Below are 114,813 nucleotides of genomic sequence, written 5' to 3'. Positions count from 1 at the left end.
ACACCCCGAAGACATCCTCGATACGGCTAAGAGCGAGGACGTAGCCTTTCTGACGGCCGGCGATACGATGATCTCGACGACGCACGTCGATCTCCGCTTGCGGGCTCACGACCGCGGCATCGAAACGCGCGTGATCCACGGCGTAACGGCACAAACGGCAACGAGTTCACTGACGGGACTCCAGAACTACCGGTTCGGGCCGGCGACGACGCTGCCGTTTCCCTACGCCCACGGAGCCGACGGCTTGCCGGCGAGCGTGACGGAGACGATCGACGAGAATCGCGCGGACGGGCTTCATACGGTCGTCTATCTCGATATCAAGGTCGGACACAGTCCAACCAGCAGTCAGAATCCTGTAGGTTCTGACGACAAAGCGGATCGGGACGACGAAGACGAGGAGTTCATGACTGCCGATGTCGGCGCTGACCTGCTCGCGGCGGCGTATCCCGAACTCGTCGGCGTCGTCGTCGCCCGTGCGGGGAGCCCGGACCCGCTCGTCGAGGCCGGGACGATGTCCGAGTTGGCCGACCGCGAGTTCGGCGAGCCGTTGCACCTGCTCGTGATCCCCGGTGAGTGTCATTTACTCGAAGCCGATGCGCTCGTCGAGCTTGCAGGTGCTGAGCGGAACGCTCTCGACGTTGTGTAACGTCCGAGGAAGCCGTTCGGACCCGAGCAGGTGCGTACAGTGTGTCTTGTGTCTCCGAGCGAGGGGTGATCGAATGACTATTCAGTCAGCCACTCCAAGAGCGGGTCGAAATGGGCTCCGATGTAACGGCGCTGCTCGAGGAGCTGACGCTTGCAGAGAAAATCCGGCTCGTCCACGGGGCGGCTGACCCGGATGGGACCGCAACCGGCTACGTTCCCGGGAACGACCGGCTCGGGATACCGCCGGTAACAGTGGTCGATGGTCCGCTCGGGGTGCGCGCGATGGGTGAGCGCGCGACCGCGTTTCCGGCCTCGATCGCACTCGCAGCGTCGTGGAATCCCGAACTCGCCCGCGAGTTCGGAACGGCGATCGGACGCGAGACCGCAGCGCACGACCAGGACGTGTTGCTCGGACCGGGTGTCAACATTATTCGGACGCCAACCGGCGGGCGGAATTTCGAGTACTACAGCGAAGATCCGCATCTCAGCGCCCGGATGGGCGTCGGAACGATCGAGGGGATCCAGTCGGCGGGCGTTTCGGCCACGGTCAAACACTACGTGGCGAACAACCAGGAGACGAATCGGTACGAAGTCAGCGCCGACGTCAGCGAGCGCGCGTTGCGAGAGCTGTATCTGCCCGCGTTCCGCGCGGCGGTCGAGGAGGGAGACGTTGATGCGGTAATGACGGCGTACAATCGTGTCAACGGTATTTATATGAGCGACCACGAGCGCCTGCTCTCCGACGTGCTGAAGGGCGAGTGGGACTTCGATGGGCTGGTCGTCTCGGACTGGTGGGGCACTCGAAGCACGGTCGACGCAGCGCGGGCCGGACTCGACCTCGAGATGCCAGGCGTCGAATTGACGGAGTACTTTCCGGAGATGGATGCGGACAGCTTCGACGATGATCCCAACCCTCCAAACGGGACCAGTAGCGACTTCCCACCGATTCCCGACGTTTCAGCCTATTTCGGCGAGCCGCTTCGTGAAGCGATCGAGTCCGGTGAGATCGACGAATCGATCCTCGACGACAAGGTCTCGCGATTGCTCTCGATGCTGGAATCGACCGGCCGCCAGAATGTCGCCAAGTGCGAGACCGGCTCCCCCTCCGATGACAGCACAGGTGAACTCGATACGCCGGCACACCGCGAGCTAGCCCGGGATATCGCGATCGAGGGAACCGTACTGCTGACGAACGACGGCGTGCTTCCCCTCTCGGAATCTGACTCGGTCGCCGTGATCGGACCGAACGCCGACGCTGCCAAACTCGGCGGCGGGGGCTCCTCGGAGGTCTCGCCGTTCACGGAAACCGGTCCGCTCGCGGGGATTGAGTCGCGGGCCGCCGACGTATCGTTCGAACGCGGCGTCAACCCGATCGCGGAGTCGTCGTTCTTTGGCGATTCCGAGTTGGCGGACGCGAATGGAAGTGCAAGTGCGGCGGAGACGAGCATCGACGACGCGGTGTCGGCCGCCGCGTCTGCCGACTGTGCAGTCGTCATCGCACAGGACGACGCGACAGAGTTTACGGACCGAGACTCGATCGAACTCCCCGGCCGGCAGAACGACCTGATCGACGCAGTCGCCGAGGCTGCCGAGCGGACGGTCGTCGTCCTTCGGACCAGCGGACCCGTCGAACTCCCGTGGCTCGACGCCGTCGACGCCGTCCTCGAGACGTGGTATCCGGGCCAGGCGGACGGCGAGGCGCTCGCAGCGGTCCTGTTCGGAGACGCCGATCCCGGCGGCCGTCTCCCCGTGACGTTCGGCCGCTCGGCCGCCGACTATCCGACGGCCGACGAGACGGCATTCCCGGGAACGGACGACGTTGCCCAGTACGAGGAGGGCGTCTTCGTCGGCTACCGGTACTTCGACGACTGCGACATCGAGCCGCTGTTCCCGTTCGGCCACGGCCAGTCGTACGCGACGTTCGAATACGATGACGTGACCGTCAGCGAAACCGATGACGGATGTGACGTGACCGTCGACCTCCGAAACGTCGGCACCCGCGCCGGAAAAGCGGTCGTCCAGGTATACGTCGGCAAATCTGCCGCCCCGGTTCCGACGCCCGAGCGCGAACTGGCCGGATTCGAGTCAGTTGAACTCGGGGCTGGCGACTCGGCGACGGTACCCGTCTCGCTCGCTCGCGAGGCCTTCGCGTACTACGACGAGAATAGCGGGTGGATCGTCCCCGACGGGTCGAACACCGTCCACGTCGGCCGATCGTCGCGGGATATTCGCGCAACGGCCGACGTAGACGTTCAGTAGGTCCGCTCTTCAAAACCACAAATCGAAACGCGACGCGACGGCCGCAATGCGATCCCAACCTACAACTGATCGATAATCGCGTTCGTCACGTCCGAAGTCGAGGCGTCGCCGCCCAGATCGGGCGTCCGCGGCCCCTCCGCGAGCGTCGACTCGACTGCCGCGTGGACCGCGTCGGCTTCCTCGCCGTAGTCGAGGTATTCGAGGAGCATGGCCGCCGAAATGATTGTTGCAGCCGGGTTCGCAACCCCCTCGCCGGCGATATCGGGCGCGGTGCCGTGGACGGGTTCGAACAGCGCGCGCTGTTCGCCGATGTTCGCGCTCGGAAGGAGTCCGAGACCGCCGACGAGGCCGGCGGCGAGATCCGAGAGCACGTCACCCGCGAGGTTCGGACAGGCGACGACATCGAACTGCGTCGGGTCGAGACAGACCCGCGTCGCGAAGGCGTCCATCAGTACCTCGTCGGTTGCAACGCCGCGTTCCTCGGCGACCGCGGCAACCGTATCACGGAAGAGGCCGTCCGTCTCGCGCATGACGTTCGCCTTGTGCGCGATGGTGAAGCCGTCGGAATCGACGTACTCGCAAGCGAACTCCGCGAGTTGCCGCGAGGCCGACTGCGTCGTCACGCGGGTCAGCGTCGCCACGTCCTCAGTCAGTCGATCTTCGTGGCCCGCGTAGACACCCTCCGTGTTTTCCCGCAGGAAGACCAGATCGGTTTCAGGGCGAACCGCATCGACTCCGGGATAGGCCTTCGCGGGACGAACGTTGACGAACGAGTCGACCGCATCGCGCAGCGGAAGGATCACGTCCGCCGCCGTCTCGCCGGCCGCGCCGAACAACGTCGCATCCGCCGACGCCGCGAGTTCATACGTTTCCTCGGGTAGTGCCTTGCCTGTCTTTTCTGCGACCGCGTCGCCGGCTTCGGCTTCAGTGAAGGTGAACTCGGGGTCGAGCGCCTCCAAAACCTCGACCGCGGCGGGGGTGACTTCCTGTCCGATTCCGTCGCCGGGGATGACGGCGATCTCGTGGGTCATGTCGACATCTCTCTGGAGCGACGAAAAGAGGGTATCGATAGCGTCACACATCGCGACTCACCACGGTATCAACACGCGTACTCGATCCGCTCCTGTCGGTCCGGTTCGCCCGTTGGCCCGGACGGGCCGACGGATTGCTCGACGTGCGAAATCGTCACCCTGTCGACGGCCCGATCGACGTGCGCGCAGCTGAACTCGGCCGCGGGTTCGTAGTACGTGTCGTCGGCGTACCGAACGTCCGTGCCGTATCGCATCCAGAGCGTCGAGGGATAGGCCGTCGTTCCGTCGGGCGGGCGGTCGAGTCGCCCGCCGTCCCGGCCCCGGGGGAAGACACCGATAGTCTCGCCCGACTCGAGCGTCGCTTCGACGGTGTACCAGCTGTACGCGTCCGGCGGGTTCGGCGCAAAGAACGACCAACTCCCGATCTCCCCGCCGTCCTCACCGTCCTGAGCGAGCGAGTCGGCAAGGGGGGTTCCCACGCCGAGGGCGGCGATCTGCCAGAGCACCGATGACACAAGGAAACAGGCGACGAGGACAGTACCGCCTGCGCGGACGCAGCGACTGACGGTGACACCCTCGGATGGAGAGGAGCGACGACGGGACTCGCTGGGGTCGCCGTCGGGTCCGCCACCATCGCCGATCGGTAGGCCGGATCCCGCACGCTGTCCGAGTTCAGTTGCCGCGAGGACCCGTTCGAGTCGATCCCAGCAGGACGGGGGCAGGAACAAGAGCAGGCCGGCGATCATGACGAACGGGAAGACGCCGAGTCGCATCGTCGCGGCCATGCCGAGGTGCGCCGTGACGAAGCCGGCGACCAGCGCGATTCGCGCTCGACCGGTGAAAACGAGCAGCAGGACCGACCCCGAGAGGAGCGCGGTCCAGCCCCAGTTGATGGCGATGAGGAGCACGGCGAACTCTGCCAGCGCGGAGCCAAGCGGCGTCAGATACTGTTCGAGGTGGAAGATTTGCCGTACCGCAACGCCGCTCGTCCAGGGGTCGCTCTGGAACTTGCGGACCGCGTTCGTTCCGTAGATGCAGCCGAAGTGGACGAGGATCGTGGCGGTCGCGAGCGAGACGGCGTACGTGTCAATGGAACCGCTCCCCTCGGGCCGACGCGACCGCTGGCGAGCGTCAAGTGACCAGCGCGTCCCGAGCGGGAGAACGAGTCCGAGAACGAGGAACGTCAGGAGGATCGTATCGCCGCCGTTCACCAGGAGCGGGTTCCGCGCGAGCAGCGACGCGAAGAGGACGAGCGATCCAGCCACCGAGAGTCGAGTCCGGTAGCCGACGAGCAGCAGCGCCGCGAACGCGCCGGCAACGGCGAACAGGAGGCCCTGGAACCACGGATCTCCCGACAGAGCGTGCAGCGACCATGTCTCGAAGGCGGGATACGTCTCGGCGAGCGCTGAGCGCGGGAACACTCCGGCGTCGCTGTAGAAGGTCCGCAGTCCCGGCAGCCGCAGTGCGAGCAGGTCAGCGAGCAACAACACCCCGAGCGCCATTCGAAAGACCGCAAGCGCTCTCATGTCGATCCCCAGTCGCGGCTCGACGAACTCGTAAAGCGGACCGCCATCAGCGATCCACCTTCTGGAACGGGGACCTGCATCAAACCGAGAGGGCATGGTGACCGATTAGTAAGCGGCCCGGACTTCTAATCGATCCTATAAGTGTCTTGTCTTCAACGAGACGCTGCAAACGCGAGTTCTGAACTCGGTCGCACGCGATACTGCTTCGGGTTCAGGAGCACAAACGGGAGAGCCCATCGACTTGACAATGCGACAATAAGCGAGAAGCGGGTACGTCGGGTCGTCAGTCGGCGCTGGAACCGGCCGCGTCACCGACATAGGGGAGGTCCCGTGCGGTTTTGCCCACGGCACCGGCGTTCGACTTCATCAGCGCCGTCGTGTCCCAGACGCCGTCGACGAGGGCCTTGCGCTGGGCGTCGTCGACGGTCACGTCGATCGTCTGCTCGCCGTAGGTGACCGTCTCGTCCTCGATGTCGATGTCGAGTTCTCCATCGGGGTTCTCGTCGACCCAGTCCTGCAGGTCCTGGATCGTCTCGCTGTCTGCGGTGACGGTCGGAATGCCGAGCGCCAGGCAGTTGCCCGCGAAGATTTCGGCGAAGCTCTCGCCGATGATCGCGTCGATGCCCCAGCGCATCAGCGCCTGGGGGGCGTGCTCGCGCGAGGAGCCGCATCCGAAGTTCGAGTTCACGACCATCACGGACGAGTTCTGGAAGCGATCCTCGTTGAACGGGTGGTCTTTGAGGTCGTCATCCTCGGTAAATCGCTTGTCGAAGAACGCGAACTCGCCGAGGCCGTCGAAGGTGACGACCTTCATGAACCGCGCGGGGATGATCTGGTCGGTGTCGATGTCGTTGCCGCGGATCGGAAGCCCGGACCCGGATGCGGAATCGACTTCGGGGATTTCGATCCCATCAGCGTCGGTCATACCGTCGTCACCTCCTTCAGATCGCGGACGTCAGTTACCTCGCCGGTGATCGCCGCGGCGGCGACCATCCGCGGGTTCATCAGCACCGTGCGGCCGTCCTTACTGCCCTGGCGGCCGACGAAGTTCCGGTTCGAGGAGGAGGCACAGGCTTCGTCGCCCTCGAGTTGGTCTTCGTTCATGCCCAGACACATCGAACAGCCGGCGTTTCGCCACTCGAAGCCGGCGTCCTCGAAGGTGTCTTTCAGCCCTTCTTCCTCGGCGGCCTCCTGGACGCGCTGGCTGCCGGGGACGACCATCGCGCGGACGTCGTCTGCGACCTCGCGGTCCTCGACGATCCGTGCCGCGCGGCGGAGGTCGGGCAGGCGGGCGTTCGTACAGGAGCCGAGGAAGGCCACGTCGATCTCGTAGCCGTCCATCGTCTCGCCGGGCTCGACGCGCATGTGTTCCTGTGCACGCCGGGCCGTGTCCTGCTTATCCGCGGGGAGCACCTCGGGCTCCGGAATCGGGTCAGTGATACCGATTCCCTGGCCCGGCGTCGTCCCCCAGGTGACGACCGGTTCGAGTTCGTCGGCGTCGATGCGGACGATATCGTCGTACTCGGCGTCGTCGTCGCTCGCGATCGACTCCCAGTAGGGTTTGAGTGCCTCGAACTCGCCGGGGTTTTCTTGGAAGTAGTCCGTCTCTTCGAGCCACTCGTAGGTGGTCTCGTCGGGGTTGACGTAGCCTGCGCGAGCGCCGCCCTCGATGGACATGTTACAGATGGACATCCGCCCTTCCATGCCGAGGTCCTCGATGGCCTCGCCGGCGTACTCGTAGACGTAGCCGACGCCGCCCTCGGTGCCGAGGCGGCTGATGATCTCCAGGATCACGTCCTTGGCCTCGACGCCGTCGCCGAGTTCGCCGTCAACCTGGATCTTGCGGACCTTCTGTTTCTCCATGGCGACGGTACCCGTCGCGAGCACGTCGCGGATCTGGGAGGTCCCGATACCGAACGCCAGCGCGCCGAATGCACCGTGGGTGGAGGTGTGGGAGTCACCACAGACGATGGTCTTACCGGGCTGGGTGAGTCCCTGCTCCGGTCCGATGACGTGGACGATGCCCTGGTCGCCCGTCGTCGGATCCGAAAAGTCGATGCCGGCTTCGCGGACGTTTGCCTCGAGTTCACTCATCATCTCCTCGGCCGCGTCCTCCTCGTAGGGGCGGGACTGGTCGGCCGTGGGGACGATGTGGTCGACGGTCGCGTGGGTGAGTTCGGGGTAGGCGACTTCGAGGTCGCGCTCGCGGAGCATGCCGAAGGCCTGCGGGCTGGTGACCTCGTGGATGAGGTGGAGGCCGACGAACAGTTGGTCCTGCCCGGTCGGCAGCGTCGTTACCTTGTGGCGGTCCCAGACCTTGTCGTACAGCGTGCGTTCGCTCATTCCTCGCCTACGACCCCGTCAGCGGTGTCCGTGTTCGCGTCGGCGTTTCGCCCGCGTTCGAAGACCCGGTTCGCATCGTCGCTGTCGTTCGGCGGCGTGTGAGAGACATCTCGCATCGTGTCCATGGAGTCGTCCCCGGAGCCGGTTCGGCTGCGAGACTCCGGATCCGTTGCGGCCGGCTCGCCCCCGTCGGTCACGACGGTCGGGCCGCGGCTGAACAGGCGGCCAGCCGTCTCCCCGGTGTAGGGGTTGGTGTGGCTGACTTCGCCCAACTCTTGATTCACTGTTCGGTTCTGCGGTCGATTCCGTTTCGATCGGTCGGTGTGCGTGGATTCGGATTCAGTCGTCGTCATCGGTTCTCAGGTCTCAGTCGTCCGCCGGCACTTCCGCCCCTTCGGCGGATTCGCTCTCGTTCGATTCTTCGGCCCAGGCAAACAGCTCGCGCAGCCGTTCGCCGACCTCCTCGATCTCGTGGTTCTTCTCGGCCTGGCGAAGCTGCGTGTAGCTCGGACGCCCGGACTGGTTCTCGAGAATCCACTCGCGGGTGAACTCGCCGTTCTGGATCTCTTCCAGCGTCTCTTCCATGTTTTCACGGACGTTCTCGTCGACGATCCGATCGCCGCGGGAGAGGCCGCCGTACTCGGCGGTGTCGGAGACCGAATCCCACATCTCGGCGTGGCCGCCTTCGTACATCAGGTCGACGATCAGTTTGAGTTCGTTCAGGCACTCGAAGTAGGCGATTTCGGGCGAGTAGCCCGCGTCGACGAGCGTCTCGTAGCCGTGTTTGACCAGCGAGGTGACGCCGCCACAGAGGACGGCCTGTTCGCCGAAGAGGTCGGACTCGACTTCCTCCCGGAAGGTCGTCTCGATGACGCCGGCGCGGGTGCAGCCGATACCCTTCGCGTACGCGAGCGCTCGCTCTTGGGCGTCGCCGCTTTCGTCCTGGTAGATCGCGAGCAGGCCGGGGGTCCCTTCATCGTTCTCGTAGTTCCGGCGGACGAGGTGGCCCGGGCTCTTCGGGGCGACCATCGTCACGTCGACGCCTTCCGGCGGCTGGATCTGGTTGTAGTGGATGTTCAGCCCGTGGGCGAACTGGAGCGTATCGCCGGCCTCCAGGTTCGGCTCGATGGCGTTCTCGTAGACCGCCGGCTGGACGGTGTCCGGCACGAGGACGGAGACGTAGGATGCCTGGGAGACGGCATCTGCCGGCGTCGTGACCGTGAGCCCGTCCGCCTCTGCGGCCGAGCGCGAAGACGAGTTCTCTCGGAGGCCGACGACGACATCGATGTCGCTTTCGTGGAGGTTCAGCGCGTGGGCGTGGCCCTGGCTGCCGTAGCCGAGCACGGCCACGGTGTCGTCGTCGAGCGTCGATACGTCTGCGTCGTCGTCGTAGTAGATGTCGGTGGTGAATTCGTCAGTCATCGTCTGCTGGTGCGTATTGGTTCTGCGGTTGGCTCGCCTCGGTGGCGGTCGATTCGGTCGTGCTCGCGGGCGCGGCGGTGCTCTGAATGCCGCGGGCGAGCGCCGTGGTGCCGGTGCGGTCGATCTCGCGGATGCCGAACTGCTCGAAGGTCTCGATCGCGGCGTCGATCTTCTGGCGCGAGCCGGTGATCTCGATCGTCGCCGTTTCGGGACAGGAGTCGACGGTCTTGCCGTCGTACATGTCCGCGACGGCCGACACCTGGGCCGGCTCGTCGGCGTCGATCTTCACGAGCGCGAGTTCGCGTCGCATCGCGTCGGATTCGAGTTCGCGAACGGAGATGACCGGCACGAGTTTGCGCAGTTGTTTCTTGATCTGGTCGATGCCGGGGTCTGGCTCCTCGACGACCAGCGTGATCCGCGCGCGGTCTTCGTCGGTCGTCGGCCCGACGGTCAGGCTCTCGATGTTGAACTGCCGTCTCGAGAATAGTCCCGAGACGTCCGAGAGCACGCCGGGTTCGTGTTCGACCAGGGTCGAGATGACGGTGCGACGAGGCTCGTGCGTGGCCTCGACCGCGGGGTCGATCCGGATCCCCTGCTCGTTGCGCCGGCCCGTCGGGGTCGGGCGCTCTTCGGGGGCCGGACCGTCCAGCCCGCGGCGTCGGTCTCCGTTTCCGTCAGTCATAGCTGGTCCTCCGCCAGCGCGAACTGGCCGTTGTCCCCGCCGCTTGGCACCATCGGATAGACGTTCGCCTGCGGATCGATGTGCACGTCGATCACGGAGGGCCCGTCTTCGGACAGCGCCGCGGCGATCGTGTCCGCGACCTCGTCGTACGTATCGATCCGGAAGCCCGTCGCGCCGAAGGCTTCGGCGATCGTGTCGAACTCGGGCGTCCAGCCGTACTCCGAGGCCGAGTGGCGGCCCTCGAAGAAGGCGTCCTGCCACTGGCGGACCATGCCGATGTACTCGTTGTTGAGCACGGCGACGGTGATGTCCAAGTTCTCGCGGACGGCCACGGACAGCCCCTGTAGGGTCATCAGGAACGAGCCGTCGCCGTCGATGCAGACGACCTCCTGATCGTCGTCGGCCGCCAGGCGCGCGCCGATGGCAGCGGGCAACCCGTAGCCCATCGCGCCGAGGCCGTGACTCGAGACCCACGTCCGGGGCTCGGTGAACGTCCAGTACTGGCAGGCCCACATCTGGTGCTGGCCGACGCCGGTCGTGACGACCGCGCGATCGCTCGTAGCCTCGTCCAAGGCTTCGACGACGAACTCGGGGCGAACCGGCTCGTCTTCGGGGATCTTCGACGAAGTCGACGGTTCGTCAGCGCTCTGCTCTGACGGAACGTCGTAGGCCATCGAGTAATCGGACTTCCACTGCTGGCACTGGGCGCGCCACTTCGTCGCCTGCGGCGAGTTCTCGACGGCGTGTGCCAGCTGCGAGACGACGGTGTCAGCGTCGCCGACCAGCGGGTAGTCCGCGTGGATGTTCTTCGAGATTTCCGCGGGATCGATGTCGACGTGGATGATCTCCGCGTCGGGCGCGAACGTCTCGATGCCGCCCGTGAGGCGGTCGTCAAAGCGCGTCCCGACGGCGACCATCGTATCGCAGTGGGTGATCGCCATATTGGCGTAGCCGGTGCCGTGCATGCCCGCCATCTCCATCGCGAGTTCGTGATCCTCGGGGAACGCGCCGATAGCAGGCATCGTCGTGACGACCGGAATCTCGTGTTCGATCGCGAACTCGCGGCAGGTCTCGCTGGCCTCGCCCTTGATGACGCCGCCGCCGAGCAGCATGACGGGTCGGTTTGCGGTCTTGATTTGCTCGGCCGCAGCCGCGACGATCTCCGGATCGGCCTCCTCGGTGAACTCGTAGGTATCGGGCGTTTCCGGAGCGTCTGGCTCGGCGTCCGTCTCAGCGTTCGTCACGTCCTTCGGCAGGTCGACCAGCGTCGGCCCGGGCCGTCCCTCGCGGGCGAGTGCGAAGGCTTCGCTAACGTCGGTGCCGACGCCGTCCGGATCGGCGGCGAACGTGTTGTCCTTCGTGACCGGCGTCGTGACGCCCGTCGTGTCCGTCTCCTGGAAGGCGTCGTTGCCGACGAGTTCGGTCGGCACCTGCCCGGTCAGCGCGAGCATCGGATCCGAGTCCATGTCGGCGTCCGCGATGCCGGTGACGAGGTTCGTCGCGCCCGGCCCCGAGGTGGCCAGGCAGACGCCCGGCTCGCCAGAGACGATGCCGTAGGCGTCGGCCGCGTGGGCCGCACCCTGCTCGTGAGCCATCGTCACGTGTTGGATCTCCGAGTCGTAGAGCGCATCGTAGATGGGCATGATCGCCCCGCCCTGCACGCCGAAGGCGTACTCGACGCCGGCGTTCTCCAACGCGCGGACGACGGATTCGGCACCCGTTGTTACGGGTTCCGCTTGTGTCTCCGCTGATGGCGCGCTGAACTCGTCGGTTTCAGCGTCGCCCTGTGGCTGTTGTGCGTCCTGGTTTTGGTCCTGATTCTGGTCGTCGTGCTGTTCCTCCGGTGGTGAAACCGACGTTGCGCGTTCGCTCATCGATTACCTCCCGCCGTCGTGCGGCGATTCGACCGGGTGAATCGCTGCGACCGGTACCGTGGTGTCCGTGTTGTCATCTGTAGCGTGGCTTGTCGCTCTGAAAACGATGCGGCGAAACGGGGTCGACGGTGGTGAAGTACTGAGTGAGGGGCTAGCAGGCCCCTACAATACGAATCGAGGCGAACGCGCTGCTGTCTCCCGACCGACGGGCCGACGGCGCAGCGCGGAACGTCATTGCTGGTAACGTACGCTGCCCGAGGGTCATAACTGTTGGGAGTGGGGTAATCGTTGCACCCTCTCACGGACGAACGCGATAGCAGGTGCTCACGACTGCTGGCAACCGAGGAGGGCATTATTCAGATGCGCACCTCCTCGTGCTCCTGGTCCTGATCCTGCTGGTCGGTCCGGTCCGATTCCTGCTGACGATCGACGTCAGCGTCCTCGGCGAACCGTTCCAGATCGCTGACCGTAACCCGGCGCTTTTCCGCGCCGTAGTCCTTGACGCGGCGGGTGACCGCCCGTACCTGCTCCGTTGTTGGGTCGTAGCCACACTCCTGCAGTCGCTCGCGGACCGAGTGCGTTCCGGTGTGTTTACCCATGACCAGTCGGCGCTCGGCACCAACCATTTCCGGCGTCATCACGCCCGGCTCGAAGGTATCGGAGTTCTCGATCACGCCGGCGGCGTGGATGCCGCTCTCGTGGGAGAAGGCGTTATCGCCGACGACCGGCTTGTTGCCGGGCGTCGCCATGCCGCTTTTCTCCTCGACGACTCGCGAGAGTTCGGCGATGCGCGTCGTGTCGATACCAGTGTCGGACTGGTAGAGCGACTCGACACTCATGACGAACTCCTCGTAGGCGGCGTTGCCGGCTCGCTCGCCGATCGAGTTCACCGAGACTTGGGCCTGGTCGGCCCCCGCTTCGATGCCGGCCAGCGCGTTCGCGGTGGCCAGCCCGAAGTCGTCGTGGGTGTGGACGTCGATCCGGGCGTCGGTGTGGGCGCAGATCTTCGCGATCATGTCCCGGAAGCGACCCGGTGTGGCAACGCCGCAGGTGTCGGGGACGTTGATCCAGTCGACGCCGGCTTCGGTGACCGCCTCGACCACGTCGATGAGGAACGTCTCGTCGGTTCGCGTCGCGTCCATCGGCGAGAACATACAGGTGGCACCCGCGTCCGTAATGCGTTCGACCGACTCGACTGCGCGCTGTACAACCTCGTCTCGCGTCGCGTGCATCGAATCCTCGATCTGAACGTCGCTGGTACTTACGAAGGTGTGTACCATCTCGACGCCGGAATCGAGCGCCGCGTCGATATCGTCGTCGACGACGCGGGCTAACCCGCAGGTGGTCGTCGACGTCGAGGAAGCAATATCACGAACGGCTTCGAACTCCGCGTCGGAGTTGACCGGGAATCCCGCCTCGATGACGTGGGTTCCCATGTCGTCCAGAATCGCGGCGATCTGCCGTTTGTCGTCGTACGAGAACGATGTTCCGGGCGATTGTTCACCATCCCGGAGGGTGGTATCGAAGACACGTGCTGACTCGATTTCGTCAGTAGAATCTAACGTGCCCTGGAAGAACTCGACCCCCCTGACTGGTGTCAGAGGATGGGCTGTCTTGGTGAGACATTGTATCCGAATCCGAGGGTGGATGTTCTATATAAATCTGGTGCCTAGATGCCGGCCTCCTGATGTGTTGATCGATCATGATAGAATCTGCCAGTGGGAAATCGCAAGCAACCAACGGCACTAATCAATATAATTCCCCTAATACCATACTTTGCAAAACCGGCTCGTTTTGCCAAACCGGCGCATGGAGACCCGCAGCTGGTGCCGAACGGGAGCGCCGAACGCTGGCGCGCGCCACACAGTGGACGTTTGGTCACTAGTTCCGAGAACGAGCTACTTTCCAGTACCATACATCAATTTCGACCCGGTATCGAGGACGAATGGGCAATGATGTCGAATGTTACTGGCGAGTTCAGCGATCGGTCCTGACGGTGTTGGACCGCGAGCGGCGACAGCAATATCGCCTCCCGGATAAATCATCGCCGGCCTCGCGTGTGTCTCGTATGCAGGTATCACTACTTTACTCTCCGTCGGTGAACGATCATCCGTATGACGACCGACGAGATAACCGAGCTGTTGACCGAGGCCTACGTCGACGAATTAGAGACCGTGATGAACTACCTGACCAACGCGATCGTTCTCGACGGCGTCCACGCCGAAGAGGTCAAAGAGAGTCTCGAAGCCGACGTCCAAGAGGAACTCGAACACGCCCGAATGCTCGGGAACCGACTGAAACAACTCGAGCAGTCACCGCCCGGCTCGGCGGCCTTCGAGGCGAGCCAGTCCGGCCTGCAGCCGCCCGAAGACACGACCGATGTCCAATCAGTCATCGAGGGCGTACTCGAGGCCGAGGAGGACGCGATCGAAACCTACCAGTCGCTTCACGAAGCTGCCACCGAGGCGAACGACCCAGTAACGGAAGACGTTGCCGTGACGATTCTGTCCGACGAGGAGGCCCACCGGACGGAGTTCCGCGGGTTTCAAAAGGAGTTCCCGAGCGACTGAGCGAGATCCGAACACTCTCTAGCAGAGGAACGTTTTTCTCATCGCGCTCCCAGGAAGCCCACATGAGCGACTTCGACCTCGACCTCCGGGCGGTCGAGGAACACATCGACGAGGAACTCGACATCGAAGGGAGCATCGTACTCGGCGTTCTCGACGGAGAGACGCCGCCGGACGAGTGGCTAGTGGCAATTTCGAAGGGAAACGTCCTCGTTCTCTGCGTCGAGGGCGATGTCAATGACCTCGCGTCCGGATTCGCTCGCGATGTCAGAGAATCCGGCGGCAATCTGGTCCACTTCCGCGGGTTCTTGCTCGTCACGCCGCCCGGCGTCGACGTGAGTACTGACAGATTGTAAGTATACCCACCGGCGGCGACATCTCATAACGATTAGGGTACTGGAACGAGACGACTACGTATGGGACGTTACGGTTCGCTCAATTACGCCCGTCTGACCAAAACCGGCTTCCTGCTCGGCCTCGGTGTGTTTGCCCTCGGTGCCGGCGGTGAACTCGCCGGAAACGCCTTCTACGGTGGCCTGCCCGGCTGGGAACACACCCTCTTTTTCTACGCCGAGGTACTCGGCCTCTTGATCGGGTTCTTCTCCCCCTGGGTCTTCGGCATCGTGCTTCCGCTTACCGAGTAGTGTCGCGGTTGCGAATTACGGCGACACGAACGTCACGACGTGACCGTCCGGATCGCGAATGACGACTTCGTCGTCCGCCTTCCGGTCGACCTGCCGCACCCGATCGGCGACGGCCTCGAGTTCGGCCAGCGGTGTCTCGGTTTCGAATCCGAGATCGACATGGACGCCGCCTCTCGCGTTTGCGATGCCGAGATGGGGTTCCCACAACTCGAGTGCCACCGGGCCGTCGAGGCGAACGCGGGTTCTGTTCTCGCCGGTGTCGGCCGTCTCGAAGCCAAGCGCAGTGTAGAACGATCGGGCGCGTTCGAGGGATTCGACTTCGAGGACGACTTCGAAGATGCCGTCGATTCCCGGGCCGGCAACATCCTGTTGGCCGAGTTCGACGCAATTTCCGTCGGGATCGTAGAGATAGAGCGATGTGGCAGGGCCGAACTGGGCTTCCTCGAGTTCGTAGCCGGCGTCCGTCAGTCGGGTCCACCAGTCGTCGTACTCCGCGGCCGGAATCGAGAACGCATAATGGGTGTGCAGTCCGCCGCGCGGAACGCTTTCGGGCCGACGGAGGATGAGGGACGTGTCGCCGGCGGCAACGGCGAGTTCCGATTCGGGTTCTGCGTTCGAGTCCGCGTCCGGTTTCGGGTCCGGGTCCGATGCCGCCGCGCCCGTCTCGCGATCCGTCCGCACCGGCAACTCGAGCAGGTCGGTGTAGAACTCGCGTGCTGCGTCGAGATCCTTGACCTCGAGGGCGAGCCAGGAGAGTCCGGTGAGCATCTGTCTCTACGCCCGTCTACGCAGGAGTGGCACATAGATGCGTTGCCGGCACGCAGGCTGTGCGACGGCACGGATGGTCGCATATCGGCACTAGCCACTGTCACGTTTATGGGAGGACCCCACGTAGCAACTCGCATGTCCTTTCGCGTCGACGAGCGCGCAACCGAGTTCGTTGAAACCGACCGCTTCGACGGTGGCGTCGGCTGGATCGCCCATCCCGACGAGCGGATGCAACGCGCGAGCCACGCCCTCGCCGTCGACGGCGACCGCACGCCCTCGGGCGACGATGTCTGGGTGTTCGATCCGGTCGACGTCGAGGGGATCGATCGACTGCTCGCCGAACTCGGCGAGGTTGCCGGCGTCGTCGTCTGTCTCGATCGCCACACGCGCGACGCCGCCGCACTCGCAAACCGCCACGACGTGCCGGTTTATCTCCCCGAGTTCTTCGACGGCGTCACTGACGAGCTCGACGCGCCGGTGGCCCGCTTTTCCGACGACATCTCCGACACCGGACTCGAAGCACACACCGTCGTCGACAACCGATTCTGGCAGGAAGTTGCGGTCTACAACCCGGACAACGGCACCCTGCTGGTCCCCGAAGCCGTCGGGACGAGCAGCTACTTCCTCGCCGGCGACGAACGCCTCGGGGTCCACCCTGTATTGCGATTTACCCCACCCACTGACGCCCTCAGCGGGTTCGCACCGGAACGCGTCCTCGTCGGCCACGGCTCCGGCGTGACCACCGCTGCAGCAGTCGCCCTCGAAAATGCGCTCCTGAACTCGCGGCGAGGCACACCGCGGCTGTACGCCGGGATGGTTCGGCAGTTCCTTCCGCTGTAGACACGCTCGGTTCAGCCACCGCCGATCGACTGCGGCTGTCCCGTTTCGCTCGCAGCGTTCGTCTCCGAGTTCACCGGCAGGTTCGGCCTCGGGCCCGTGCCAGGGATACATCTAACTATCCGCTCGTCGTATCTCGACTGTGGTTTACATCACGCGTGCACTCGTCGACGTGTTGCTCGACCTCGCCAGCGACGCCGATCCCGACCGCGTGGCCACCGGCGTCTCGGTCACTCCCGCAAGCGAACTCGCCGGTGACGATGCGGACACACTCCCGCCCGACACGCCGGTCTTTACGGACTTCTACCTTCCAGATCCGGGCAACGCCATCAACGCCGTCTTCGGCGTCGATCTGTCCACGCCGGCCGGCCAGGCTCAAGGGCAGTTCGTGTCCCATCCGCTTCGTGAACTCGAAGTAACGAGGCGGGACGACCTCGCACAGGTCGTCTTCGTCGCTGTGCCGCCGTGGACGGATGCCGAAGACTCCTTCGGCGTGTTCAATCGAAGTGGCACGCGCCAACCCCTCGAGATCCTCGATGCCAGTCCGCCGGAACAGACGTTGACCGATTGAGACGCACTCCTGACGGAAGATGAAAGATTCGTCTCCGCGTGTGGCCGGGCTGTGTCACGAGACGGCACGGAACGCGAATCAAAGAAAATTGATCGGTGGCGTCAGTCTTAGTCGCCAGTCGGTGACGGCCAGTTGCCATCATCGATAATTCGATCGATGATACCCCGTCGATTCGGCGAAGATCCACTGTCGTTCTCATCATCGCCGCCGTCCGTCGGCGTTGGGAAGTTCGGAACGTGTGGCATCTGTCTATCCTCCACATCGAACTAGCGACTCGATGCGGAAAGTCTCACTGGTGGTTTCGGGCCTGCAAAGGTCAGTAAACCTATTGGCCGCACGGAAAGCAAACCCGTTACTCGTTATTCACTACTCGCTACTCGCAACTCTTACTCATCGCTCGCTACTCGAGATACCCCAGCCCCCGAAGCTGTTCGGTGATCTCCTCGAACTCGGCTTCCGTCAGCTTCCCCTGTCGCTGGTGTTGAATAACGATACTGCGCAACAGGAACCGAACCAGGTCGCTCGTACTCTGAAAGCTCGTCCCCTCGATCGTCTCGTCGACGCGGTCGGCGAGATCCTTCGGGATCGAAACTGTGGTATATTCGGTCACAGTCAATACTCCGTCGCGGAACCCAAATGCGTGTCGCCACGGGAAATATGAACTGCATACCAGCGGCCAGACTCGATTCGGAGTCCGTAGCCGTTTTTATATTTCGCCAGTCTACTGAGAGGTATGGGAGTCCGGCCACCATCGAACGGAGACGACGACGAACCGGAAAGCATCGAGTTCGGGATCGCCGCCGTCGACGCCACGCTCAGATCCGCCGATCTCACCTTTCCGGCCACGAAAGACGATGTCGAAGCCGCACTCGGTCACGAACGAATTCCCTACGATGCCCACGGGAACGACGTGAGTCTGGGCGAGATACTTGCCGAGGTCCAGACGCGTAAATTCGACACGCGACAGGAGTTGCTGAACGAACTCCATCAGCCGTTCGAGGCGTACCGGCGGGAACACTCGGGCGGTGTCTTCCAGCAAGTACGGTCGATGTTGCCGTTTTGAACGTTCGAGAGTGAGGTGCAAGCGATTGCGTTACCGATCCGGATCGCGACAAGAGGTGTCTCTTACGGCAGTCCCGTGGACACCACTCTCACTTTCTCACTCTCTCCGACGTTGCGGCAGAAACCAGACACCGAGCGGACGATCACCCTACTCGCCGCGACGGTCCGTTTCGGAGGTGACGGTGGGGTCAGTCGGATCGGTCGAGGTTCCCGGTTTGGGCTCGGATTCGGGCTCCGCTGCGGATCCGGTTTCGGTCGTGGTCTCCGAGTCGCTCTCGGTTCCGAACTCGTGGCTGTGTCCTGCCCTGTGGGAAGACTCTACTCCCTGAACGTCCGCGTTTCGCGTAATTTGTTCGAGACGCCGGCGTTGCTCGCGATGAAGCGTCACGAGCATGTCCGAGAGGACGCCGAACATGAGCAATTGAACGCCGAGTAGGATCGCCGCCGCGGAGACGAGCGCGAGGATTTCGTGGCCGACTCCGTACTGGAACCACCGCCAGAGGACGTACGACGCGACCGCGCCGCCGGCAGCGATGCCGGCAGTTCCGAGGCTGCCGAAGTAAAACAGCGGGTTGTTAGTCTTGGCGAGTGAGTACAACGCCAGGATGATCGTCCCGCCGTCCGCGATCGGGTGCAGGTTCGTTTCGGATTCGGCCGGCCGGGCGCTGTAACTCACCGGGACGACCGCCGTGTCGACGCCGTGTTTCACGCACTCGACAGCGAGTTCAGTTTCGATGGTAAAGCCGTCCGAATCGAGCGAGAGGCGTTCGAACGAGTCGGTCGTAAACGCCCGGTAGCCCGAGAGGATATCGTCGTAGTCCGCGCCGTGGATGACGCGGAAGGAGCGGTTGATGAGTCGGTTGCCGACGCCGTTGAGCGCCCGCATCGCGTCGTCGTCCATGTCCGCAAACCGGTTGCCGATAACGTGGTCGTACCCTCGAGCGAGGGGTTCGAGCATGGTCTCGGCGTCCGCCGGGTCGTAGGTTCCGTCTCCGTCGAGCATCAGGACGTACGGTGCGTCGATGTGGGGGACAGCCTCGCGGACGGCCTGCCCCTTCCCCTCGCCGGATTGAACGAGCACTCGTGCGCCGTGGTCGCGGGCGACCGCTTTCGTGTCGTCGGTCGAGCCGCCGTCGACGACGAGGACGTTCGGATACCCGCGAGTACGGAAGTCGTCGATTACGTCCCCGATTGTCGCTCCTTCATTGAGCGTTGGAACGAGGATACAGACCTCGTGCGTCGAAATATCTCGCGTTTCGGCGTCGGTGGAGACAGTCGTGCTGGCGCGTTCGCCGTGGGTCTCCCCGTCGATGGTCTTGGGCTCGGCTGCGTGCACGCGAGAGTCGTTATCCGTCATCCGCCATCGATACCCACTCGTTGGCCGGTATGCAAAAGGATACTGATACGCACACCTCGCAGAGCGGACATCCCGCGGGGTGACCGTCGCCGTCCCGAACTCACTCCTGCGATGCCCTACCAGGTCAGCCCCTCGTAGACCGCGAGTTCACCCGGATCGACCTCGATCCGCCGGCCGTCGACGACGATTTTCCGGGCCATCCCGTCGAACTCGAGGTCGTCGAACGCGGGCCAGTCGGTGGCGACAACGGCTCCGTCGGCGTCCGCAAGCGCGTCCTGAGGCGAGTCGGCGAACTCGACGGCGGGATCGGTATCGAGTTCAGGATGGTGCGTACGGACGTTTTCGATCGCGACCGGATCGTACGCGACGACGGTTGCGCCGCGGTTTCGGAGCGTCTCGATCACGTCCAGTGCGCGGGATTTTCGGATGTCGTCGGTGCCGGGTTTGAACGAGAGGCCGAGGACGGCGACGCGGGCGTCCGCGAGCGAGACGTGGTCTTCGAGGAGGGAGACGAGTCGCTGCGGTTGCTCGTCGTTGATCGAGACGACGGCGTCGAGCAGGTGCGGATCGTACCCCTGCTCGCGAGCGCCGGCGCGAAGCGCGGCGATGTCCTTCGGGAAGCACGAGCCGCCCCAGCCGAGTCCGGAGCGCATGAACCGTTCCGAGATGCGGTCGTCGAGGCCGACGGCGGCCAGTACGTCGTAGGCGTCCGCCCCGTACTCCTTCGCGATGTTTCCGAGTTCGTTGACCAGCGAGACTTTCGACGCGAGGAAGGCGTTGTTGGCGTACTTGATGAGCTCGGCTTCGCGCACGTCGGTTTCGACGAGGTCGGTGTCCTCGCGTTCGAGGATCGGGGCGTAGAGTTCACGCAGCGCGGCGGCGGCGTCCTCGCTCGTTGCGCCGACGACGACCTTGTCCGGTTCGAGGAAGTCCCGAACGGCCGTTCCCATCCGCAAGAACTCGGGGTTCATCGCGAGGTCGATTCCGTCGCCGATCGCGGTACCGGATTCGCGTTCGAGAACGGGTCCGACGACGTCTTCGGTGGTGCCGGGGAGGACGGTGCTCTTGACGACGACGAGGTGGTCGCAGGCGTCGTCGCCGTCGACTTTGGTTTTGGTTTTCCCCTCGAGTGCGCGCCCGAGCGACTCCGCGCCGGCGCGCATCGGTGCGAGGTCGAGACTCCCGTCGTCGGCCTGCGGCGTCGGCAGGCAAAGGAAGGTCACGTCGGTTTCGCGAACCTCGGCGTAGTCCGTCGTCGCGCGCAGGTTCGTTCCGGCGTGGTCCGCGATGCGCTCTGCGAGCCCCGACTCGTGGATCGGGGCTTCGCCGGCGTTGATGGTCTCGACGATGTCCTCGTCGATTTCGACGTTGACGACCTCGTGACCGAGGTCCGCGAGGCAAGCGGCGACCGTCGTCCCGACGTACCCGCTGCCGACGATGGAGACGTGCATAGTCCTACGCTAGGCGATGACGGGCTGGCGTTAGTCGTTTTTGATCCGGGCGCGGTTCAGCCGGTCGGCGGGGAACGCCGGCCGAGTTCGTCGCGCAATCCGCAGTTAGCTCTCGATGATTTTGCCGATCCGCCGGCGCATCCGCGAATCGATGGGAATCCGCGCACAGCGCTCGTCGAGCCCGATCGTCTGCAAAATGAGAGCCGAGTCGTCGAGCAAGGAGAGTTGCAGATAAGTCCCCTCGCGATAACCGTCGCTCGTCCGCTTCATATCGATGATCTTCAGGGTCTCGTACTCCCGAAGCTGATCCGTGATCCGCTTCTTGCCGAGCACGTTCGTATCGATCGCCTCCGCGAACGCCCGGTAGACGCGGTACATCTCCGTTGCCTTGAACGCCGATCGCTCGCTGAACTCGTCCATCGTCGCGAGCGCCCCGATTGCGATCTTCGCCTGCGTTGGACAGCCGCGAATGAGGTCCTGAATCCGCGTCACCTCGGCGTCGTCGTTCGCCACCCGAACGTGCTCCTCGCGAACGCGCGCTGCGTCGTTGTCTCGGGCGACCTCGCCCGCGAGCCGAAAGAGGTCGATCGCCCGCCGCGCGTCGCCGTGTTCCTGTGCCGAAAACGCAGAACAGAGCGGAATCACGTCGTCGGTCAACACGTCCTCGCGGTACGCGTCCCGCCGCCTGGTCAAAATATCCCCGAGCTGGTTCGCATCGTAGGCCGGAAAGACGATTTCGTCCGGCGAAAACGAACTCTCGACGCGGGTGTCGAGGCGGTCGCCGTACTTGAGGTCGTTGCTGATCCCGATGACCGTGATGCTCGCGTCGACATCGTTCTCCTCGCCCGCCCGCGAGAGTTGCATGAGGAGTTTGCTGTCGTCGGCCTCTTCGGGCGGTACGTTCTGGACGTCGTCGGGCGGTGCGAGACGATCGATCTCGTCTAAAACGACGATTATCGCGTCGTACAGCGCGTCGATGACCTTCCATAGCCGGTCGTAGTACGCGCCCGTCGCGATCCCGGAGTGTGGAATCGTTACCCCGGTTTCGTCGGGCTCGTTGAGCCGCTTTGCGAGATGGATCACGGTCTGTACCTCCGACCGGCGCTGCGCGCAATCGATGACGGCACGGCCGATGCGCACGTCGTTTTCCTCGCCCCGTCCGACGACTTCACGGCTGACGTACCGGGTGACCAGCGTCTTCCCGGATCCGGACTTGCCGAGCAGGAGCGTTCCCTTTCCCGTCCCCCCGGAAATCGTCGGCTTGAGTCGGCGAGCAACGGTCTCGATCTGGTTGTTTCGACCGACGATCTTGTTCTGGTCGGGCACGTGATCGATACGAAGGAGATCCTCGTTCGCAAAAATCCGGTCCTCCTCGTCGAGGACCGACAGCGGATCGTCGCGAGATTCGGAGCGAGAGTGAGCCACGGCACCGTGCTCGGCGGCGAACTCGCCGAGCGTTTCACCCTCCTCCACGAACAGCGTCATACACCGCCTTTCAGATGATTTCCGTTTAGTTCTTTCTTCTCGCTTCCACTGTCTGGAGATCGGGCTGTTCTCCCTATCTCGGCGGCGCTTTCCGGATTCAGATACTCGCCCCCGTTTTGGCTTCCCGCGGGGTGTGATACACCACGTTTCAAATGAACTCCGTTTCGACGGTCGACTCGAGAACGCGATCTCGCCAGTCGTGCAGTACGGACCGACACCGGATTTCAAATGAAATCTCGGATGACAGTTGCCGTGACCCGTTTGACGACACACCCACACCGGATTTCAGATGAATTGAGCAGTCGAGACAGTCGGGACGGATTCGCTCGCAAGGTCGAGATTCGTTCGTTTGACTCTCGGTATCCCACCCTGTGCAGTGATATATACCCAGCTGCGCAGCGATAGCTTCGTCTTCATAGTGAAGTCGCACGACCGATTCCGTCTCCCGGCCGATCAAGCGCAACCCTCCCTCGAGCAACCGTATCCCGAGAGTTCACTGCAACGGTGCACGACAGCAGAGATCGATCCGTCCCGAACTGACTGATCGCATTGAACAGATTCCGGGAGTGAATCATCTGAAATTCGGTGTGCGGTCTCCACCGCACGAAAGCTTGAACTCGCGTGTGGTAGGTTTCGAAATGCGATCGGAAGTCTCGTGTGAATCTACCCATTATAATTCCACCGCTGGTACTGATCGTCGTTCACGGAGATCGCCTTTGTAAGCTACCTATCCGGTTTCTCTATCGTTCGTACTACTACTAGATTACCTCTATAGGAATAGTTATGTTATGCGGGATGGTGCTTTGCGGACTCGCCGCAAGAATACGGCTCTGCAGTCTCGCTACCGCTGTTTCTTGTCGGTATCGACGCTCATCGTCTCGGTCGGCTGAGCGCCCCACCCCGACCGTTGGTCACCGAATTCATTTGAAATCCGGTGTGGGGGAGCGAGAACTGGCCGCGGGAACGGATATTCGCGCTCAGGTCGCAGTTCTGGATGGGTAGGAACGGAATCGGGTCTGCGCTACGAGTTCAGGACGAGCGGTTCGTACCAGTCGCGGTTCGCCCGGTACCAGTCGACGAACTGCGAGACGCCTTCCCTGATATCGACTGTGGGCTCGTAATCGAGTAAGTCGGTCGCCTTCGAGACGTCCGCGTGGGTGTGGCGCGCGTCGGCTTCTTTGGCGTCGTCGTATTCGAGATCGACGGGTGCACTGGTCGTTTCGATGATGTGGGTCGCGAGCGCCTCGATCGTGATGGTCCCGGTCGAACCGATGTTTATGACCTCGCCGTCGGCAGCGCTCGTCTCGAGAAGAGAGCAGTTCGCGTCGACGATATCGTCGATGTAGGTGAAATCGCGGGTCTGTTTCCCGTCGCCGTAGATCACCGGTGGCTCGCCGTTGAGACAGCGAGAGGTGAAGTTCGTGATCGCCATGTTCGGTCGCATCCGCGGGCCGTACACGGTGAAGTAGCGGAGGCTTACAGTCGGAACGTCGTAGACCTCATTCCAGACGCGACAGTAGTGCTCGGCCGTGAGTTTGGTCACGCCGTAGGGACTCTGGGGCACGTTCTGGTGGTCCTCGTCGTACGGCAGGTACTCGACCTCGCCGTACACCGACGAGGACGAGGCATTGACGACCCGTTCGACGCCGTACTCGTCGGCTGCGAGCAACAGGTTGAGCAACCCCGTCGTGTTGATCTCGTGGGGTTTCTTCGGATTCTCGACGCTGGTCCGCACGCCGGCCTGGGCGGCCTGGTGGTAGATGAACTCGATGTCCCGGCTCGAGACGACATCTCGGACGAGTTCGTCGTTCGTGATCGAGCCCTCGATGAACTCGTAGCGGTCGCCGCCCGCGTCGCGGCACCGTTCGATGTTCCGTTCTTTGAGTCCGAGATCGTAATACGGATCGAGTACGTCGAGAACGGTGACAGTGTGGCCCGTTTCTAACAGTCGTTCGCTGATGTGAGAGCCGATAAAGCCTGCGCCGCCGGTGACGAGGACGTTCATATCGGCTATCACTACGTGATATCGTTAGTGCGTTTCGAACCGATCAGCTAGCTGCAAACCGGTCGATCGCGTGTGACGATTGTCGAGTGCGAGTTCCGGTATCGAATACACAGGACGCGCAAGCGCAGATTACGCTCATCCGACGAGCGCCCGCCCTAATTCCGACTACTCCGAGTCGGCGACAGACGGCGCTTCACCCTGTATCCGCTCCTCTGCGATTTCCCGGTCCTCGGGATAGCCGACGTCGATCCGCCAGCCGTCCATCCGGATCGCGTCGATCGTTCGTCCGGACTGGATCAGCAGATCGATGGCATCCGGGAGTTCGTACTCGCCGCGGTCGCTGGGTTGGACGAGATGGCAGGCGTGGAAGATCGCCGGTGTGAACGTATAGAAGCCGGTCATCACGAGGTTCGACGGCGGCTCGTCGGGTTTTTCGACGACTTCGACGATTTCGCCGTACTCGTTCGTATCGAGCACGCCGTAGCGCGAGGCCTCCTCGTAGGGCACCTCTTCGACGAGAAACGCCGCATCGGCTCGGTCTTCCTGCTGGCGGTTGACGACGTCGCCGAGGTTCCCGCGGAAGACGTTGTCGCCGAGCATCAACATGAACTCGTTCTCGACGTGCGGTTCCGCCTGGAGGATGGCGTGTGCGAGTCCAAGCTGCTCGCGCTGATGGGCGTACGTGATCGGCACGCCCTCGTACTCGTCGCCGTAGCGTTCGATGATCTGCTCTTTCTGGTAGCCGACGACGACGATGAACTCGGTCGCGCCGATGTCGAGGAGATTGTCGAAGACGTCCTCGATGAGCGGTGTCCCGTCGACTTCGACGAGGACTTTGGGTTTGTCCTCCGTCAACGGCCGAAGGCGGGTCCCCTTGCCCGCGGCCAGTACGACTGCTTGCATATGGGTAATGGTCCGAACCTAGTACTATATGTCTTCGGGATGCACTTTCGCCGCGAGCGCCGTCGAATTGAGGACATTCGAGGACCGAGCAGTCCGTTGTAGGCCCGTAGTGGCGTTCTTGTGGCCCCTTGCCCCTCCGCAGGGAAAGCTGCAAGCCGCGGATCTGGGCCGGAAACGGCTACTCACGCAGCTGGAATCGCTCTTTTCTGTACAGATCGTTCGGTTCGTCCGACGGCACGTACCCGATTCCGTAGTGGTTGTCGTCCGGGTACACGTGCAGCGACCGCGTCCGGACCGGACTGTAGACCGCGTGAACGTCCGAACCGGTCCGCGGGTCGACGATGCCCGCGTCGCCCGGGTTGCAAACGGTGCTCTCGATGACGGTCAGGTCGTACTCGTTACCGGCAACTTTCTCTGCATCCATGTCGGCGACGAAGAGTTGTCCATCGACGAGCACCTCGAAGCAAGGGCGGCCGTGGTGTTCGTGAGGCAAAAGCGCGTATTCCGGGGGCCACTCCATGAACCGAATGACCGGTCCGTCCGGTTCGCAGTGGACCAGCCGTCGGGTGTAGGAGTCCTCCGCATGCTCGGTCTCGACGCCGTCGAAGAATCCGTCGGTTTCAATCGCGTCTCGAAGAATAGCCGGCCCCTCTTCGATGAATGTGCCGTCACCCTGCGCGAGTAAATCTCTGAGGTTTTCGTATGCGGTGCGAACGAACTCGTTCGAAGCGGTTCCGGAGGGAGCCATCAGCATACTATATATGCGTTACCTTCATGATGTATTTTTCCCTTATCTATGACGAGTGAGAAACTGCCACGATTGATTTGAAGATACCAAACCAGGAGCAGTTAGTCGTCCCAGCGACCGCGGTCGCCCTCCCCCTCAGGGACCGCGGTTGCCCGTTGGTACGGCCCGACCGCAAATCGCTTCGACCTGTCTTCGAGAACCAGCGACGCATCGGAGCGTGATCGTCTGAGAAACCGCCCCGGCCAGCGCTTCGAACATCTCACGACCGGCTGGTGCCCAGATGGTAACTTCCTTGCCACCGACTTCGGTTCTCATTCGAAGATACTGGTCGTATTCAAATAGAAGACAGCGGTTGGTGGCAGAGTATTCCAACAGAGCCTTTTGGGTTTCTTGTATCCCACCACGTATGAACGGTTCCGACGGCCTGAACCCGGATCAAATATCTCCGCTCGCCTGGCGATTGCTTCGAGTAGCGGCCGGATACGAACAACGGGCGGTCGAACGGGAGGTCGACGGACTCATGCAAGCCCACATCTCGATGCTTGAGAGCGGAAATCGTTCACTCTCTCAATCGCGCCGACGGACGCTGTTCGAACTCTACAGCGCGGACCTTACCGACGAGCAGGTCCGGGTTATTGTCACTAATTTTTAATATTCCCTCACAGAATGTGGCGGGATAACAAGAACTAAGAACAATAATGTTAATCATCGTGTGTATCAATGATACACAGCCACATGAGTCGATCTCAACGCCGGATCGCGCAGTTCCTCGTCGCGATTCTCGGAACGGTACTGATCGCCGCTGCGCCATCCCCGGCAGGATTGTCGGCGACGGGCCAGTACGCGATCGCAACCATGTTCTTTGCGGGCTTTCTCTGGGTCACCGGCACGCTTCCGCTCGCCGTTACCGCACTGACGATCCCGGTTCTGCTAACCGGGACCGGCGTCTACGACGATATGGACGTCGCACTCTCAGGATTCGCCGACCACCTGATTTTCCTGTTCCTGGCGGGCTTCATGCTCGCGAACGCGATTCAGAAATACAACATCGATCGGCGAATCGCGCTCTACGCGATGGCCACGATGGGGAGTTCGCCGCGTCGACTCATCCTCGCCGTCATGCTCGTCACCGCCGGCCTGTCGATGTGGGTTTCGAATACCGCAACGACCGCGATGATGACCCCGATCGCGGTCGGCGTCCTCGCGCAGGTCCTCGATCGCGATGAACTCGCGTCAGCTCAGCAGGCGGCCGCGGACGACACCGCGGCCACAACGGCCTCGGACGGCGGTACAGCGGAGGCGGTCGACGAGTTCACGAACATCCAGATCGGGATGCTCCTGGGGACCGCGTACGCCGCGAGCATCGGCGGCGTCGGGACGATCATCGGGACGCCGCCGAACGCGATCCTCGTCGGGCAGCTAAACGCCGTCCTCGACTACGAAGTCGGATTCGCGGAGTGGCTCCTCATCGGGCTTCCGGTCGTCGTCGTTACGTTGCCGCTCGTGTGGGCTCTTCTCACGTACGTCCTCTATCCGCCCGAGATACCGGACGTGGCGGAGGCGCGAGTGGCCGCTCGGGAGCAACTCGAAGCGGAAGGAGCGCTCAGTCCGCGCGGGAAGCGGGTCGCAGCGATCTTCGCCGCGACGGCCGGGCTGTGGGTACTCGGCGGGCTCGGGGAGTTCTTCGAGCCGTATCTTTCGGCCGCCTGGCTGACGACGCTCTTCGGCGGGGACGGAATGACCGTCTTCGGCGTCGAAGGCCACCAGGGGTTGTTGTACTACGTGATGGTCGGCGTCGCCGCGGTTCCAGCACTCGTGCTGGCGGACACGATGGAGTGGGACGAACTGGTCGATATCGACTGGGGAACGCTGCTGTTGTTCGGCGGCGGTATTTCGCTGGCCAACGGCCTTGCTGACACGGGCGCGACCGGGTGGATTGCGGAGACGTTTTTCGGCGCGCTCGTCGGGGCACCGATCGTCCTCGTTATCGGCGCGGTCATCCTGCTCGTCGTCTTCCTGACCGAGATGACGTCGAACGCCGCGACGACGAGCATCATCGTTCCCATCCTGATCAGTCTCGGAAGCGTCTTTTCGGCGACGCTCGGCCTCACGGACTTCTCGACGGCGCTGTTTCTCGCGGTGGCCGGCACGATCGCCGCCAGTTTCGCGTTCGCGCTGCCGGTCGCGACGCCGCCGAACGCCATCGTGTTCGGGAGCGGGTACATCAAACAGCGCCACATGCTTCGGACGGGGCTCATCTTGAACGCCATCATGACGGCTGTCCTGACGGGGGTCATCTGGCTGCTGTTTACCTTCGTCTGGCCGCACGTGCTGTGGTGATGGATTCGATGATCCCGAGCCTGGCCCTGGCCTTCATCTTGGTCTTGGTCCCTGACACGAACCCCGATCGATCGGCCGTCTTCCGCCGGGTCACGCACGGCACCGATCTCCGCCGTCGTTCTCGTGATCGAAGCCGGACGACACGGTACTGGCACAGCGCCGAGATCGATCCCTCGCCGGCGGCCGAACGGCTCTCGTCGGCATGTGCGACACCACAATGGACGCACGGAACGGCGATGTATTCGACAGGACGGGGCGAATGATGACCGTTCCGACTGAACTCGGGCCGGACTTCGCCCGCGAGTTGCGCCCGCGCGATTGGAAAGGCTATACCGCTCTCATCCTCGCGTGGCAGGTCGCCGCAAGCGTCTGTTTCTACGCTATTTACGCGGTTACGCCGTTTATTCGAACGCAGTTCGGCCTTTCGACGACCGCCGTCGGATTCGTATTGACCGCACTGATGCTCGGATACACAGCGTGCGTCGTCCCTGTCGGGCGTCTTATCGACCGGTACGGAGAGGGTCGAGTGCTGGTCGTCGGCTTGATCGGCCTCGGGACGACGACCGTCCTCGTCATCGTCGTCCCCTCTTATCCCGTTCTGCTCGCCGTCGTGGCCGTTCTCGGAGCGTTCTACGCGACGGCCATTCCGGGGACGAACAAGGCGGTCTTCAACACGATTCCGGAGGAGCGGCTCAACGTTTCGATGGGAGTCAAGCAGATGGGGGTGACCGCCGGAAGCGGTCTCAGCTCGCTGTTGGTCCCCCTCAGTGCGAGTCGCGTCGGATGGGAGATTGCATTTCTGGGGGCAGGTGTCGTCGCGGCGGCGGTCACCGTCGGCTTTCGGGTTTGCTACGATACCACCGGATCGAACACTGACGGCTCGGGCACGCCCCTTCGGACGCACCTCGGCGACTCCGAGTACGTCGTGCTCGTCGCCGCGGGATTTTTCCTCGGCGCGGGGCTGTTCACCACGGTTGGCTACACGATCCTCTACGTGGCCGACGGGATCGGGGCGAGTTCAGTCTTCGCCGGCGTCACCCTCGCCGCCGCGCAGGCGACCGGTAGCGTCGGCCGTATCGGCTTCGGGTGGATCGCCGACAACGTCTTCGACACGGTGACGACCGCAACGCTGTCTCTGCTCGCGATACAGGCGGGCCTCTCGGCGATCCTCTTCGCGGCGATCCCGTTCGCCGAAACGCCGCTTGCTGCCCTGCTACTGTTCGCCCTTCTCGGCGCGTTTATACTCGGGTTCACCGGCATATACTACTCGTGTATCGGATCGATCGTTCCGAGAGACGGGATCGGAAGCGCCACGGCGGGCGGCCAACTCGCGCTCAATTCGGGCGCGCTCGTCGCCCCGCCGACGTTCGGGTATCTCGTCGACGCTCGCGGCTACGATACCGCGTGGACATTGCTCGCGTGCACCACGTCCGTCGCACTCGTCCTCTGCGCGCTCCTCCTCGCACGACGAATCGTTCACCGATGACGGTGAGCCATCAGCAGTTATTCAAGGATTCTCGCACGACGGAGTGCATGAGCAATGCCACGGTGCCGGCCGTCGTCCTCGCAGCCGGCGAGGGTCGTCGGCTCGATCCGCTGACGAACCGGCGACCGAAGCCCATGGTTCCGGTGGCGAACCGGCCGATACTGGCCTACGTCGTGTCGGCCCTCGCGGATGCGGGTATCGACCGAATCGTGCTGGTCGTCGGGTACCGCCAGGAACGGATCAGGAACTACTTCGGCGATGGCGACCGGTGGGGCGTCGACATCGAATACGTCGCCCAGGAAACCCAACTCGGCACCGCCCACGCCGTACTCCAGGCCGATGCGACGATCGACGGCCCATTCCTCGTTCTCAACGGCGACCGGATCGTCGACCCCTCGCTCGTCGCACACGTTCGAGACGAACTCGAACGCGAGGCCGACCGTCCAGTCCTCTCGGTAACGCAATCGGCACACGCGAGCGACTACGGCGTCGTTTCGCTGGAGGGCGACCGCGTGGTCGAAATCACCGAAAAGCCCGCTGCGCCAACCCGCTCCCAACTCATCAATGCCGGCGTCTACGGCTTTTCGAACGCAATTTTCGATGCCATTCGAGAGACGCCGACGGAGGAGGGTGAACTCGCAATCACGACGACCCTCGAGACGATCATCGCGAACCGGCCCGTGCGGGCGATCCGCGAACACGACACCTGGCTCGACGTGTCCTACCTCTGGGACCTCCTCGATGTCAACGCCGCCGTCCTCGGTGGCACCGAGTTCAGCGCCGCGGACTCGGCGACGAAAGCGGACGGAAGCGACGGCGAGATCGCGCCGGATACGGTCATCGGAGACGACGTGACGCTGGGGCCGAACGCGACGATCGAGGGGAGCACGGCGATCGGCGACAACGTGACGATCGAGTCGAACGCGGTCGTCTCGAACGCTGTCGTGTTCCCGGATGCGGTCATCGAGGCGGGATCGGTCGTTCGTGATGCGGTCATCGCGGGGAACGCACGCATCGGCGCGAACTCGACGATCGTCGGCGGGGACAGTACGATAGTCGTCGACGGCGAGGCACACGAAAACGTCGATTTCGGCGGCGTCGTCGGCGATAATGCGACCCTCGGGAGCGGTGTCACCGTGGACCCGGGAACGGTGCTCGGCGACGGCGCTACCGTGGACGCTGGGGCGCACGTTTCCGGGCGAATCGAACCCGACGCCGTCGTCAGGAGGGGATAACATGTGTGGAATCGTCGGGTACGTCGGCGACGATACAGCGGGGCAGATCGTCCACGGGGGGCTCGAGAATCTCGACTATCGCGGCTACGACTCCGCCGGCATGGCCCTTCTCGGGGACGACGGGTTGACCATCACCAAACGCGAGGGGGAGGTGAGCAACCTCAGCGTGCCGACCGTCACCGGTGCGACCTGCGGTATCGGCCACACCCGCTGGTCGACTCACGGGCCGCCAACCGATACGAACGCCCATCCACATACCGGAATGAGCGACGATATTGCCGTCGTTCACAATGGGATCATCGAGAACTACGAGGAGCTGCGGGCGACGCTCGTTGCGGACGGCCACGAGTTCACGAGCGAGACCGATACCGAAGTCGTCCCTCACCTGCTGGAGCGGGAACTGGACGACGGCCGTGATCTCCGCGCTGCACTCGAGTCCGCGGTCGCGAAACTGGAGGGAAGCTACGCGATCGCGACCGTGTGTGCCGACACGGATCGAATCGTCGCGACGCGTCACGAGAGCCCGCTGGTCGTCGGCCACGACGACGACGCGGCGTTTCTCGCCAGCGATGTGACGGCGTTCGTCGAGCACACTCGGGACGTGACCTATCTCGAGGACGGGGACATCGTGACGCTCGCGGACGGCGACGCGACCGTGTACCGGGACGGCGAAGTCGTCGACCGACCGATCGATACCGTCGAGTGGGACGCCACCGCCGCCGAAAAAGGCGGCTACGACCACTACATGTTAAAGGAGATTCACGAACAACCGACTGCCCTCCGACAGGCGCTTTCCGGCCGGATCGATCTCGACCGCGGGACGGCCGACCTCGATCTGACGTTTCCGGCCGGCTTCCTCGACTCGCTCGACGAAATCCAGTTCGTCGCCTGTGGCACGTCGTTCTACGCCGCCGAGTACGCCGCCCAACTCATCGAATCGTTCGCCGACGTTCGGGCGACGGCTGAACTCGCGAGCGAGTACACCGTCGACGGCGGCGGCGACCCCCGGCGAACGCTCACAGTCGCCGTCACCCAGAGCGGCGAGACGGCCGACACCCTCGGTGCACTCCGCCGGGCGAACGGTGGCGGAATCCGGACGCTCGCCGTCACGAATACGCTCGGGAGTACGGTCACGCGGGACGCCGACGACAGCCTCTTCATCCGGGCCGGCCCGGAGATCGGCGTCGCCGCGACGAAGACGTTCGCCTCGCAGGTAACGACGCTGGCCCTGCTCTCGGTTTTCGTCGCCCAGGAGCGAAACGCGCTGTCTGCCGCCGACGCTCGGGACGTACTGACGGATCTCCGCGGGCTCCCGGGCGCAGTTCAGCAGGTCTTAGACGACGCAGGCGACGTTCGGGAAGCCGCCACCGCGTTCGTCGACGCCAGCGCGTACTTCTTCGTCGGCCGCGCACACGGCTATCCCGTCGCGCTGGAAGGAGCCCTGAAACTGAAAGAAATCGCGTACGATCACGCCGAGGGATTCGCCGCCGGCGAGCTGAAACACGGTCCGCTCGCACTCGTCACTGAGGACACGCCCATCCTCGCCGTCTTGACCGAGGGAACGCGCCCCGAGGAGACGCTGAACAACGTGGCCGAAGCCCAGACCCGCGGCGCGCCCGCGATCGGGATCGTCGACGGCTCCGTCGAGACGAACTCGCTCGATACGGCGTTTTCCGTTCCCTCTCTCGGACCGGTAACGCCGCTCGTCGCAAACGTCTACTTCCAGTTGTTCGCGTACGCTATCGCGAAACAGCAGGGGCGGTCGATCGACAAACCCCGAAATCTCGCAAAGAGCGTGACCGTCGAATAGCCGGGCTGCTAGAGGCTGTCATAGAACAGTTCTCATACCCTCTCTCTGTGACTACCCGACAAACGGTAAGTACAGAACGTAAGCCTATCACGACTGTCTGTGCAGACGAACCGCACGTACGAGCAGACCAATAGCCACCGCGAACCAGATGATTGCCCAGACATCATTTGGGATTGGGTCCTTGATAGTGTCGGTCAGTATCGCTACAGCGTACACCATACTTAGCAGTGCAAAGCCGAGTTTCACACTCCACGGCAGTCGGGCATACAGGCTCCCAGAATTAGATTTATTAGCCGACATAAATTGTCGTAGATCGTTTCGGTATATATCACTTCGGACTAACCGACTGTTCTGGTAGGTTCGCAAGTGTAGTGAACGGATAGTTCGATCCAGATTAGGTGAAAAGAACGTCATGCGAATCGTTCTATGACACCCTCGGGCTGCTATTGTGTTGTATTCTGCCGCTGAGACGTTCCGGGCTGATATCGGGCACCGGTCTGTCTCGATAGAACACGTGATATTAATAGCGCGATAGCGAAAACTCGCCAGCAGAGGAGGTCTCGAGACTACCCATGAGATTCGGACAGACGTCGATGGTGAATTTCATCTCCCGGTTCGTCATGTCCGTTTCTGGGTTCGTTGCGACGGTCGTCCTGACGCGCACGCTCGGTCAGGAGCAATACGGGACGTACGTCGTTGCGCTCTCAATACTGGCATGGGTCGCCATGGCCGGAAAGCTCGGGCTTCCCAGGGCGATTCAAAAGCGAGTCAGCGAAAACACGACGGGGAACTTCGTCCTCTCCGGTGCGATCGTCCAGTTCGGACTCTACGTGATCATCGTCGTCGCGCTCTTGCTCTGTCGGCCGTATCTGAACGAGTTCATCGGCGTCGATGCGACGTGGTTCCTCGTCGCGATGCTCGGTTCGCAACTCGCGCTGTCGTTGGTGCAGAAGGTACTAGAGGGACAACATCTCGTTCACATTTCCAGCCTGCTGTCCCCCGTCGAGTGGACCTGTCGGAGTCTCGTTCAGGTGCTTCTGGTTCTCTCCGGATTCCAGATCGTCGGCGCGTTTGTCGGGTACGTCATCGGGGCGCTCGTTGCGGCGGCGCTCGGGACCTACTTTATGACGATTCCGCGAACGAGGCCGACGCGGCGGGAGTTCGCTCGGCTCAAGTCCTACGCGCAGTTCTCCTGGCTCAGTTCGATCAAGAATCGCACGTTTATGTCGATGGATACGATCATCCTCGCCGTTTTCGTTTCGAACAGTCTGATCGCCGTCTACGAAGTCGTGTGGAATCTTGCATCGCTGTTCGCCATCTTCGGGGTCTCGATCTCGCAGACGCTCTTTCCCGAGATCAGTAAGATCTCCTCCGAAGAGGGTTCTCGGGGGGAGATCGCCGGCCTCTTGCGCGTCAGCCTCGCGTATTCGGGATTGTTCATTATTCCCGGTCTCGTCGGAAGTGCTCTGGTCGGAGACGTTATTCTGACGATCTACGGTCCCGGCTTTGAAACGGGCTATTACATCCTGCTCGTTCTCACGTTCGCTCGACTGCTGTACGGCTACATGCGGCAGTTCCTGAACACGATCGATGCGATCGATCGTCCCGACCTCACGTTCGCCGTTAACGGCGTCTTCGTCGTCACGAACCTCGTCCTCAACGTCGTCCTCACCTGGCAGTTCGGCTGGTACGGTGCGGCAGCGGCGACGACGCTCTCTTCCGGACTGGGGCTGGTACTCGGGTACTACTACGCCACGCAGGTCGTCGACGTAACCGTCCCCGTTGCAGAAATCAGTAAACAGTGTTTCGCTGCCGTCGTGATGGCTGCAGTCGTCCTCCTGGGCCGGTTGGTGATCGGGAACTCGCTCCCGATCGTCATCGGTCTCGTCGGCGTCGGCGCAACGGTTTACTTCCTCGTTCTGCTCGGACTCTCCGAGGAGTTCAGGACCACTGTTCGGGATAACCTCCCGTTCGCGCTCCCGTCGCTCGTCTCGGAATAGATCGGTTGGTTCATCACTCGCGTCCACCGTACAGTCCCTCAATGCGAACGAACCTCCGTGCGTGGGCGCGAGAGATGGCATCCCATTTCCGCGAGAGCCCGACCCGCGCCCCGCTTTATGTCCTCTATTCGTGGTACCTTCTGCTCTGGTTCGGTATTACGTCCCGACGACAGGTTGGAACGAACGTCTACGATCGCGAGTGGGACGTCCTCGTCGTCCTCGACGCCTGTCGGACCGATACGCTCCGCGAAGTCGCAGACGAGTACGAGTTCATCACTGCTGTCGACGAACAGTGGTCGGTCGGGAGCCACTCCGCCGAGTGGCTTGCACAGACGTTCTCGACCGACTACCGGTCGGAGATCGAACGCACGCGGTATATTACGTCGAATCCACACGCCCGCCGGGTACTCGAACAACGCATGGAACCGCCGGTAAACAACACCACCCCAGTCGATTTCACCCGGTGGGATATCGCCGATCCCGACTCGTTCGAAGCGCTTGAGATGGTCTGGGAGGACCATCTTGATGACACGTACCGGGTGACCCTTCCCGAGACGATGACCGATCATGCGATCCACGCCAGCCGAACCCACGATCCGGACCGACTCATCGTTCACTACATGCAGCCACACCTCCCGTACCTCGGCCCCGCGCTTGCGGAGGGACGAGAGCCGACTGAACTCGAACGGCAGGGATACGAAAAACTACAGTCCGGGGAGGCGGACCGAAAAGCGGTCTATACTGCGTACAAGGAGACGCTGCGGCTCGTCTTGGACGAAGTCGAGGAGTTGATCGCCAACATCGACGCCGATCGGGTCGCGATCACTGCGGACCACGGCGAAGAGTTCGGCGAAGTGAGCGCGTACGGACATCCGGAGGGGTTCCCGCACCCGATCGTAAGGAAGGTCCCGTGGATAGAAACCACCGCACAGGATCGCGGGACGCGAGAGCCGCAGGTGGAGTCGGACACCGAACGCGGCGAGCGCGTCGATATCGAGGAGCACTTGAAGGACCTGGGATACCGGTAGTCGGCGGATATCGCCCGCACTGGCCCGCGTTCGGTCTCACTCTCCCGAACCGGCATTGTTTTGGTCGTCTGTAAGAACCCCTCAACGAGAGATGGACAGCTCGTTTACGACGTGGTTGCGCGATCATCGAACACAGATCCTGTCCGACCCGCTGCGCGGAAGTATGCACGCGGCCTTTACGTTCTATCTGGGGCTCTGGTATACGATTACGTCGCGGTGGCAACTCGGAACGCACGTGTACGACGAAGACTGGGATATGCTGGTTATCCTCGACGCCTGCCGCGTCGACGTACTCGAGGCCGTCGCCGAGGACTACGAGTTCATCGACACCGTCGATTCCCGCTGGTCCATCGGCAGTCACTCTCACGAGTGGTTGACGAAGACATTTGCCGCGGATCGCGCGGCTGAAATCGCCGAGACGGCGTACATCAGCGGGAACGGACACACCCACGAAACATTCGTCACCGCTGACTATCCGCCGGACGAAACCGTCCCGTTTTGCTGGCCGGACTGGAACACCGTCGATCGCGAGGACTTCGGTCATCTCGACTTGCTCTGGGAGTCCGCCCACCAGGATGAACTCGGCGTCCCACCGCGTGCCGTTACTGATCGAACTGTTGAACTCGCTCGGCAGGACGACTATGACCGGGTGATCGCTCACTACATGCAACCGCATATCCCCTATATCGCCGATGCGCTCGCGGAGGAGCGGACGCCGACCGATACCGAAGCAAACGGATGGAAGTCCCTCGAGTCGGACGAGGCCGACCACGACGAAGTCTGGGCGCAGTACGAGAAGAACCTTCGTCTCGTCCTCGACGAGGTCGAGGTGTTGCTCGAAAACGCCGATGCGGAGACGGTTATTATCACGGCTGACCACGGCAATGCGTTCGGCGAGTATTCCGTGTACGGTCATCCGGAGGGATTCTTGCTCCCCTGTGTCAAACAGGTTCCGTGGGTGTCGACGACGGCTACCGACGAAGAGACGTTCGTTCCGGACGGTGCGTATCGGAGTGAGGAGTCGACTGATATCGAAGATCACCTTCAGGATCTGGGCTATCTGTAACTGCGTTCTTCGCAGCTACGCGATTGGCAACGCCGTCTGTACGCGACCACCGGTTCAGAATTACTATTGTCCTCTGGTAGTAACCTAGGGCTATCTCAGCCATGCCTGCGCCACGCGTCTCTACTGTCGTTCCCGTCTACAATGATCCCGGAGGGGTCGAGACGACGCTCGATTCGCTTACCGAGCAGACGTACGAGAACTACGAGATCATCCCCGTAGACAATAATTCAACGGACAGGACACCGGACGTAATACGCCGATGGGAGTCAGCCTATCCGGACCGCGTGGTGCCCGCTGTGGAAACTGCCGTCCAGAGTTCCTATGCCGCCCGGAATACGGGTATTGATCGCGCATCCGGTGAGATTCTGCTCTTCATCGATGCGGATATCTGGGTCGAAGAGACCTGGATCAGCGAGATGGTCTCCGCACTGGAGTCCCGCGACTGTGACTATCTCGGGTGTAACGTCGAAATCGTCCCCAATTCGGACTCGGCATCGCTCTGGGAACGATACGAACGGGCGCTCTCGTTTCCCGTCGAGACGTATCTCGAGCGAAAGCACTTTGCGCCAACCTGTGCACTCGCCGTTCGTCGCGCGGTTTTCGACGAAATCGGTCCCTTCGACGACCAACTCGTCTCCGGCGGGGACAAAGAGTTCGGCCAGCGGGTCCACCAGGCTGGTTTCAAACAGGGGTACGCGGGTTCGATAACCGTCTCTCATCCGGCCCGCGACTCGTTTGCGGCGCTTCGGTCGAAGGCACGCCGAATCGGTCGTGGCCGAGCGCAACTGCGACACTATCATCCGGCGTTCAGCGACTACGTTCATCCCTTGCATCCGGTTCGATTCCTGCCGCCGAGTCCGCTGCGTCTCTACCGACGGTATTCGGGGACATCCGTGTCCGCCCCCGAAATGCTTAGCTACTACGTCCTCGAGTACGGACTCAAGCTGATTCAGACGACGAGTTCACTCCGTGAAACCGTCGCGCTCGCTCGGGGGCGTTCCTAGGATGGTTTCGATAATCGTCCCCGTCTACAACGATCCCGAGGGCGTTCGGGCGACGCTCGAATCGCTTCGCCCGCAGCTCGCGGCGACCGACGCGACGGCGGTCGTCGTCGACAACGGCTCGACGGATCGGACGCCGGCGACGATCGACTCCTATGCCGACGGGGAGTCGATCCGTCACAGGACCGAGGCGGAGATCCAGTCCTCCTACGCGGCCCGGAATACCGGCGTTCGTGCTACCGACAGCGACATCCTCGCTTTCGTCGACGCGGATATGACGGTCCCCGAAAACTGGCTCGAGTCGGCGCTTGCGGAGTTCAGATCTACCGGTGCGGACTACATGGGCTGTTCTGTCGACCTCACGCTACCCGAAAATCCGACGCTCGCGGCTCGATACGATCACCACACCGGCTTTCCTATCGGGCAGTACCTCGAACATCAGCAGTTCGTTCCGACGTGTTGCCTGTTCGTTCGGCGTGAGGTCTTCGAGGACGTGGGACTGTTCGATCATCGACTCGTCTCCGGCGGCGACAAGGAGTTCGGCAATCGCGTCCACGAGGCCGGCTACGAGATGCACGCCGCCGCGGACGTGACGATGTTCCATCCCACCCGGAACTCGCTTCGCGCGCTGATCTCGAAGGATCGTCGCGTCGGCCGCGGGCTGTGTCAACTACAGCGCTATTATCCGGCGCGGTACGGAACGCCCGGCGTGCCGCCGCGCCCGTCGGGGATCAAGTCGCCGGACCCGGCCTTGCCCCTGCGAGACCGGCTCGCGTTTAGTGCACTTTCACATACCCTCACCGGCGTCCGCGGACTCGGGTACTATCACGAATACCTGGCGTCACTCCGCGGCGGGGACGCGCGAGATAAAGGCGGTGCCGGCGACAGCGCCGGGCCGCCTGAACTCGAACCACGCCCGTAAGCGTACAAAAGAAGCCTCCGGTCGGCCGGATCTATGTGCCGTCTGCGCCCACGAGTTCATCCGCCGAGTGCAAGAGGCCGTAGAGGTAGCCGAAGCCGACCGCCGCCGTGAACACGAAAATCGTCGCGAGTTGCTTGCCCTTCGGGGCCGTCGGCTCGCGCCCCAATTCCCGGAGCCGTGAGGGGACGAACTCAAGCATGAGCTGTTTCAGATAGTCGTTTTTGTCCCCTGCGGCTTCGGGTAACAGCAGGTCCATGATGCGCTTGGAGTAGCCTTGCCAGAACGACCGAAACACCAGCCAGCGAAAGTCTCCCCGGTAGTCGAACAGTTTGTGGTTGACGACGGCATCGGTGTTGTAGATGACGCCCTTGCCGTACGCGTTGGCCATGCGGATGCAGACCGGCGCTTCGTGGGCCTGGATGTGCCGGTCGCCCTTCCGGCCGGTGTTTTCGTCGTAGCCGCCGACGTTCAGGAAGACGTCTCGCCGGTAGGAGATGTTCGAGCCGTAGGTGTTTCGCAGTTCCTCCATGTGCTCGCCCATGCCGCGCTCGTCACAGCCGACGAGCCAGTAGAACTCTTCGGGGAAGAACTCGGGTTTCTCGGTTACCCAGTCGGGTTTTGCGTGGCCGCCGACGGCGATGGCATCGGTTTCCTCGTAGACGCGGGCGAGTTCTTCGATCCAGTCGGGTTCGGCGACGGCGTCGTCGTCGATGAATGCGACGACCTCGCCGGTCGCGAGTTCAGCGCCGCGGGTGCGACTGTAGGAGATACCCTGGTTGTCGTCGTTACAGTGGAGGACGATGTCGTCGTGGGTTCCGTATTCGTCGACGACGCGGTCGAAGACGGCGTCGTTTCCGTCGACGACGATGACGATTTCGAGGGGGTCGTACGTTTGTTCGAGAACGCTGTCGACGCACTCGGAGAAGACGTCGTAACGTTCCATCGCGTACGTGCAGATGACGACGGAAACCTTCATTGTCCACAGAATTGCCCTGAATAGCGAATAAGCCTTTTCCTTCTCTTGGTCTGGAGAGTTCGGACGTGGTCGTCGTGGTCGAATCGTGGATGTTGCTGCGTTGCAGTTTCTCCTGTGGATTCAGACGGACTGCTGTACCGATTTCCCGACCAACCGCGACCGTCCTCCGGTTGCGCCGGAACTGGCGGACAGCAGTCCGTATCAAAGCCAACTGACGGGTGGGCGAATCGATCGATCGGAGACAAGTATATAACAAGACTTATTCTTTGTTTGGGTCTGGTGGAACCTAATGAGTACCAACACTGAACACGTCGAGGACGAGACGGACTCATCCGTCCTTGAGACGTGGTCCAAATGGTATCACGTGCCCGTCCTCGGGGCCGTGATACTGTTCATGATCTGGGTACGCACCCAGGCCTACGGTGAATTCATCACCGAGGACGGGACGCCCGCCCTCGCTGGAGTTGACTCGTGGTATCACTGGCGAACGATCCAGTGGACGACGGAGAACTTCCCGAATACGATGCCGTTCGATGTCTGGACCGGGTTTCCGACCGGCCGCTACGTCGGGCAGTTCGGGACGTTGTTCGATCAACTGATCGTCACCGTGGCGATGATCGTTGGCCTTGGCGACCCGTCGCCGGAGACGCTGTACACGGTCTCTCTGCTCGCGGTTCCGGTGATGGCCGGGCTCATCGCGATTCCGGTGTTCTACATCGGCCGCCGGCTCGGCGGCACACTCGGTGGCATCACGTCGATTGTCCTCCTCGCGCTCATCCCGGGCCAGTTCCTCTCGCGGTCGACGGTCGGACAACTCGACCACCACATCGGGGAAGTCCTGTTCATGGCGATCGCAATCCTGGCGCCTGTCTCTTATACACATCTCTGATGGCGCGAGGGAGGNCTCTTTCGCTGTATATCTGGGTCTGGCCGTCCGGTGTCGTCCTCGTCGGCATTCTCGCGATCTTCTTTACGATCCAGCTCTGTCTGGACTACGTTCGGAACATCTCGCCGGACCACGTCGCGTTCGTCGGCGCCGTGAGTCTCGGTCTCACCGCAATCATCACGGCACTGTTGATAGAGCAGTTCAGTACGAGCGCGACGAGCTTTGGGCTCTTGCAGCCCCTGAGTGCAGCACTCGTCGCTGGGGGCTGTCTCTTCATGGCCTGGTTCGCTCGGCAGTGGAACAGCACCGACATCGACCGCCGTTATTACCCGGCCGCGATTGGGGCTCTCATCGCCCTTACCTTCGCTGTGATGTGGCTGGCGCTGCCGGATCTGTTCGACAATATCGTCTCCAACGCGGCTCGTCGTGCGATTCCGTTCGGTGGAACGGCGACCGACCTGACGATTCAAGAGGCCCAACCGCCGGATAACTTCACCCAGTTCGTCGGAGACGAGTTCGGCGCGGCGTTCTACACGATGCTCGTCGGTCTCGCCTTGCTGATCGCGCGGCCGTTCCTCGGCCGCAAGTTCCGCGCGGAGTATACGCTGATCGTCGTCTGGTCGCTGTTCCTGATCAGTATGGCGGCGACCCAGATTCGCTTCTCGTACTACCTCACGCTCGCTGTCGTCGTTGTGAACGCTGTCTTCGTGGCCGATATCGCTCGTCTATTCAATTTCGATGTTCGGGGCAGCATCGACTCGCTGCGTCAGGTCGAGACCTATCAGGTCATCGTCCTCGTCATGATCGTCCTGTTGCTGTTTGCGCCGTTGCTTCCGCCGATGGCACAAGGGTCGACCGCGTGGCAACAGGCCGAGGGAGTACAGCCACACGGCGATGCCCAGACCTGGGAGAGTTCGAACGAGTGGCTCGCCGAAAACACGCCGGCCCCCGGCAACTGGGGCGGCGCGGACAACGCCAGTGAACTCGATTACTACGGCAGCTACTCGCCCGGAGACGGTGATTACGACTATCCCGTCGGATCGTATGGCGTCCTGTCCTGGTGGGACTACGGCCACCTGATCACCACACAGGCCGAACGGATCCCCCACTCGAACCCGTTCCAGCAAAACGCCGAGTCCTCGGCCGCGTTCCTGACCGCAGAATCCGAAACGCGCGGCGAGCTGGTTCTGGACGCGATTGCAGCCGGTGCATCCGTCAGTAACCAGTCCAACGAGGAACTCGAACAGATCGTCGCCGACGCAGACGAGACCAACGAGGAAATCCGGTACATCATGATCGACGACGGGATGGCCGCTGGAAAGTTCTCCGCGATTTCCGCCTGGTCCGGGCCCGACTACTCCCACTACATCACGCCGGATGATCTCGGTGCGAACGAACAAATCGATCGAGATGAGGTTTCCGAACGGTTCGGAGATCTGCCCTACGACGATACGATGACCTCGTCGCTGTACTTCAACAACGCCGTCGGAATGGACCACTACCGGCTCGTCCACGAAGACGCGGACGACCAATCCGCGTTCATCAGTTACGCGATCATCAACACGAACACCGATCAGGTGCTCATGAGCGACGACGGAACGCCACAGGTCCGGATCAACCAGCAGTTGAACAGTCGGCAGACGCAGGTCGAACTCAGCGTTATCCAACAGAGGCCGAACCTGGAGTACGAACTCATCGGGCAGCGCCAGACGGCATCCGTTAAAACCTACGAGCGTGTCGAAGGCGCAACGCTCACCGGTACCGTCGGCGCAGACGCCGTCGAAGCGGGCGATGTCGTGACCGCGACGCTCGAACTCGAGACCAACACCGGCACCACGTTCAACTACACCCAGCGCGGAACCGTCGACGAGAGCGGCTCGTTCGAACTGACCGTCCCGTACGCGACGAACGATGAACTCGGTGTTGACGACGGGTACACGAACAGCGATGTCGAGGCACTTGACGAGAATTACACGCTCTCGCTCGTAACGTCCGACGGCAACGAGACGAGCGCGTACGAAGCGACCACGGCCGTTCCGGAGACGGCGGTCATCGACGGCGACACGATCACGACCGAGTTCGAAGAAGTCGAGTTCGACGACGGTGCTGACGGAAACGAGACGGACGCGGGTAACGAAAGCGACGCCGGGACCGGAAACGAGACCGGTGAGGAAGGCGATTCCACCGATGACGAAAGTACCGGCGACGGTTCATCGGACAACGATACCGAGACGACTGCCGCAGTGAGCGCTAAACCGATGGATTAGTGCTCAAAGCGGAAAATCGAAAGTAGCGAGGATCTTTTTAGCTCACCGAACATCTATCCTTTCTTATCGTGGGTAGAGATAGACAAAGATACAGCCATAATAATTATCGTCCCTATTTAGACGTTCCAATTTAAAAAATGAAATTAACAGTTTGTTGGGTGGTTCAATAAGTACAACGAAGAGACGACAATTCTACCCACATTGTATTGTATGTGGTTTGATAAATATTTCTCCACATCGCTCCAAAATGACGGTATCAGTCTCCTATATCGTCATCTCATCATGCACTACTTCATTAAATGCATAAGTATGTAATAATAAGATAATTTTATTACCATTGGTTACATATCTACATATGAGATGTCAATGACAGATACCATGAAGGAATATCTCGCAAAGCACCCACGAATGATTGGCGCAGTATTTACGCTGTTCCTCCTCCTCAGCCAGGCGGGAACGGTAATTGCAGGAACGAACTCACAGGTAGGACCATAAGAGGGTTTCAAACAATATAATTAACTAGTAGCTGTTTTTTGTATAGGTAGCTTAGAGCAGATCGAATCTAGTGATCCCATCATTCCAAAGGAGGTCGTCATCGAGTTTAATAGGCAGCTCATTCCAAGATAGGTATTCTTGAACATCCTGTCGATTAGCTGTTGCAAATGGCGTTTGTCCTGGACTGAGATGTCGGTCTTCAACACAGGGGAGATTCGACTCAGTTGCTGTTCCTAATTTAAATTCTTTTGTTGAATAGGATTGAATAGAGAAACAAATGGCGTCTGATTTTGATTGTTTGAGTGTTATAATTGAGGGAGCCCCTCCTTCGGACTGGGCGATATCTGCCGAACCGTCACCGACGATGAGATACTGGTCACCTAACCCCGTATTCTGCCGAGCGATTTCGAGTGCGCCACGGAGCGGGAAGCCGCGGTTGAGCAGGCGCGCCATCGTTTCACCTGCGGTGATTGCATCCTCGTTTGCAACGTCGCTATACGTGCTTACACCGCCGAACGCACCGCGGCGGGTCAGCGCAAGCGCCTGGTGATATGACTGGCAGGCGTTCAAGAAGAACACACCCACGTCGACCGACTCGAGCGTTCGAACGTCGAGGTCGCCGTCGGGACACCGCAGTCCGTCCTCGGTCGCATGCCCGATATAATGGACGAAGTCGTACCCGCCGTCGGTCAAGAGGTCGGCGAGTTTCGCCGTGTCGACGCCGAACTCGGAGTGGATCTCGAACGGGAGTTCGTCGCGAGTGCCGTAGGTCGCATCGAGCAAATCGTGTTCGTCGAGCATGCGGGCGTCGTTGCAGACGAGCAAAATCTCGATGGAGTCGTTTCGAGCGTCCCGATCCAATTGGTTTTGATATGCTTCGATAGTCGCCTTAGAGGCATTCTGGGGGACATTGTTACCGAACCAGGCGTGTTCGATCGATTCGTCGGTGACAGTCGGAACGACAAAGGCTGATTTGTCTGGTAGTGATGAGGAAGATGGGGAGGATGACGATGGTCGTCGCGCATCGGATTCGCTCGCCGACCGAACGAAACGGGTATTCGCCGGTGGTTGTGTGGGGACTGTTTCGGGTGTTCGACCACGAGACGGACGAACGATTCCGAGTTCGTTGACAATGAACGGGAGTAGTTCGATGCTTTCCGGCTCCGGTGGTACATGGGCGGTGAGTGGCCACCGTGGGGAGTATTCCTCAATAAGATCGGCTGGTGGTTCGAGATAGCACTCAAGTCGTTCTGAGAGCGATTTCTCGTATGTCGATGTAAGGTCGAACGGAAGATCGTCCTCCAGAAAGGAGCGCTCGAGGAGATCGTACTGGAAGATGCCTTCGGTCCTGGTGAGACATTCAAGGAAGAAGAATCGTTTGAGGAGTGCAGCGATTTCGTCGCCAAACGTTTCGTCTGCCGGAAGCGGATACTTAAACTGTGGCGTGTAGAGCGTTGGTGGAGAATCAGTTCTCGTCGCCGGTTGGACCGTCGCACCGAGGAAAAACGCGAGCGGTGCGGCTTGAAAGAGAGAAAGATAGGTTGGCGGTGTTGTAATAGTTATGGGTGTTTCGATTGTCTCGGAATTCTTGAATACGCTGGATGGATCAATCGTATCATTGTTCTCTGTTTTTTCCACCTCTTTTTCATCTGTTGACTCCAAATAGTTATTACTAATATTTAATTTATCCCAGGGAGTACTGTTTAGATCATCACGAAGTGTCGATTTCGGGACAGAATCTGGGATCTCGAGGGAGTCTCCCAATTCGATGAGCGGCGGATGTCCGCGGAGCGTCGGCCACGTTCGTTCCGGCGAGGTAGTTTTGAGTGCCGACGAGAGGACGGAGATGGCTGTTGCCATCGAGTCAAGATCGGGCGGTGTTGTAATCGTGCCGGCGGGTCTGTCATGTAATGATCTAGCCCCAAGTTCGATTTCCGTGACACGCTCGAGATTGATGCGGACAGCAGTCAGTCCAACGTCGATCGTTCCGGGGGATTCGATGCGGCAGTAGAGTTTAATTGGGCCGCTAAGACCAATGTATTGTGGTCGATCTTCTAAGTAATCCCGTTCTCCGGCATCGAAACTCTTCTCCGTCTGCCCAGCACCGTCATGAAGTGTTACTGAGAGCAACTGATCGAACCGAAGCTCATCGGTTTTAATTGTACAGGTCTTATTGACTGGGAAATGGAAATCTGCCAATTCATCAGCTGATAATGAGTGATGGTCTGCAGTTGAATCTGTATTTGCATTCGACGCCGAGGCAAGGGCTGTGGCTGCAATCGTATGGGAAACCGGCGATTCGATCGATACTGGCTCTGGTGTTTCGATCTGGAGATGGCGCTGTTCGATCGAATCGTGAATTTCCAGCCCCGGTGGGGTAGTTACTTCCGTGAACTCGATCGTCATATCTACCTCGAGTATAAATCACATTCATGGCCATCGCCAAAAAAGGGCACTGTCGGATATCTGGTATCTGCCATCAGTTGTCTCCCTCGGAACGGGGAACTCGATTCGAATACCTCGCTACGAGTCGCTGGCTCTCTTTTCCGTTCTACGAGTTCTCTTCGGTCACTCCGTCTGTGTTTGTGTCCGGGTTTTCGTCTAGGTCGTCGGTAGTCGAAGCCGAACTGAGCGTTCGAAACACGAGCGTTGGAAATCGCGGTTCGACTGAACTCGGGCGGCGACCGCTGCCGGTCGTTGGGAGGGGGACGCGTTCGATGACGCCGCGGTCGGCGAGTTCGTAGAGGAAGCGTTTGACGGTGCCGTCGGTGAGCGTCGATCGATCGGCGATATCACCCGCGATTTCGCGGATGGGGCGGCCGTCGCGGTCGACATCAACAAGGTGGGCGAGGACCTGTTGGCGGGTTTCGGAGAGTGCGAGGGTACGGTCGACGTGGACGCCGTGGGAGGGGACGGCTGTCTGTGCCTGCTCGAGATGACCGGATTCGATGTGGTCTGCGTCCGTGCTACTGGCAAGGACTGCAGCACTGAATAGGGCGGCGAGTGCGTCGTGGGCGTTGCCGTCGGCCCAAACGGCGAGTTCACGAACGGATTCGTGATCGAGGACGCCCGGGGCGAGGCCGGTTGAGGCGCGGTCGGTGATGACGTCGACGAGTTCGTGGTGGCGATAGGCGGGGATGGTGATGGTGGAACCGGCGTCGGCGTCCCAGTTGTCGGGTTCGGTCTGTCCGACGGCGATGGTCGAGACGCTATCGTTGACGGGGGCGAGCAGTTCGCGGACGCGGTCGTAGCACAGGGTTTCGGGTTCGTCGTGGTGGTCGATGGCGACGACGGCGCGCCGGTCGTGGCGTGTGAGTTGGGAGGTCAGACGCTCCCCGAGGTCGTCGGTTCCGATACCGCTCTCGGGGACGGGTTCGGCGGAGATGACCGAGAGGACGGCCTGGTAGAACGCGAAGGCGCTTTCGACGCGGCGGCCGTCGACGTAGACGAACCAGGTGACGGGACCGGTACTCCCGGCGCGCGTGGTGGTGGCGATCGAGCGGCTCGATTCGCCGAGGCGGTCGTTGAGCGCATCGAAGAGCGCGGTGATGATCGCCGACGTGCCGGCGCCGGCCGGCCCGACGACTGCGACCGGCGAGGGGAGTTCGCCGTCGAAAGCCGGTTCGAGGGTGTCGAGTAACTGCTCGAGAACGGGGCCCCGACCGACCGGCTCTTGCCGATGAACGACGGGGCTCAGGGGGTCGCGATCGACGATGATCGAGCGATCCTGGCGTGCTGATCGTCGGCGAGCGATGCGCTCTTGTAAGTTCATCAGTTCGGCTCCGTTGCTGGTGCTGACTGCGCGGAGCTCCCGACGAGCGCCGCCTCAAGTACTTCGAGCGTGTGTCTGATCTCGTAGCCGGTCCCGTGTTCCATCTGCATCGAGCAGGTCGGACACTCCGTCAGCCCGGTTTCGGCCTCGGCGGCCGCCATGTGCTCGAACATGTCTTCGCCGATCTTCATCGACGTCTCGTAGTTCTCTTCCTTCCAGCCGTAGGTCCCGGAGATTCCGGAACAGGAGTCCCCAACATCGTGCGCTTCGATACCATCAATCGCGTCCATCACTTCGATCGTCTGTCCATCGAGCCCCTGGTTACGTGAATGACACGGTGCGTGATACGCGAAGTCGTCGAACTCGTCGCCGACCGAGGTGCCTTCGAGTTCGGCTTCTAGATCCTCGTGGACGCGCAGGTACTCGACGGCGTCCCAGGTGTGTTCGGCGACGGTGTCGGTGTCCTCGAAGTCGAACAGTTCGGGGTACTCCTGGCGGATGGACATCGAGCAGGAGCTACACGAGGCGATGATGTCAGCGCCGTCCTCGATGGCCGCCGCGAGTTCGCGGACGTTGGTTTCGGCGGCGCGGCGGGCGTCGTCGAGCATGCCGTTTGCGAACATCGGGGTGCCCGAACAGGACTGGTTGGGAACCATGATCTCGTAGCCGAAGTGTTCGTAGACGCGCACGAGCGCCTTTGCGACTTCCGGCGTGTTGTAGTTCGAGTAGCAGCCGTGGAAGTACGCGATGCGCTTGTCTTCGCTTTCTACGTGCGCGCCACCTCGCTTTGTCCACCACTCTCGGAACGTCTCCGTCGCGAACTCGGGGAAGTCGCGTTCGCTCGTGACGCCGAGCGTTTTCTCGCCGAGCCACTTCGTGACCGAGAGCCCCATCACGAAGTTCGCCGTGCGGGGGAACATCGACGCTAGCGGGGCGAGTCGCCTATAGTTCGCGAGCATTCGGTTGCGGATGTACTCGCGGGAGAACTTGCTCATGTTCTCCTCGACGTACTCGCCCCGGGCGGTGTTGTGCATCTGCGACAGCGGCACGTCCGAGGGACAGGAACTGTCACAGCGCATGCAGTTCGAGCACTTCATCACCGACTCGTCGATGTCGTGGTCGTCCTGGCGCTTGAGCCGCCACTGTTCCGGCCCCTGGAACTTCGGGCCGGGGAACTCGTCGTCGACTTCGGCGACGGGACAGTTCGTGTCGCAGGTCGAGCACTTATAACAGTTGTCCGCACCCGGCCGGAGGTCCATCTCCTCGGATTCGGGAAAGACCTGGACTGGCTCGAACTCGTCGTCGTCCGCGTCGGCGCTCGATTGGTCGCTCGGTACCCCGTCGTCGATCGGTTGCTCTGCTTCACTCATAGCGGTAGCTCACTGAATTAGCATCGCCGCGGTCTCCCGTTGAACTCGTACTCGTGTGCTGGGTCGTCCCGACACCGGTCGAGACGCTTGTCACGATCACTTTCATTCTCATTCGCTCTCCTCCCCCGCGCGCGTCCCGGCGACGTAGCCCGTCGCCAGCGAGACGCCGGCACCGGATTTTTCGGCCGCGTAGTCGTAGCCGCCCAACACGGCACCCGCCGCGCGCAGATTCCTGAACTCGGGGTCGTCGTTCGCATCGAGCGGCCGGAGTTCGCGATCGGGGGCTAGGCCGAAGCGCGCGTAGGGTTGTTCGCCGAAGACGTCGTCGACGAACCAGTCGTAGCGGTCGCTTGCATGGGGGACGTGACAGTCGAAGAGCGGTTCGGATACTCGCTCGCGACCGGATTCGATTCCCTTCCCGACCAGGCCGCCCGTCGCGAGAACGTACTGGGCGGCCTCGTGGGGGATTTCGGCCCCGTTGCGGTCGACGATGACGTGATCGATCGCACCGTCCGCTGTCTCGTAGTCGACGACCGGCACGCCCGAGGTCACGCGGACGCCCGCATTCTCGAGTGCAGCGTACAGCAGATCCTCCAGTCGAAGGCCGGGGAGGCTCGGCGGTCCCATGGGGACTTCGAAAATATCGACGCCGAGCGCGTCAGCAAGCGATTCTCGAACCGCGGCTGGCCGGTCGTCGCCCACAATTGCGGGGAACCCGACGCGCGGTTCGTCCTCGAGATGGGGCTCGACGGCTGCGGCGAGTGCCTCGCGCGCGCCGATTTCGCCCGCACCTGCCTCCGACGCGACTCGCTCGTTCCGATCCAGGAGGTGTGCGTACCGCGTCACCTTGGCGTCGTCGCGAACGATGCCGGGGAACGAGAGCGTCACCCCGCGCGCGTCGAAGGGTGCGCCCGCGGCTTCCAGGTGCGCTGCCGCAAGGGGTGCCTCGAAGTCGGGCAGCGTCTCGAAGCCGACGAGGAGCGCGTCGCGGTCGTCGCTTGCCAGTCCGTCGGCCGTCGCGGCCGGATAGCGCGCGGTCGGTTTGACCGTGCCGCCGTGGGTCGGGACGAGCGCGTTTTTGTCGGTGTGCCCGCCGGCGTAGGCATCGCCGGCAATGTCGTCGAAGAACTCGAGGGCGTCGCGGACGGCCTCGCCGCCGACGCGTTCGTAGGGATGGCCGGTGGGGAGGGTATCGAGTTCGGCGAAGGGGTCGACGATGGGTTTCTGTTTTTGTCCCTGTTCGTGTCCGTGATCCTCGCTGCCCGGCGCATAGCCGAGCACGTCGATCAATCCGCTCGCGTGTCGGAGCGTGCTTTGTTTGGCCGTGACGAGGCGAACGCGGGCGTCGGGTGCTGTCTCGGTGGCTGCAAGCGCGGCCGTCGCGCCCGCGAGTCCGCCGCCGATCACCAGCACGTCGTCGGTGATCGCCATTTACGCGCCCCCGTCGAACTGCGCGTAGTCGACCTGTGCCGGTGCGTTTGCGGGATCGTTGTCTCGATTCATCGTCGTCGCGTGGAGCGCGTAGTTCAACATTGCCTGCGAGAGCTGTTCGCCCCACAGCGCGTGGCGTTGGCCCTTCCAGCGCTCCTGAAAGAGTTCATCGAGCGCGTCGCGGACCGTCTGCTCGTCGTACCGCGGGTGGAGTTCGTTCGCCATGTTCTGACAGCAAAAGCCGCCCTGGCAGTTGCCCATGGAGGCGCGGGTTCGGATGCGGACCGCGTTCAGGTCGGAGCCGGACTGCTCGACCGCGTCCTGAATCTCAGCGCGCGTGACGCCCTCGCACTGGCAGATGACGGGGTTGGCCTCGTCCTCGGCCGGTTCGAGTACGTCCGGCGCGCGACTGCCGAGGCGCTGTTTGCTCCGGCGGGCGATCGGCGAGCGCAGGCCGAACGAGTCCATGCCCTCCTCGAGCACCGCGATGTCTTTGCTGCCAGGCAGCGGTTCCTCGGCGGTGACACACCGGGCGTCGACGCCGAGTTTCGCGCAGACGTGATCGGCGATTTCCTCGGCCATCGCGCGGTAGGTGGTGAACTTGCCGCCGACGATGCTCGACATGCCGCCCACGCCGTCGCGCTCGGCATGATCGAGCAGGAAGAAGTCCCGCGTGATGTCGGTCGGGTCCTGGGTGCCGGTTCCGGGCGGTTCATACAGCGGGCGGACGCCCCAGAACGAGCGGATCGTCCGGGCGTCCTCGATGATGGGCACGAGTTCGGCGAGGGTGTCGATCATCTGATCGACTTCCCACTGTTCTTCGGGGTAGTCGTCGGGGTCGTCGACCTCCTCGTCGGTCGTGCCGAGAATGGCGGTCGTCTCGTGGGGGACGATGATGTCGGCGTCGCCTTTCGGCCGGCAGCGGTTGATGACGGTGTCGACCTGGCGGACGTTCATGATGGTCATGACGCCCTTGGAGGGCCGGACCGCGACATCGAGGTCAGCCATCGCGCCGATCCGGCCGGCCCACGCGCCCGTCGCGTTGACGACGTACTCGGCGGTGATTTCCTCGGTCGTGCCGGGCGTCGCGTGCGTTCGTTTGCCCGGTCCGGAGTCGTGGCGGACCTCGACGCCGTAGATGTCGTCGCCCTCGCGCAGGAGGTCGATGACTTCGGCGTGGGTTTCGACGCGCGCGCCGTGGCGCTCGGCGTCGAGGGCGTTCGCGACGCAGAGGCGGAACGGATCGACCGCGCCGTCGGGTACCTGAATTGCGCGCGCCACGTCCTCGGCGAGGTACGGTTCGATCTCGCGGGCTTCGCGCCCCGAGAGGACCGTCGCGGGGATTCCGCAGTCGCGACAGCCCGCGAGTTTCTCCCGGAAGTACTCGTCCGAATCCTCGGGTCGCTGGACGAACAGGCCGCCGGTCTCTTCGACGCAGTGGCTCGCGATATCCCGGAGTATTTCGTTCTCTTCGATACACTCCGTCGCGCTCGCCTGATCGGAGACAGCGTAGCGCCCGCCGCTGTGCAAGAGTCCGTGCATGCGGCCGGTCGTTCCGCCGGTCAGATTGCCTCGTTCGACGAGAGTCACGTCGACGCCGCGTATCGCCAGATCGCGGGCGATACCACAACCGGTCGAGCCACCCCCGAGGACGAGGACCGTCGTATCGTGTGCCATCCCTTCGTTCGAGTACCTCGGTCGCCGCGACCTTTATTTTATCGACGCTAACCGACCACCCATAAGAAACAGTGTCCGTGTGGGTTGTTGACATCTATTATGAATCACAGTCGCTTATATGGTCTTATGGCAGTTGAAACGTCATCTCAATCGGTATTATCTCAATCCACGACTATTCGCTCTGTCTTTCTGATAATCGTCCGACCGCGAATTCGGTAACATTTATAATGATCGTCGAGACTGTTTACCAGTAACGCGTGACCGACAGTAAACTCGGCGCGTGAAACATCGGGGTGACTACAGTGACAGATACTACGTACGTCGGCGCAGTCGACCAGGGAACGACCGGGACCCGCTTTATCGTCTTCGATCACGGTGGCCAGGTCGTCGCAAATGCATACGAAACGCACGAACAGATCTATCCGGAACCCGGCTGGGTCGAACACGACCCGATCGAGATCTGGGAAAACACGAAAACCGTCATTACGCAGGCGCTCGGCCAGGCGGGCATCGCGCCCGAACAGTTAGAGGCCATCGGCGTCACCAACCAGCGCGAAACCACCGTGCTCTGGGACGCCGACTCCGGCCGGCCCGTTCACAACGCCATCGTCTGGCAGGACCGTCGCACCACCGAACGCGTCGAAGAACTCGAGGAGAACGGTGCGGTCGAAACCATCCGCGAGAAGACCGGCCTCGAGCCGGACGCCTACTTCTCAGCGACCAAAGCCGAGTGGCTCCTCGACGAGGCCGATCCGATCAAGATGGAGCGCGCGCGCCCTGCAGACATCCGCGACCGCGCGCAAGCGGGCGACGTGCTCTTTGGTACCATCGATAGCTGGCTGATCTACAACCTCACCGGCAATCACATTACCGAGGTCACGAACGCCTCGCGGACGATGTTGTACAACATCCACGACCTCGAGTGGGACGACGACCTCTTAGAAGAGTTCTCGATCCCCGAAGCGATGCTGCCCGAGGTCCGTCCCTCCAGTGACGACGAAACCTACGGGACCACCGATCCCGAGGGCTTCCTCGAAGCCGAGATTCCCATCGCGGGCGCACTCGGCGACCAGCAGGCGGCCCTGTTCGGGCAGACCTGTTTCGACGCCGGCGACGCCAAGAACACCTACGGGACGGGCTCGTTCTTCCTGATGAACACCGGCAACGAGGCCGTCGCCTCCGACCAGGGTCTCCTGACCACGATCGGATTCCAGCGCTCCGGCGAACCCGTCCAGTACGCACTGGAAGGCTCTATCTTCGTCACCGGCGCGGCCATCGAGTGGCTCGAAGATCTGTCGCTGATCGACGATCCCTCCGAGACGGCCGAACTCGCCCGCAGCGTCGACTCGACGGACGGCGTCTACGTCGTCCCGGCCTTTACGGGCCTCGGTGCGCCTCACTGGGACCAACGCGCACGCGGGACCATCGTCGGGATGACCCGCGGCACCCGCAAGGAACACGTCGTCCGCGCGACGCTCGAATCGATCGCCTACCAGACCCGCGACGTCGCGGAGGCCATGGAGGCCGACTCGGGCATCGAGATGACGAGTCTCAAAGTCGACGGCGGCGCGGTCAAGAACAACTACCTCTGCCAGCTCCAGTCCGACATCATCGGCTCGGAAATCGTCCGCCCGGTCGTCGACGAAACGACGGCCCTTGGCTCGGCCTACGCGGCCGGCCTCGCCGTCGACTACTGGGACGACACCGACAGCCTGCGCGACAACTGGCAGGTCGATCGAACCTTCGAGACGACCATGGACACCGAAACGGCGGATGCGCGATACAATCGCTGGCTCGACGCAGTCGAACGCTCGCGCGACTGGGCTCGGGACGGTGAGGAGTAATCCATGTACGGGACGGTGCTCCAGCTCCCGGTCGTCGGCATGGAACTCGAGGCGTTCGTCGTCCTGCTGATCGCCGCCCTCGCCGGCGGCGCGTTCGGCGCGGCACTCGGCGCGCTGCCCTCGTTCGTCTTCACGGGCTTCGTCGTCTTCCTCGGTGAGGGGATCGCCACCCTCGAAGGGGAAGTCGGCGGTCTCGAGGGAATCGCGGCCGGCGATATCGCGACCGGGATCACCGACGTGATCGGCTTTGGTGCGGTCACCGGCCCCCACATCGCCTTCGCCGGCGGCGTCGCTGCGACGGCCTACGCGGGCCGGAAGTACCCCGAGATGAAACCCGCCGGCTGGGACTACCACTTCGGCAAGGACATCCTGTACGCGTTCGGAACCAAACCCGACATCCTCGCGGTCGGCGCGGTCTTCGGCGCGCTCGGAATGCTCATCACCCAGGTGATGGACGGAATCGGCTTCCCCACCGACAATATCGCGCTCTCGGTCGTGGCGACGGCCTTCCTCGCACGGCTCGCGTTCGGCTACCCACTGGTCGGCAAGGTCGGCGGCTCGAATATCCTCGACATGTCGCCGTTCGAGCGCGAGGAGAAGCGGATGGCGGCCGACGGCGGGACCACGACCAGCCGGCTGGCGACCGAACCCTGGCTGGCCCACCAGTACAAGTGGTCCGGCGTTACCACCATCGGCCTCGTCGGCGGTATCCTCGGCGGATTCATCTGGCTCGAGACGGGGAGTATCTTCATGGGCTATGGGATCTCGGCGATGAGTCTGCTGTTTCTCAACCTCGGCGTCGAGAAGATTCCCGTCACGCACCACATCACGCTGTTAGGATCGACGGGTGCGGTAATCGCGGCGTCGGCCGTCGGGAGTGACCCGATCGTGCTGCTCGTCGCCGGCGCGTTCGGCGCGATCAGCGCCCTCATCGGCGAACTGTCCCAGCGGGTGTTCTACTCCCATTCCGGGACGCACGTCGACCCGCCGGCGATGGCCATCGCCGCGTTCATGCTCGTGATCGGCGTGCTCTATCTGGTCGGCCTCCTCCCGAACGCAGGCTACATCTGACCGGAACTCTCCTTCGAACTGACGTTTTTCGGCCATCGATACCGATGACGGCCGTTTCTCCACCGCCACAGCCGCGACCCGTCCAGTTGCCGCTGTCAGCGCCACGCTCCTCACGACCGTCTGCTACGACGGTCGTCTTCGAGGCTGTCCTGATCGTACTCTGCTACAGAATACAATAGAAATGTCAGAGTTTGATACAGAATACAACGACCGTGTCAGGAGTGACCCAGAGGCGCGTCACGCCACCGTGTCTACCCAACGACGGGCTTGATTCCGCGGCTCTGCTCGATTACAAGCCGTGCCACGCCGCTGTCTTTTGACGTTCTGGCCTTCGAACGGACTCTACGACCCGGACAGTCGATCCGAGTTCAGAACTGACCCGGAGTTCACCTCAGCGGTCCGTCCCAGTTTCGTCGGCGGTGTCGCCGGAAGCGGTCTCCTCTTTGTCGTCCGCCACCCCGTCCTCGTCAGCGGAATCGTCGGATGTCGCGTCGGGGTCCGCTATCGCGGGCGGGGTCTCACCCGTCGCTTCGACACCATCACGCGCGGTCGCCGCGTCAGTTTTGCCGTCGATCTCCGAATCCACCTTCGGCGCTGAACTCGCGTCGTCTATCTCGCGTTCGTCGTCAACGTATTGCAGTTCCGTCGCTTCGGTTGCGTCGATCGTTTCGTGGTCGTCCGCGTTCGCCGCGCGGGTCGCTTCTCGATCGGTCGTGAACGCTGCAACCGATTCCTGGAGGCTCACGGATTGCTCCGAGAGGGCGTCGGCGTTCTGACTCACCGTCGTAATCGCTGCAGTTTGCTCTTCGACGGCTCCGGCGACGGCGCTGGCTTCGCTCGCCGTTTCGGTGCTGATCTCGGTCACGTCGTCGACCATCGTGACGAGTTCTTGCGTCGAGTTGGCGATGCCGTCGGTGGCGTCGCTGATTTCCTGAACGCCGTGGTCGGCCTCGGTTACTTCGGCTTCGATTTCGCTGAAAGCGGCAGCGGATTGTTCGACGGTTTCGGTGCCGTCGGCGACGTGTTCGCGCATGGCTTCCATCTCCGCGACGGTGTCGGTGGTCTGGGACTGAACGGTGTCGATGAGTTGGTTGATCTCGGCGGCGGAGTCTTTGGTTTCCTCCGCGAGTTGTTTGACTTCGTTTGCGACGACGGCGAACCCGTTGCCGTTACCGTTTCGGCCGCCGTTGCCGTCGCCGTTGTTGGCGTGGGCCGCCTCGATCGAGGCGTTGAGCGCGAGGATGTTGGTCTGGTCCGCGATATCGGTGATGACATCGATAATCTCGTCGATTTCAGCCATCGAGTCGTCGAGTTCACGAATCGCCCGGAGCGTGGATTCGGTTCGGTGTTCGATGTCCTCCATTTCGTCGACCACGTCGCCCGCCGCCTCGCGGCCGTCGTTTGCGCGCTCGGCCGCGTGTTGGGAGGTTTCTGCGAGGCTGTCGGCGGTGGCGGCGATCTCCTCGATGTTCGCGGAGATGCCTTGCACTTCGCCGGAGATGGTTTCCATGCGGTCGTTCTGTCGATCCGCGTAGCCGGTGATCTGCTGGACGGAGTCGCTGACGGTCTCACTTGTCGCCTCGAGTTCGGCCGCGCGGGCTTGCACGTCGTCGCTCGCGTCGGAGACGTCGGTGGCGAACGCAGAGACGGTGGCGACAGTGCGCTCGATGTCGTCTAACATCTCGTTGAACGTCGTGGCGATTTCGGCCATCGGGTCGCTCTCGGTATCGGGGTCGAGTCGCCGCGTCAGGTCGCCGCCGGCACAGGCGCGCATGACATCGCAGTACTCGGTCGCCGTTCGTTCCAAGTGGTCGGTCATCTCCTGGGCGTCCCGACGGGCGCGTTCGGCGCGCTCTTTTGCTTCCTCGGCTTCTTTTCGCGCCGTGTCTGCCTGCGCTCTGGCTTGCTCCGAGTCTTCGCGGGCCTGTTCTGCCCGTGCGCGGGCCTGATCGGACTCCTCGATCTGATCAACGAGCGAAAGGCGCATGTCGTCGATCGACTCGTAGAGGGTGCCGATCTCGTCGATGCGATCCGATTCGACGGTCGTATCGAACTCGCCGTCCCTGATCGCGGCCGCGCGGTCGGACAGGTCGCTGAGCGATCGAGCGGTGGTGCGTCCGAGCACGACGCCGACGACGCCGATCAGTGCGACGCCGACGAAGGTGATCAACAGTCCGAACTGGGTCGCGCTGTGGGCGAAGCCAAGTGCCTCCGCTTCGGTCGTGTGGACGAGGACGGTCAAGTCGCTGGCGGTCGTGTAGTAGCCGACGACGTAGCCGTCAGGGTTGAAGTTGTAGGGAGCGCTCCGAAGCGTTTCCCCCGGCGGTTCGTCGACTCGGAGTGCGCCGCGACTCTCCGACTGGACCGTTTCGAGAACGCCGCTTTGGTCCTCGTAGGTCGTGAGGAACGTCGCGTTCTCGCCGTCGTCATTGCCCATGTAGGCGTCGTCGTTGACGATCCGGCCCTGTTCGTCGAGGATCGTCATGACGGTATCCGAATCCGCCGTGGAGATCATTCCGGTCGATCGGTCCGCTAGCCCGAACGTAAAGACGAGCGCGTGCTCGCCGTCGTTGACGCCGATATAGTAAGAAATCACTGGATGCGTATCGGCCGAGCGGCCGAGTTGGTCCGGCATCGAGTAGGGATCTGTTCGCGCGACGCCATCCGTCGAGAGATCCGAATCGAGTTCGTCGGCGTCCGGGAAGGCAAGCGTCTCTACGGAATCGGCGTCGCCGCCGACGCCGGTGACGACCTCGCCGGTCGTCGTATTGACGTAGAGGCCGTTCATCCGCGATTCAGGCATGTCGTAGTACGTTTCTTCGAGATAGGATTGAATCGCCTCCGGATCGTTCGTGTCGACGACCGGGGCGTCGGAAGCGGCCTGAACGACGTTTCGATTCTGTTCGAGCCAGGTTTCCATGGCCGTCCCTTCCTGGTAGGCCGCGTTCTGTCGCTCTTCGAGAGCGGATGCTTCCACATTATCCGTGAGTAACGTCGTCGCGGCAAAGCCGAGCCCGCCGATCAAGAGCCCGAGAACGAGAAAGACGACGCCGAACTTCAACGCATACTTTCGTCTGATGACTGACGGTACCAGTTGCCGTCCCTTCCACACCATAGCTGCTAACGCCGAGCAGCGTTCTTAGTTCTTATTGCCAGACAAGTCAATTTTGAATAGTATAACGGATAAAATGTCTGGATGAATATGATTGCCGGGAATGTTGTGAGTCACATCCAATATTTCGGCATATATTGAACTCAGTCGAACGAATCGGTCCGTTCTTGCTGACAACAACGAGTTCCGATCGACCGAGGGTCCCCGACCAGTCCCCCAGCAGTAACGGCGGTCGCCGATCGACGGCCACCGCGTATCTCTTCGCCGGTCAGTGACCGCCGGAAACGAGGTGGAGGCCAACGATTCCGACGACGATAACGCTGATGAATCCAACCCGGGCAAGCGTCATCGGTTCGTCGAAGAGAACGATCCCGAGCGTGGCGGTCCCGACGGCTCCGATCCCCGTCCAGACCGCGTATGCTGTCCCGATCGGAAGATCCGTCACGGCCCGTGCGAGGAGTATCATACTGATGGCGAGTGCGACGACAGTACCCGCCGTGGGAAGCGGCTTCGAGAATCCGTCGGAGTACTGAAGTCCGATCGCCCACGCGATCTCGAATACGCCAGCGACGAACAGGATATACCACGACATGTCCGTTTATCTCGTTTCCTGGCCGGGCTATAGGTTTCGTTTGCGGCTTTCCGTCACTATCGACCTCGGGCCCTCGAAATCCGGCGGCTATCCCCGCTTGCCCCGACGTTTTTAGGCCCCGCGCTGCCATCTGCGTGTATGCCTCCATCGCCATCCGCATCTTCCTCATCATCACCATCATCGCCGTCTTCACCCTCCCCGCCACCGCTCGTCTTAGACATCGACGGCACCCTCACGCGCCCCGAAGGCTGGGGCATCGACCCCCGAATCTTCGATCCCCTCCGCGAGTGGGACGCCCCCGTCATCCTCGCCACCGGGAAGGCCTTTCCCTACCCCATCGCGCTCTGTCACTTCATCGGCATTCCCGAACTCGTCGTCGCCGAAAACGGCGGCGTCGTCTACACCGGCGAGGACGCGTTCTTTACCGCCGACCGCGACGCCCCCCAAACCGTCGCCGAACAGTATCGCGCCGCCGGCTACGACCTCGGCTGGGGCGACGGCGACACGATCAACCGCTGGCGCGAAACCGAAATCGCCGTCAGCCGCGACCAACCCCTCGACCCGCTCGAAGCGTTCGCCGCCGACGCTGAACTCGAGGTGATCGATACGGGGTACGCCTACCACGTCAAGGATGCCGCGCCGAACAAGGGCGACGGCGTCGAGGTGATCGCCGAGCACGTCGGTATCGACCTTGCCGACTGCGTCGCGGTCGGCGATTCGATCAACGACGTCTCGACGTTCGAGGTCGTCGGCCGGAGCTTCGCGGTTTCGAACGCGGACGATGAGGCGCGGGCGGCGGCCGACGAGGTGCTCGATGCGGCCCACGCCGACGGGACCCTTTCAGTGCTCGAACGAGTTCGGTAACGGCGGCGATCGCAGGCGGGCGCTACGCAGAACGCTTTTGCGTGTCCCGTCGAAGGCTCACGTATGGACGCAGCCGAGGTGGTGATCGCGCTCGGTGGGGTCGTCGGGACGCTCGCGCTCTTCGCGTACGTCTCCCGGGATGCGGCTCGCAACGAGGTCCCGCGGTCGCGGCTCTGGGGGGTGATCGCGGCGGCACCGTTCGCCGTCGGCGTGTGGCTGTATCTGTTCGCGCCGGCTCCCATGCCCGGCGTGATCATGACGGCAAACACCGGCATCGTGTTGTACACCTTCGAACGCGGAATCGCGAACGAGGACGACGAACCGGCGGAGCCGGGGCAGCTGCCACACGCGCCCGCGACGAGTTCGGAGGAATCCGTCGATTCGCAGACGAAGTAACGGACGACACCACACGTCTTTTGGTGGCCCCTGTCCAAGCGATTGCAACATGAGCGATTCCGCCGACGCCGGCGTCGAGGTGGGAGCCGACGCCGATCCGGACCAGGGTCGGGACCGAGACGGGAACGACGGCGACCCCGCCGGCGGACCGGCACAGGTCTCGAGCCCGAACTATCACAGCGAGAACCACACCGCCGCCCAGACCTGCGGCTGGACGGCGAACGCCCTGCGCGGGGACGGTCGGTGCTACAAGAACATCTACTACGGTATCGAGTCCCACCGCTGCATCCAGATGACGCCGGTGGTCAAGTGCAACGAGCGCTGCGTCTTCTGTTGGCGGGACCACCAGGGTCACGCCTACGAGATGGACGAGGTCGAGTGGGATGATCCCGAGGCCGTCGTCGACGCCTCGATCAAACTGCAGAAGAAGCTCCTGTCCGGATTCGGCGGCAACGACGAGGTGCCGCGCGAGGTTTTCGACGAAGCGATGGAACCCCGCCACGTCGCCATCTCGCTCGACGGCGAGCCCACCCTCTATCCGTACCTGCCGGAACTGCTCGAAGCCTTCCACGACCGGGACATTACCACCTTCCTGGTCTCGAACGGTACCCGGCCCGAGGTTCTTCGAGAGTGCGATCCCACGCAACTGTACGTTAGCGTCGACGCGCCCGAGCGTCACACCTTCGATCAGGTCGTCAAAGCCGTCGACGACGACGCCTGGGACCGCCTCCTCGAGACGATGGCCGTCCTTCGGGACAAAGACGAAACTCGCACGGTCCTCCGGACGACGCTCGTCAAGGGCGAGAACATGCACCACCCCGACTGGTACGCCGGCTTCTACCAGCAGGCCGACCCCGATTTTATCGAACTCAAGGCGTACATGCACGTCGGCCACTCCCAGGGGCGACTGGACCGCTCGTCGATGCCCGACCACGAGGAGGTTCTCGAGTTCGCCGACGCCGTCAAATCGTACCTGCCAGAGTTCAGCGAGTGCAAGGGCGTGCCCTCCTCGCGCGTCGCGCTGCTCTCGAAGACGAGCGATACGTGGGTGCCGAAATTGAAGAAGGGAAGCAAGTTCTGGGCGCGCGATCCGGTGACCGGAACGGGCGACTGACCGGACGCGATAAACGCTCGACAACGCCATAGCAGTTCTGTTACGCATTCCACATTCGATACGCTTTTGACCGGTGATGACAAAGCGTCGGCTATGTCAACGACAGCGGAGTCCGCCGTCGGCCACGACGAACTCGCCGTCCTCAAATTGCTCGCCCTCGAAGGCGGGCTCGAAGGCGACGTCAAAATTTCCTGTTCTCATCTCGCCGACCGGCTCGACGCGTCGAACCAGACCGCCTCGCGCCGCCTCCAGCGCCTCGAAAGCGCCGCCCTCCTCCAGCGCGACACCGTCAGTGACGGGCAATGGGTCGGGATCACCGACGCTGGTGAACACGCGCTCCATGCCGAATACGAAGACTACCGACGGATCTTCGAGACCGACTCGGAAGTCGAACTCGAGGGGACCGTCACGAGCGGCATGGGCGAGGGTCGTCACTACATCTCCCTGCCCGGCTACAACCGTCAGTTCGAGGACCGCCTCGGCTACGAGCCGTTCCCGGGCACGTTAAACGTCGACCTCCGGGACGACAGCGTCCGCCGCCGCAGCGCGCTCTCCTCGCTCGAGCCCGTCCACATCGACGGCTGGGAGGACGACGACCGCACCTACGGCCCCGCGGTCTGTTACTCGGCGACGATCGAAACGGCGGACGGTCGACGGTACGAGACCGCCCACACCATCGCCCCCGAGCGAACCCACCACGACGAGGACCAACTCGAGGTCATCGCCCCCGACAAACTGCGCGAAGAACTCGAGCTGGAGGACGCCGACCGCGTGACGGTCATTGTGGGTGATCGCCAATGACGGGTCAGCAGGCCGGCGCACACCCGGACACGGACCCGAACACGGACGAGGGAACGGAAACCAGCACGGAGGCGGTACCCGGATCGAGTTCAGAACGGGAGTCGATCGACCACGCGCTGCAGGCGCTCCGCGCGGGCGAGCCGATCCTCGTTCACGACGCGGCCGACCGCGAGGGGGAGACGGATCTCATCTACCACGCAGACGCCGTCACACCGGACGCTGTCGCTCGGATGCGCAACGACGCTGGGGGTCTCGTCTGCGTCGCGCTCGGCCATGACATCGCCGAGGCGTTCGACCTCCCGTTCTACGGCGAGGCCGTCGACCACCCCGCGACCGGGGACCACAACCTCGGCTACGACGAACGGTCGTCGTTTTCGCTGACCGTCAACCACCGCGACACCTATACCGGCATCACCGATACGGACCGCTCGCAGACTATCCGCGCGCTCGGTGAGGCCGCTGGCACCCCCGCGACAACCGACTTTGCGTCGGAGTTCCGCGTCCCGGGCCACGTCCACCTGCTCAAGGGTGCCCCGGATCTGCTGGCACAGCGCGAGGGCCACACTGAACTCGGCCTCGCGCTCGCGGCGGCGGCCGACCTGCCGCCCGCTGTCGTCGTCTGCGAGATGTTAGACGACGAGACCGGGCAGGCGCGCACGCCGGCCGACGCCCGCGTCTACGCTGATAACCACGACGTTACGTATATCGAGGGGCGGACGGTTCTCGATCGGTTCGCGTAGCGGTCGTCTCGTCCGCGTTGGCCCCGAGTGACCGTTCGTGGTCGACCACGCACTCACTCCTTCACGTGCTCGCCCTCGATACCGTCATCACTGCTCCCGGGCCCGGCATATCTATCTCTCGACGGACTTCTGCTTCGGTACACGATATACAGAACGAGGGCTGCAATAGAGAAATCAACCCCGTGTCCGACGAGGTGGTGGATCGTCATCGGTACCAGCCCGAACACCGTCCCGAGTCCGATGATCGACCGCGCGACGAGCAATCCGAGGACGACCGTGATCAACAGATACCGACTCGACCGGCGCTGCAGATAGGCGACGAGCCCGACACCGAGCAACGCTGTCGTTCCGACGACCGCAAGGCAGATCACGGCGAGTAACACGGGTGCGAACTCGGGATCTACCCACCCGATATCGAACGGGGTCGTGTAGTCCATCGGCGCGGCTCTATGTCGGATGGTGAGTCACGTATGTGCTTCGGTGCGATCGTCGACTCGGAACTCGCCGCTCGCCGCTCGCCGCTCACCGCTCGCAACTCGGGCCGTTCCCGTCCGTCGGGAACGACCGCAACCCGTTATCACGATCGCTAGCAGAGACGTACATGCAGGACCGCCACAGCCATTAGCCACTATGAGTGATACGCGACGCCGAATCAGAACGCACGTGCAGGACAACGCCGGTATACACTTCAACGAACTCGTCAGAACGTCCGACTTCGCGCCGGGACAGATCCAGTACCACGTCCGGCGACTCCTGGACCAAGATGAACTCGTTCGGTGTGAGTTCTACGGTCGGACCCACTACTATCCGCTGGAGTACGACGAGCGTGAGCGGACGATGCTGGCGCTGTTCCGTCGGGAAACGGCTCGCGAAATCGTCGTCTATCTGATCGAACACGAACCAGCTTCCCCGGTTGCCGTTGCCGACTCACTCGGTATCGCCAGAAGCACACTTGAGTACCATCTCGACCGCCTCGTCGAACACACAATCGTCGAGAAATCCTACGACGAACGCAATCGCGTGACGCTCGTGCTCGCAAACCCGGAGTCGACGGGCAGATTATTGTCGACGGTCGAGCCGTCGGTTCCGGATCGATTCGTCGATCGGTTCACGCGGCTCGTCGACGGATTGCTCGAGGAGTCTCCCGAATCGCGCTAACTGCGTTCGCGTCGTCGCGCAGTCCGGGTCGCACGGTCGCTCGTTTTCGAGGATTGTACCACAATTTCGATATACGTACCATAACTACGAATAATGTAGCGTGTCCCAGGTGAGAGTATATGGACACATCCATCGATCGACGACGACTCGTACAGGGATTGAGCGGCGGTTTCGTCGTCGGACTCGCCGGCTGTCTCGGCGGTGACGAGGACGAGGACGATCCGGCGGAAAACGGCGACACAAACGACGAGAACGGCTCGGCCGAGGACGGCAGCGCCGGGCTCGCGTACGCCTTCGGCCCGGAAACGATCGCACTCATCGACCCATCCGAGGGCGAGGTCGTCGATGAACTCGCGGACGGTGTCGACGGCTACACCTACGGCGATGCCGTGCTGACGAACGACGGGAACTACCTCTTCGTTATCGAAGACTCCCTCTCGCAGGTCCTGGTCATCGATACTGCATCCCGCGAAATTACCGCCGAGGTTGCGATCGGACCCGGCGGCACCCACATGTACCATCCCAACGACGAGGAGATGTGGGCCCACTCCGACGCCGAGGGAACGTTCTACGTCATCGATACGTCGTCCCACGAGGTCGTCGAAACCGTCGAGGCCGGCCTCGACGGTGAAGGCCACGGTAAACTCCTCTACCACGACGATTTCGGCTCGACGGGCTACGCGACGAACGTCAACGACGCGGCGGCACACGTCATCGACATGGACGCCTACGAGCGCGTCGACTCCATCGAACTCGGCGACGAGGGCGGTACCCACTACAAGGCCTACAGTCCGCAAACCGGGCTCGCCTACTTCGAACGCTCCGGCGGCGTCGGGACGACCGCCGTGGTCGACACCGAGACGAACGAGGTCGTCGACGAACTCGAGTTCACCGGCGGCCTGTATCTCACGCCGGACGAGGAGCGACTGGGCAATATCGGCGAGAGCGAGATTCGCCTTCTCGACGCGACGAGCGAGACTACCGACGAAATCGGGTCCGTCACGGTCGAGGGCGGCCCGGACGCCCTGGAGTACTACGAGGCCGACGACACGCTGTACGGCTTTACTGCGAACACGATGACGCCCGAGGCAGCCGTCATCGATCTCGACGACCTCTCAGTCGTCGACCACATTGACGCCGGGAGCATCGAACAACCAGAGGACGCCCACAGCCTCCACCGATCAGCCGTCTCGGGCGACGGCTACTTCTTCACGCCCGCGGATGCCGACGGAACCGTTGCGGTGATTGATATGGCTGCTCGTGAACTGATCGAACACGTCCCCGTCGAGGAGGGTGTCGGCACCGTCCAGTACGTTCCCGAGTCAGAATGAGCGCCGACGAATCGCTCGAGTGCAAACGGCGGTCCGGTTTGCGACCGGCGTGGGGACTCGTCGCGCTCGCTGTCGCAGCCCTCATACTCACGAGTCTTGCGACGCCGGTCGCGGCGCACGCGTACTTGAGCGATTCCGATCCGGCCAACGGCGAACAGATCGATGCCGTTCCCGACGAGATAACCCTCTCCTTCTCGGGCGACGGCGTGCAGGTCGCCGACGCGACCGTCACCGGCCCCGACGGCGCGGACGTAAGCGGCGCGGCCGAAATCGACGACGACTCCCAACTCGTTCGCGTTCCGATCGAGCGTTCGGCCGACGAGGACGACGCTGAAGGGCTGTACAGCGTCGAGTGGGAGATCCTCGCCGACGACGGCCACACGGTCAGCGGCTCGTTCGTCTTCAGCGTCGGAGACAAACCGCTCGACAGGGATGCAGTACTCGAGGCCCACGAGGACGAGGGACCGGATGAGGATGTTTCGCCGGTCGCTGCCGGCGCGAAAGGACTGTTGCTGATCGCACTCGTCTGTCTCATTGGTGCCCCGATTACGGCCGTTGTCGCCGTCTATCCGGCCGTTTCACGAGTCGAGTCGTCGTTTCGGTCGCTCCGAACAGTCGACCGCAGACTCGGCCGAGTTCTCGCCACAGCGGGCGCTGTTCTGTTCGGTTCCGTACTCACGCTCGGACTGGTGCGGGCGACCTCGATCGGGTCGCTTTCCCTCGAAACGCTCGTTCGGTTCGCCGACACACCGCTCGGCCGCGAGTGGCTTGTTCAGGTCGGATTGACCGCACTTCTCGGGGTGATCCTCGTCGGCGGACTAACCGGACGGCTCCCTCGGCGAGGGTGGCTCGCCGGCACCGCAGTCGGAGCAGCCTTCGTCGGTGCGACCGTCGGCTGGACGAGCCACTCGGCCACCGCCATCGATCGGTTCCAGGGAGCCGCCATCGATATCGCCCACCTCGGCGGTGCCGGCCTCTGGGTCGGCGGACTCGTCGTCCTTGCACTCGTCGTCCCAGCCGCGCTTCGCGAGGCGAAGCCGGTCGACAGAAACGACCTCGCCGCCGGGACGATCCGGCGTTACTCCCTGCTCGCACTCGCCGGCGTGACCCTCGCCGGCGCGACCGGACTCGTCCTGGCGAGTTGGCACGTCCCGTCGCTCGCCGCACTCACGGATTCCCTCTACGGACTCTCGCTCTCCGCGAAGTCCCTCCTCGTCCTGCTCGCGCTCGGGCTCGGCGGTCTCACCCGGTTCGTCCTCCTCTCCCGGCTCGCGGAGCACTCGAGCCGAGAGTTCACTGCGGCTGCCGCCGCCGATATTGATACCGATACCGTCTCCACGTTCGTCCGCGCCGTTCGCTTCGAGGTCGCCGTTCTCGTGGCGGTCCTGCTCATCTCCGGACTGTTGACGTCGGCCCCGACTGCCGCAGTCGTCGATGACGGAGCAGGCGACTCAGAACTGGCGACGATCGAACGCGAGGTGACGGACGATGTCGCTCTCGAACTGCAGGCAGGACCGACGGCTGGCAGCGCTACTGGGACCGCCGATGAAACCGAGAATTCGGACCGTTCGAACGGCCAGCAACTGCGCGTCCGGCCCGGCGATCCAATCGTCTTCGACGTTACCTTCGCGAGTTCAGCGGCGGCGGGCGACGGAGAGCGGATCGACTCGGACGGCCCGGTGCGCCTGCTCGCGACTGCGACGGAGGGGGACCGGACGATCAACGTTGAACTCGAGGAGACCGCGGGCGGAACCTACGCGACGGTTCAGACGCTCCCGGTCGAGGGCGATTGGGAGGTTCGGCTTACCGGCAGCCCGAACGACGAGTTCGTCAGCGAGACGTACGACGTGCGCGTCGAGACTGCCGAGACGGGTGACGCACACGCCGACCACGACAGCGGAGCCACCGGCTCGCCGTTGTCGTTGCTCCTCCAGTTCGGCGCTGTGGCGATTGCGGTCGTCGGCTCCGTTGCCGTCGCCGTCGAAGCGACTCGGTTCCGGGAGCGAGCCTGACGGTGTCGCACAGCCGTCCTGAATCGTCTCGCCGTGCCGGACCCAACGCGGGGATCGCCCGGAAATCGCGAACACTTAGTACGGTGGCTTGCAACACACACCACTATGGCATTCGACGAGATGGACGTCGACACGATATGGATGGACGGCGAGTTCGTCGACTGGGACGACGCGCAGGTCCACGTACTCACGCACGGCCTCCACTACGGAAGCGGGATCTTCGAGGGCGCACGCTGTTACGAGACGGAACAGGGCCCCGCGCTCTTTCGCTGGGAGGAACACCTGGAGCGGTTTTACAACTCGGCACAGCCCTACGAGATGGAGATCGATTACTCGGTTGCTGAACTCACCGAGGCCACGCTCGAACTCATCCAGCGCCAGGATCTCTCCTCGTGTTACATCCGGCCGGTCGCCTTCTACGGCTACAACTCCCTCGGCGTGAGTCCCGAGGACTGTCCGACGCGAACGGCGATTGCCGCCTGGCCGTGGGGCGCGTACCTCGGCGAGGACGCCCTGCAGAACGGCATCGACGTGATGATCTCCTCGTGGCGCAAACACGCCTCGAGTCAGGTGCCGACGAACGCCAAGACGACGGGCCTGTACGTCAACAGCCTCCTTGCCGGCGAGGAAGCCCGACGAAACGGCTACGCGGAGGCGCTCGTCCTGAACAAGGAGGGCAACGTCGCCGAAGGCCCCGGCGAGAACGTCTTCCTCGTGCGCGACGGCGAACTCTACACGCCCGGCCTCTCGGAGTCGATCCTCGACGGCATCACCCGCGATACGGTGATCACGCTCGCCGAAGATCTGGGCTATACGGTCCACGACAACGTCTCCATTTCGCGCGGCGAACTCAACACGGCGGATGAACTCTTCTTCACCGGCTCTGCAGCCGAGGTCACACCGATTCGGAAGGTCGATAACGTCACGATCGGCGACGGCTCCCGCGGTCCCGTCACCGAAGACATTCAGTCCCGATTCTTCGAGGTCGTCGAACGACGGACGGACGAGTACGACGACTGGTTCGAGTACGTCTGAGGCCGTCCGGTCGTCGTTGCAGTCTCGAAACAGGGTCTCCTTCTCCGCCATTAGAACGAGTTCAAGGGACGGTTTCGCTGTCGAGAAACCGAGTTCGGACCGAATCAAGTCGGTGCTGGAGAGTGAGTATGCAGGTCAGTGGTGATCAGGTGGTCAGGGGACGAGGGAACCAGTCGATCAATCGTCGTCGTCACTCGGTCGCGTCGGATTCGCATCGCTCTCGTCAACGACATCGATCGGGACGCCGGCGTCCATCCCGCGAGTTCTGTCCGCGTCGCCGAAGCCGGCGCTCAGGACGCGGGTAAGTGCGTCTTCGACGTCCTCGTTGAGTTCGGTGATTCGTTCGGGGTGGACTTCGACGACGTAGCCGGTCGTGATGTTCGGCGATGTCGGGAGAAAGAGGATCTCTCTGCCGTCTTCGGTTACCTTGCCGGTTTTGAAGGCGGTCATGCGGAGGCCTTCCCAGACCTCGATTTTGACCGGCTTTTGCAGCGATTCTTGTTCGCCGAAGGCGGTTTCGGCGGCCATCTTCGAGGCGTTGTAGACGACGCGCATGACGGGGACGCGATTGGCGACGTTGTCGACGAGGCGTTCGACGAGGCCGCCGATGGTTGTGCGCATGAGATAGCCGACCGAGAAAGTAAGAACGATGAAGACGGTCAGTGTGACGATGACGCGAAGGAACTGTGCGAGCTGTTCGCGGGCGGCCTGATTGCCGTCACCCGGGATCAGCGGTATGAGGGCGTCCTGTTCGAGGATGATGCCGGGAGTAACGCCGGCGACGAGGCCGTAGAGCCAGTAAATGACGTAGAGCGTAATGAGGATGGGGCCGAGGACGATCAGCCCGCTCGCAAAGTCCCGCTTCCACGAAGCCATATCGTGACAGTCTCACTAGGGGCTAATGAGCCCTTCCCTTTATCGGCCGGTGATCGCCCGGAGCGCGAACCAGAGGTTTTCCTTTCGTTCCATCACGCGTCGATAGAAGTAGGACTTCCAGCGGTTACCGTAGGGAGCGTACTGCCACATGTCGTACTCCCGTGCGAGTTCGTACTGTGCGTCCTCGCGAACACCCATGAGCATCTGGAACTCGAAGTCGGTGCCGTACTCCTCGTGGAGGTCGATCGCGCGCTCGATCATCGCTGGATCGTGGCTCCCGACCGCAATGCCGCCGTCGAAGTGCTCGAAGGCGAACTCGAGGAGGGCCTCGTACTCCGTGTTGACTCGGCTGCTGTCGGTGTAGGCGATAGCAGCGGGTTCGTCGTAGGCTCCCTTGACGAAGCGGACTTTGCCGGGTACGTCCGCAAGCCGCTCGATATCGTTCCGCGTTCGCTTGAGATTGGCCTGGACGCAGACACCGACGCCACCGGTGCCGTCGGAGTCGCGATCCGATGCGGATCGCTCGCCGCCGTATTTCCGTGCGAACTCCTCGTACGCGTCCAGGGTGGCGTCCGTCGTCGTGTGGTCTTCCATGTCGATCCAGACGAAGATGCCGCGGTCGGCTGCGGTTCCGACGATGGTCTCGAGTTCTTCGCGGAAGACATCCTCGCCAAGATCGAGGCCGAGTTGTGACGGTTTGACCGAGATGCAGGCCTCGAGATCCGAGGCGGCGATATCGGCGACGAGCGAGCGGTACGCTGCGGCGTCGTCGCGTACCGGGCCACGGTCGTCGTAGTGTTCGCCGAGAAGATTGACGATGACCTTGACGTTTCGTCGATTGGCCTTGCGGACGTGATCGAGCGCCTCGGCAGGAGACTCCCCCGCGACGAACCGGCGTGCAATTGGCGGGATCATACGGTAGCAGTCGACAGCCTGTCATAAGACGTTACTGTTCGAAATTTGAAATTACTTCGCGTCGCTCGCGATCTCGGCCGGCCATCGTATAGACGGTAGAGACGGCCGCTATCGCCATTTTCCTCCCCTGCGCAGGAGACTCATCCGAGATAGCGACCACCATGAGATGTCTTCACAGTGGGTGACCCGAATCACTGCCGATTAAGGCGTCTGGACACTTCTCGGCGAATATGGCAGTACTCGAGACAGTCGTAATCGCGTTCTGGGCGATGATACCGGCGTACGTGCCGAACAATGCAGCGGTGCTCGGCGGTGGCGGTCGGCCGATCGATGGAGGGCGAACGATGGGTGACTCCCGCCTGCTCGGCGACGGAAAGACCTGGCGTGGAACGGTCGCCGGAATCGCCGCCGGACTCGTTCTCGCCGGCGCTCTGACGGTTCTGGCTGGAGACGTAAGCGATATCCTCGGCTTTGCGGTCCCCGAATTCGTCCCCCTCGCCGCGGTCGGACTCGCTGCCGGAGCGATGCTCGGTGACATTCTCGCGTCCTTCCTCAAGCGTCGAACCGGCCGCCAGCGCGGTGCGATGTTCCCCGGACTCGACCAACTCGACTTCGTCGTCGTCTCGCTCCCGCTGACGGCACTACTCGCACCCGCCTGGTTCCGCGAGTGGTTCTCCCCGGCGGTCATCCTCGTTATCGTCGTTCTGACCCCGATTCTCCACGTCACGACCAATATGATCGCGTACAAACTCGGCCTGAAGAACGAACCCTGGTAGTTCCGAACGACCCTGAACTCTCGTCGCGTGCCGGAACTCCTCGTGAAACCCGCCGCACTGCCCGTTGTTGCTCGCTCCGCTTTTCGCCCGTTTACGACGATGCTCCCGATGGGGCAGGCGGTAACATCGCCTTGTCCATCCAGAACGCCTCGACGGCCGCCCCCAACGAGGCGAACTCGTCCGGTCCGCTCGGCTTGGTAAGGTATGCATTGGCACACAGATCGTAGCTTCGTGCCACGTCCTCGCTCGCCTTTGAACTCGTCAGGACGAGGATCGGCAGTGACGCGAGTTCAGGATCGTTCTGTATGGTCTCGAGTACTTCGAAGCCGCTCACCCGCGGGAGGTTCAAATCGAGGAGAACGAGGTCGACGTGGACTGATGCTTCCGACGCGAACCGCTCTTGGAGGACGGTCAGGGCTTCTTCACCGTCGGTGACTGTGTGGAACGTTGTCTCGATATCGACTGTCCGGAACGCTTCCTGTGCGAGCCGCACATCGCCGGGATTATCCTCGACGAGCAGGATATCGATCGGTTCACGGGAGGTTTGATGGGTCACAGTAGTAGGTAGAGGAAGTGACGTGCGGTAGCTGGATAAACTTGCGTACCAATATACTTGGTATGCGTCTTGTTCACGTCTCTTCTCACACGGTGCCTTCCGTGTCCAGTGCTGCCCGAAGATCGCCCACGGCATCGTCGTAGGCTTCGTGAGCGCGTTCGATAGCCACTGGTTCGGTGATCATGCCGAAGAAGCCGTGGATCAGATCGTCGTAGTTGGAGTGGGTGACGGGGACGCCAGCATCCTCGAGTCGGGTTGCGTACGCTTCGCCGTCGTCACGAAGGGGATCGAATCCGGCGGTGATAATCGTCGCGGGCGGGAGCCCGGAGAGATCGGTCGCTCGCCGCGGCATGGCGTAGACGTTGCCCTGATCGAGGGGGCGCTCGAAGTAGTGACCGCGGAACCAGGCCATCTCGTCGGCGGTCAGGAAGTATCCCTCGCCGTTTTCCTCGTACGAATCGGTCTCGGTGGCATCGCCCGTCGCCGGGTAGATCAGGAGTTGGTATGCGACGGCTGGTCCACCCTGGTCGCGCGCGAGTAGGGCCGTTCCCGCCGCCAGATTGCCGCCGGCGCTGTCGCCCGCGAGAACGATCCGGTCCGGGTCCGCACCGAGTTCAGGTGCGCTCTCGGCGGCCCACTCGAGTGCGGCATAGCAATCCTGCAGTCCGGCGGGAAACGGGTGTTCGGGTGCGAGCCGGTAGTCGACGCTGACGACGGGGTAGCCGGAGTCGGCCGCGAGTTTGCGGCAGGTGTTGTCGTGGCTGTCGATGCTACCGATGACCCAGCCGCCGCCGTGGAAGTAGAGGATGAGGGGTCGGTGGTGCTCGTGTTCGTGTTCGTGGTCTTGTTCTCCTTCCTGTTCACACCCTCGCTGGTGGTCCTCACCCGCCTCCGGCTCGTAGATCCGGATCGGGATTTCTCCGTTCGGTCCATCGATCGTTCGATCGGTCACCGATTCGAGTTCGATAGCCGGCTCGCCCGCTTGGAGTTCTTCGAGCATCGCGCGGGCCCGTTCGACCGGTACCTCGTCGAACGAGGGCGTCTCGAGGGAGTCGTACAGTTCGAGGAACCGCTGTACGTCGGGATGCGGCTCGGTAGCCCTATCTGCTGTCATCGATCGACATATTCTCCGCGGCATGAAAAAGGTATAGTGACAACTGCAACGGGTTTCACATCGATCCATAGCCGTCGGGTGATCGGGTGTACTATGACGTGCGGCGGCTACTGTAGCCCCGACTGTGCAGTGACTCGCAGTGGCTACTGTCGCTTCGGTCGGTGTCCGCGCGCACAGGAGCAACTCGAATGGACGGGATAAGAAGACGCAAAGGGTGGAAAGATCGCGGTAGAACGGAATTTAGTCGGACAGAACGAATTGGGTTGGATAGAAGAGCGTGTCATAGAATACTTCCCACACCCTCTGTATAACGATTTATCAGACGGTCAGTGCAGGCCAAGCAGACACCGGAAAGGAATACGGATTCAGTTATTTGAACCACTCACTGTTGAGTCTTTCATCTCCGTTCCAGTACCAACGAAGATAGGTATAGAGAATACCGAGTATAACTGCAAGGGAAACGGCTGTTCCTATTGTTTCCATATTCCATCGTACGAATCCGTTCTATATGTGACTGGCGGTCAGTTCACACATCCGCTTACGGCTGGTTCAGCCAGAGAGGCCTGAAACAAACCTCCTGCGCGTCTTTCTCTGACACGCTCTAGAACGGAATTCACTCGAACAGAACAGGACCAGCCAGGTCGGGACAGAGTCGTCGCGTTCCACACCGCTTATTTCGGTTCGTCTCGCCACTACGAGCAATGACTACCGAGCGGGAGGACACGCAGGATGCACAGGGGACGCAGGAGCTTATCAATGCACTCCGCGCGGCCGATGCCGTCCAGTTCGGCGAGTTCGAACTCGCCCACGGCGGCACCAGCGAATATTACGTCGATAAGTATCGCTTCGAGACCGATCCCGACTGTCTCTCGGCCGTCGCCGAGGCCTTCGCCGATCGGATCGCACCGGACGACAAACTCGCTGGCGTCGCACTCGGGGCCGTCCCGCTCGCGGCCGCGACGAGCGTCGCCGCCTCCGTCCCCTACGTCATCGCCCGCAAGCAGCGCAAGGAGTACGGCACGGCAAACCTCATCGAAGGTGAACTCGACGAGGGCGAGGAGGTCGTCGTGCTCGAGGACATCGTGACGACGGGGACCAGTCTGGTCGACGCCATCGAGGCGCTTCGGGACGCCGGGGCGACGGTCAACCGTGCACTCGTGGTCGTCGACCGCGAGGAAGGCGGTCGGAAGACCGTCGAAGATGCAAACGTCGAGATGGAGTCGCTCGTAACCGCGAGCGATCTGCTCGCGGATCAGCCCGACGACGCCTGATCCCCCGCTGTCCGGGCTGGCCTGGAAGCGAGTACCCACACCACGAGTTCGTTACCGGTTCACGCCCCATCACAATTCTTTTATTCAGGTACGGGCTATCCGTAGCCACGATGGTAGGTGTCCGCTTTACACGCCGGGCTTGCGCCCGCTTCTAACTCTCACCTACCGTTCGCTGTGTCGGCGTCGTTCGGCCAGCAAACGGTGACGACAGTTCGCCCGGCGACGGACACGCCACCGGCGTTTTCACAGCGCTCGCACCAACAGTAGCCACACCAACACCTATGTCAGAATCAGAACCAGAATCAGAATCAGAATCAGACGCAGAAGGAATCGTAGTCGTCCTCCCTGACGGCTCAGAACTCGCAGTCGACGCCGACGCAACCGTCGAAGACTGCGCCTACGAAATCGGCCCCGGCCTCGGCCGCGACACCGTCGCCGGCAAACTCGACGGCGACCTCGTCGCCAAGGAAGAACCCGCCTACGACGGCGCTGAACTCGAGATCATCACGGACCAGTCCGACGAGTTCATCCGCGTCATGCGCCACTCCGCGGCCCACTGTCTCGCCCAGGCGGTCGAACGCCACTACGACGACGTGGACCTCGCAATCGGCCCGCCGACGGACGAGGGCTTTTACTACGACTTCGACAACCTCGATATCGACGAGGACGACCTCCCTGAACTCGAGGCGGAGATGGAGGCCATCATCGACGACGACTACGAGATCGAACGCGAGGAGGTTTCGATCGAGGACGCCGAAGAGCGACTCGCCGACGAGCCGTACAAACTCGAACTGCTCGAGGAGTTAGCCGAGGAGTCAGACACCGTGACGTTCTACAGCCAGGGCGAGTGGGAGGACCTCTGTGCCGGCCCGCACGTCGACTCGACGGGCGAGATCGGTGCGGTGAAACTGCTCGAAATCGCGGGTGCCTACTGGCGCGGCGACGAGGAAAACACGATGCAAACGCGCATCTACGGCACGGCCTTCGAGGACGAGAGCGACCTCGAAGCGTTCCTCGAGCGAAAGGAAGAAGCCGAAGAGCGGGACCACCGCAAGATCGGCAACGAGATGAACCTGTTCTCGATCCAGGACGTGACCGGTCCCGGCCTCCCCCTGTATCACCCGCCGGGGAAGACGATCCTGAAAGAACTCGAGGACTTCGTCGAGGCCTTAAACCAGGACGCCGGCTACGACTACGTCGAGACGCCCCACGTCTTCAAGACCGATCTCTGGCACCGCTCGGGCCACTACGAGAACTACCAGGACGATATGTTCGTCTTCGACGTCGGCGACGACGAGTTCGGCCTGAAGCCGATGAACTGTCCCGGCCACGCCGCCATCTTCCAGGACCAGTCCTGGAGCTACCGCGACCTGCCGATCCGGTACGCCGAGAACGGCAAGGTCTACCGCAAGGAACAGCGCGGTGAACTCTCGGGGCTTTCGCGGGTCTGGGCGTTCACGATCGACGACGGTCACCTGTTCGTCCGACCGGATCAGATCGAGAAGGAGGTCGAGCGGATCATCGAGATGATCTTCACCGTCCTCGAGACGTTCGATCTCGACTACGAGGTGTCACTGGCGACGCGGCCCGAGAAGAGCGTCGGGAGCGACGAGATCTGGGAGCGGGCCGAATCGACGCTCGAGTCCGTGCTCGAGGAGTCGAAGATGGACTACGAGATCGAGGCGGGCGACGGCGCGTTCTACGGGCCGAAGATCGACTTCGGATTCGAGGATGCGATCGGGCGTGTCTGGGACGGGCCGACGGTCCAGTTGGACTTCAACATGCCGGAGCGGTTCGATCTCTCCTATGTCGGCGAGGACAACGAGGAGCACCGCCCGGTGATGATCCACCGCGGTATCTACGGCAGCTACGAACGGTTCTTCATGGTGCTTATCGAGCATTACGAGGGCAAGTTCCCGCTCTGGCTCGCGCCCGAGCAGGTTCGCGTGCTGCCGATTTCGGACGACAACCTCGGCTACGCCCACCGGGTCGCAAACGAGTTCGACGCGTTCCGCGTCGAGGTCGACGACCGAGATTCGACGCTCGAACGGAAGATCCGGGCGGCCCACGACGACCGGGTTCCCTACCAGATCATCGTTGGCGACAACGAGGAGGAAGACGGGACCATCTCGGTTCGGGACCGCTTCGAGGATCAGAAGTACGACGTCGAGATCGACGCGTTCCGCGAGCATCTGGAAGCCGAACGCGACGAAAAGCGGACGGAGCCGGACTTCCTGCAAGACGAGTAGCAACCCAATCATTCGGATTGAGCCGTGGGTTGTTAGCCCGAATCTACAGTTGATGTCTGAAGGGCGTAAAGACAGAGTTACCGATCCGTATCAGTGTCCGCAGCCCGTTTTCAAGTAATCAATCGCAGCTAGGGACGTCTTCTCGATAAGTCATCTCTTTCCGATCCCCATAATAGAGATTGATCTTGCGTGACACACTCGGATGTGGAGGACACTCCGGTTCGGCCGGAATCGACACGTTCCCGTCTGCTCCGTTATCGGTCCGGTAGTTGATTGTGCGTACCTCATCCAGAATGGGATCTGATGTGAACGAATGGCTCTTCGTCACTTCCCACGTATCTTCGTATATTGTAGTCCCGTTCTCCGCTTTAGCCGCGAATTCGAACGTGGTCGTCTCGTTATCGTAGTGGGAGTTGATGATTGTGATTCGTGCTTTATTCTCGTATTTATACTCCTCGTCGCTGAGCCAGTCTAGACAACCAGCGGTCACAGTAACCGTAGCCGCCATTGCTGTCCCGAGAAATTTCCGTCGGTAGAAGGTTTGATCGTCAGTCATGGCTGGTCAGTTGATTGTCTTACACAGCATACAGAACGTTTCATTGCTAGTGTTGTTTTGCAACAATAGATGAATGTGATGAATTGGTGGTTGAGTATATATTACTACTATAGTTATAGTATCTAATAACAATTTTGCATGATAGTTTATTGATACTGGTCTATTTTCCTCTCATACTCCCACAATCATTAAATATTATTGGTATTTCATCATATGATCAGAAATATAGCGTCTTAACGCAACCTCTCCTTGAGCGACTCCAGCAGATACAATTCGACGACTACTATGGCACCTACCGGTATCACCAATTCCACTGGACCAGCACGGGCATCTTCAAGGGGTTGCACCGTCGCCAACTGAGCGAGTCTTGTAGCCAGTTAGTCACTAGTGACCCATCACCCACGTTTGTGGTTATCAGAATCAAGACTGCTATCGAAATAGTCATACTTACGGAATCGTGCATACCAGTATGAACAGAGCAGAAAAGGCTGCCCTCCAGTTGCGGGCCGTCGACGTACTGCGGATGCTGAAGGAAACGCGGACCTACGACGAACTCGCCGAGACGACCGGGCTTCCGGCCGGCGACCTCAATCGCTACGTCAACGGCCACGTCCTCCCCGGCACCGAACGCGCTCGTGAAGTCGTCGAAGATATCGGCCGCGAGGCCCTCGCCACCGAACTTGATGAGCGCATTCACGTCGACAACGAGGGCTACGTCGACAACTCTGGCACCGTCTTCGATCAGTCGTTTCTGGACCTCGTCGCACCCGTCGTCGCGAACGCCTTCGAGTTCGATCGGCCGGATGTCGTCTTGACCGCTGCGACGGACGGAATCACGCTCGCGGCGTCGCTCGCGAGTTACTACGGCACGCGGTGTGCCTACGCGAAAAAAAGCAAAGAGACCGCAGTCGAGGAGTTCATTGAGGCGCGCCAGCGCCTGCAGTCGGGCATCGAACTCACCTACTACCTGCCCGTCGCGGCTATCGACGCCGGCGAGTCGGTGCTGGTCGTCGACGACCTCATCCGCTCGGGTGAGACGCAGGAACTCTTGCTCGACATCGTCGAGACGTCCGAAGCGGAGGTCGCCGGCGTTTTTGCGCTCATCTCCGCCGGCGAGGACGGGATTCGCCGCGCTCGCAGTCGGACGGATGCACCGGTCGGCTCGCTGACCTCAGTCTAAGCGCTCCGGGACTCCGATCGCGGTGCTGTCGTTGATCTGTATCTCCGTTTCGTCCGTGTCACCGATCCTGTGTTCCCGACGAAGCCGCTACCAGCGGCGGTAGTGCAGCCAGCATGGTGCATCGGTGATCCGGATCGCTATCGGACGATCGTCACCGGAACCGAAGACCGCCGGGCGACGTTCTCCGCTACACTTCCCAGCAGGATTCGACTCGCACCCGTGCGGCCGTGGCTCCCGATCGTAATGTGATCGACATCGTGTTCGTCCGCGTAGGTGACGATCGATCGCGAGATGCCGCCGACGACGCGGTCCGTTTCGATCTCGCAGCCGAACTCGGCCGCCTCCTCGCGCGTCTGCTCGAGGAGCGCATCGGCTCGCTGTTCGTGCTGGGTCTGAATCTCCTCGTAATTTGCCACCGCGCCGCCCTCGATCCCTGTCGCCGCGTAGAAGTCCCCGGGATCGATGACGTGTAACGCCGTGATCGTCGCGTCCGGATACTCCCGACAGGTGAACTCGAGTGCGTCAGTCGAACGGTCCGAGTCGTCGACCGGAACGAGGACGTGACGTGGCATGCTTCCTGCTACGACGAGCATCGAGTTAAGTTTCAGCCCGTCATACTGGGGCCGTCGCGTCGATTTCCTCGCGTGGTTGCGTACGGTGGTCGAATAAGGTGCATCGAAACAGCATCAACTCACCGAGAAGCGTCACAAAAGAACGTGAATCGAAGCCGCCGAATGCGGCGGTCTGTGCGTGCCGGTTACTTCGCGCGGCCCTGCCCGCCGGTGTTCGACGGACGGACCTTCTCGGCACCCTTGCCGCGGTTGTTGAGACCGCGGTTGTCCTTGCCCGCGTTGGTGAGGCCGCGGAAAGCACGGTTCGTGTGGGTGTCGTCACAGATCCAGTTAAGATCGTCGTCGTTCTCGATTGCGGGGTGGTTCGGATCGACGAGGATCACTTCGAACCACTTCTGGCTCCCGTCTTCACCGACCCAGTAGCTGTTGAGCACGCGCATGTTGGGATACTTTCGGGAGACGCGCTCTTCGCCGATGCGCTGGATGTTCTTGCGCCGTCCGATGCGGTTGACACCCTGGCGCTTGGAGCGACGACCGGCCGTAAAGCGCTGCTTGCGGGCGGTCCCTTTGCGAACCGACACGCGGGTCATGATGATGCCCTGCTTTGCCTTGTAGCCGAGTTCACGAGCCTTGTCGAGTCGCGTCGGTCGCTCGATGCGCTCGATTGCGCCCTGGTCGCGCCACTCTTGCTTTCGCTGCCATTGCAGTTCCCCGAGTTTACCGTCGTCGGGGTCCTTCCACGCGTCCTTGATGTGGGAATAGAAGCTCTTTGCCATTGTATTCACCGCGGGCGGTGATGGTTCAACCCGGCGAGGACGATCCCCCGCGGATCACATTCCGTCCTGTGGCGGCGTCGTGCCGGACAGGTGCCCGCTGGTGCCCGCGGCCCAGCGAGTTACGATACTCTATCCAATTCCCGAGTATAAGGGCTTCGAAGCGTTTCGAGTGTGACAGGCCCGTTGGCTCGTCAGGTTTGCTCGATCACGTCGTACTCTTGAGAGAGGTCGTACCACAGTTGATTGACCGACTGCATCGATTCGAGTTCGTCCAGCCGATCGTGGAGCTGTTCGGCCTCTTCTTCGGAGGCCGTTCCCATGTACACCGCCTCGTCGATGATCGTTTCGAGCACATCCTTCTGATACTCGAGTGCTGTCTCGGACATCCTAATTCCTGCCATGAGATTTGTCCTGATAGCTATAGACTGCACTAGGATCGTTGCTGGCTGGATAATGGCCAGCTAATCGAGACGAACGGCGGGACGAGATGTCACACTCGACCGATCAACCGGGACCTGCTCTCGTGTTACTCACGCGTACGATTCCACTCGTGGAACCGTCTTCCACACCGTGTGACCGCAGTTTGTGTGAGACGAACAGTTGTATACACGAAACAGGTCGAGAATTGGCTGCCAGGTTTGTCGCTGCTGGCAATTTTCTATCCGGCACGCGTCAGTTCTCGTGATCGTGGTGAACCCCTAACAGCTAGCCGAAAGGATATGATAGCATTTGCCATTGTTTCCAGTGGCTGTCTCTTATGGAACGGACCAACTCGACGGGCTCGACCGCGGACGAATCGACGGACGGTGTCGCAACGAGACGGCGATTCCTCACTGGCGTGGGAGCGACGGGGTTTGTCGGCGGAATCGGCCTCACCGGGAGCGCAAGCATGCTTCTCGGAGATGTCGTCGGTGGACTCGTCAGCGTCGGCGACACGCTCGTCGACGATACTCTCAACCTCGAGAGTAGCCTCGAACAGGAGACGATCGTCGTCTTCGAAACCAACGCCGACGCGGACCGGCTGCTGTCTCTCGACGCCCTCGCCGGCCGGTTCGACGTGCTTCCGATGGCGTACGCCGAACTCACCGGACCGCTAATCGAGACGGTCGCCGGCTGGTCGAAGGTGCGCTATATTTCCGCGAACTACGAACTCGAGTACCAGAACACGATGCACGAGCGGATACGCGGACCGGGACGGTCCAGGCCGGAACCGGGCTCGATACGGCTACACCGGATCGAATGCTCACACCGTCGTCATCGACTCGGGCATCGACGGTGCGCGTCCGGATCTCGAGGGCAACCTGCGAGCGAACCTGCAGTACGTCGGTATTCCCGCCGTGACCGACGACCCGCTGTGGTGGCAGGATGTCGGCTTCATCGACAGCGACAACAGCGGTCACGGCACCCACTGCGCGGGCAGTATCGCCGGCGACGGCTCGGCCAGCGACGGCGAGTTCACCGGCATGGCTCCGGACGCTGACCTCACCGTCTACTTCTGCGGCGTCGGCGGGCTGTTGATCGTCTACATCGTCGCCGCCTACGACGACATGCTCCGTCGCCAGCGCGAGGGGGAACACGACGTACAGGTCGTCTCGAACTCGTACGGCCCGGCCGCCGACGACCGCCCGTTCGTTCCCGACGATCCGACGAACGTCGCTACCTGGGCCGCACACGAGGCCGGCATTCTCCCGGTGTTCTCGGCCGGTAACAGCGGCCCGGAGCGAGGAACGTTGAACCAGTACGCCAAGGCCCCGCACGTTCTCGGCGTTGCGGCAACGCACGCCGATCAGACGGTGACGGACGTTTCCTCCCGCGGACGCCCCCAGGACGGCTCCCGGGAGCAGGACAACTACAACCGGCACGCGGCCTACGAAAATCTCGCTGCGCTGCACGATGGCACCCCCGAAGACGAAATCGAGGGGCCGCTCGGTATCTACCGCAACGGCGTCGCCGCCAAGGGTGGCGACGTGACGAGCACGCTCAACCCTGCCGATGCGTTAAACGTCACCGAACCCGACGGTGAACGCTACTACGGACCGATGTCCGGGACCAGCATGTCCTGTCCGGTCACCGTCGGCTGTGCGACGCTCGTCGTCGACGCGTCTCTCGAGGCCCACGGCGAAGCGCCCGCTCCCGTCGACGTGCTCACGACGCTCGAAGCAACGGCGGTCGAAACCGTTCACGACACCTACACCGCCGAATCCGTCGATGCCGGCTACGTCGACGCACTGGCAGCGGTTCAGCGCGCCGAGCCGGGTGAACTCGCAGGATTCGACGAGATCGATCTCGCACCCGGCAGTCACGAGTAGCGTCGAGTTCGGTTGCAGGGATCTCATGCGGTTATCCCTGCAGCGTCCATCGCGCTCCCGTTTCATCCCGAATTTCGTATATCAGTATCCGTTCATCCCCTGGGCCACCAACGAGTGGGCTGACGACCGATGCAACTCAACACGGCCTTCCGCTCTTTCGCCGAGCGTGATACTGTATCCCAATTAACGACCGAACGCGATCCCCGTACGAGCGTCTCCCCCAACTCGATTACCGTGCTCGGGGACGACTATCACTATCCCCATCCAAATCGAGCTAAAGCGAGCCGCAGCGACCGGAACCGAACGCTGAGAGAGTCAGCGTTACTCGCGAATCGTCTCGAACGACCCCGAAGCGATCTCCGCTGCCACCGTGTCGCTCTCGAGTTCACCCGAAACCTGCTGTGGGTACTTTCGGCGGAAGTACCCCACGGCGTTCTGGAGATCTCGTCGAAGGAACTCGTCGGCGTTTTCGTGGTCGGTTGGGACGGCCTGTGGCCAGTCGAAGATGGTAACGCCATCCTCGTCGAGGAAGACGTTGTACTCGCTCATGTCCGCGTGGACGTAGCCGGCTTCGTACGCGCGAGCGATTTCGGAGATGAGCAGATCGAGGACGCCAAGAACCTGGTCGGCTTCGAGTTTCGTTCGCGAGAGTTCGACGCCGTCCATCTTTTCCATGACGATGGCGTGGCGATTCTGGTCGATCGGTTGGGGGACCGCAACGTCCGGGTAGAGTTCTTCGAGGATGTCGTGTTCGCGTTCGGCGGCCTTTCGAGCGGTGTACATCCAGGAGACGTGTTCGTTGTCAGCGGTGTAATCGCGTTCTTTGTGGACCTCTCGGAAGTTCGTATACCCCTCGCGGTGATATTTCAACGCGAGAGGCTTGTACGACCGAACTTCGTACACGTCGCTTTCCTTGCCGACGCCGAGCGGTGCGCCGAACTCCGAGATCGTATCGCGCTCGACGAGCGCTCGGAGTGCGAGGGCGTCATACCCCTCGAACTGGAGGGTATACCCCTCGTACTGGATGGTCTTTTTCTTGATGAGGCCGCGTTTGAGACACCGTTCGAGTCGGTACGTTACTTCTTCGTCGGTCAGGCTGGCGAATTTCGGGAGTTTCTCCCGCTGTACCCACTCGGAGAAGCGCATTCCCTGTTCGACCCCCGAAAGGAGATAGAAATCCTGCTCTTCGAGTTCCGGCAGTAATTCGGCGACGTTCCGCACCATGGACCGGGATACCCGCCGTGCACGTAAAAACGTCGTGACGCTGGGTTGGGTTCGGCGGTTCGATGCGTGTTGTGCTTGTACGTGATTCTGGTCCTGTCAGTGCCGTCTGTGCGGTCATTCGCAAGCGAATCGGTGGGTTCGAGCGCTCAGCAAACGGGATCGGTATAAATCGTATAGCGGGAATACAGAACCGGATTTAGGTACCGCCCTAACTGCACGTAACACGATCTCGCTCATCACAGATCGCTCTCAGAAACTCGTATGGCGCGTTTCAGTAGCACACTCACTCCTCTGTTGATGGCTCTTGAACGATTGCAAACCACAGGTCCTCGATCTCCTGCACGAAGTTGACGAAGTCCTCCGCTTCAACTGGCTTTTGGACGTACTGATCCGCGTCAAAGCCGTGTGACTTGACAATGTCTTCGCCTCTCTCCGAACTAGTTAGAGCGACAACGGGAATCTCCCGGAGTGCAGGCTCGTTATTCAGCTCAGACAACACGTCCATACCGCTTTTGCCGGGTAACTTCGGCTCGAGGAGGATCAAGTCCGGACGTGGTTTCGCTGCGTACTCGCCGCGTTGGTTAACGAAATCAAGGGCGGCGTCACCATCGCTGATGGTGTACAGTTTGTTCTTGAGTTTCGCGTCTTTGAAGGGTTCTGTGAAGAGACGCGTATCACCGGGATTCGGTTCGATCAGTAAAATGGTGATCTGATCGCCTACCTCCTCGCCGTCTGGAGTCATTACGGAGTATTCTGAGCGGAAGGGTAAAACAGCGAGGTCACCAGTTCTGATTACTCTCCCCGTCTATCCGTTTTACTTGTCGTGGACGATCGACTGAACGTGGCCGACGACACCGCTTTTCAATTCGACGGTCGGACCGGCGGGATCGTCCTCGTAGACGGTGCCGACCTCACCAATGATGGGCTCTTGATCTACCGATTCGACATCCTGGTCGCCCTGAATGATCTCGACAGTGAGCCCTTGGCGCAGTTCTTCCGCGGTTGGTCGCTCATTGGACATGGGCGATAGTGCGACAGGAATTTCGAAAAGGATGCTGCCTGCACTCGCGTCGTGCGCGCTGACCGTCCTCTCCGTGATTGCGTTCGTCTATCCACCAGTTCTGAGGTGGCTTCAGCCGCGGTTTCGCACTCGGTTCCCCGTTCTCAGTCGCGGTCGGCAGTATCGTCGTCTTCGAAGTCGAGTGCGACGGAGTTGATACAGTATCGCTTGCCGGTCGGTTCCGGCCCGTCCTCGAAGACGTGACCGAGATGGCCCCCGCAGTTGGCACACAGGACCTCTGTACGGCGCATTCCGTGACTGTCGTCCGATCGCGTCTCGATTCGATCGTCGTCAACATCGTAGAAGCTGGGCCAGCCACAGCCGGAGTCAAACTTCGTGTCCCCATCGAAGAGTGCAGCGCCGCAGCCCGCACATTCGTAGCTGCCGTCTGCCTTGTGGTCGACGTACTCGCCGCTGAAGGGGGCTTCGGTGCCGGCTTCGCGGAGGATGCGGTATTCTTCGTCGTCGAGTTCGGCGCGCCACTCCGCATCGGTTTCGGGGACGTCAGCCTGGGTTTCGGAGTCGGATGTCTGTTCCTGGCTGGAATCGTTACTCATACGTCTAGAAAGGGGAGAGAGGGCAAAGAGTCTGTTGTGATGCTGGCTGTTGTGTCGCGCCGAAGCGTGTGTTAGTTACCACCACGGGACGGTTGCGTGCCACGTCGAGTGCAAGAGAGCGTTCGACTCGTGCTATCGACTCGTAATCACGTCCGTGCTCTCACAGACCGGGCACTGTGTCATTCGACCGAGCTTCGGAACCTCGATTCGAAGCCACTGTTCGTCACCACCGGGCGCTTCAAAGCCGCAGTTGCGACACCGAGATTGTCCGCGAGTGGTTGATGTACCGGCCATATGAGAGACTATGATAAAAGCGACCATATAAGTTGGTACCGGAAAGAAATTTGATGTGTGTCGGGGACGCGGCCGCGCTGGAGCGACGGGCTGCTTCCGTCCGCGTAGGGCTATCGAACGGCCCGCGGTGGCTACGCTGCGATCCGTTTCGTACGTTTCATCGTCGGGACTTTCGTGATGGACGGCGGTCACGCTGTATCGGGTCGCGTTTCGTTTCGTATCGTCTCGTCGATATCACTAGCGACGGACTCAATCCAGTAATATTGATGAATGGTTTAAGTACATCGTCGTAGCCAGACGAGGGTGATGGTACGAGACACGACACGGCGGCGGGTCCTTCAACTGACCGGCGGGGCACTTCTACTCGGGTTTGGAAGCGCGTCTGCAAGCGCACAAGACGACGATGAAGCCATCGAGCCCGAGACGCGAATCGAACTCGATGCACAGACCCCGGGCTGGGTCGGTATCGAACCCGAAGCGATCGCAGACGAAGACAATCCGACGCTCACCCTTCAGGACGGCGAAACGTACGAAATCGGCTGGGAAGAAGGCGACGGCGCGTCCCACAATATCGAACTCGTCGACGAGAACGACGAAGTAGTCGACGACTACGAGACCGAAGAGGCGACCGAAGGAGGCGAGGACCAGTTCATCGAGTTCGACGTGACCGACGAAATCGTCGAGTACGTCTGCCGAGTGCATCCGAACACGATGCGCGGCGAAATCGAGATCGAGTAGCCGACGCGAACGATACAACCGCGAAGGTCAGGTCCATTTTCGACGGTATGAGAGCCGAGAAACGGGCTGACGAATGGAAAGCGAGAACAGAGACACAGAGAGGAGAGTACGACGTGGCTGCACGTGAACTCAGCGTCGAGAACGAGCGAAGCGTCCCGCAAGCGGAGGCGCGAGGGGGTTCGAGGAGATGACTGACTCTCTCGGCGTCGTCATCCCGGCATACGATCCCGATCCACTCGTGCTGAGCCGGTATCTCACGGCCGTTCGAACCGCACTCAACCCCGAAACCGTTCGGATCGAACTCGATCAGCCGACCGAATCGCACGTCGAAGTCCTCTCGGAGTCGGCAATCGACCTCAATACGTCGCGGGATCGACGCGGCAAGGGCGCTGCGATCACGGCGGGATTTGACGCGCTCGACACCGATATTTACGTCTTCGCCGACGCCGACGGCTCCATCCCCGTCTCGTCGCTCGACGATATCGTCCGAGAAATACGAGCGGAAGAATCCGAGGTCTGTATCGGCTCGCGCCGGCACCCCTCGTCGAAGATACTCGCCCACCAGACCGTCGTTCGTCGGTTTCTGGGAGCGCTGTTCGCGGTCGCCGCCAGACGGGTCCTCCCGGCGCAGTGTCGCGATTACCAGTGCGGGGCGAAAGACGTTCGCGCGGACGCCTGGGAATCGATCGGACGACACTGCTACGAACGCGGCTTCGCGTGGGATTTAGAGTTCGTTTCGGTCGCCGGCGTGCTCGGATACGATATCGCCGAAGTGCCCGTCGTCTGGGCGGATCAGCTCGATTCAACGGTCGACCCGCTCCCGACATCGTTCGAGTTACTCGCCGCACTGATTACCGTAAAACGACGGACCGACGCGATCGCAACGAACCGCGCCGTCCGAACGCCGAGTCACTGACGAGTTCAGTGTGATCGAATATGGGACGGAAAAATACGTCCGTGTTCGGTGAACTCGTGCATCGAGCGGGAAGCGGAACTGCCGGCGGAATCGCGCTCTTGGACCGGCGGACGAACTCGCATTCGTCAGGGTCGCGGAGCTCTCGATCGGCTTCCCCGTTCTGTTCGGATTGACCCGCCTTCTCTCGATGAGACTCCCGATTGCGGGCATCGATCGCTGGCCGACAGTCGCAAACGGTATCGGTATCGGTATCTGCGCCGGGATGGCCGTAACTACGTCCCGGAAAGCGTGCTCGGCGGCGACGCCTGAGTGCGCGAATTCCCTTCAGACCCGCAAACTCTCGTCGGTGCTCGCAGAGTGCCAGCACCGATCTTATTCGATCAAAGGCAGCTAGTACGACACCGACCGAGTATGGGATCTCGAGAATCGAGTGCGAGTATACCGCCTCGCTGGACCGATCAGTTCGAGCAGCACTGGCTCGGGTTGCTTTTCGCGGGATCGACCGTCCTCGTGACGGTCGCGACGATGGTCCAGTTCGTTCACGAACCGTTCCGCATACACGACGACTCGGCGCTGTTTCAGCACGCCGGGTGGTACATCCTGCAAGGGGCAACCCCGTACGTCGATTTCTGGGATCTGAAACCGCCGCTCATCTACGCCGTCACGACCGTCTTGGCGTTCCTTTCGGGCGGCAATATGCTGGTGTTGCACCTGCTGAGCATCGGCGTCGCCGTCGGCTCGGTCGTCGTCGGCGTGACGCTCGTCGGGCTGCTCACCTATCGGTTAACAGCACACGAGTTCGCGAGTTTCGTCGCCGGTGCGACGATGTTCGTCGTCCCGTCGCTCTATGGCTTTCCGGCGGTGGGACTCAGACCGAAATACCTCGCCTTGCTGTTCGGGGTTGCGGGCCTCTTGTTTGCAGTGACGGATCGGCCGGCGCTGAGCGGTGCCGCCGCCGCGACGAGCGCCGGGTTCTGGCAGCTCGGCGGGCCACTCTCCGCGCTCGTTCTCGCCATCGGGTTCCAGCGCGGGAGAAGCCGCGGCCTGGCGCGAACGATAGCCGGCGGAGCGCTCGTGACGATCGTCGTCGTCGCCCCGTTCGTCGCCGCGAACGCGACCGTCCCGCTCTTCCTGGAAACGGTCCTCGCGCCGATTTACGGCGTCGAACGGTACACGATTCCGGGGCGGCTTCTCGACCTCGTAATGATCCTCGGATACGGAGCACTGTTGATCCCGCTCGGCGTCTACGGGTGGGTTCGAGGGATCGCTCTCGATTGGCGACGATACTGGTGGGTCGGCGCGGGGGGCTCGCTGTACTCGCTGCAGATCTTCCTCGAGATGCAGGGCGCTATCGAACTGATCCTCCTGTTGCTCTTTCTCTCCATCGGCGTTGGCCTAGTGATCGCAACGACACGGACCCCGAGACGACGGTCGATCGTCGCCGGCACCGTCGCGTTGCTCGCAGTCGCAAGCCTCTACTGGGTCGGGGGCCCGGTGACGCCGATCAAGACCGAAGTCGAAGAGGCCCACGAGGCGGTGTCGATTTCGAATTACGAAACGCTCCCGGAGAAGCCGGACGAAATCGAGTCGATGCAGACGATCTACTGGGAGAAGCGACAGCCCGAGAGCTGTCACTATCGGCTGGGACAGAAACAACGAGAGTACGCACAGCGGACTGGCGGCTCGCTCACGCAAACGGAATGCGGACGGTGGCCGTTCGAGGATCCGCCGCGGGAGTGGCTCACCGACCGGATACGCTGACGAACCGAGAACCGTCGTCCGTCGGCCCGCTTTCGGGCGGTGACGATCACCGGCCCCACCGTGAGAGCGGCGACCGAAGACACACACCTTGACGGTCTTCGGTCGCCAACCCACACCAATGACAGTTTCCCAGACCGTCGAACTCGAGGGTCACATTATCGACTCCGGGTCGATGGGCCATTGTTTCGGTGCCGTCATGGAGATGGGCGGCGAGTTCGAAGTCGAGGAGTTCGAGGTCGGCCGCCACAAACACGACGAGACGTACTGCCGGATGGAAGTTACCGCCGAGAGCCACGAGGACCTCCGGGCGATCCTGCACGAACTTAACCAGCAGGGGGCGACCGTCGCCGATCCGCGGGACGCGACGATAGAACCCGCTCCGAACGATCAGGTCGTTCCGGTCGACTTCTACTCGACGACGAACCACCCGACGTACGTCCGCGTCGACGGCGACTGGGTGGCGGTCGAGGATATCGAGATGGACTGTGCGCTGATCGTCGAGCGACACGGTGACGATAGCGACGGAGACGGCGAAAGCGACGAAACCGGACCCGGAACTCCCCGCGTCACCACCAAAGTCCTGAACGCCGTCGAAGAAGGCGACCTCGTCGTCACCGGCGAAACCGGCATTAGGGTCGAACCCCCCGAACGACCCCGCAACGGCGGCGGCTCGTTCGGCTTCATGCAAGGCGGCGTCTCCAGCGAGCGCCCCTCCGAGTCGCTGATCGAGGAAATCGCCGACGAGATGCGCGACGTCCGCGAGAACGACGGCACCGTCCTCGCCGTCTGCGGCCCCGCAATCGTCCACTCCGGCGGTCGGGACGCCCTCGCCGAACTCGTCCGAGAAGGGTACGTCGACGCGATCAGCGCCGGCAATGGGTTCGCTGTCCACGACTTAGAACGGGACCTCTACGGCACCTCGCTGGGCGTCGACACCGAGAGCCTTGAACACCCGCGAAAGGGACACAAGCACCACATCTACACGATCAGCGAAATCGTCCGCCACGGCAGCATTCCGGAGGCCGTCGACGCCGGCGTCGTCGACGAGGGCGTGATGTACGAGTGCGTCAGCAACGACGTTCCCTACGTGCTCGCCGGGTCGATCCGCGACGATGGCCCGCTGCCGGATACGATCACGGACTCGATCGAGGCTCAGAACGCGATCCGCGAACAGGCCCAGGATGCCGACATCGTGCTCATGCTCGCAACCCTCCTCCACTCCGTCGCCGTCGGCAACTGTCTGCCCTCGACGACGAAGACCGTCTGCGTCGACATCAACCCCGCGACCGTCACGCAACTGCTCGACCGCGGCAGCGCCCAGGCGATCGGCATGGTCACCGACATCGGCGCGTTCATCCCGATGCTCGCGGACGAACTCTGCGATCCATCACAGCAACACTCGGCGTGACCATCTAGCCGGGACGATCACACCGGAAACACGGCCGAATATTCGAAACAGAGCATCTCTCCACCGAAGCACCGCTCGTACCGACCGCAGTCAAGGCGTGGTATTTTATACGATTCTGTAGTACGATGGCCATCTTTCAGCGAGTCGCCGAGCTGACACGAGCAAGAATGTACCGGAAACACATCGCCGCCAGCAAGGAACTCCACCGACGAACCGGGAGAACCTTCTATCTCGCAACCAGGTTCCTTCCGCGACGAGTTCGTCGCGCGACCCACGTCCTCTACGCCTTTTTTCGGCTCGGAGACGAAATCGTCGACGACGCCGACGACGTGCTGCCGGCCACCCAACGCGCTGAACTCGAATCGCTTCGTGCTGGGCGACGTTGGGGTCGATGTAGTCTCGAAGCCGTGGCCGATCCTCGTAGACGAAGTGTTCCATGCCGATCTCGTAATGGTGGCGAGCGGTCTCGAGATAGCGTTCGAGCGCGTCGCCGGCACCTGTTTCGTAGGACTCGAAGACGTCTTTCGTTCGTCCTCTGTCGGGCGTCACGTCCACTTGGTCTCCGTCTTTGAAGAAGATCCGATAGTGTGGATTGAGATGGGTGAGGTCGTAGTACTCGGAAGGCGTTCGGTTGAAGGCGGCGAAGAACCGTTCGAAGACGTCGGGCATCAGGTACCAGGACGGCCCCATATCGAATCGGAACCCGTCGCGTTCGAGCCGACTCGCACGGCCGCCGAGTTGGTCGTTTTGTTCGACAACGTGAACTGACACGCCGGCATCGGCGAGGTAACAGGCGGTCGAGAGACCGCCCACACCGGCTCCGACGACGATGGCTGTGGACCCGGCCGGGGAGCGCATACGATGGGTATCGGAAGTAGCGTGAAGAATGTGCATCCCGGTTCCGTTGAGCGAAATACCAATGCCTTAGTTCGTCTGGGAGACTCGGTCTAGTAATGGATACCTCTGAACACGAACACACGCCACCCCCTGGTGACGAGGACGAGGCACGAGACGAGGACATCCGGCGCGACCGCGAGTCGATTGAGTCGGACGCGGACCGTGGGACGGATCACACGGTGCCGGAAGTGACCACTACGGAACGCCAGGATGCGGTGCGGGACGCCGTCGAACGCTCGCGTAGCGGCGCGCCCGCGGTCGGTTCGGTCGTTCGCGATCGCTTCTCCGCGGACGAGGTCTTCCAGCGAATCGTCGCCGCCGCGGACGAGGAGGTCACGTCCGGAAACCGCGAACTGCTCTTCAGCGGGATCGCCGCGGGATTCGCGATCACGATCACGTTCCTGTTGTACGCCTCGCTCTACGGTTCGACGGACGGCCATCCGATACTGAGTGCGCTGTTGTACCCGCTCGGATTCATCTACATCATCATCGGCGGCTACCAGCTCTACACCGAAAACACGCTCCCGCCGGTGGCACTCACGCTCGAGCGCCTCGCGAGCATTCCGGCGCTCTTTCGGCACTGGACGATCGTCCTCATCGGGAACTTCATCGGCGCTACCATCGGGGCGGCGGTGCTCGCGTGGGGCGGCGTCTTCTCCGAGGACGCGGCCGAGGCTGCACTGTACCTTGGAACACACGGCATCGAGACGCCCTGGTTCGACCTGTTCTTCAAGGCAGCCTTCGCGGGGCTGATCGTCGCCGGCGTCGTCTGGGTTACCTTCGCCTCTCGCGATACGATTTCTCGCCTCGTCGTCGTCTACATGGCGTTCCTGGCGATTCCGATCGGGAACCTGTTTCACGTCGTCACCTCGTTCACCGAGATGTCCTACGCCGTCTTCGTCAGCAGCGATCTCGGCTTTTTCACCGGCTTGGTCTATTTCGTCCTGCCGGTCCTGCTCGGGAACACCATCGGCGGCATCCTCCTCGTCACCGTCGTCAACTACTTCCAGACGAGCGAGGAACGACTCAAATCCGCCCGCTTCGAGGGGATTAAACGCCGGCTGTCGTTCAAGGAGTGGGTGTTCGGCGGTCTCGTCGGTCGGTCGTACGTTCCCCTGATCGACACAGCCGAGCGAACAGAGGAAGACGAAGAGGGCTACCGGGTCCTCGTCCCGATCGCGAACCCGCGCACCGAATCCCGACTCATCGACCTCGCCGCAACGCTCGCAGCACAACGCGAGTCCGCGATCGTACACGTGGTCCACATCGTGCAAATCCCGGATCAGTCCAGCGGCGGACGACAGCGTGATCAGATCGTGTCCGAATCCGAAGCGTTACTGCGAGACGTCGGCGGTGAGATCGACGACTACGATGTCGAGTTCGAGTACTCGACGATCGTCACGCACCGCTCGTTCGAGGAAATCTTCAACCTGGCCGAGAGCAAACGCAGCGACCTCGTCGTGATCGGCTGGGGCGTCAACGAACTCTGGGGCGCCGCGCGCGCAGAACGGCCGCTCAGCGAACTGACGAGACAGCTCCCCTGTGACTTCCTCGTCCTGAAAGACCGCGGACTGGACCCGTCCAAAATCCTCCTGCCGACCGCCGGCGGGCCGGACTCGGACCTGAGTGCCGAAGTCGCCCGAACGTTCCGCGAAACGTCGGACGCCGAGGTGACGCTCCTGCACGTCGTCGATAACCCCGACGAGCGCCAGACCGGGGAACAGTTCCTCTCGGACTGGGCAGTCGACCACAACTTGCAGGACGCCGAACTCGTGGTCGACGATTCGGGCGACGTCGAACGTGCGATCTGTCACCAATCGAAAGAGCATTCGATGCTCCTCATCGGCGCAACGGAGCGCGGACTTCTCTCGCGGCTGCTCACGGGATCGCTCCACTTCGATGTCGTCAACGAAGTCGACTGCTCGGTGATTCTCGCAGAACGACCGAGCGACCGCTCACTCGTCAAGCGCCTCTTCGGTTGGAAGTAACGGCAACGGTCCCACTACCATGTCTCAGTATCCGTCGTGAACGCTCCGGTTGCAAGCGTAGGTGCAATCGTTTTCCACGTGCTCCTACGAGTTCAGCGCATGAGTATGAGTACCGACGAGCAGTCACTCGACGGCACGACGGTCGGAATCTTCATCGCGCCAGCCGGTACCGAGGAAATCGAGTTCACCGAGCCGAAGCAGACGGTCGCCGACGCCGGCGCGACCGTCGACGTGCTCGGGAGCGAAACCGGCGAGGCCCAGAGCGTCAACAACGATCTCAAGGAGAGCGAGACCTACGCGGTCGACAAACAGTTCAGCGAGGTCAGCGCGGACGAGTACGACGCACTCATCGTCCCCGGCGGCACTGTCGGCGCGGATACACTCCGACTCGACGAGGATGCGGTGTCCCTCCTCCGCGAGCACGTCGAAGCCGGAAAACCGGCCGGCGTGATCTGTCACGGCCCCTGGCTGCTCGTCGAGGCGGGTGTCGTCGACGGCCGGACGCTCACCTCCTATCCGAGTCTGCAGACGGATATCCGTAACGCGGGCGGCGAGTGGGTCGACGACGAACTCGTCACTGATCAGGGGCTCGTGACGAGCCGAAACCCGGACGATCTCGACGCTTTCTGTGAGGGAATCGTCGAGGCGTTCGCAGACGGGTCGGCGTGAGAAGCGCGGCTCGGTTACGCGTGCGTCAGCATGCGAGCGAGAGTAAAATCAGTCGATGTGGCCTTCGCGGCGGAGCTGGTCGGCGTCCTGGCTGGTGTAGCGCCACTCGATCGTGGCCTTCTCGTCCTGCCAGTCCCAGGGTTCGGCGACGACGATATCGTCCTGTTCGATCCAGGTGCGATACTTCATCCGGCCGGGAATACGGCCGAGACGTTCCTCGCCGTCCTCACAGCGGAGTTGCACGTGGTTGCCGCCGAGGTGTTCGGTGACGACGGCGAATACTTCATCGTTGTTGGGCATACGGAGATTCCGTCGCCCGGAGTCTTCTGTCACACCTTCCCTACGTGGGGCAGCCGTTTAAACTATCGGAAAGGAGTGGTATCACGTGTCACCCGACGGGTGGCAAAAAGTGGGCCATTCGCGGACGAATAATAAGATATATTAGAGTTCCCGATCCGAGTCCGGATTGTCAAGGTCCCACAACAGCTCCGGCAGGAACGCCTCGAGATTGTCGATCACGCGGCGTTCGCTGACGTTCAGCCCCTCACAGTGGTCGTGTGCCGACTCCCGAATATCGACGTGAAGGTCGCCCCCTTCAAGCCAGACGCCGAGCGGAAAGACCGAACACCGCGTCGGTTTCCAGTCCTCATCCAGATGCAGCGAGCAGAGCCCGTCTTCCCGAAGAAACGCGCACGCGTGACCGTCTTCAGCGACGTGCTCGTCCCGCGCTTTCTCCTCGCGCGTGACGAACTTCTCGCCCCGAAAATCGGTCGTCGTCTCCGCGAGGTTCGCCCGCTGGGCGAGTTCGAGTAAGTCCCGATCGTACAGCAAAACGCCGTGGTGACAGCACCAGGTGCAGTCGTCGACACACTCGAAGGTGAGTTCCGGATCGAACTCGACGACGGCCTCGCGGCCGGGGTGGACCTCGACGCGGCGGGAGTCAGCGCTCACGTGTCGGCGGAGGGTGTTCGGCCTGAAGTGCCTTTCTACCCGTACCCATACCTGCGTCACGCCCGCATTTGTATTCGCATTCGTATTCGTACTCGTACCCGTATCCGTACCTCGCCAATCTCTCGCCGATCCCCCGCCGGTCACTCGCTGTTCACTCAGTCGGTTCGGCGACCGTATTCCGCAGCGTCCCGACGCCCTCGTAGGTAATTTCAACGGTGTCTCCGGGCTCGACCAGGCCGGGATTGGCTGGACTGCCGAACGCGATCACGTCGCCGGGGCGAAGGGTGAACCGTTTCGAGAGATAGGAGACGATCTCGGCGACTCCGAACAGCATCAGATCCGTCGTCGCCTCCTGGCGGCGCTCGCCCGCAACGTCTGTGTACATCNGAACCGTTTCGAGAGATAGGAGACGATCTCGGCGACTCCGAACAGCATCAGATCCGTCGTCGCCTCCTGGCGGCGCTCGCCCGCAACGTCTGTGTACATCTCGATCTCCGTCTCCGTCGCATCGAGTTCAGTTTCGAGCCACGGGCCGAGCGGGCCGGAGCCGTCGAAGGCCTTCCGCGCGGTTCGGCCCTGCTGGTCGAGGGCGTCCACGTCGTTCATGATCGTGTAGCCGCGAACGACATCGGCGACCTCGTCTTCGCTGATGTCGTGACAGGGCTCGTCGATGACGGCCGCGAGTTCACCGGCGTAGGTCAGTTCGTCGGTGAACTCGGGGTAGGGGATCGACTCCTCGTGGGCCAGCAGCGACGCTGGCGGCTTGATGAAGAAGTCGGGTTCCTCGGGGCGCTCGTATTCCATTTGCTCGAGCGTCTCAGCGTAGTTGCGGCCGACGCAGTACAGCGCTGTCGGCTCGCAGGGCGGGAGCAGTTCGCCGTCGACACCGACCTCGTAGGTGCCGTCGTCGGTGTGGACGACGCCGTCCTCGTATCGGCATGCTACAGGTCCGGACGAAGTTTCGATCCGTGCGAGTCGCATGCGCTGAACTCGTGAATCAAGTTTGGTAGTCCTACCGGTTCGATTTCGAACGTGTCGGTCCGGCCCGTGTTACGCTTTTGCCGTTGCTCGTCGGAGTCGCGCGTGCATGTCCGAATACGACACCGACGTACTGGTTTCAGCGGATTGGGTCGAAGACCACCTCGACGAGTTCCAAGCCGACGATCCAGACTACCGTCTCGTGGAGGTCAACAGCCCCGAATCGCCGGAAGAGGGCGACTTTCCCTCACGATACGACGAGGGCCACATCCCCGGTGCGATCGGCCTTCAGTGGGACGACGACCTCTCCGATCCGGATCAGCGAGACATCCTGAAAAAGGCGGACTTCGAGGAGACGGTCGGCGAACGCGGCATCAGCGAGGACTCGACGGTCGTCTTCTACGGCGACGGCCACATTCCGAACTGGTTCGCCCTCTTCGCCTACTGGGAGTTCAAATACTACGGCCACGACGACGCACGCGTCCTCGATGGCGGGAAGGACTACTGGGTGAACGAAGACTACCCGCTGACCGACGAGGTACCCGGCTTCGACGCCGTCGAGTACACCGCGAAGGGCCCCTTCGAAAGCATCCGCGCCTACAAAGACGACGTCGACAAGGCCCGCGAGGCTGGCATCCCGATGGTCGACGTTCGCTCACCCGCGGAGTTCTCCGGCGAGACCATCGCCCCCGAAGGACTCCAGGAGACCGCCCAGCGCGGCGGGCACATCCCCGGTGCCTCGAACGTCCCCGTGAAGACCAATCTGCGCGACGACGGTCGATTCAAAGAGCCGGACGAACTCGAAGAGCTGTACGCCGACTCGGGAATCGACGGCGACGAATCTATCGTCACGTACTGTCGCGTCGGCGAGCGCTCCGCGATCGCGTGGTTTACCCTCCACGAACTGCTCGATTACGAAGACGTGCACAACTACGACGGGTCCTGGACCGAATGGGGAAACCTCATTCGCGCCCCAATCGAGAAAGGGGAGGGTGAAAGCGACTAATCGACACTCGCCAGCGCGCCGCCGTAGCAGCACGCCACGTATCAGCGCGACGCGTATCAATGAACCAGTGTTTTCTACTCGAGCACGAGGTACGTCCGCGAACCCCGGTGCTCAAGCGAAACCTGCTCAGTGTCGACATCAACCCGCGCCTGAACGAACTCGCCAATACTCGCCGCATCGAGTTCAGTAACGTCGATCCGTTCACGCTGCGGCGTCGTTTCGGGGATCGATTCCCCCTCGCTGAACTCGCTCGTGCCACCGACGGGGCCACCACTGTGGTCGACGATCAGTGTCATACATCTCAATTAGAGCGACAGTATGTTAATCCGATCCGTCCGTGGTGAAAGTGAAAGTGATCGTTAGAACGACTCATTCGGCTGAATTCGAACGGAGGCCGAGCCAGTCGCCGCCGGTTCGAAATCGAACGCAAGCGCGGATTCGGTGCCGTCACCCGAGCGGTTTGAGTTCGACGTGTCGGTGTCCGCGCTCGGTTTCGATCGGCACCGTCTCGACCAGCGATTCGCGCGCTTTCGCTCGCCAATCGTCAACGGCCTCGGCGTGGCGTTTGCGCCGTTGATCCGGCGTGAGCGCCGACTCATCCGCACCGCTAGTCCGCTCATCGCCGATCGACTCGAACTGCGGATAGGTCTCCCGGGCCTCGGTTTCGAGAGCGTCGGCGGGTGTGACGTGAACCGCACCGGTCAGTTCGGCGTCATCGCGCCGGTAGACGTGAATCCGGGCCCGCATGCGGCCGTGAAACGGTGGCGTAATTCGCAGGACGGCCTCGCCGGGATTCTCCTGCGTATAGGCGAAGGCATCGACAATGTCCGCCGCCGAGACGGCAATCGATCGGATCGCCGTCGGGTCGTCCTCCGCAACCATCATCGATGCTTTGGCTTCCAGCGGGTTAAGCACCGTCGTCCGGCGATGCGGGCCGTTCGCTGTCACCCTTGGCGAGTGCTCCGCTCGGCGGCCGGAAAACCGTCGCCTCGACCTCCGTCGAGACCCCATAGGCCGCCCCCTCGACCGATGGCGGGAGCCCGAACTCGGCGTCTCGGTAGTGCGCTTGCAACGAGGCGCGAACCGCCTCGCGAACGCAGGCCCGCGTCGCCGCTCCGACCGCGGTCGCGCTGCCGCTGAACTCGGCGCGACGGCCGGTCGGATCGTGACCGACGATGACCGCATCGGTGGTCGTCCCCGGAAATCCGGTTTCGGCGAGCAGCGTCGCGGTTTTGGCCTCCGTCGCAACCGCGAGGAGGTTCGTCAGCGCGCCGAGCGCGAGTTCACGAGTCGTTCCGACGATGACGTTTACGGTACCGGTCCCCGGTTCCGAACCGTCGGCGTCGGTGCTGGCGTCAGCGTCGGGATTCTCCTCGGTGTGGACGGTCGAGACGCGTTCAGCCGCGGATTCGCGAGCTGGAAGCGACCCGCCGCTCGGGTCCATCGGGAGGGCTGCGGGGTTCGAAATGCCGGCGGTCGCGTATGCGGTGACGGAGCCACAGCGCGCGCCGCGAGCGTCGTCGATGTCGACGCCGGTGAGCAGGGCCGGTCCCGGCTGTGCTCGGCAGTCATCTTCGTCCCCGTTGTCTCCGTCTACCGTCCTCCTCCGCTTGCGCTCTCCGCAACGGCCATCGCCGCAATCGCGTTCACGAACGCCGAATCCCGCCCGGTCGAGTCGGTCGACGATATACGTCCCGAGATCCTGTTGCCCCCATCCATCGGGAACCGAGAGGTTGTACGCGCAGTCGCTCGTCCAGCGACCGCCGTTCCAGCCGCTTGAGAGCCACTCCGTTCCGGACCGGCGAATCCTGAGCACCCCGTCGCGCCGAACGGCCTCGTACGCACACTCTCGCCCCGACATTAGCTAGCGCCACCGCCGTCGCCGGTGTCACCGGCACCGACACTGGCACCGGCACCGAGCGCGGCGAGCAACCGATCGTTCGAATCCCGGTCCTTGACTGCAACCCGTACATGCGACTCGAGGGTCCGAAAGGTCCGCGCGTCGCGGACGGCGACGCCGCGCTCCCGCGCCGACGCGAGTACGTCCTCAACGTCGCGGTCACCGACGTCACACAGCAGGTACGGCGCATCGGAATCGTGCACGTTGAATCCGAGTTCAGCGTCGAGCGTCTCGCGAAGCCGCACGCGTTCGCTGGCGACGCGCGCACGAGTCGCGCGGATGAACTCGTCCTGACGCAGGCAGTATGCACCGACGCGTGCGGCCGGCGTGCCGAGCGACCACGCGCGACGGGCTGTCTCGAGTGCGCGACGGCGCTCGCCGGTGGCGACGGCGAAGCCGGCGCGGAGTCCGGGCAGCCCGAACAGTTTGGTGAGCGAGCGCGCGACGATGACGTGTTCCCGATCGAGCGTGGCCGCCGACGGGCGCTCGGTGAATCCGAGGAACGCCTCGTCGACGAGGAGGGTCGTTCCGGCTTCCGCACAGCGAGCAGCGAATGTGGCCAGGTCGTCCGGATCGACCACGTCGCCGGTCGGGTTGTTCGGCGTGCAGACGACCGCGAGCGAACAATTTTCAAGCGCCACCTGGCGCAGGTCACAGCAGTCGTCGTACCGCACGAACCGCGGCGTCGCACCCTGTAATCGGACCTCGCGGGCGTACTCGCCGAAACTCGGGTAGGGAACCAGCGCCTCGTCACCGGGCTCGAGTTCGAGTTCCATCGCCAGTCGAATCGCGGCCAGGCCGCCCGGCGTTGAGATTACTCGGTTGGGATCGCAGTCGACGAACGCGGCTGCGGCAGCCCGGAAGTCGGCGTAGTCGTCGTCGGGGTATCGGCGGGAGGCCTCGAGTGCGTCGGCGTACACGTCGTCGACCCCTGCGGGCGTCGACGGGTTGGTGTTCGCCGAGAAATCGAGCACGTCCGGATCGGGGTCGCCGCCGTGGTGGACACGGCTTCCACCGCGGATCGACTCAGGATCCATCCTCGTCCCCCGTTTCCATCTGGCTCGGGTCTCCGACCCCTTCGCCATCAGCATCGATTCCGAGCCGCGAACAGACGAGTTCGAACTGCTCTCTGACCGTTGCCATCTCGCCGGGTGGAACGAGCGAGAGCGCACCGCCCATCGCGACGCCTTCCTTCGCTTCGCCAGCGCAGTAGCGCTCCATCGCGACGTGCTCGCGCCCGTGGTCGCCGAAGCCCGGATCGGTGATCGTGAGTTCGCAGTCGAGTTCAGTGCACGCCTCCCGAAGGCGCGGGCCCTGTTCGGCCACGACGAACGAGGTCGTCGCGATTTCGAGGGAGGCATCGACGCCGGCGTGGCGGAGGACGGCGGCGACAGCGACCATCTGGGTGCCGCCCGCGAGCGTCACGTCGGCTCCCGACTCGAGCGCGCCGGCCGCGACGCCCGCGACGGTCGGTTGGACCGGGTCGCCGACGGCTCGAATCGCCGCGAACGGGTCCGACGCGCAGTCTCCGGGTTCGAGATCGCTCGCTGCGAGGCCCTCGGAGACGACGCGGCGCTTGCGCTCGACCGGATTCTCGGGCAGCGACGACGAGACGGTCGTCGGCTCGCCCAGCGCGGTGAGCACGCCGAGCGCCGTCGTCGTCCCGCCGGGAATCGTCTCGCCGATCACGAGTTCGCTCTCGCCGGCCGGCAGGCTCGCGCCGTAGCCGTGCGCGCGGTCGAAAATCGCCGCCGCGTCGGGGACGGCCGCCGATTTGCGGATGTCCGCCCCCGGTTGGACGCCGAGGTCCACCGTCGGCGAACTCGTCGGCTTTGCGAGGCCGGCGTCGACCACCGTTACGTCGAAGCCGACGACCTCGCGGACGGCCCGTGTGACGGCGGCGGGCGTCGGACAGCCGCTCGGGCTGACTGGTGTAACGGGCGAGCGCGCTGGCGCGCCGAACTCGAGGATCTCAACGTCTGCGGATGGCGTATGCGCCATGAGCTCCGGCGCTGCACCGGCGGCGCTGATGCCGTCGACGAGCGCCGTTTCGGTCGTTCCGGCGGGGAGGATGATGCGTGTCATTGGTACTGGTTGTTATCGATCGGTCGAACGACGGATGCGTTCGGTCGCAAGTCGAGCGTCTTCGCGGCGGTTCACGTTGATCGCGAGTCGCGGATCGTCGGTTACGTAGGTCATGGATTCGGCGGTGGAGTCGTCCGCTGTGGCGTCGACGACGTTGATGCCGGTCGGGACGAGTTCGTCGGGCGAGGTGGCCGTGTCGAGCCGGGAATCGACGCTGGTGCCGAGTCGTCGTTTACAGGTCTCGGGGACGCAGACGGTCAGCGAGCCCGCGTGGCCGCGGTCGTCGTAGACCGTGAGTACTTGCTCGACGACCGCAGCGTCCAGAAGCGGGAGGTCGGCGGCGACGGTGAGTATCGGCGTCGTTACGGCCGGTCGGTCGAGAACCGCCAGGAGGTCGGCGACGTAGCCGTCGCCGGCGGTGCTGATCGTCGTAACGGGTTCGTCGGAAGCGGAGAGGTGGTCGCGGGTTTCCGGCGCGTTCGGCGATACCGCCGCGTAAATCGCGTCGATGCGGCTCTGCGCGAGCGCGGTCACGACGCGGTCGACCATTGCAATACCGTCGATCGGGTACAGCGGCTTCTCGCGGTCGCTCTCGAGGCGCGTTCCCTTTCCACCGCACATCACAAGAGCGTCCACGCGATCACCCCCGCGTGCACGCCGGCGACGCGCCCCAACTCGTTCGCCGCGCCGAAGATATCGCCGTTGATCCCGCCGAGGTGGCGGTTCGCCCAGTACCAGGGAAGGGTGACGCCTCCGATTCCACCGCAGACGGCGACCGTCGCCGGATGCGGCCAGCCGATCGTCGCTGCTGAAAGGACGACCGCCGCCGGGACGAGCCACGATCCTGAACTCGCGGCCTCGGTGAACTGCCGGCCCATTCCCTCGTAAGGTGCGCGGCCGAAGCAGGCCATCGACGCCATGCCGAACTTCGATCCGACTTCGGCTCCGATCGCGACCGTCACCGCCGTCAGGACCGGCAGTGAGGCGAGACCGAGCCCCGCGAGTGCGAGCCCGGCGACGGTGATCGAAACCGCGAGAATCGCACCGACCCCCGTCGTCGTATCCTTCAGAACCTCGCGGCGGCGGTCGGAATCACCGTGGACCACGAGCGCATCGCCGAGGTCGGCAACACCATCGAGGTGGTTGATCCCCATTACCGCGTATACGGCCAGAAGATAGCCGAACGCGACGGTCGGCGGGGCCAATACATCGGCTGCGAGTAACGGGAGCGCAGCGACCGCTCCCGCGGCGAGTCCGACGAGCGGAAAGGCGGCTGGCGTCGATCGGAACGCGTCCCAGTCGCCGTCGTGGTGGCCGACCGGGAGCCGCGTCAGGAAGCCGAGCGCGCCACGAATCGCGCGGCCCCAGCGTTTGACGCTTACGACCATTGACCCACCCCCACGGCAAGCAATTCGAGTGACGAGTTCAACGTGCCGTCCATCGGCCCATCCGCGACGCCGAACGCAGCAGCGAGCGAAGCGACTGCGACTGATGCGACGATCGCGAACAGGATCGCGACGGCTGCTGCCACCCCGACGACTGTCGTCGCTCGCGCACCGTCTTCGGGAGTCGGCAGCGGCGCTGTCGGATTGAGGTCGTACACGCCCGGTTTCGTGAGCCGGATCGAGAGCGCGCAGGCGAGCGTCGCCATCGGCCAGCCCGAGTTCGGCGACGGCGGAGCGCGAGCCCACGCGGTGGCGCGGCGGAGCGCGAGCGGGTCCGCGGTAGCGAGTGCGATCGCCGCCGCCGTCACGCGGGCGGGAATCCACATCACGATGTCGTCGAGGCGCGCACTCGCAGTGCCGATCGGTTTCGACGGATACCCGAGCATCGAATCCAGCGTGTTGACGCCCTTGACCCAGGCGGCGGCCGCCGCGGCTCCCGGCAGCGAGACGGGAGCGAGCACTGCGAACGGGAGTACCGTCGCCACGACGCCGTCGGCGAGGTTTTCAGCCGCGCTCTCGACCGCCGCGCTACGAATCTCGGCCGGCGATAACGACGACACGTCCCGTCCGACGAGTCCTCGAACTCGATTACGAGCCGTCTCGAGATCCGTCACGTCCCTTGCGGTCGCGTCCACGACCTCGTCGGTTAGCGCGAGCAGCGATCGCAGGCTCATCGTCAGAAAGAGGACGAGTGCGGCGGTTGCGACCCCGAGTAGCGGGGAGATCGTCGTGGAACCGAAGACAAAACCACCGGCGACGGCCGCGGGGACGAGCGGAACCAGGAGTGCGATCGCGACCCCGACGAGGCGCTGTCGGCGCTCGTTCTCGCTCCACTCGCGATCGAGTGCATCGACGAGACGACCGAGCCAGGCGACGGGGTGCATCGAGTTCGGTGGCTCGCCGATGAGCCAGTCGAGTCCGACTGCGACGACGAGGACGATGACTGTCAGCAGTGCCATGGGCTGTCCTCCGTGTTCGTGACGGGACACCATGCTGACCACGCCGGCACCCGTTTCACGAGTTCAGGTCACCTCCAGCGCGTCGAGCCGATCCGCGAGCGCACCGAGGTTCGGGAGACGCGTTCGGGCGGTCGGTTCCACATCGGCGTCGAGAAGCAGCGCCGTTCCGCCGACGGCTTCGACGCCGCCGTCCGTTCGCGGGTCGTCGCCGATGTGGACGAGTTCGGACGGCTCGATACCGAGTTCGTCCGCTGTCACCTCGAATATTTCGGGTGCCGGCTTGCGCCAGCCACAGCCGACGCTCGTGACGATCGCGTCGAAGTCCTCGCGTGTGAGTTCCGATCGAACGAGCGTCCGCCCGACGAGTTCGGGGACGCTACAGTTCGAACAGAGGGCGACGGCGTGGTCCTGGCCCCCGCTCCGGGAGCGAGCGGCCTCGATCGCCTCTCGCGCGCCCGGTCTGGTCTCGACAGCGGGATCGAACGCCGAAACGACGGCCCGTCTGGGAACGTTGCCGCTGAACTCGACGCCGCGGCTCGCGAGCGCGCGAGAAACGTGTGCTGGGAGGGGAATCTCTGCGCCCGCAGGTGCATCGATGTGCACTTCGGTATAGGCGTCGGCCCAATCGTCCGGAACCGAGATGTCGCGGCTCTCGAGTTCGGTTGCGATGGCGGCGGCTGGATCGGTCGGATAGTCAGCGGTGACGAGCGTGTCGAAGAGATCGAACGAGACTCCCACGCTCGTGTGACTAGCCCAAGTTGACTTTATGGTCGCGGTTTTGGCAAGGCCGTCCAGGTGGTCGTCAACACTGGTGAAAACGAACTGAACGGAACGAGGCAGTAATCGAAAGAAAGCAGGGACGGGCGTCAGTCGAGTCGAGCGAACGCGAGGTTACCCGAAATGTTCTTGATGTAGATGTCGACCACGTCGCCTTCCTGTGCGCCGGGGACGAAAATCGTGTACTCGCCCTTTTCTGCGACGCCGTCGCCTTTGCGCCCGGTGCCAGTGATCTCGACGGTGTAGGTCTTGCCCTCTTCGACGGCCTCCTGCTGTTGTTGCTGTTGGGTGCTCGCCGAGCGCTTGGTGACGGGACGGAACGCACCGCAGGCGTCACAGCGCAACATCGGCGTCCGGTCCTCGCGCACGAGACGAGTGTCCGGCAGGCCACACTCCGAACAGAGAACGTATTCGTCGACATAGGCCTCGACGGCGGCGTTAAAGTCCTGCTCCGAGAACGTCCCGTTGTACCGACCACGGCCGTCCTCGAGTTTGCCGCTTGTCCCCATCTCGCGCTGGATAAATCGGTGCAGATGTTCATCCTCGCGCGAGAGCACGTCAGCGATCTCGCCCAGGTTCGTAAACCGCGTAAACGCGCCGTCTTTCTGCGTTTCCGCATCCGGAATCTGTAACCGCTGCTCGTCGCCCCCGATGTCGGGAACATCGTCCATTGCTCGGTCGAGACTCGACTCGTAATCCATACGCGAAACCAGACGACGCTGACGTAAATCGGTTCTGCTATCACGCTCCGGGACCCGAATCGGGCTGGTCAGCCCTTAAAGCGAATCGCTCCCGCTTTCGCCAAGCGACCCCTGTTTTTCCTCGTCTAGCCGCGAGAGATCGCGCTCCAGATTCGCTTCGTTCGGGCTCCCCGCCTCGCCTGTAATCTCTCCGTAAATCGCCTCCCGCGCTTCCTCCTGGCTGTCGAACTCTTCGTTGGCCAGCCGATCGAAGACGCTCCCGAGCGACTCCGTCTCGTTCGGCATATCGATCGGTTCGCTGCCGTACTCCGACGCGATTTCTTCACCCGTAATCGGGTACTCCATCTCGCCAAGATGGCGGTTGACATCTTCGAGAATCGACTCGGTGGTGTCCGCTCGCTGGGATTTTCGCTGTTCGGCACGATCCTGGGCGCGATCACGATCCGGCTCTGAACGATCCTCGCTCATACGCGCGGTATCACCACACGACGCAAAAGCCGACGGCCGGCGTTTGCGTGCTTGCCATCACTGGACGGTGGGCGTGGCCCCCCTTCGATTTCGAAGGACGATCGACGTAGGTTGCCATCGTCACAGCCATTTATCCTTGCGCTGCGTGTTGTCTAACTGCCTGCGGTAGCTCCAACACCACCAACACCACCTACCACTACCGCACGGCTTCGTCGGTTGCTGGCCCCTTTCTGATATGCTCGGCCAACGCAAGCCGGATCGGCTGGACGCCGATCTCTCCCGCTTCTTCCGCCTCTCCATCTACGCGTGATCTCACTGGTGCCGAAAACGCGATAGAGCCCGTTCTGATGCGAGTTCTGAAGCGGTGTTCGCTGTGTGTTGTCTAACGCCCGCTGGACGATCGTCACACAGCCCACCCCGAATGTCCACTACGAAACTCGCCAACAGACGGAGGTCCCCGACTGGAAACAAGCTCTACTCCGAATTCACTGATCGTTTTCTCGACTAGAAACGGGACGTAGATGTCCTCAGGAGGACGTAAACGCCACTATACGGTTCAACTATACTCCGGTGAGAATCCGAGTCCGCCCTCCCCGATTTGAACACAGTGAGACGTTCCTGGCATGCGGCACTTCGCGCCGTTCCAGGCCTGCGGCTCACAAGCTCAAATCGTGTCTCACGGATTTTCAGAGAAAGTCCGCCCTCCCCGATTTGAACGGGGGGCAAGTCGATCTACAGTCGACTGCTCTACCAGTCTGAGCTAAGGGCGGGTACACTCAAACGTAGTCGCCGAACGGAACATAAGGGTTATTATTTCAGCTGCTGGGGTGAGTTTGGTAGCACGTAACAGCATGATTGATATAGGTGGCTCATCAATAGTCCTGTATATCGGGCTATGAGTAAGATCACGTTTCGCGCCGATGACGCCCTCGTCGACGAACTCGAGGCCCTCGATCTTTCGAAGAGCGAGGCAATGCGCCAGGCACTCCGTTCATATCTCGGTCACGAGGGGCCGGTCTCCGATACCCGCGCGGAGCGGAACGCGACAACTGATGCCGAACCGGCGAGTTCAGCACTCGATCAGACGCTCGACGAACTCGTCCGTGAACGCGTCGATGAACTCGTAGCCAAGCAGGTTGCGTCGCTTGTCGGACAGCACTCTGTCGGCCAGATAGGTCCACAGGAGCCGTCATACGCCGGCGACAGACGAAGCGATAGACACGCTCACGACCGTGAGACACAGGACATCAATGTCACCGTCTCGCTTGCAGGGCAGGCGTTCCAGTCGGCTGACGAGCAGTCGGAGACGCGCGTGTCCGAACGGGCGTCATCTGAAGACCGTGTCAGACGACCAAATAATCAACCGTCTGATTCGCCACAGCGTTTGCGAGCGAACTCGAGTCGAAACGGCGGTGGGAAGCCCTCATCGCAACAGGTCGACCAGGAACAGACTCAATCGGAATCGGTGCAAACGACGTGTGGACAGTGTGGCGAGCCCGTTGACGACGAGCACGTTTACTGCCCGAACTGCGGTGAGAAGTCCTCACGTCGATTGTTCTGTGAGTGCGGCGATGAGTTCAGATCCGATTGGTCGTTCTGTCCGGGCTGTGGACGCCGGACGCCAGCAGCGGACGTACTGGAGTCGAGGTAGCCGTAGACGCCAGATCAGTGACTGTCGTAAGACAGTGATCGTCCGGCTCGTCGGTAGTTTTATTATGCAAGACAGTATTCCGTTTATTCGCGTAAGACGGTCGTCTTACACCGGACACAAAACGGCGGAAACCGCCCGATGTCGGGCGTCTCCGGTGTAAGACACGTCGTGTCTGACAGGGGCGCGCCACCGTCTTACCCAACGGGGAATATAACCATGGAGCGTGTGACACTGCGTATCCCGAAACAGCAGATCGACGAAGTAGAACAGTTGGTTGACTCGGGCGAGTTCCCAAACCGGAGCGAGGCGATCCGGTCGGCGGTCCGGGAAATGATCAACGAACAGTACGACGGCCACGGCGAACAGGCCGGTAAACACAACTGGGCCAAGGTGTAACGATGCAGGATATTGTTCAGGACGCCCTCGACAACGCGGAACAGGAAGCCCGTGAGATGGACGCATCGATGGACGAAGACGAGTTCGGCGAGCCCCGGATCGTCATCGTCGGCTGCGGTGGTGCGGGGAACAACACCATCAATCGGCTGTATAACATCGGTGTTGACGGTGCTGACACGGTTGCGATCAATACGGACAAACAGCACCTGAAGATGATCGAGGCCGACACGAAGATCCTCGTCGGCAAGTCGCTCACGAACGGACTCGGTGCGGGTGGCGATCCGTCGATGGGCGAACGGGCGACGGAGATGGCCCAGAGTACGATCAAGGAAGTCCTCGGTGACGCAGACCTCGTCTTCGTGACCGCGGGGATGGGCGGTGGCACCGGCACGGGTGCCGCCCCCGTCGTCTCGAAGATCGCCAAAGAACAGGGTGCGATCGTCGTCGGGATGGTCTCGACGCCCTTTAACGTCGAACGCGCCCGCACGGTCAAAGCCGAGGAAGGTCTCGAGAAACTCCGCGAGCAGGCCGACTCCATCATCGTACTGGACAACAACCGGCTGCTCGATTACGTCCCGAACCTGCCGATCGGCAAGGCGTTCTCCGTGATGGACCAGATCATCGCCGAGACCGTCAAGGGCATCTCGGAGACGATTACGCAGCCGTCCCTGATCAATCTGGACTACGCGGACATGTCCACGATCATGAACCAGGGCGGCGTCGCCGTCATGCTCGTCGGCGAAACCCAGGACAAGAACAAGACCGACGAGGTCGTCAAAGATGCGATGAACCATCCGCTGTTGGACGTCGACTACCGCGGTGCATCCGGTGGACTCGTCCACATCACAGGTGGTCCGGACCTCACACTCAAAGAGGCAGAAGGGATCGCAGACAACATCACGGAGCGCCTCGAGGCCTCGGCGAACGTCATCTGGGGCGCGCGCATCCAGGAGTCCTACAAGGGCAAGGTCCGGGTCATGGCGATCATGACCGGCGTTCAGAGCGCTCAGGTCCTCGGTCCAACGACGCAAAAGCAGGCCGACAAGTCCCGCGCCAGCATCGAAGGGCTCAACGATGCCGACTTCGACGCGAGCAACAACGTCGAATCCGGACGCAAACAGGGGTTCGGCGCGCAGAGTGACGGCGGCCGAAGCGAACTCGAGAAACAGAACGGCGTCGACGTTATCCGGTAACCTCGTCGCTTTTCAGGCGACCGAGTGCAGTTTCGGTTTCAAATACATCTGTGAGCGTCGGCCATGTATGACACGGCAGCACCTGTCGTACACATTGCATACAGCGACGCGGGTGACGGTACACGCAGCGACGACACCGGAACTCCGATTCGCACTCTCACGGACTGCTGTCAGTCAGTTCCGGCGCACCCGCGCGCCATCCGGCGGTTGGGCCGGGAAATCGGTACAGCAGACCGTTTCAGACGAGCGCCTCGAGCAACGAACACTTCCGACAGACCTCACGCGTCGTCGTCGACCCACACTCGACACACTCCTGAAGGTCCGCACCATCATCGCCGCTGAACTCGTCCGCCGCAATCTCCGCGACCTCCTCGTAGCCCGAGATGATCGAATGTCGCGTCCCGGGATGGTTCTCCTCTAGCTCGTACAACAACTGCTGGATCTCGCCGCGGTAGGCTTCGCTCGCGTGCGGACACTCTGTGATGTGTGCCGGCAGATCCTCGAGATGGGCGTAGAGGGCGACCTCCTTCTCGGGAACGTCACGAAGCGGTTTGGCGCGCGGCACGAACTCGCTCTGGTCCTCGCGTTTCGAGAGCGGGCCGAGACTCGCATCGAAGTGTTTGGCGATCTGTTCGACGTCGCCTTCGAGGAAGTTCATTAACGCCGTCTGGGCCTCGTCGTCCAAGTTGTGCCCCGTCAACAGCAGGTCGGCCTCGAGTTCATCGGCGTACGTCGAGAGGAGGTCCCGGCGGAAGACGCCACAGTAGGCGCAGGCGGCCATGTTCTCGGGGTCGTCCTCGACGACATCGTCCATCCGAACGCCGAATTCCTCCGCGTAGGAGACGAGTTCGTGGCGAATGTCGAGGTCGTCGGTGAGTTCGACGCAGGCGTCGACGCTCTTGTCGCGGTAGCCCTCGATGCCCTCGTGAATCGTCAGGCCGACGAGTTCGATACGCGGGTCGTCGTCGAACGTGTCGTGGAGGAGCTGTGTGAGGACGACGCTGTCTTTGCCGCCGGAGAGGCCGATGACCCAGGTTTGGGGGTTTTCGGGGGTTGCGTCCTGGGGGACGAGATCGTCGCGTCGGATGCGACGGCGAACTCGTTTGGCGACGGATTCGCGGAAGTGATCGGCACAGAGGTGAGATCCGGAGTAGGCGGCGTGCATGACCGCCTCCTGGTCACACCGATTACAGTCCATCGCGGAGAGGTTGCGGTCGAACGCGTATGTCGGTTTCGTCTCCGTGGTTGTGGCCGGTCTTTTGTCTCCATGGTTGCGGCCGGTCTTTCGTCGTCTCGGTCGCACCCATCAGGAGAACCTGTCAGGAGACTCGCGTTCGAGCAGTGCGAAAATCGCGCCTTAGGCCGGCACGATCGACCGCGCTTCGATAGCTGCGGCCCCGTCTTCGAGGGCGTCGAGCAGGAGGTCGATGTAGCGCTCCCGAGTTGCGGAAGAAAAGAGTTCGTGACCGCCGTCGTAGAGGACGACGTGTTCCGCGGGGACGCGTTCGCCGATCGGGCGGAGGCTGATAACCGGGTCTCGAAGCGAGCAGAAGACGACCGCGTCGTGGTCGATCGTGAGCAGGTCCTGCTGGGCGTGGCGCGTCTCGCGGACGAACGCGGGCGATACCCACCGCGGGGTCGTCGCGAGCTGGTGGTCGGTTGCCCGCTCGCCGAGGGCATCACGGTCCATGTCGCCGACGGGCAGACAGGGGAGCGTCGTCGGGACTTTCGAGACCAGATCGAGAAGGGCGTCGGGATAGTCCGCGCCGTAGCCCCACCACGGACTCAGGTAAACGTGGTCGTCCGCGCCATCTAACGCCTGGGCGACGAGCGCACCCGAACTGTGGGCCAACAGCTGGTACTCCTCAAACTCGAGGACGTACTCCGCGATCGGCTCGAGCCAGTCCGCTTTGAAGTCCTCGATGTTCGTCGGGAGTTCGAACGCGTGAACTCGATAGCCGGCGTCGGTCAGCTTCCCGATGAGCCAACTGACGTTCTCGTGGGTCCAGCGGTTGCCCCAGCCCATGACGAACACGAGTTCAGTGTCGCCGTCGTCGTTGAAGACGCGGTGTCGCATATCTTGGCATTCGATATGATCGGATAAAAACCTGCTCTCTTGACACGATTCGCGCCGGCGTCCGACGGTGTCGGTGGGCGGCGGCATCGACAACGCGCGGACACGAACACGGGGTTTACCAACGGCTTTGAGCGTACTCGACCGAGAGGTCGTATGTTCGACTCGCTTCGCGCACGACTCTATCGGATTGGGTTCAACCTCTTTCCGGCCTATCGCCGCACCGGCGGCCGCGTCACGTACATTGCACCCGACTGGCAGGAGGTTCGGATCAAGCTTCCGCACACCTGGCGGACGCGAAACTACGTCGGGACGACCTTCGGCGGCAGCATGTACGCCGCGACCGACCCGTTTTACATGATGATGCTCCTCAAGAATCTCGGCGACGAGTTCACTGTCTGGGACAAAGAGGCCGATATTCGATTTAAGAAGCCGGGGCAAGAGACGCTGTACGCGCGGTTTACGATCAGCGACGAGGAACTGGCCGCGGTCCGTGCCGAACTCGCGGATTCGGAGACAGACTCGATCGATCGCCACTACACCGTCGACCTCGTCGACGCGGACGGGACGGTGCACGCGACGGTTCGGAAGACGGTGTACGTGACGACCGATCGGTCGAAGCGGGTTTGAAGCGCCGTTGGGGTAAGAGCGGGAACGGGAATGGGAGCGACATCGAAACTGAAACCGACACTGAAAACGAGAAACCGTTTTGCGACTCGAGACCCCACTCACCCACAATGAGTGGATTTGACCGCGCCGACGCGGTCGCCCGGCTCGAAGAACTCGTCGACACCGTCGAACGCGAACAGTTGCCGGTGCCCGTCCGAGAAGTCTGGGCCTTCGGCGATGTCGCGCTCGGTCTCGACCCGGTCGAGCGCCTCGATGTCTACCTGACGAAGGACATCCTGTTGCGCGACGGCAGCGCATCCGTCAGCGACACTGGAGACGACCCGGACGCCCGATTTCGCGACTCCCACGGCATTGCCGGCGTCGGCAAATCCGTCCGCGCCGACTGGGCCGACGACCATCCCGACCTCCTGCGAGCGAACGCGAACGGTCACGCCGCTCCCGAACAGTGTCTCGCCGCCCACTTGCTCGGCGACGAGGACGAACCGATCCACCTCGAAGTCTGCAACGCCTCCTTCGAGGACAACGTCACCCAGCGTCTCCGCGGTGCGAAACGCCGTGGCGACTACACGCAACTGCTCGACCCCCGCGGCGTCTGCCTCTGGGCCGAGGGCACGAAAAGCGACGAGGCCTTCCGGAAACTCCGCGAGAGCGAACTCGCGCTGCCGACGCTTTCGGCGGCCCTGGGGATGCTCGGACTGGACGACGAGGAGGCGACCGAGGCCGCCCATGACCTCCACGCCTGGCGCGAGCAACAGGACGGCGTAACGGTTCGCGGCGATGTCGTCTGAGAACGGGCAACTGCGTTCTGTTACTCCCGGTTCTGTGCCGCCGGAATCGCCCGCGCCGCCGTCGCCTTGAACGACGCACGCACCGCCACGCCGGGTTCGAGTTCGAGTCGCTGCAGGCTCGTCCGCGTGATGACCGTCTGGAGGGTGAACTCGTCACCGCTGTCGCCATCACTGCTGCCGTCGCCCTCGTCGCCCTCGTCGCCGAGGTCGAGCGTGACTCTGGCGATGGCGTCGGCGGCGTCGATCGCCGTGACGGTTCCCGTAAACTGGTTTCGAAGGCTCGTCCGCCGCGGGTTGCTGCCGTCTGTGGCATCGCTCCCGGCTGTCGATACGTCGGACGCCGACGGATCGTCGGTCGCTGTCGCGTCGACTGTCGACGGATCGGACAGCACGACCGCATCCGAGCGGACGCCGACCTCGACCGTCGTCGCGTCGTCGGGAACGAGGGCGACGATCCGACCGATCGGCGTCTCGACCGTCCCGAGTTCACCGGTTCGATCGACCACGGTCCCCGGAAACACGGATTCGGTGACGCGGGCGACGCCGTTGAGTTCGGTCTGGTGGCGTTCGAACTGTTGGAGGAGGTCGACCGCCGCGGGCGTGAGTTCGGTTCCGCCGCCGTCCGCACCGCCGCGACGGCGCTCTGTGACCGCGCCGACCGCGTCCTCGAGTTCGACGACGCGACGCTGGAGACGGGCGTACGAGCGCCCGAGCGCGTCGGCGGCGGCGTGCATCGAGCCGTGGCGGTCGATGGCTTCGAGCATCTCGACGTCCCGGCGGTCGATCGTCACGCCGTCGATGGCGAGTTCGGTTCGGTACCGCTTTTCGACGGTCACGGTGACCTCCGTCGCACGGGAGTTGGTGGCATACGAAGACAATACAGCGCCATTAGTAAATCAACTCCCCGTCGATGAACTTTCGCGTCCGCGGGTCCTCCGGGTCTTCGAACATCGTCTTCGTCTCGCCGACCTCGATGATCCCGTCGCCGAGCAACACCGCAACCCGGTCGGCGACGCGCCGGGCCTGGTTCATGTCGTGCGTCGCGATCGCCACGCCGATCCCGCGCTCGCTCGCCTCGCGGACCGCATCCTCGATGACCGACGTATTCCGCGGGTCGAGATCCGACGTGGGTTCGTCGAGCAAGAGTACGTCGGGATCGAACGCCAGCGCCCGTGCAAACGCGACGCGCTGGGCCTCTCCACCCGAGAGCGAACTCGCGTGCCGGTCGAGTTCGTCCGCGAGCCCGACTACGTCGAGCGCCTCGATCGCCTCACTTGTTCCGTCGCGCAGCCCGACGAGGTCGGCGACCTCGCGGCGAAGGCGGTCGATCCAGGATTGGCGAACGTGCAGGCCGTACTCGGCGTTACGGCGCACGCTCGCGTCGAAGAGGCTGGCGTCTTGGAACACCATGCCGATCCGCCGGCGGAAGGCGAGGCGCTGTTGGGTCGTGATCTCCCAGACGTCGGTTCCGTCGTACTCCAGTGCCCCGTCACGGGGCTGCTCGAACAGCGCAAGGAGACGCAGGAGCGTCGTCTTGCCGACGCCGGACGGGCCGATGATCGCGACGACCTCGCCGGCGTCGATCGACAGCGAGACGCTCTCGAGGACGGTTTCGGAGCCGTAGCCGTGCCGGATGTCGACGGCCCGGAGCGTCGGCGTTGTGGACGGTGGCGCATCCGTCGGCCGAGTTGAACTCGCGTCTTTTGCGGCCGTTGCGGGGTCGTCCATCGTCATCGGTACCCTCCGTTGGTGCCCCCGAGGCGGATCACGAGCGCGTTGACGAGCAAGACGAGGACGACGAGAATCGCGCCGAGGAGAAACGCCGTATCGAACTGGCCGTTCCGGGCCTCGACGCGGATCGCCGTCGTGAGCGTCCGCGTGTAGGACTCGCCGTCCGATCCGACGATGTTGCCACCCACGATGAGGACGCTGCCGATCTCGCTGATCGCCCGGCCGAACCCGGCGAGGACGGCGGTGACGAGACCGTACCGGGCCTCTTTGATCGTGACGAGTGCGACATCGAGGCGCGTCCCGCCCATCGCGAAGGCCGCATCACGGACCTGCTGGTCGACGCTCGAGACGGCGGCGAGGCTCACGCCCATGATGACCGGCGTCGCGAGGACCAACTGGGACAGGATCATCGCCTCGGTCGTAAAGATCAGATCGAGCGGGCCGAGCGGCCCCTGATTGGAGACGAGAAACAGGACGGAAAGCCCCACGACGACGCTCGGAAAGCCCATTCCGGTCGTGATGACTGACCGCAGAAAGCCCTTGCCGCGGAATTCGGTAAATCCGAGCACGAGCGCGACGGGGATGCTCAGGAGGGTACTCAGGGCGACGGCGACGAGACTGACGTAGAGCGAGACCTCGATGATGCTCCTGATGTAGATCCACTCGAAGGGGAACTCGGACTGGAGCGGGGCGATCGCCGCCAGGTTCGGCGTCTGACTGAGGCAGTCGCTACAGCCGGCCATCGGCGCGGCGCTCGTTCGGATGCCACTCACGATCGGTTCACCGGATTCATCCTTGGGTATCGTCTCGTTGCTCGGTCACGCGTTGTCACCACGTCGATTACGTCTCGCCGTCGCTTTGCCACCCTTCGGGGACGTACTGCTGGAAGTTCGGGTCCTCGCTTAACGCATCGGGGTAGAACAACTGCTCGCCGTTTACCGTATACTCCTCGATGATCGATTGCGCCTCGGGGCTCGTCACGTAGCCGATGTATGCCATCGCCAGCGTGTACTCGACGTTGTCGTGAATCTCGGGGTTGACCGCGACGATCCCGTACGGGTTCGAGAGCAGTTCCGACCCGCCCTCGATCGGCCCCTGCACGTGAATCTCGAGATCGAGATCACTGCGCATCGAGAGGAAGGTCCCTCTGTCCGACAGCGTATAGGTCCCATCCAGGTTCGCCTGGTTCAACGCATCACCCATGCCGGACCCGATACTGCGGTACCACTCGCCCGACGGCTCGCCGAGCGACGTTTCGCCCCAGAGTTCCTGTTCTTTCGTGTACGTCCCCGAATTATCGCCGCGGGAGACGAACGTCGAACCGGTGTCGGCGATCGCTTCGAACGCCTCGACAACCGACTCGTTGCCGTTGATTCCGGCCGGATCGTCGGGCGGCCCGACGACGACGAAATCGTTGAACATCAGATCGCGCCGGTTCACGCCGTAACCGTCCTGCATGAACTCATCCTCGAGCGACCGGGCGTGGACCATCACCACGTCGGAATCGCCGCGGCGTGCCGTTTTGATGGCGTTTCCGGTTCCCTGAGGGACCGCCTCAACCGTAACCCCGTAGTGCTCCTCGAACGGCGGGTTGAGTTCGGTTAGAAGCTCCGAATCGTCGGTGCTGGTCGTCGTGGTAAGTGTGAGCGACGTGCCGCTCACGTCCGGCATACCGTCGCCTTCGTCCGATCCACCGTTCCCGAGACAGCCCGCACTGCCGACGGCGAGGCCACCCCCGACTGTCGCGATGAACGCTCGGCGTTGTATCGACATCGATATATCGTTATCATCCGGTATGCAAATAGCTATGGGGAGATCGTAACCGGAAACGGTTACAATTCTCCGGACCGGCGGTCGAACGTCTCTCTGTATGACGTTCTGAAACCGGCCGTCTGCCGACAGTAACCGCCGGCCGTTTCACTGCAGCGTGAACGCGGGAGGGGTTCGTGACTGTAACTGTGGCTGTGATTGCATTCCCGACTCGAATCGCCACACACGGACAGCGGTAGGAGATATCGCGCCGTCTGGTCCAGCGTTGGTTCGCGGTTCGGTCGCAACCATCGCCTCGCTTCGACGGCCGTTCGTCCGTCGGTACGCCGGCGATCCGCGATCTAGAACTCGGTACAGACCGGGATGCCGAGGGTATCGTACTCGCCGAGGCGGTCCATCACGTCGGGCACGTCCTCGAGCGAACAGGTTTCCGTGACGATCGTTCCCGGATCGATCGTCCCGGCCGTCATCATCCGGAAGATTTCGTCATACTCGTTCGGCGGCATACCGTACGAGCCGTAGAACTCGCGTTCGTCGGTGACCATCGTATCGATCGGAATGGCGATTTCGCCGGCCTCGTCAGACGTCGTCATCCCTATCTGGAGGTGTTGGCCGCCCTTCCCGAGCGAGTTCACC

At 62.5% G+C, this 114,813-nt stretch carries 107 protein-coding genes, 1 tRNA gene and 4 pseudogenes (2 of these 112 cut by a window edge); 50 read left to right on the top strand and 62 right to left on the bottom strand.

Going from position 1 to position 114,813, the window contains the following annotated elements; translation table 11 throughout:
* Positions 1-646, top strand: the 3' portion of a protein-coding gene (gene dph5, locus C484_RS05065) for a diphthine synthase (protein ID WP_006824870.1). 191 nt of this gene lie to the left of the window's left edge; only the last 646 of its 837 coding nucleotides appear in the window; its start codon lies off the left edge, out of view; it ends in the stop codon at positions 644-646.
* Between the two features lie 110 nt (positions 647-756).
* Complete coding sequence (locus tag C484_RS05060) at positions 757-2,904, top strand: beta-glucosidase family protein (RefSeq protein ID WP_006824869.1); 2,148 nt, start codon at positions 757-759, stop codon at positions 2,902-2,904.
* 59 nt (positions 2,905-2,963) lie between these two features.
* Here C484_RS05060 and C484_RS05055 read toward each other — a convergent pair whose 3' ends face one another.
* The 9 genes from C484_RS05055 to C484_RS05015 form a co-directional block, all read right to left on the bottom strand.
* A complete protein-coding gene (locus C484_RS05055; protein ID WP_006824868.1) occupies positions 2,964-3,935 on the bottom strand; it encodes an isocitrate/isopropylmalate dehydrogenase family protein in 972 nt (323 codons plus the stop codon).
* A gap of 68 nt (positions 3,936-4,003) precedes the next feature.
* The gene (locus C484_RS05050) at positions 4,004-5,557 is read right to left on the bottom strand and encodes an HTTM domain-containing protein (RefSeq protein WP_049915028.1); all 1,554 of its coding nucleotides are present in this window, start codon (positions 5,555-5,557) and stop codon (positions 4,004-4,006) included.
* A gap of 187 nt (positions 5,558-5,744) precedes the next feature.
* Complete coding sequence (gene leuD / locus C484_RS05045) at positions 5,745-6,386, bottom strand: 3-isopropylmalate dehydratase small subunit (protein ID WP_006824866.1); 642 nt, start codon at positions 6,384-6,386, stop codon at positions 5,745-5,747.
* A complete protein-coding gene (gene leuC / locus C484_RS05040; protein WP_006824865.1) occupies positions 6,383-7,804 on the bottom strand; it encodes a 3-isopropylmalate dehydratase large subunit in 1,422 nt (473 codons plus the stop codon). Before leuC ends, leuD begins: the two co-directional genes overlap by 4 nt.
* Positions 7,801-8,157 carry a hypothetical protein gene (locus C484_RS05035; protein WP_006824864.1) on the bottom strand — a complete coding sequence of 119 codons (357 nt, stop codon included), beginning with the start codon at positions 8,155-8,157 and terminating at the stop codon, positions 7,801-7,803. Before C484_RS05035 ends, leuC begins: the two co-directional genes overlap by 4 nt.
* Before the next feature lie 13 nt (positions 8,158-8,170).
* Positions 8,171-9,226 (bottom strand): ketol-acid reductoisomerase, encoded by a 1,056-nt coding sequence (gene ilvC / locus C484_RS05030; protein ID WP_006824863.1) that lies wholly within the window; start codon positions 9,224-9,226, stop codon positions 8,171-8,173.
* On the bottom strand, positions 9,219-9,908 hold the full coding sequence (gene ilvN, locus C484_RS05025) for an acetolactate synthase small subunit (RefSeq protein WP_006824862.1): 690 nt from the start codon (positions 9,906-9,908) through the stop codon (positions 9,219-9,221). Before ilvN ends, ilvC begins: the two co-directional genes overlap by 8 nt.
* Entirely contained in the window at positions 9,905-11,782 is a 1,878-nt protein-coding gene (gene ilvB, locus C484_RS05020; RefSeq protein ID WP_006824861.1) for a biosynthetic-type acetolactate synthase large subunit, read from the bottom strand. Before ilvB ends, ilvN begins: the two co-directional genes overlap by 4 nt.
* A gap of 356 nt (positions 11,783-12,138) precedes the next feature.
* Positions 12,139-13,383, bottom strand: a complete 1,245-nt coding sequence (locus C484_RS05015; protein WP_239640920.1) for a LeuA family protein — start codon at positions 13,381-13,383, stop codon at positions 12,139-12,141.
* Positions 13,384-13,896: 513 nt separating this feature from the next.
* Here C484_RS05015 and C484_RS05010 point away from each other — a divergent pair.
* The 3 genes from C484_RS05010 to C484_RS05000 all read left to right on the top strand — a co-directional run bounded on the left by C484_RS05010 (position 13,897) and on the right by C484_RS05000 (position 14,993).
* Entirely contained in the window at positions 13,897-14,352 is a 456-nt protein-coding gene (locus tag C484_RS05010; protein WP_006666189.1) for a ferritin-like domain-containing protein, read from the top strand.
* A 62-nt stretch (positions 14,353-14,414) separates the two neighbouring features.
* Positions 14,415-14,705 carry a DUF5779 family protein gene (locus C484_RS05005; RefSeq protein WP_049915027.1) on the top strand — a complete coding sequence of 97 codons (291 nt, stop codon included), beginning with the start codon at positions 14,415-14,417 and terminating at the stop codon, positions 14,703-14,705.
* Positions 14,706-14,765: 60 nt separating this feature from the next.
* On the top strand, positions 14,766-14,993 hold the full coding sequence (locus C484_RS05000; protein WP_006824859.1) for a DUF7860 family protein: 228 nt from the start codon (positions 14,766-14,768) through the stop codon (positions 14,991-14,993).
* A 15-nt stretch (positions 14,994-15,008) separates the two neighbouring features.
* Here C484_RS05000 and C484_RS04995 read toward each other — a convergent pair whose 3' ends face one another.
* Complete coding sequence (locus tag C484_RS04995; RefSeq protein WP_006824858.1) at positions 15,009-15,761, bottom strand: VOC family protein; 753 nt, start codon at positions 15,759-15,761, stop codon at positions 15,009-15,011.
* A gap of 135 nt (positions 15,762-15,896) precedes the next feature.
* Between C484_RS04995 and C484_RS04990 the strand changes: the two genes are divergently transcribed.
* Both C484_RS04990 and C484_RS04985 read left to right on the top strand, forming a co-directional pair.
* Positions 15,897-16,601 (top strand): hypothetical protein, encoded by a 705-nt coding sequence (locus C484_RS04990; protein ID WP_006824857.1) that lies wholly within the window; start codon positions 15,897-15,899, stop codon positions 16,599-16,601.
* Positions 16,602-16,740: 139 nt separating this feature from the next.
* A complete protein-coding gene (locus C484_RS04985) occupies positions 16,741-17,169 on the top strand; it encodes a hypothetical protein (RefSeq protein ID WP_006824856.1) in 429 nt (142 codons plus the stop codon).
* A 107-nt stretch (positions 17,170-17,276) separates the two neighbouring features.
* Here the strand turns inward: C484_RS04985 and C484_RS23560 are convergent, their stop codons facing one another.
* Together C484_RS23560 and C484_RS04980 are read right to left on the bottom strand one after the other, a co-directional pair.
* Positions 17,277-17,414 carry a hypothetical protein gene (locus C484_RS23560; RefSeq protein WP_169332869.1) on the bottom strand — a complete coding sequence of 46 codons (138 nt, stop codon included), beginning with the start codon at positions 17,412-17,414 and terminating at the stop codon, positions 17,277-17,279.
* Between the two features lie 155 nt (positions 17,415-17,569).
* The gene (locus C484_RS04980) at positions 17,570-17,779 is read right to left on the bottom strand and encodes a ribbon-helix-helix domain-containing protein (protein ID WP_006108209.1); all 210 of its coding nucleotides are present in this window, start codon (positions 17,777-17,779) and stop codon (positions 17,570-17,572) included.
* Between the two features lie 123 nt (positions 17,780-17,902).
* On the opposite strand from C484_RS04980, the gene C484_RS04975 reads away from it, so the two are divergent.
* Positions 17,903-18,232, top strand: coding sequence for a DUF5789 family protein (locus C484_RS04975; protein ID WP_006824855.1), 330 nt, complete (start codon positions 17,903-17,905; stop codon positions 18,230-18,232).
* A 147-nt stretch (positions 18,233-18,379) separates the two neighbouring features.
* Here C484_RS04975 and aglJ read toward each other — a convergent pair whose 3' ends face one another.
* The 6 genes from aglJ to C484_RS04945 all read right to left on the bottom strand — a co-directional run bounded on the left by aglJ (position 18,380) and on the right by C484_RS04945 (position 26,186).
* On the bottom strand, positions 18,380-19,588 hold the full coding sequence (aglJ, locus tag C484_RS04970; protein WP_006824854.1) for an S-layer glycoprotein N-glycosyltransferase AglJ: 1,209 nt from the start codon (positions 19,586-19,588) through the stop codon (positions 18,380-18,382).
* 116 nt (positions 19,589-19,704) lie between these two features.
* Positions 19,705-21,039, bottom strand: coding sequence for a UDP-glucose 6-dehydrogenase AglM (aglM, locus tag C484_RS04965; protein ID WP_006824853.1), 1,335 nt, complete (start codon positions 21,037-21,039; stop codon positions 19,705-19,707).
* A 105-nt stretch (positions 21,040-21,144) separates the two neighbouring features.
* Entirely contained in the window at positions 21,145-22,524 is a 1,380-nt protein-coding gene (locus C484_RS04960; RefSeq protein WP_006824852.1) for a Cdc6/Cdc18 family protein, read from the bottom strand.
* A gap of 1,021 nt (positions 22,525-23,545) precedes the next feature.
* Positions 23,546-24,529 carry a GDP-mannose 4,6-dehydratase gene (locus C484_RS04955; protein ID WP_006824851.1) on the bottom strand — a complete coding sequence of 328 codons (984 nt, stop codon included), beginning with the start codon at positions 24,527-24,529 and terminating at the stop codon, positions 23,546-23,548.
* Between the two features lie 165 nt (positions 24,530-24,694).
* Positions 24,695-25,432: a UTP--glucose-1-phosphate uridylyltransferase AglF gene (gene aglF, locus C484_RS04950; protein ID WP_006824850.1), complete on the bottom strand. Its 738-nt coding sequence runs from the start codon at positions 25,430-25,432 to the stop codon at positions 24,695-24,697.
* Between the two features lie 178 nt (positions 25,433-25,610).
* Positions 25,611-26,186 carry a hypothetical protein gene (locus C484_RS04945; RefSeq protein WP_239640917.1) on the bottom strand — a complete coding sequence of 192 codons (576 nt, stop codon included), beginning with the start codon at positions 26,184-26,186 and terminating at the stop codon, positions 25,611-25,613.
* 400 nt (positions 26,187-26,586) lie between these two features.
* On the opposite strand from C484_RS04945, the gene C484_RS04940 reads away from it, so the two are divergent.
* The 11 genes from C484_RS04940 to C484_RS04885 all read left to right on the top strand — a co-directional run bounded on the left by C484_RS04940 (position 26,587) and on the right by C484_RS04885 (position 39,068).
* A complete protein-coding gene (locus C484_RS04940) occupies positions 26,587-26,832 on the top strand; it encodes a hypothetical protein (RefSeq protein ID WP_006824848.1) in 246 nt (81 codons plus the stop codon).
* A gap of 68 nt (positions 26,833-26,900) precedes the next feature.
* On the top strand, positions 26,901-28,520 hold the full coding sequence (locus tag C484_RS04935; protein ID WP_049915026.1) for an SLC13 family permease: 1,620 nt from the start codon (positions 26,901-26,903) through the stop codon (positions 28,518-28,520).
* 8 nt (positions 28,521-28,528) lie between these two features.
* The gene (locus tag C484_RS04930) at positions 28,529-28,783 is read left to right on the top strand and encodes a hypothetical protein (RefSeq protein WP_152422654.1); all 255 of its coding nucleotides are present in this window, start codon (positions 28,529-28,531) and stop codon (positions 28,781-28,783) included.
* Complete coding sequence (locus C484_RS04925; RefSeq protein WP_006824845.1) at positions 28,783-30,006, top strand: MFS transporter; 1,224 nt, start codon at positions 28,783-28,785, stop codon at positions 30,004-30,006. The genes C484_RS04930 and C484_RS04925 overlap by 1 nt, the downstream gene beginning before the upstream one ends.
* 47 nt (positions 30,007-30,053) lie before the next feature.
* Positions 30,054-31,241 (top strand): sugar phosphate nucleotidyltransferase, encoded by a 1,188-nt coding sequence (locus tag C484_RS04920; RefSeq protein WP_049915041.1) that lies wholly within the window; start codon positions 30,054-30,056, stop codon positions 31,239-31,241.
* Position 31,242: 1 nt separating this feature from the next.
* Complete coding sequence (glmS, locus tag C484_RS04915; RefSeq protein ID WP_006824843.1) at positions 31,243-33,051, top strand: glutamine--fructose-6-phosphate transaminase (isomerizing); 1,809 nt, start codon at positions 31,243-31,245, stop codon at positions 33,049-33,051.
* A gap of 593 nt (positions 33,052-33,644) precedes the next feature.
* Positions 33,645-35,051, top strand: coding sequence for an oligosaccharide flippase family protein (locus C484_RS04905; protein ID WP_083867286.1), 1,407 nt, complete (start codon positions 33,645-33,647; stop codon positions 35,049-35,051).
* 74 nt (positions 35,052-35,125) lie between these two features.
* The gene (locus tag C484_RS04900; RefSeq protein ID WP_239640916.1) at positions 35,126-36,079 is read left to right on the top strand and encodes a hypothetical protein; all 954 of its coding nucleotides are present in this window, start codon (positions 35,126-35,128) and stop codon (positions 36,077-36,079) included.
* Between the two features lie 91 nt (positions 36,080-36,170).
* Positions 36,171-37,145 (top strand): hypothetical protein, encoded by a 975-nt coding sequence (locus C484_RS04895; protein WP_006824839.1) that lies wholly within the window; start codon positions 36,171-36,173, stop codon positions 37,143-37,145.
* Between the two features lie 101 nt (positions 37,146-37,246).
* Positions 37,247-38,149 (top strand): glycosyltransferase, encoded by a 903-nt coding sequence (locus C484_RS04890; protein WP_006824838.1) that lies wholly within the window; start codon positions 37,247-37,249, stop codon positions 38,147-38,149.
* Position 38,150: 1 nt separating this feature from the next.
* Entirely contained in the window at positions 38,151-39,068 is a 918-nt protein-coding gene (locus C484_RS04885; RefSeq protein ID WP_006824837.1) for a glycosyltransferase, read from the top strand.
* A gap of 31 nt (positions 39,069-39,099) precedes the next feature.
* Here C484_RS04885 and aglG read toward each other — a convergent pair whose 3' ends face one another.
* Positions 39,100-40,044 (bottom strand): glucosyl-dolichyl phosphate glucuronosyltransferase, encoded by a 945-nt coding sequence (aglG, locus tag C484_RS04880; RefSeq protein WP_006824836.1) that lies wholly within the window; start codon positions 40,042-40,044, stop codon positions 39,100-39,102.
* A 289-nt stretch (positions 40,045-40,333) separates the two neighbouring features.
* Between aglG and C484_RS04875 the strand changes: the two are divergent.
* Together C484_RS04875 and C484_RS25115 are read left to right on the top strand one after the other, a co-directional pair.
* A pseudogene (locus C484_RS04875) lies at positions 40,334-43,197 on the top strand (oligosaccharyl transferase, archaeosortase A system-associated).
* Positions 43,198-43,557: 360 nt separating this feature from the next.
* Complete coding sequence (locus C484_RS25115; RefSeq protein ID WP_449289165.1) at positions 43,558-43,692, top strand: DUF7503 family protein; 135 nt, start codon at positions 43,558-43,560, stop codon at positions 43,690-43,692.
* A 51-nt stretch (positions 43,693-43,743) separates the two neighbouring features.
* Here the strand turns inward: C484_RS25115 and C484_RS04870 are convergent, their stop codons facing one another.
* From C484_RS04870 to glpA, 5 genes are all read right to left on the bottom strand, one after another.
* On the bottom strand, positions 43,744-46,098 hold the full coding sequence (locus tag C484_RS04870; protein WP_049915024.1) for a hypothetical protein: 2,355 nt from the start codon (positions 46,096-46,098) through the stop codon (positions 43,744-43,746).
* Positions 46,099-46,243: 145 nt separating this feature from the next.
* Complete coding sequence (locus C484_RS04865; protein ID WP_006824834.1) at positions 46,244-47,464, bottom strand: Cdc6/Cdc18 family protein; 1,221 nt, start codon at positions 47,462-47,464, stop codon at positions 46,244-46,246.
* The gene (locus C484_RS04860) at positions 47,464-48,834 is read right to left on the bottom strand and encodes an anaerobic glycerol-3-phosphate dehydrogenase subunit C (protein WP_006824833.1); all 1,371 of its coding nucleotides are present in this window, start codon (positions 48,832-48,834) and stop codon (positions 47,464-47,466) included. The genes C484_RS04865 and C484_RS04860 overlap by 1 nt, the downstream gene beginning before the upstream one ends.
* Before the next feature lie 108 nt (positions 48,835-48,942).
* Positions 48,943-50,265 (bottom strand): glycerol-3-phosphate dehydrogenase subunit GlpB, encoded by a 1,323-nt coding sequence (gene glpB, locus C484_RS04855; RefSeq protein WP_006824832.1) that lies wholly within the window; start codon positions 50,263-50,265, stop codon positions 48,943-48,945.
* The gene (gene glpA / locus C484_RS04850) at positions 50,266-51,942 is read right to left on the bottom strand and encodes an anaerobic glycerol-3-phosphate dehydrogenase subunit GlpA (RefSeq protein ID WP_006824831.1); all 1,677 of its coding nucleotides are present in this window, start codon (positions 51,940-51,942) and stop codon (positions 50,266-50,268) included. It lies immediately after the preceding gene.
* A gap of 302 nt (positions 51,943-52,244) precedes the next feature.
* Between glpA and glpK the strand changes: the two genes are divergently transcribed.
* A complete protein-coding gene (gene glpK, locus C484_RS04845) occupies positions 52,245-53,786 on the top strand; it encodes a glycerol kinase GlpK (RefSeq protein WP_006824830.1) in 1,542 nt (513 codons plus the stop codon).
* Between the two features lie 3 nt (positions 53,787-53,789).
* A complete protein-coding gene (locus C484_RS04840; protein WP_006824829.1) occupies positions 53,790-54,857 on the top strand; it encodes a hypothetical protein in 1,068 nt (355 codons plus the stop codon).
* A 391-nt stretch (positions 54,858-55,248) separates the two neighbouring features.
* Here the strand turns inward: C484_RS04840 and C484_RS04835 are convergent, their stop codons facing one another.
* Together C484_RS04835 and C484_RS04830 are read right to left on the bottom strand one after the other, a co-directional pair.
* The gene (locus tag C484_RS04835) at positions 55,249-57,918 is read right to left on the bottom strand and encodes a methyl-accepting chemotaxis protein (protein ID WP_006824828.1); all 2,670 of its coding nucleotides are present in this window, start codon (positions 57,916-57,918) and stop codon (positions 55,249-55,251) included.
* Positions 57,919-58,237: 319 nt separating this feature from the next.
* Entirely contained in the window at positions 58,238-58,561 is a 324-nt protein-coding gene (locus tag C484_RS04830) for a DMT family transporter (protein ID WP_006824827.1), read from the bottom strand.
* 138 nt (positions 58,562-58,699) lie between these two features.
* Between C484_RS04830 and C484_RS04825 the strand changes: the two genes are divergently transcribed.
* The 5 genes from C484_RS04825 (at position 58,700) to ribB (ending at position 62,476) form a co-directional block, all read left to right on the top strand.
* A complete protein-coding gene (locus tag C484_RS04825) occupies positions 58,700-59,425 on the top strand; it encodes an HAD-IIB family hydrolase (RefSeq protein WP_006824826.1) in 726 nt (241 codons plus the stop codon).
* A gap of 63 nt (positions 59,426-59,488) precedes the next feature.
* A complete protein-coding gene (locus tag C484_RS04820) occupies positions 59,489-59,821 on the top strand; it encodes a hypothetical protein (RefSeq protein WP_006824825.1) in 333 nt (110 codons plus the stop codon).
* A 49-nt stretch (positions 59,822-59,870) separates the two neighbouring features.
* Positions 59,871-60,935: a 4-demethylwyosine synthase TYW1 gene (gene twy1, locus C484_RS04815; RefSeq protein WP_006824824.1), complete on the top strand. Its 1,065-nt coding sequence runs from the start codon at positions 59,871-59,873 to the stop codon at positions 60,933-60,935.
* A gap of 93 nt (positions 60,936-61,028) precedes the next feature.
* The gene (locus C484_RS04810; RefSeq protein ID WP_006666150.1) at positions 61,029-61,736 is read left to right on the top strand and encodes a DUF120 domain-containing protein; all 708 of its coding nucleotides are present in this window, start codon (positions 61,029-61,031) and stop codon (positions 61,734-61,736) included.
* The gene (gene ribB, locus C484_RS04805; RefSeq protein ID WP_006824823.1) at positions 61,733-62,476 is read left to right on the top strand and encodes a 3,4-dihydroxy-2-butanone-4-phosphate synthase; all 744 of its coding nucleotides are present in this window, start codon (positions 61,733-61,735) and stop codon (positions 62,474-62,476) included. The genes C484_RS04810 and ribB overlap by 4 nt, the downstream gene beginning before the upstream one ends.
* A gap of 53 nt (positions 62,477-62,529) precedes the next feature.
* Here the strand turns inward: ribB and C484_RS04800 are convergent, their stop codons facing one another.
* On the bottom strand, positions 62,530-62,913 hold the full coding sequence (locus tag C484_RS04800; RefSeq protein ID WP_006824822.1) for a DUF7471 family protein: 384 nt from the start codon (positions 62,911-62,913) through the stop codon (positions 62,530-62,532).
* A gap of 193 nt (positions 62,914-63,106) precedes the next feature.
* Here C484_RS04800 and C484_RS04795 point away from each other — a divergent pair, with 193 nt between their 5' ends.
* From C484_RS04795 to C484_RS04780, 4 genes are all read left to right on the top strand, one after another.
* On the top strand, positions 63,107-63,634 hold the full coding sequence (locus C484_RS04795; protein WP_006824821.1) for a winged helix-turn-helix transcriptional regulator: 528 nt from the start codon (positions 63,107-63,109) through the stop codon (positions 63,632-63,634).
* 119 nt (positions 63,635-63,753) lie between these two features.
* The gene (locus C484_RS04790) at positions 63,754-64,965 is read left to right on the top strand and encodes a hypothetical protein (RefSeq protein WP_006824820.1); all 1,212 of its coding nucleotides are present in this window, start codon (positions 63,754-63,756) and stop codon (positions 64,963-64,965) included.
* Positions 64,962-66,977, top strand: a complete 2,016-nt coding sequence (locus C484_RS04785; RefSeq protein ID WP_006824819.1) for a copper resistance CopC/CopD family protein — start codon at positions 64,962-64,964, stop codon at positions 66,975-66,977. The genes C484_RS04790 and C484_RS04785 overlap by 4 nt, the downstream gene beginning before the upstream one ends.
* Positions 66,978-67,082: 105 nt before the next feature.
* Entirely contained in the window at positions 67,083-68,012 is a 930-nt protein-coding gene (locus tag C484_RS04780) for a branched-chain amino acid transaminase (protein ID WP_006824818.1), read from the top strand.
* A gap of 177 nt (positions 68,013-68,189) precedes the next feature.
* Here the strand turns inward: C484_RS04780 and C484_RS04775 are convergent, their stop codons facing one another.
* Together C484_RS04775 and C484_RS04770 are read right to left on the bottom strand one after the other, a co-directional pair.
* Entirely contained in the window at positions 68,190-68,888 is a 699-nt protein-coding gene (locus tag C484_RS04775) for a DUF502 domain-containing protein (RefSeq protein WP_006824817.1), read from the bottom strand.
* 39 nt (positions 68,889-68,927) lie between these two features.
* Complete coding sequence (locus tag C484_RS04770; protein ID WP_006824816.1) at positions 68,928-69,803, bottom strand: proline dehydrogenase family protein; 876 nt, start codon at positions 69,801-69,803, stop codon at positions 68,928-68,930.
* A gap of 230 nt (positions 69,804-70,033) precedes the next feature.
* On the opposite strand from C484_RS04770, the gene C484_RS04765 reads away from it, so the two are divergent.
* Positions 70,034-70,579: a CDP-2,3-bis-(O-geranylgeranyl)-sn-glycerol synthase gene (locus C484_RS04765; RefSeq protein ID WP_006824815.1), complete on the top strand. Its 546-nt coding sequence runs from the start codon at positions 70,034-70,036 to the stop codon at positions 70,577-70,579.
* A gap of 91 nt (positions 70,580-70,670) precedes the next feature.
* Here the strand turns inward: C484_RS04765 and C484_RS04760 are convergent, their stop codons facing one another.
* Both C484_RS04760 and C484_RS04755 read right to left on the bottom strand, forming a co-directional pair.
* Positions 70,671-71,135 carry a response regulator gene (locus C484_RS04760; protein ID WP_006824814.1) on the bottom strand — a complete coding sequence of 155 codons (465 nt, stop codon included), beginning with the start codon at positions 71,133-71,135 and terminating at the stop codon, positions 70,671-70,673.
* 85 nt (positions 71,136-71,220) lie between these two features.
* Positions 71,221-72,249: an alpha/beta hydrolase gene (locus tag C484_RS04755; protein ID WP_006824813.1), complete on the bottom strand. Its 1,029-nt coding sequence runs from the start codon at positions 72,247-72,249 to the stop codon at positions 71,221-71,223.
* 701 nt (positions 72,250-72,950) lie between these two features.
* Between C484_RS04755 and pyrE the strand changes: the two genes are divergently transcribed.
* Both pyrE and thrS read left to right on the top strand, forming a co-directional pair.
* Positions 72,951-73,520, top strand: a complete 570-nt coding sequence (pyrE, locus tag C484_RS04750) for an orotate phosphoribosyltransferase (protein ID WP_006824812.1) — start codon at positions 72,951-72,953, stop codon at positions 73,518-73,520.
* Positions 73,521-73,801: 281 nt separating this feature from the next.
* Positions 73,802-75,769: a threonine--tRNA ligase gene (thrS, locus tag C484_RS04745; protein WP_006824811.1), complete on the top strand. Its 1,968-nt coding sequence runs from the start codon at positions 73,802-73,804 to the stop codon at positions 75,767-75,769.
* A gap of 118 nt (positions 75,770-75,887) precedes the next feature.
* Here the strand turns inward: thrS and C484_RS04740 are convergent, their stop codons facing one another.
* Positions 75,888-76,325: a hypothetical protein gene (locus tag C484_RS04740; protein ID WP_006824810.1), complete on the bottom strand. Its 438-nt coding sequence runs from the start codon at positions 76,323-76,325 to the stop codon at positions 75,888-75,890.
* A gap of 469 nt (positions 76,326-76,794) precedes the next feature.
* Between C484_RS04740 and C484_RS04735 the strand changes: the two genes are divergently transcribed.
* Positions 76,795-77,505, top strand: a complete 711-nt coding sequence (locus C484_RS04735) for a phosphoribosyltransferase family protein (protein ID WP_006824809.1) — start codon at positions 76,795-76,797, stop codon at positions 77,503-77,505.
* A 137-nt stretch (positions 77,506-77,642) separates the two neighbouring features.
* Here the strand turns inward: C484_RS04735 and C484_RS04730 are convergent, their stop codons facing one another.
* The 3 genes from C484_RS04730 to C484_RS04720 all read right to left on the bottom strand — a co-directional run bounded on the left by C484_RS04730 (position 77,643) and on the right by C484_RS04720 (position 79,239).
* On the bottom strand, positions 77,643-78,077 hold the full coding sequence (locus C484_RS04730; protein ID WP_006824808.1) for a universal stress protein: 435 nt from the start codon (positions 78,075-78,077) through the stop codon (positions 77,643-77,645).
* Between the two features lie 185 nt (positions 78,078-78,262).
* Positions 78,263-78,853, bottom strand: coding sequence for a 50S ribosomal protein L15e (locus C484_RS04725; RefSeq protein ID WP_006824807.1), 591 nt, complete (start codon positions 78,851-78,853; stop codon positions 78,263-78,265).
* A gap of 191 nt (positions 78,854-79,044) precedes the next feature.
* Positions 79,045-79,239 carry a hypothetical protein gene (locus tag C484_RS04720; RefSeq protein WP_006824806.1) on the bottom strand — a complete coding sequence of 65 codons (195 nt, stop codon included), beginning with the start codon at positions 79,237-79,239 and terminating at the stop codon, positions 79,045-79,047.
* 744 nt (positions 79,240-79,983) lie between these two features.
* On the opposite strand from C484_RS04720, the gene C484_RS24145 reads away from it, so the two are divergent.
* The gene (locus tag C484_RS24145; RefSeq protein ID WP_338041829.1) at positions 79,984-81,162 is read left to right on the top strand and encodes a S8 family serine peptidase; all 1,179 of its coding nucleotides are present in this window, start codon (positions 79,984-79,986) and stop codon (positions 81,160-81,162) included.
* Positions 81,163-81,483: 321 nt separating this feature from the next.
* On the opposite strand, the gene C484_RS04710 is transcribed toward C484_RS24145, so the two are convergent.
* The 4 genes from C484_RS04710 to msrB form a co-directional block, all read right to left on the bottom strand.
* Complete coding sequence (locus C484_RS04710) at positions 81,484-82,386, bottom strand: serine/threonine-protein kinase RIO2 (RefSeq protein ID WP_006824803.1); 903 nt, start codon at positions 82,384-82,386, stop codon at positions 81,484-81,486.
* Between the two features lie 283 nt (positions 82,387-82,669).
* Positions 82,670-83,128: a response regulator gene (locus tag C484_RS04705; RefSeq protein WP_006824802.1), complete on the bottom strand. Its 459-nt coding sequence runs from the start codon at positions 83,126-83,128 to the stop codon at positions 82,670-82,672.
* 72 nt (positions 83,129-83,200) lie between these two features.
* Positions 83,201-83,407: a DUF2196 domain-containing protein gene (locus tag C484_RS04700; protein ID WP_006824801.1), complete on the bottom strand. Its 207-nt coding sequence runs from the start codon at positions 83,405-83,407 to the stop codon at positions 83,201-83,203.
* Between the two features lie 143 nt (positions 83,408-83,550).
* Entirely contained in the window at positions 83,551-84,003 is a 453-nt protein-coding gene (msrB, locus tag C484_RS04695; RefSeq protein ID WP_006824800.1) for a peptide-methionine (R)-S-oxide reductase MsrB, read from the bottom strand.
* A 600-nt stretch (positions 84,004-84,603) separates the two neighbouring features.
* Between msrB and C484_RS04690 the strand changes: the two genes are divergently transcribed.
* The 5 genes and pseudogenes from C484_RS04690 to C484_RS21995 form a co-directional block, all read left to right on the top strand.
* Entirely contained in the window at positions 84,604-85,035 is a 432-nt protein-coding gene (locus tag C484_RS04690; protein WP_006824799.1) for a cupredoxin domain-containing protein, read from the top strand.
* A gap of 187 nt (positions 85,036-85,222) precedes the next feature.
* Positions 85,223-85,951 (top strand): glycosyltransferase, encoded by a 729-nt coding sequence (locus C484_RS04685; protein WP_006824798.1) that lies wholly within the window; start codon positions 85,223-85,225, stop codon positions 85,949-85,951.
* Positions 85,952-86,362: 411 nt separating this feature from the next.
* Positions 86,363-87,712 (top strand): DolP-mannose mannosyltransferase, encoded by a 1,350-nt coding sequence (locus tag C484_RS04680; protein ID WP_006824797.1) that lies wholly within the window; start codon positions 86,363-86,365, stop codon positions 87,710-87,712.
* 118 nt (positions 87,713-87,830) lie between these two features.
* A complete protein-coding gene (locus C484_RS04675) occupies positions 87,831-89,120 on the top strand; it encodes an ornithine cyclodeaminase (protein ID WP_006824796.1) in 1,290 nt (429 codons plus the stop codon).
* Positions 89,121-89,287: 167 nt separating this feature from the next.
* Positions 89,288-89,494, top strand: a pseudogene (locus C484_RS21995) (squalene/phytoene synthase family protein); the annotation flags it as partial.
* Here C484_RS21995 and C484_RS21990 read toward each other — a convergent pair.
* A pseudogene (locus C484_RS21990) lies at positions 89,493-89,978 on the bottom strand (phytoene desaturase family protein); the annotation flags it as partial. The pseudogenes C484_RS21995 and C484_RS21990 overlap by 2 nt on opposite strands.
* Positions 89,979-90,073: 95 nt before the next feature.
* On the opposite strand from C484_RS21990, the gene C484_RS04665 reads away from it, so the two are divergent.
* Positions 90,074-92,005 (top strand): formate/nitrite transporter family protein, encoded by a 1,932-nt coding sequence (locus tag C484_RS04665; protein ID WP_006824794.1) that lies wholly within the window; start codon positions 90,074-90,076, stop codon positions 92,003-92,005.
* Positions 92,006-92,110: 105 nt separating this feature from the next.
* On the top strand, positions 92,111-92,674 hold the full coding sequence (locus C484_RS04660; RefSeq protein WP_006824793.1) for a type 1 glutamine amidotransferase domain-containing protein: 564 nt from the start codon (positions 92,111-92,113) through the stop codon (positions 92,672-92,674).
* A gap of 48 nt (positions 92,675-92,722) precedes the next feature.
* Here C484_RS04660 and C484_RS04655 read toward each other — a convergent pair whose 3' ends face one another.
* The 3 genes and pseudogenes from C484_RS04655 to C484_RS04645 all read right to left on the bottom strand — a co-directional run bounded on the left by C484_RS04655 (position 92,723) and on the right by C484_RS04645 (position 94,606).
* On the bottom strand, positions 92,723-93,007 hold the full coding sequence (locus C484_RS04655; protein WP_083867281.1) for a translation initiation factor eIF-1A: 285 nt from the start codon (positions 93,005-93,007) through the stop codon (positions 92,723-92,725).
* Between the two features lie 108 nt (positions 93,008-93,115).
* Positions 93,116-93,625: a YkgJ family cysteine cluster protein gene (locus C484_RS04650; RefSeq protein WP_006824792.1), complete on the bottom strand. Its 510-nt coding sequence runs from the start codon at positions 93,623-93,625 to the stop codon at positions 93,116-93,118.
* Between the two features lie 151 nt (positions 93,626-93,776).
* Positions 93,777-94,606 (bottom strand): annotated as a pseudogene (locus tag C484_RS04645) (fumarylacetoacetate hydrolase family protein).
* 106 nt (positions 94,607-94,712) lie between these two features.
* Between C484_RS04645 and C484_RS04640 the strand changes: the two are divergent.
* Positions 94,713-95,609 carry a sulfurtransferase gene (locus C484_RS04640; RefSeq protein ID WP_006824791.1) on the top strand — a complete coding sequence of 299 codons (897 nt, stop codon included), beginning with the start codon at positions 94,713-94,715 and terminating at the stop codon, positions 95,607-95,609.
* Between the two features lie 74 nt (positions 95,610-95,683).
* Here C484_RS04640 and C484_RS04635 read toward each other — a convergent pair whose 3' ends face one another.
* The 12 genes from C484_RS04635 to C484_RS04580 all read right to left on the bottom strand — a co-directional run bounded on the left by C484_RS04635 (position 95,684) and on the right by C484_RS04580 (position 104,714).
* Entirely contained in the window at positions 95,684-95,905 is a 222-nt protein-coding gene (locus tag C484_RS04635; RefSeq protein WP_006824790.1) for a hypothetical protein, read from the bottom strand.
* 151 nt (positions 95,906-96,056) lie between these two features.
* Positions 96,057-96,491 (bottom strand): hypothetical protein, encoded by a 435-nt coding sequence (locus C484_RS04630; protein ID WP_006824789.1) that lies wholly within the window; start codon positions 96,489-96,491, stop codon positions 96,057-96,059.
* A gap of 25 nt (positions 96,492-96,516) precedes the next feature.
* Positions 96,517-97,470, bottom strand: coding sequence for an adenosylcobinamide amidohydrolase (locus tag C484_RS04625; protein WP_006824788.1), 954 nt, complete (start codon positions 97,468-97,470; stop codon positions 96,517-96,519).
* Complete coding sequence (gene cobD / locus C484_RS04620) at positions 97,470-98,546, bottom strand: threonine-phosphate decarboxylase CobD (RefSeq protein WP_006824787.1); 1,077 nt, start codon at positions 98,544-98,546, stop codon at positions 97,470-97,472. Before cobD ends, C484_RS04625 begins: the two co-directional genes overlap by 1 nt.
* On the bottom strand, positions 98,536-99,594 hold the full coding sequence (gene cobT / locus C484_RS04615; protein WP_006824786.1) for a nicotinate mononucleotide-dependent phosphoribosyltransferase CobT: 1,059 nt from the start codon (positions 99,592-99,594) through the stop codon (positions 98,536-98,538). The genes cobD and cobT overlap by 11 nt, the downstream gene beginning before the upstream one ends.
* 12 nt (positions 99,595-99,606) lie before the next feature.
* On the bottom strand, positions 99,607-100,215 hold the full coding sequence (locus C484_RS04610) for an NTP transferase domain-containing protein (RefSeq protein ID WP_006824785.1): 609 nt from the start codon (positions 100,213-100,215) through the stop codon (positions 99,607-99,609).
* A complete protein-coding gene (cobS, locus tag C484_RS04605) occupies positions 100,215-100,982 on the bottom strand; it encodes an adenosylcobinamide-GDP ribazoletransferase (RefSeq protein WP_006824784.1) in 768 nt (255 codons plus the stop codon). The genes C484_RS04610 and cobS overlap by 1 nt, the downstream gene beginning before the upstream one ends.
* Positions 100,973-101,998 carry an adenosylcobinamide-phosphate synthase CbiB gene (gene cbiB / locus C484_RS04600; protein WP_006824783.1) on the bottom strand — a complete coding sequence of 342 codons (1,026 nt, stop codon included), beginning with the start codon at positions 101,996-101,998 and terminating at the stop codon, positions 100,973-100,975. Before cbiB ends, cobS begins: the two co-directional genes overlap by 10 nt.
* Before the next feature lie 63 nt (positions 101,999-102,061).
* A complete protein-coding gene (locus tag C484_RS04595; protein WP_006824782.1) occupies positions 102,062-102,736 on the bottom strand; it encodes an HAD family hydrolase in 675 nt (224 codons plus the stop codon).
* 128 nt (positions 102,737-102,864) lie between these two features.
* Positions 102,865-103,476: a translation initiation factor IF-2 subunit beta gene (locus C484_RS04590; RefSeq protein WP_006824781.1), complete on the bottom strand. Its 612-nt coding sequence runs from the start codon at positions 103,474-103,476 to the stop codon at positions 102,865-102,867.
* A gap of 75 nt (positions 103,477-103,551) precedes the next feature.
* A complete protein-coding gene (locus tag C484_RS04585) occupies positions 103,552-103,944 on the bottom strand; it encodes a DUF5789 family protein (RefSeq protein ID WP_006824780.1) in 393 nt (130 codons plus the stop codon).
* 696 nt (positions 103,945-104,640) lie between these two features.
* A tRNA-Tyr gene (locus C484_RS04580) sits at positions 104,641-104,714 on the bottom strand.
* A 125-nt stretch (positions 104,715-104,839) separates the two neighbouring features.
* Between C484_RS04580 and C484_RS04575 the strand changes: the two genes are divergently transcribed.
* The 3 genes from C484_RS04575 to ftsZ all read left to right on the top strand — a co-directional run bounded on the left by C484_RS04575 (position 104,840) and on the right by ftsZ (position 107,184).
* Positions 104,840-105,595, top strand: a complete 756-nt coding sequence (locus C484_RS04575) for a double zinc ribbon domain-containing protein (RefSeq protein ID WP_006824779.1) — start codon at positions 104,840-104,842, stop codon at positions 105,593-105,595.
* Positions 105,596-105,811: 216 nt separating this feature from the next.
* Entirely contained in the window at positions 105,812-105,991 is a 180-nt protein-coding gene (locus C484_RS04570; protein WP_006108317.1) for a ribbon-helix-helix domain-containing protein, read from the top strand.
* Positions 105,992-105,993: 2 nt separating this feature from the next.
* The gene (ftsZ, locus tag C484_RS04565; RefSeq protein WP_006824778.1) at positions 105,994-107,184 is read left to right on the top strand and encodes a cell division protein FtsZ; all 1,191 of its coding nucleotides are present in this window, start codon (positions 105,994-105,996) and stop codon (positions 107,182-107,184) included.
* A 238-nt stretch (positions 107,185-107,422) separates the two neighbouring features.
* Here ftsZ and ncsA read toward each other — a convergent pair whose 3' ends face one another.
* Positions 107,423-108,382 carry a tRNA 2-thiolation protein NcsA gene (gene ncsA / locus C484_RS04560; RefSeq protein WP_006824777.1) on the bottom strand — a complete coding sequence of 320 codons (960 nt, stop codon included), beginning with the start codon at positions 108,380-108,382 and terminating at the stop codon, positions 107,423-107,425.
* 159 nt (positions 108,383-108,541) lie between these two features.
* On the bottom strand, positions 108,542-109,261 hold the full coding sequence (locus C484_RS04555) for an alpha/beta fold hydrolase (RefSeq protein WP_006824776.1): 720 nt from the start codon (positions 109,259-109,261) through the stop codon (positions 108,542-108,544).
* 153 nt (positions 109,262-109,414) lie between these two features.
* Here C484_RS04555 and C484_RS04550 point away from each other — a divergent pair, with 153 nt between their 5' ends.
* Entirely contained in the window at positions 109,415-109,888 is a 474-nt protein-coding gene (locus C484_RS04550; RefSeq protein ID WP_006824775.1) for a DUF4442 domain-containing protein, read from the top strand.
* Positions 109,889-109,995: 107 nt separating this feature from the next.
* On the top strand, positions 109,996-110,676 hold the full coding sequence (locus tag C484_RS04545) for a DUF7095 family protein (RefSeq protein ID WP_006824774.1): 681 nt from the start codon (positions 109,996-109,998) through the stop codon (positions 110,674-110,676).
* Between the two features lie 20 nt (positions 110,677-110,696).
* Here C484_RS04545 and C484_RS04540 read toward each other — a convergent pair whose 3' ends face one another.
* The 5 genes from C484_RS04540 to C484_RS04520 all read right to left on the bottom strand — a co-directional run.
* On the bottom strand, positions 110,697-111,512 hold the full coding sequence (locus C484_RS04540) for a molybdenum-dependent transcriptional regulator (protein ID WP_006824773.1): 816 nt from the start codon (positions 111,510-111,512) through the stop codon (positions 110,697-110,699).
* 52 nt (positions 111,513-111,564) lie between these two features.
* Complete coding sequence (locus C484_RS04535; protein WP_394295300.1) at positions 111,565-112,410, bottom strand: amino acid ABC transporter ATP-binding protein; 846 nt, start codon at positions 112,408-112,410, stop codon at positions 111,565-111,567.
* Entirely contained in the window at positions 112,407-113,150 is a 744-nt protein-coding gene (locus C484_RS04530) for an ABC transporter permease (protein ID WP_006824771.1), read from the bottom strand. The genes C484_RS04535 and C484_RS04530 overlap by 4 nt, the downstream gene beginning before the upstream one ends.
* A gap of 97 nt (positions 113,151-113,247) precedes the next feature.
* Positions 113,248-114,180 carry a substrate-binding domain-containing protein gene (locus C484_RS04525; protein WP_006824770.1) on the bottom strand — a complete coding sequence of 311 codons (933 nt, stop codon included), beginning with the start codon at positions 114,178-114,180 and terminating at the stop codon, positions 113,248-113,250.
* Positions 114,181-114,518: 338 nt separating this feature from the next.
* A protein-coding gene (locus C484_RS04520) for a zinc-dependent alcohol dehydrogenase family protein (protein WP_006824769.1) crosses the window boundary here: on the bottom strand, positions 114,519-114,813 show its final stretch. Its footprint extends 773 nt past the window's final position; 295 of the gene's 1,068 nt are visible here — the last part of the coding sequence; its start codon lies off the right edge, out of view; the stop codon is at positions 114,519-114,521.

Origin of the sequence: Natrialba taiwanensis DSM 12281 (assembly GCF_000337595.1) — an archaeon.
GTDB classification, from domain to species: domain Archaea; phylum Halobacteriota; class Halobacteria; order Halobacteriales; family Natrialbaceae; genus Natrialba; species Natrialba taiwanensis.
Note: the sequence above shows the minus strand (reverse complement) of the source record. Positions and strands in the feature narration are given on the sequence as shown.

Coding starts and splice junctions, on each gene's coding strand:
- C484_RS05060 (WP_006824869.1), top strand. CDS start 757: ATGGGCTCCGATGTAACGGCGCTGCTCGAGGAGCTGACGCTTGCAGAG.
- C484_RS05055 (WP_006824868.1), bottom strand. CDS start 3,935: ATGACCCACGAGATCGCCGTCATCCCCGGCGACGGAATCGGACAGGAA.
- C484_RS05050 (WP_049915028.1), bottom strand. CDS start 5,557: ATGCCCTCTCGGTTTGATGCAGGTCCCCGTTCCAGAAGGTGGATCGCT.
- leuD (WP_006824866.1), bottom strand. CDS start 6,386: ATGACCGACGCTGATGGGATCGAAATCCCCGAAGTCGATTCCGCATCC.
- leuC (WP_006824865.1), bottom strand. CDS start 7,804: ATGAGCGAACGCACGCTGTACGACAAGGTCTGGGACCGCCACAAGGTA.
- C484_RS05035 (WP_006824864.1), bottom strand. CDS start 8,157: ATGACGACGACTGAATCCGAATCCACGCACACCGACCGATCGAAACGG.
- ilvC (WP_006824863.1), bottom strand. CDS start 9,226: ATGACTGACGAATTCACCACCGACATCTACTACGACGACGACGCAGAC.
- ilvN (WP_006824862.1), bottom strand. CDS start 9,908: ATGACTGACGGAAACGGAGACCGACGCCGCGGGCTGGACGGTCCGGCC.
- ilvB (WP_006824861.1), bottom strand. CDS start 11,782: ATGAGCGAACGCGCAACGTCGGTTTCACCACCGGAGGAACAGCACGAC.
- C484_RS05010 (WP_006666189.1), top strand. CDS start 13,897: ATGACGACCGACGAGATAACCGAGCTGTTGACCGAGGCCTACGTCGAC.
- C484_RS05005 (WP_049915027.1), top strand. CDS start 14,415: ATGAGCGACTTCGACCTCGACCTCCGGGCGGTCGAGGAACACATCGAC.
- C484_RS05000 (WP_006824859.1), top strand. CDS start 14,766: ATGGGACGTTACGGTTCGCTCAATTACGCCCGTCTGACCAAAACCGGC.
- C484_RS04995 (WP_006824858.1), bottom strand. CDS start 15,761: ATGCTCACCGGACTCTCCTGGCTCGCCCTCGAGGTCAAGGATCTCGAC.
- C484_RS04990 (WP_006824857.1), top strand. CDS start 15,897: ATGTCCTTTCGCGTCGACGAGCGCGCAACCGAGTTCGTTGAAACCGAC.
- C484_RS23560 (WP_169332869.1), bottom strand. CDS start 17,414: ATGCCACACGTTCCGAACTTCCCAACGCCGACGGACGGCGGCGATGAT.
- C484_RS04975 (WP_006824855.1), top strand. CDS start 17,903: ATGGGAGTCCGGCCACCATCGAACGGAGACGACGACGAACCGGAAAGC.
- aglJ (WP_006824854.1), bottom strand. CDS start 19,588: ATGACGGATAACGACTCTCGCGTGCACGCAGCCGAGCCCAAGACCATC.
- aglM (WP_006824853.1), bottom strand. CDS start 21,039: ATGCACGTCTCCATCGTCGGCAGCGGGTACGTCGGGACGACGGTCGCC.
- C484_RS04960 (WP_006824852.1), bottom strand. CDS start 22,524: ATGACGCTGTTCGTGGAGGAGGGTGAAACGCTCGGCGAGTTCGCCGCC.
- C484_RS04955 (WP_006824851.1), bottom strand. CDS start 24,529: ATGAACGTCCTCGTCACCGGCGGCGCAGGCTTTATCGGCTCTCACATC.
- aglF (WP_006824850.1), bottom strand. CDS start 25,432: ATGCAAGCAGTCGTACTGGCCGCGGGCAAGGGGACCCGCCTTCGGCCG.
- C484_RS04945 (WP_239640917.1), bottom strand. CDS start 26,186: ATGCTGATGGCTCCCTCCGGAACCGCTTCGAACGAGTTCGTTCGCACC.
- C484_RS04940 (WP_006824848.1), top strand. CDS start 26,587: ATGAACGGTTCCGACGGCCTGAACCCGGATCAAATATCTCCGCTCGCC.
- C484_RS04935 (WP_049915026.1), top strand. CDS start 26,901: ATGATACACAGCCACATGAGTCGATCTCAACGCCGGATCGCGCAGTTC.
- C484_RS04930 (WP_152422654.1), top strand. CDS start 28,529: ATGATCCCGAGCCTGGCCCTGGCCTTCATCTTGGTCTTGGTCCCTGAC.
- C484_RS04925 (WP_006824845.1), top strand. CDS start 28,783: ATGACCGTTCCGACTGAACTCGGGCCGGACTTCGCCCGCGAGTTGCGC.
- C484_RS04920 (WP_049915041.1), top strand. CDS start 30,054: ATGAGCAATGCCACGGTGCCGGCCGTCGTCCTCGCAGCCGGCGAGGGT.
- glmS (WP_006824843.1), top strand. CDS start 31,243: ATGTGTGGAATCGTCGGGTACGTCGGCGACGATACAGCGGGGCAGATC.
- C484_RS04905 (WP_083867286.1), top strand. CDS start 33,645: ATGGTGAATTTCATCTCCCGGTTCGTCATGTCCGTTTCTGGGTTCGTT.
- C484_RS04900 (WP_239640916.1), top strand. CDS start 35,126: ATGGCATCCCATTTCCGCGAGAGCCCGACCCGCGCCCCGCTTTATGTC.
- C484_RS04895 (WP_006824839.1), top strand. CDS start 36,171: ATGGACAGCTCGTTTACGACGTGGTTGCGCGATCATCGAACACAGATC.
- C484_RS04890 (WP_006824838.1), top strand. CDS start 37,247: ATGCCTGCGCCACGCGTCTCTACTGTCGTTCCCGTCTACAATGATCCC.
- C484_RS04885 (WP_006824837.1), top strand. CDS start 38,151: ATGGTTTCGATAATCGTCCCCGTCTACAACGATCCCGAGGGCGTTCGG.
- aglG (WP_006824836.1), bottom strand. CDS start 40,044: ATGAAGGTTTCCGTCGTCATCTGCACGTACGCGATGGAACGTTACGAC.
- C484_RS25115 (WP_449289165.1), top strand. CDS start 43,558: ATGTCAATGACAGATACCATGAAGGAATATCTCGCAAAGCACCCACGA.
- C484_RS04870 (WP_049915024.1), bottom strand. CDS start 46,098: ATGACGATCGAGTTCACGGAAGTAACTACCCCACCGGGGCTGGAAATT.
- C484_RS04865 (WP_006824834.1), bottom strand. CDS start 47,464: ATGAACTTACAAGAGCGCATCGCTCGCCGACGATCAGCACGCCAGGAT.
- C484_RS04860 (WP_006824833.1), bottom strand. CDS start 48,834: ATGAGTGAAGCAGAGCAACCGATCGACGACGGGGTACCGAGCGACCAA.
- glpB (WP_006824832.1), bottom strand. CDS start 50,265: ATGGCGATCACCGACGACGTGCTGGTGATCGGCGGCGGACTCGCGGGC.
- glpA (WP_006824831.1), bottom strand. CDS start 51,942: ATGGCACACGATACGACGGTCCTCGTCCTCGGGGGTGGCTCGACCGGT.
- C484_RS04840 (WP_006824829.1), top strand. CDS start 53,790: ATGTACGGGACGGTGCTCCAGCTCCCGGTCGTCGGCATGGAACTCGAG.
- C484_RS04830 (WP_006824827.1), bottom strand. CDS start 58,561: ATGTCGTGGTATATCCTGTTCGTCGCTGGCGTATTCGAGATCGCGTGG.
- C484_RS04825 (WP_006824826.1), top strand. CDS start 58,700: ATGCCTCCATCGCCATCCGCATCTTCCTCATCATCACCATCATCGCCG.
- C484_RS04820 (WP_006824825.1), top strand. CDS start 59,489: ATGGACGCAGCCGAGGTGGTGATCGCGCTCGGTGGGGTCGTCGGGACG.
- twy1 (WP_006824824.1), top strand. CDS start 59,871: ATGAGCGATTCCGCCGACGCCGGCGTCGAGGTGGGAGCCGACGCCGAT.
- C484_RS04810 (WP_006666150.1), top strand. CDS start 61,029: ATGTCAACGACAGCGGAGTCCGCCGTCGGCCACGACGAACTCGCCGTC.
- ribB (WP_006824823.1), top strand. CDS start 61,733: ATGACGGGTCAGCAGGCCGGCGCACACCCGGACACGGACCCGAACACG.
- C484_RS04800 (WP_006824822.1), bottom strand. CDS start 62,913: ATGGACTACACGACCCCGTTCGATATCGGGTGGGTAGATCCCGAGTTC.
- C484_RS04795 (WP_006824821.1), top strand. CDS start 63,107: ATGAGTGATACGCGACGCCGAATCAGAACGCACGTGCAGGACAACGCC.
- C484_RS04790 (WP_006824820.1), top strand. CDS start 63,754: ATGGACACATCCATCGATCGACGACGACTCGTACAGGGATTGAGCGGC.
- C484_RS04785 (WP_006824819.1), top strand. CDS start 64,962: ATGAGCGCCGACGAATCGCTCGAGTGCAAACGGCGGTCCGGTTTGCGA.
- C484_RS04780 (WP_006824818.1), top strand. CDS start 67,083: ATGGCATTCGACGAGATGGACGTCGACACGATATGGATGGACGGCGAG.
- C484_RS04775 (WP_006824817.1), bottom strand. CDS start 68,888: ATGGCTTCGTGGAAGCGGGACTTTGCGAGCGGGCTGATCGTCCTCGGC.
- C484_RS04770 (WP_006824816.1), bottom strand. CDS start 69,803: ATGATCCCGCCAATTGCACGCCGGTTCGTCGCGGGGGAGTCTCCTGCC.
- C484_RS04765 (WP_006824815.1), top strand. CDS start 70,034: ATGGCAGTACTCGAGACAGTCGTAATCGCGTTCTGGGCGATGATACCG.
- C484_RS04755 (WP_006824813.1), bottom strand. CDS start 72,249: ATGACAGCAGATAGGGCTACCGAGCCGCATCCCGACGTACAGCGGTTC.
- pyrE (WP_006824812.1), top strand. CDS start 72,951: ATGACTACCGAGCGGGAGGACACGCAGGATGCACAGGGGACGCAGGAG.
- thrS (WP_006824811.1), top strand. CDS start 73,802: ATGTCAGAATCAGAACCAGAATCAGAATCAGAATCAGACGCAGAAGGA.
- C484_RS04740 (WP_006824810.1), bottom strand. CDS start 76,325: ATGACTGACGATCAAACCTTCTACCGACGGAAATTTCTCGGGACAGCA.
- C484_RS04735 (WP_006824809.1), top strand. CDS start 76,795: ATGAACAGAGCAGAAAAGGCTGCCCTCCAGTTGCGGGCCGTCGACGTA.
- C484_RS04730 (WP_006824808.1), bottom strand. CDS start 78,077: ATGCCACGTCACGTCCTCGTTCCGGTCGACGACTCGGACCGTTCGACT.
- C484_RS04725 (WP_006824807.1), bottom strand. CDS start 78,853: ATGGCAAAGAGCTTCTATTCCCACATCAAGGACGCGTGGAAGGACCCC.
- C484_RS04720 (WP_006824806.1), bottom strand. CDS start 79,239: ATGTCCGAGACAGCACTCGAGTATCAGAAGGATGTGCTCGAAACGATC.
- C484_RS04710 (WP_006824803.1), bottom strand. CDS start 82,386: ATGGTGCGGAACGTCGCCGAATTACTGCCGGAACTCGAAGAGCAGGAT.
- C484_RS04705 (WP_006824802.1), bottom strand. CDS start 83,128: ATGACTCCAGACGGCGAGGAGGTAGGCGATCAGATCACCATTTTACTG.
- C484_RS04700 (WP_006824801.1), bottom strand. CDS start 83,407: ATGTCCAATGAGCGACCAACCGCGGAAGAACTGCGCCAAGGGCTCACT.
- msrB (WP_006824800.1), bottom strand. CDS start 84,003: ATGAGTAACGATTCCAGCCAGGAACAGACATCCGACTCCGAAACCCAG.
- C484_RS04690 (WP_006824799.1), top strand. CDS start 84,604: ATGGTACGAGACACGACACGGCGGCGGGTCCTTCAACTGACCGGCGGG.
- C484_RS04685 (WP_006824798.1), top strand. CDS start 85,223: ATGACTGACTCTCTCGGCGTCGTCATCCCGGCATACGATCCCGATCCA.
- C484_RS04680 (WP_006824797.1), top strand. CDS start 86,363: ATGGGATCTCGAGAATCGAGTGCGAGTATACCGCCTCGCTGGACCGAT.
- C484_RS04675 (WP_006824796.1), top strand. CDS start 87,831: ATGACAGTTTCCCAGACCGTCGAACTCGAGGGTCACATTATCGACTCC.
- C484_RS04665 (WP_006824794.1), top strand. CDS start 90,074: ATGGATACCTCTGAACACGAACACACGCCACCCCCTGGTGACGAGGAC.
- C484_RS04660 (WP_006824793.1), top strand. CDS start 92,111: ATGAGTACCGACGAGCAGTCACTCGACGGCACGACGGTCGGAATCTTC.
- C484_RS04640 (WP_006824791.1), top strand. CDS start 94,713: ATGTCCGAATACGACACCGACGTACTGGTTTCAGCGGATTGGGTCGAA.
- C484_RS04635 (WP_006824790.1), bottom strand. CDS start 95,905: ATGACACTGATCGTCGACCACAGTGGTGGCCCCGTCGGTGGCACGAGC.
- C484_RS04630 (WP_006824789.1), bottom strand. CDS start 96,491: ATGGTTGCGGAGGACGACCCGACGGCGATCCGATCGATTGCCGTCTCG.
- C484_RS04625 (WP_006824788.1), bottom strand. CDS start 97,470: ATGTCGGGGCGAGAGTGTGCGTACGAGGCCGTTCGGCGCGACGGGGTG.
- cobD (WP_006824787.1), bottom strand. CDS start 98,546: ATGGATCCTGAGTCGATCCGCGGTGGAAGCCGTGTCCACCACGGCGGC.
- cobT (WP_006824786.1), bottom strand. CDS start 99,594: ATGACACGCATCATCCTCCCCGCCGGAACGACCGAAACGGCGCTCGTC.
- C484_RS04610 (WP_006824785.1), bottom strand. CDS start 100,215: ATGTGCGGTGGAAAGGGAACGCGCCTCGAGAGCGACCGCGAGAAGCCG.
- cobS (WP_006824784.1), bottom strand. CDS start 100,982: ATGGTCGTAAGCGTCAAACGCTGGGGCCGCGCGATTCGTGGCGCGCTC.
- cbiB (WP_006824783.1), bottom strand. CDS start 101,998: ATGGCACTGCTGACAGTCATCGTCCTCGTCGTCGCAGTCGGACTCGAC.
- C484_RS04590 (WP_006824781.1), bottom strand. CDS start 103,476: ATGGATTACGAGTCGAGTCTCGACCGAGCAATGGACGATGTTCCCGAC.
- C484_RS04585 (WP_006824780.1), bottom strand. CDS start 103,944: ATGAGCGAGGATCGTTCAGAGCCGGATCGTGATCGCGCCCAGGATCGT.
- C484_RS04575 (WP_006824779.1), top strand. CDS start 104,840: ATGAGTAAGATCACGTTTCGCGCCGATGACGCCCTCGTCGACGAACTC.
- C484_RS04570 (WP_006108317.1), top strand. CDS start 105,812: ATGGAGCGTGTGACACTGCGTATCCCGAAACAGCAGATCGACGAAGTA.
- ftsZ (WP_006824778.1), top strand. CDS start 105,994: ATGCAGGATATTGTTCAGGACGCCCTCGACAACGCGGAACAGGAAGCC.
- ncsA (WP_006824777.1), bottom strand. CDS start 108,382: ATGGACTGTAATCGGTGTGACCAGGAGGCGGTCATGCACGCCGCCTAC.
- C484_RS04555 (WP_006824776.1), bottom strand. CDS start 109,261: ATGCGACACCGCGTCTTCAACGACGACGGCGACACTGAACTCGTGTTC.
- C484_RS04550 (WP_006824775.1), top strand. CDS start 109,415: ATGTTCGACTCGCTTCGCGCACGACTCTATCGGATTGGGTTCAACCTC.
- C484_RS04545 (WP_006824774.1), top strand. CDS start 109,996: ATGAGTGGATTTGACCGCGCCGACGCGGTCGCCCGGCTCGAAGAACTC.
- C484_RS04535 (WP_394295300.1), bottom strand. CDS start 112,410: ATGACGATGGACGACCCCGCAACGGCCGCAAAAGACGCGAGTTCAACT.
- C484_RS04530 (WP_006824771.1), bottom strand. CDS start 113,150: ATGGCCGGCTGTAGCGACTGCCTCAGTCAGACGCCGAACCTGGCGGCG.
- C484_RS04525 (WP_006824770.1), bottom strand. CDS start 114,180: ATGTCGATACAACGCCGAGCGTTCATCGCGACAGTCGGGGGTGGCCTC.